General features: G+C 69.9%; 68 protein-coding genes, 4 tRNA genes and 1 pseudogene. 60 read left to right on the plus strand and 13 right to left on the minus strand.

What is annotated here, in order from left to right:
* Positions 1–842 (plus strand): annotated as a pseudogene (locus TN53_RS19770) (serine/threonine protein kinase); the annotation flags it as partial.
* A gap of 95 nt (positions 843–937) precedes the next feature.
* Here the strand turns inward: TN53_RS19770 and TN53_RS19775 are convergent.
* Positions 938–2,401: an amino acid permease gene (locus TN53_RS19775; protein WP_046259890.1), complete on the minus strand. Its 1,464-nt coding sequence runs from the start codon at positions 2,399–2,401 to the stop codon at positions 938–940.
* A gap of 205 nt (positions 2,402–2,606) precedes the next feature.
* Between TN53_RS19775 and TN53_RS19780 the strand changes: the two genes are divergently transcribed.
* Positions 2,607–3,092: a ribose-5-phosphate isomerase gene (locus TN53_RS19780; RefSeq protein ID WP_046259891.1), complete on the plus strand. Its 486-nt coding sequence runs from the start codon at positions 2,607–2,609 to the stop codon at positions 3,090–3,092.
* A 291-nt stretch (positions 3,093–3,383) separates the two neighbouring features.
* On the plus strand, positions 3,384–4,193 hold the full coding sequence (locus TN53_RS19785; protein WP_046259892.1) for an Fpg/Nei family DNA glycosylase: 810 nt from the start codon (positions 3,384–3,386) through the stop codon (positions 4,191–4,193).
* A 125-nt stretch (positions 4,194–4,318) separates the two neighbouring features.
* Here the strand turns inward: TN53_RS19785 and TN53_RS19790 are convergent, their stop codons facing one another.
* On the minus strand, positions 4,319–5,611 hold the full coding sequence (locus TN53_RS19790) for a GNAT family N-acetyltransferase (protein WP_199924618.1): 1,293 nt from the start codon (positions 5,609–5,611) through the stop codon (positions 4,319–4,321).
* A 162-nt stretch (positions 5,612–5,773) separates the two neighbouring features.
* Here TN53_RS19790 and TN53_RS19795 point away from each other — a divergent pair, with 162 nt between their 5' ends.
* The 3 genes from TN53_RS19795 (at position 5,774) to TN53_RS19805 (ending at position 7,906) form a co-directional block, all read left to right on the plus strand.
* A complete protein-coding gene (locus TN53_RS19795) occupies positions 5,774–6,955 on the plus strand; it encodes a PP2C family protein-serine/threonine phosphatase (protein ID WP_046259893.1) in 1,182 nt (393 codons plus the stop codon).
* A 127-nt stretch (positions 6,956–7,082) separates the two neighbouring features.
* A complete protein-coding gene (locus TN53_RS49575) occupies positions 7,083–7,442 on the plus strand; it encodes a hypothetical protein (protein ID WP_046259894.1) in 360 nt (119 codons plus the stop codon).
* Positions 7,439–7,906, plus strand: coding sequence for an HD domain-containing protein (locus TN53_RS19805; protein ID WP_046259895.1), 468 nt, complete (start codon positions 7,439–7,441; stop codon positions 7,904–7,906). The genes TN53_RS49575 and TN53_RS19805 overlap by 4 nt, the downstream gene beginning before the upstream one ends.
* A gap of 3 nt (positions 7,907–7,909) precedes the next feature.
* On the opposite strand, the gene TN53_RS19810 is transcribed toward TN53_RS19805, so the two are convergent.
* Positions 7,910–9,022: an acyltransferase family protein gene (locus tag TN53_RS19810; protein ID WP_234441648.1), complete on the minus strand. Its 1,113-nt coding sequence runs from the start codon at positions 9,020–9,022 to the stop codon at positions 7,910–7,912.
* Between the two features lie 595 nt (positions 9,023–9,617).
* Between TN53_RS19810 and TN53_RS19815 the strand changes: the two genes are divergently transcribed.
* From TN53_RS19815 to TN53_RS19825, 3 genes are all read left to right on the plus strand, one after another.
* The gene (locus TN53_RS19815) at positions 9,618–9,812 is read left to right on the plus strand and encodes a hypothetical protein (RefSeq protein WP_030044846.1); all 195 of its coding nucleotides are present in this window, start codon (positions 9,618–9,620) and stop codon (positions 9,810–9,812) included.
* A gap of 76 nt (positions 9,813–9,888) precedes the next feature.
* Positions 9,889–12,024, plus strand: coding sequence for a serine/threonine-protein kinase (locus TN53_RS19820; protein ID WP_046259897.1), 2,136 nt, complete (start codon positions 9,889–9,891; stop codon positions 12,022–12,024).
* An 86-nt stretch (positions 12,025–12,110) separates the two neighbouring features.
* Positions 12,111–12,524, plus strand: coding sequence for a hypothetical protein (locus TN53_RS19825; RefSeq protein ID WP_046259898.1), 414 nt, complete (start codon positions 12,111–12,113; stop codon positions 12,522–12,524).
* 55 nt (positions 12,525–12,579) lie between these two features.
* On the opposite strand, the gene TN53_RS19830 is transcribed toward TN53_RS19825, so the two are convergent.
* Positions 12,580–12,650: transfer RNA gene (locus tag TN53_RS19830), tRNA-Gly, on the minus strand.
* A 130-nt stretch (positions 12,651–12,780) separates the two neighbouring features.
* On the opposite strand from TN53_RS19830, the gene TN53_RS19835 reads away from it, so the two are divergent.
* The 5 genes from TN53_RS19835 (at position 12,781) to clpX (ending at position 17,624) form a co-directional block, all read left to right on the plus strand.
* A tRNA-Pro gene (locus TN53_RS19835) sits at positions 12,781–12,857 on the plus strand.
* A 194-nt stretch (positions 12,858–13,051) separates the two neighbouring features.
* Complete coding sequence (tig, locus tag TN53_RS19840; protein ID WP_046259899.1) at positions 13,052–14,452, plus strand: trigger factor; 1,401 nt, start codon at positions 13,052–13,054, stop codon at positions 14,450–14,452.
* Between the two features lie 352 nt (positions 14,453–14,804).
* Entirely contained in the window at positions 14,805–15,425 is a 621-nt protein-coding gene (locus TN53_RS19845) for an ATP-dependent Clp protease proteolytic subunit (protein ID WP_324609619.1), read from the plus strand.
* Positions 15,426–15,475: 50 nt separating this feature from the next.
* Positions 15,476–16,156, plus strand: coding sequence for an ATP-dependent Clp protease proteolytic subunit (locus TN53_RS19850; protein WP_046259901.1), 681 nt, complete (start codon positions 15,476–15,478; stop codon positions 16,154–16,156).
* A 178-nt stretch (positions 16,157–16,334) separates the two neighbouring features.
* Positions 16,335–17,624, plus strand: coding sequence for an ATP-dependent Clp protease ATP-binding subunit ClpX (clpX, locus tag TN53_RS19855; protein WP_046259902.1), 1,290 nt, complete (start codon positions 16,335–16,337; stop codon positions 17,622–17,624).
* A gap of 72 nt (positions 17,625–17,696) precedes the next feature.
* On the opposite strand, the gene TN53_RS19860 is transcribed toward clpX, so the two are convergent.
* Entirely contained in the window at positions 17,697–18,644 is a 948-nt protein-coding gene (locus tag TN53_RS19860; RefSeq protein WP_046259903.1) for a hypothetical protein, read from the minus strand.
* A 137-nt stretch (positions 18,645–18,781) separates the two neighbouring features.
* On the opposite strand from TN53_RS19860, the gene TN53_RS19865 reads away from it, so the two are divergent.
* The 12 genes from TN53_RS19865 to TN53_RS19920 all read left to right on the plus strand — a co-directional run bounded on the left by TN53_RS19865 (position 18,782) and on the right by TN53_RS19920 (position 34,918).
* Positions 18,782–21,406: a valine--tRNA ligase gene (locus TN53_RS19865; RefSeq protein ID WP_046259904.1), complete on the plus strand. Its 2,625-nt coding sequence runs from the start codon at positions 18,782–18,784 to the stop codon at positions 21,404–21,406.
* A gap of 171 nt (positions 21,407–21,577) precedes the next feature.
* Positions 21,578–23,065 (plus strand): bifunctional tetrahydrofolate synthase/dihydrofolate synthase, encoded by a 1,488-nt coding sequence (folC, locus tag TN53_RS19870; protein WP_046259905.1) that lies wholly within the window; start codon positions 21,578–21,580, stop codon positions 23,063–23,065.
* A gap of 9 nt (positions 23,066–23,074) precedes the next feature.
* The gene (locus TN53_RS19875) at positions 23,075–23,431 is read left to right on the plus strand and encodes a DUF4233 domain-containing protein (RefSeq protein WP_046259906.1); all 357 of its coding nucleotides are present in this window, start codon (positions 23,075–23,077) and stop codon (positions 23,429–23,431) included.
* Positions 23,432–23,495: 64 nt separating this feature from the next.
* Positions 23,496–23,912 (plus strand): nucleoside-diphosphate kinase, encoded by a 417-nt coding sequence (ndk, locus tag TN53_RS19880; protein ID WP_046259907.1) that lies wholly within the window; start codon positions 23,496–23,498, stop codon positions 23,910–23,912.
* 408 nt (positions 23,913–24,320) lie between these two features.
* Positions 24,321–25,340, plus strand: a complete 1,020-nt coding sequence (locus tag TN53_RS19885) for a rod shape-determining protein (RefSeq protein ID WP_046259908.1) — start codon at positions 24,321–24,323, stop codon at positions 25,338–25,340.
* A 156-nt stretch (positions 25,341–25,496) separates the two neighbouring features.
* Positions 25,497–26,444: a rod shape-determining protein MreC gene (mreC, locus tag TN53_RS19890; protein ID WP_046259909.1), complete on the plus strand. Its 948-nt coding sequence runs from the start codon at positions 25,497–25,499 to the stop codon at positions 26,442–26,444.
* 13 nt (positions 26,445–26,457) lie between these two features.
* On the plus strand, positions 26,458–27,138 hold the full coding sequence (gene mreD / locus TN53_RS19895) for a rod shape-determining protein MreD (RefSeq protein ID WP_046259910.1): 681 nt from the start codon (positions 26,458–26,460) through the stop codon (positions 27,136–27,138).
* An 80-nt stretch (positions 27,139–27,218) separates the two neighbouring features.
* Positions 27,219–29,471 (plus strand): penicillin-binding protein 2, encoded by a 2,253-nt coding sequence (mrdA, locus tag TN53_RS19900; RefSeq protein WP_046259911.1) that lies wholly within the window; start codon positions 27,219–27,221, stop codon positions 29,469–29,471.
* The gene (gene rodA, locus TN53_RS19905) at positions 29,468–30,664 is read left to right on the plus strand and encodes a rod shape-determining protein RodA (RefSeq protein ID WP_046259912.1); all 1,197 of its coding nucleotides are present in this window, start codon (positions 29,468–29,470) and stop codon (positions 30,662–30,664) included. The genes mrdA and rodA overlap by 4 nt, the downstream gene beginning before the upstream one ends.
* Positions 30,665–30,685: 21 nt before the next feature.
* Positions 30,686–31,294, plus strand: coding sequence for a hypothetical protein (locus TN53_RS19910; protein ID WP_046259913.1), 609 nt, complete (start codon positions 30,686–30,688; stop codon positions 31,292–31,294).
* Between the two features lie 74 nt (positions 31,295–31,368).
* Positions 31,369–32,868, plus strand: coding sequence for a CYTH and CHAD domain-containing protein (locus TN53_RS19915; RefSeq protein ID WP_046259914.1), 1,500 nt, complete (start codon positions 31,369–31,371; stop codon positions 32,866–32,868).
* Positions 32,869–32,950: 82 nt separating this feature from the next.
* Complete coding sequence (locus TN53_RS19920) at positions 32,951–34,918, plus strand: TIGR03960 family B12-binding radical SAM protein (RefSeq protein ID WP_046259915.1); 1,968 nt, start codon at positions 32,951–32,953, stop codon at positions 34,916–34,918.
* 46 nt (positions 34,919–34,964) lie between these two features.
* On the opposite strand, the gene TN53_RS19925 is transcribed toward TN53_RS19920, so the two are convergent.
* Positions 34,965–36,059, minus strand: a complete 1,095-nt coding sequence (locus tag TN53_RS19925) for a glycosyltransferase (RefSeq protein ID WP_052745256.1) — start codon at positions 36,057–36,059, stop codon at positions 34,965–34,967.
* Between the two features lie 152 nt (positions 36,060–36,211).
* On the opposite strand from TN53_RS19925, the gene TN53_RS19930 reads away from it, so the two are divergent.
* Positions 36,212–37,708 carry a glycosyltransferase family 39 protein gene (locus TN53_RS19930; RefSeq protein ID WP_052745257.1) on the plus strand — a complete coding sequence of 499 codons (1,497 nt, stop codon included), beginning with the start codon at positions 36,212–36,214 and terminating at the stop codon, positions 37,706–37,708.
* A 74-nt stretch (positions 37,709–37,782) separates the two neighbouring features.
* Here TN53_RS19930 and TN53_RS47865 read toward each other — a convergent pair whose 3' ends face one another.
* Entirely contained in the window at positions 37,783–38,589 is an 807-nt protein-coding gene (locus tag TN53_RS47865; RefSeq protein WP_052745258.1) for a hypothetical protein, read from the minus strand.
* A gap of 213 nt (positions 38,590–38,802) precedes the next feature.
* On the opposite strand from TN53_RS47865, the gene TN53_RS19940 reads away from it, so the two are divergent.
* The 12 genes from TN53_RS19940 to TN53_RS19995 all read left to right on the plus strand — a co-directional run bounded on the left by TN53_RS19940 (position 38,803) and on the right by TN53_RS19995 (position 57,366).
* Positions 38,803–39,861 (plus strand): hypothetical protein, encoded by a 1,059-nt coding sequence (locus tag TN53_RS19940; RefSeq protein WP_046259917.1) that lies wholly within the window; start codon positions 38,803–38,805, stop codon positions 39,859–39,861.
* 48 nt (positions 39,862–39,909) lie between these two features.
* Positions 39,910–40,713, plus strand: coding sequence for a TIGR03936 family radical SAM-associated protein (locus TN53_RS19945; RefSeq protein WP_046259918.1), 804 nt, complete (start codon positions 39,910–39,912; stop codon positions 40,711–40,713).
* Positions 40,714–40,972: 259 nt separating this feature from the next.
* On the plus strand, positions 40,973–44,896 hold the full coding sequence (locus TN53_RS19950) for an Rne/Rng family ribonuclease (protein ID WP_046259919.1): 3,924 nt from the start codon (positions 40,973–40,975) through the stop codon (positions 44,894–44,896).
* A 240-nt stretch (positions 44,897–45,136) separates the two neighbouring features.
* The gene (gene rplU / locus TN53_RS19955) at positions 45,137–45,457 is read left to right on the plus strand and encodes a 50S ribosomal protein L21 (protein ID WP_046259920.1); all 321 of its coding nucleotides are present in this window, start codon (positions 45,137–45,139) and stop codon (positions 45,455–45,457) included.
* A 14-nt stretch (positions 45,458–45,471) separates the two neighbouring features.
* The gene (gene rpmA, locus TN53_RS19960) at positions 45,472–45,726 is read left to right on the plus strand and encodes a 50S ribosomal protein L27 (protein WP_042172004.1); all 255 of its coding nucleotides are present in this window, start codon (positions 45,472–45,474) and stop codon (positions 45,724–45,726) included.
* Positions 45,727–45,860: 134 nt separating this feature from the next.
* A complete protein-coding gene (gene obgE, locus TN53_RS19965) occupies positions 45,861–47,306 on the plus strand; it encodes a GTPase ObgE (protein ID WP_046259921.1) in 1,446 nt (481 codons plus the stop codon).
* A gap of 166 nt (positions 47,307–47,472) precedes the next feature.
* Entirely contained in the window at positions 47,473–48,951 is a 1,479-nt protein-coding gene (locus tag TN53_RS19970) for an FG-GAP and VCBS repeat-containing protein (RefSeq protein ID WP_052745259.1), read from the plus strand.
* 182 nt (positions 48,952–49,133) lie between these two features.
* Complete coding sequence (locus tag TN53_RS19975) at positions 49,134–50,684, plus strand: alkaline phosphatase D family protein (protein WP_046259922.1); 1,551 nt, start codon at positions 49,134–49,136, stop codon at positions 50,682–50,684.
* 101 nt (positions 50,685–50,785) lie between these two features.
* Positions 50,786–51,979: a hypothetical protein gene (locus tag TN53_RS19980; protein WP_046259923.1), complete on the plus strand. Its 1,194-nt coding sequence runs from the start codon at positions 50,786–50,788 to the stop codon at positions 51,977–51,979.
* Positions 51,980–52,193: 214 nt separating this feature from the next.
* Positions 52,194–53,693, plus strand: coding sequence for a bifunctional cytidylyltransferase/SDR family oxidoreductase (locus TN53_RS19985; protein WP_046259924.1), 1,500 nt, complete (start codon positions 52,194–52,196; stop codon positions 53,691–53,693).
* 155 nt (positions 53,694–53,848) lie between these two features.
* On the plus strand, positions 53,849–55,927 hold the full coding sequence (locus tag TN53_RS19990; protein ID WP_234441649.1) for a hypothetical protein: 2,079 nt from the start codon (positions 53,849–53,851) through the stop codon (positions 55,925–55,927).
* 224 nt (positions 55,928–56,151) lie between these two features.
* Positions 56,152–57,366 (plus strand): glycosyltransferase family 2 protein, encoded by a 1,215-nt coding sequence (locus tag TN53_RS19995; protein WP_046259926.1) that lies wholly within the window; start codon positions 56,152–56,154, stop codon positions 57,364–57,366.
* On the opposite strand, the gene TN53_RS20000 is transcribed toward TN53_RS19995, so the two are convergent.
* Complete coding sequence (locus TN53_RS20000) at positions 57,344–59,410, minus strand: hypothetical protein (RefSeq protein WP_063776263.1); 2,067 nt, start codon at positions 59,408–59,410, stop codon at positions 57,344–57,346. The two genes, TN53_RS19995 and TN53_RS20000, sit on opposite strands and share 23 nt — an antisense overlap.
* Positions 59,411–59,660: 250 nt before the next feature.
* Entirely contained in the window at positions 59,661–61,061 is a 1,401-nt protein-coding gene (locus TN53_RS20005; protein WP_046259927.1) for a polysaccharide pyruvyl transferase family protein, read from the minus strand.
* A 224-nt stretch (positions 61,062–61,285) separates the two neighbouring features.
* On the opposite strand from TN53_RS20005, the gene proB reads away from it, so the two are divergent.
* The 5 genes from proB (at position 61,286) to TN53_RS20030 (ending at position 66,368) form a co-directional block, all read left to right on the plus strand.
* Positions 61,286–62,392 (plus strand): glutamate 5-kinase, encoded by a 1,107-nt coding sequence (gene proB, locus TN53_RS20010; protein ID WP_046259928.1) that lies wholly within the window; start codon positions 61,286–61,288, stop codon positions 62,390–62,392.
* Positions 62,393–62,576: 184 nt separating this feature from the next.
* Positions 62,577–63,044: a hypothetical protein gene (locus TN53_RS20015; protein WP_420719110.1), complete on the plus strand. Its 468-nt coding sequence runs from the start codon at positions 62,577–62,579 to the stop codon at positions 63,042–63,044.
* Between the two features lie 148 nt (positions 63,045–63,192).
* Entirely contained in the window at positions 63,193–64,479 is a 1,287-nt protein-coding gene (locus TN53_RS20020; RefSeq protein WP_046259930.1) for a glutamate-5-semialdehyde dehydrogenase, read from the plus strand.
* A gap of 105 nt (positions 64,480–64,584) precedes the next feature.
* Positions 64,585–65,190, plus strand: a complete 606-nt coding sequence (locus tag TN53_RS20025) for a hypothetical protein (RefSeq protein WP_046259931.1) — start codon at positions 64,585–64,587, stop codon at positions 65,188–65,190.
* Positions 65,191–65,291: 101 nt separating this feature from the next.
* Positions 65,292–66,368 carry a hypothetical protein gene (locus tag TN53_RS20030; protein ID WP_046259932.1) on the plus strand — a complete coding sequence of 359 codons (1,077 nt, stop codon included), beginning with the start codon at positions 65,292–65,294 and terminating at the stop codon, positions 66,366–66,368.
* A gap of 98 nt (positions 66,369–66,466) precedes the next feature.
* On the opposite strand, the gene TN53_RS20035 is transcribed toward TN53_RS20030, so the two are convergent.
* Positions 66,467–67,597: a M48 family metallopeptidase gene (locus TN53_RS20035; RefSeq protein ID WP_420719111.1), complete on the minus strand. Its 1,131-nt coding sequence runs from the start codon at positions 67,595–67,597 to the stop codon at positions 66,467–66,469.
* Positions 67,598–67,709: 112 nt separating this feature from the next.
* On the opposite strand from TN53_RS20035, the gene TN53_RS47870 reads away from it, so the two are divergent.
* The 7 genes from TN53_RS47870 to TN53_RS20070 all read left to right on the plus strand — a co-directional run bounded on the left by TN53_RS47870 (position 67,710) and on the right by TN53_RS20070 (position 72,090).
* Entirely contained in the window at positions 67,710–67,871 is a 162-nt protein-coding gene (locus TN53_RS47870) for a hypothetical protein (protein ID WP_046259934.1), read from the plus strand.
* Positions 67,872–68,013: 142 nt separating this feature from the next.
* Positions 68,014–68,178 carry a hypothetical protein gene (locus TN53_RS47875; protein ID WP_046259935.1) on the plus strand — a complete coding sequence of 55 codons (165 nt, stop codon included), beginning with the start codon at positions 68,014–68,016 and terminating at the stop codon, positions 68,176–68,178.
* Positions 68,179–68,257: 79 nt separating this feature from the next.
* Positions 68,258–68,896: a nicotinate-nucleotide adenylyltransferase gene (nadD, locus tag TN53_RS20050; protein WP_046259936.1), complete on the plus strand. Its 639-nt coding sequence runs from the start codon at positions 68,258–68,260 to the stop codon at positions 68,894–68,896.
* A 16-nt stretch (positions 68,897–68,912) separates the two neighbouring features.
* Positions 68,913–70,676 (plus strand): LCP family protein, encoded by a 1,764-nt coding sequence (locus TN53_RS20055; protein WP_046259937.1) that lies wholly within the window; start codon positions 68,913–68,915, stop codon positions 70,674–70,676.
* Positions 70,677–70,827: 151 nt separating this feature from the next.
* On the plus strand, positions 70,828–71,274 hold the full coding sequence (gene rsfS / locus TN53_RS20060) for a ribosome silencing factor (RefSeq protein ID WP_046259938.1): 447 nt from the start codon (positions 70,828–70,830) through the stop codon (positions 71,272–71,274).
* Positions 71,271–71,942, plus strand: a complete 672-nt coding sequence (locus tag TN53_RS20065; protein WP_046259939.1) for a histidine phosphatase family protein — start codon at positions 71,271–71,273, stop codon at positions 71,940–71,942. The genes rsfS and TN53_RS20065 overlap by 4 nt, the downstream gene beginning before the upstream one ends.
* 75 nt (positions 71,943–72,017) lie before the next feature.
* Positions 72,018–72,090 (plus strand) — tRNA-Ala (locus TN53_RS20070).
* Positions 72,091–72,108: 18 nt separating this feature from the next.
* Here TN53_RS20070 and TN53_RS20075 read toward each other — a convergent pair.
* On the minus strand, positions 72,109–72,957 hold the full coding sequence (locus TN53_RS20075) for a helix-turn-helix transcriptional regulator (RefSeq protein ID WP_052745260.1): 849 nt from the start codon (positions 72,955–72,957) through the stop codon (positions 72,109–72,111).
* Between the two features lie 214 nt (positions 72,958–73,171).
* On the opposite strand from TN53_RS20075, the gene TN53_RS20080 reads away from it, so the two are divergent.
* The 3 genes from TN53_RS20080 to TN53_RS20090 all read left to right on the plus strand — a co-directional run bounded on the left by TN53_RS20080 (position 73,172) and on the right by TN53_RS20090 (position 75,189).
* A complete protein-coding gene (locus TN53_RS20080) occupies positions 73,172–74,533 on the plus strand; it encodes an MFS transporter (protein WP_234441650.1) in 1,362 nt (453 codons plus the stop codon).
* Between the two features lie 246 nt (positions 74,534–74,779).
* Positions 74,780–75,013 (plus strand): hypothetical protein, encoded by a 234-nt coding sequence (locus tag TN53_RS20085; protein ID WP_003976229.1) that lies wholly within the window; start codon positions 74,780–74,782, stop codon positions 75,011–75,013.
* A 103-nt stretch (positions 75,014–75,116) separates the two neighbouring features.
* A tRNA-Ala gene (locus TN53_RS20090) sits at positions 75,117–75,189 on the plus strand.
* A gap of 126 nt (positions 75,190–75,315) precedes the next feature.
* On the opposite strand, the gene TN53_RS20095 is transcribed toward TN53_RS20090, so the two are convergent.
* Both TN53_RS20095 and TN53_RS20100 read right to left on the minus strand, forming a co-directional pair.
* Positions 75,316–76,926 (minus strand): NADH-quinone oxidoreductase subunit NuoF family protein, encoded by a 1,611-nt coding sequence (locus TN53_RS20095; protein WP_046259940.1) that lies wholly within the window; start codon positions 76,924–76,926, stop codon positions 75,316–75,318.
* Entirely contained in the window at positions 76,923–78,209 is a 1,287-nt protein-coding gene (locus TN53_RS20100; protein WP_199924620.1) for a cytochrome b/b6 domain-containing protein, read from the minus strand. Before TN53_RS20100 ends, TN53_RS20095 begins: the two co-directional genes overlap by 4 nt.
* Before the next feature lie 449 nt (positions 78,210–78,658).
* On the opposite strand from TN53_RS20100, the gene leuS reads away from it, so the two are divergent.
* The 6 genes from leuS to TN53_RS20130 form a co-directional block, all read left to right on the plus strand.
* A complete protein-coding gene (gene leuS, locus TN53_RS20105; RefSeq protein WP_046259941.1) occupies positions 78,659–81,532 on the plus strand; it encodes a leucine--tRNA ligase in 2,874 nt (957 codons plus the stop codon).
* 144 nt (positions 81,533–81,676) lie between these two features.
* A complete protein-coding gene (locus TN53_RS20110; RefSeq protein ID WP_420719112.1) occupies positions 81,677–82,408 on the plus strand; it encodes a hypothetical protein in 732 nt (243 codons plus the stop codon).
* A gap of 72 nt (positions 82,409–82,480) precedes the next feature.
* Entirely contained in the window at positions 82,481–83,326 is an 846-nt protein-coding gene (locus TN53_RS20115) for a DegV family protein (protein ID WP_046259943.1), read from the plus strand.
* Positions 83,327–83,489: 163 nt separating this feature from the next.
* Entirely contained in the window at positions 83,490–84,545 is a 1,056-nt protein-coding gene (locus tag TN53_RS45270; protein WP_095046601.1) for a ComEA family DNA-binding protein, read from the plus strand.
* Positions 84,542–87,313, plus strand: coding sequence for a ComEC/Rec2 family competence protein (locus TN53_RS20125; protein WP_095046602.1), 2,772 nt, complete (start codon positions 84,542–84,544; stop codon positions 87,311–87,313). The genes TN53_RS45270 and TN53_RS20125 overlap by 4 nt, the downstream gene beginning before the upstream one ends.
* A 4-nt stretch (positions 87,314–87,317) precedes the next feature.
* A partial coding sequence (locus TN53_RS20130; protein WP_046259946.1) for an arylamine N-acetyltransferase family protein occupies positions 87,318–87,782 on the plus strand: 465 nt, incomplete at its 3' end.

The raw sequence follows: 87,782 nt of genomic DNA on the forward strand, positions 1-87,782 counted from the left end.
GCCCCACACCCCCACCCGCCTTCAACCCCGGCAACGCCTCCACGGAAGCGGCCGCGTCCACCAGTTCCGAGGTCCGCTCCGAAACCCCCGTCGGCAGCCCGGCGGGAGCCGCACGCGGTGTATCGCTCAACCGCTCCGAGGCGGTGACCGAGCGCAGGCCGGTGCACGAACCGCCCCTCGGGACGGAGCCCGGCGAGCTGCCGGGACCCGCCCGCCCGGCCGGCCCGCGACGCCCGCACCGCCGTACCGGACTTCTCGCCGCCGCGGCCGTGGTCACCGCCGGTGCGGTCGTCGCCGTCGTACTCCTGATGAACTCCGGCTCACCCGGCGGGAATCAGGCGGACGGCTCGCCCACCCCGACCCCGACCGTGTCCGGGACACCGTCGCCCACCGTCGAGGGCACATCCCGGCCGCAGAGCCTGCCGCCGGGCGCCCACCGGGAGGCGGGCGGATTCGCCTGGGCGACCCCCGAGGGCTGGCGCAGGGACGTGAAGACGGGCGCGGAGGTCCACTACACGTCACCGGACGGCAAACAGGAACTCGTCGCCAAGTCCTCGCTGGCCCGCGGCGATCTGATGGAGACCTGGGAGACCTCGGAGGAGAACGCCCACCAGGGCGAGGACTACCAGAAGATCCGGCTGGAGGAGACGAAGTTCCGTGACTACCCGGCGGTCGTCTGGGAGTACACCTTCACGCTCAAGGGCACCAGGTGGCACGCCCGGCTGCTGGGCTTCAACGCGGACGGCAAGTCGTACCAGATCAACACCTGGTACCAGCCCGACATCGAGAACCAGGCGGTGAAGACGTACGACAAGGTCACGGACAGCTTCACGATCCTTTGACGGCGTGAGAAGGACGGCGTGAGAAGGACGGCGTGAGAAGGACGGCATGAGAAAAGGGGCCCCGCGTGAGGGGCCCCTTCTTCATGCGTGGCGCGTCAGCCGACCTTGACCTCGTCGACCTCGTCGTGCACCTCGGGGGAGACGGCGGCCCGGCCGGCCCCGACCTTCTCCTTCACGAAGGCGATGGCGAGCACGAACGCCGCGACGAGCAGCGAGAGAAGGACGGTCGTACGGCCACTGCTCGCACCCTCGGTGTCGGTCAGCATGTAACCGAGCACGAACACGATCAGTCCGGCCGTCGCCCAGGTGAGATAGGGGTACAGCCACATCTTCACGACCAGCTTCTCCGGCGCCTCGGCCTCGATGATCTTCCGCATCCGCAGCTGCGAGAAGCAGATCACCAGCCAGACGAACAGGGCGACCGCGCCGGAGGAGTTGACGAGGAAGAGGAAGACCGTCTTGGGGGACAGGTAGTTGAAGAAGACCGCGACGAAGCCGAACACGACCGAGGCGAGGATCGCCGCCATCGGCACACCCCGGCTGTTGGTCCGCGCGAACGCCTTCGGCGCGTCGCCCCGCCGGCCGAGCGAGAAGGCCATGCGGGAGGCCGTGTAGAGGCCGGAGTTGAGACAGGACAGCACCGAGGTCAGCACGATGAAGTTCATGATCTGACCGGCGTGCGCGATGCCCAGCGAGTCGAGGGCGGCGACGTAGGAGCCGTCCTTCTTGATGGACGGGTCGTTCCACGGCAGGAGCGAGACCACGACGAAGATCGAGCCGAGGTAGAAGACGCCGACCCGCCAGATGATGCTGTTGGTCGCCTTGGTGACGGCCTGCTGCGGGTTCTCGGACTCACCGGCGGCCAGGGTGGCGATCTCGCTGCCCATGAAGGAGAAGACGACGAGCAGCACACCGGTGAGGATCGCGCCGGCGCCGTGGGGCAGGAAGCCGCCGTGGTCGGTGAGGTTGCCGAGACCGGCCTTGTCGCTGTCGACGCCGGGCAGCACCCCGAAGACGGCCAGCCCGCCGATGACGATGAACGCGGCGATCGCGACGACCTTGATGCCGGCGAACCAGAACTCGAACTCGCCGTAGGACCCGACGGAGACCAGGTTGGTCGCGGTCAGCACGATCATCACGATGAGAGCCCAGGCCCACTGGGGCACGGCCGGTATCCAGCCCTCCAGGATCACGGCACCGGCGGTGGCCTCGACGGCCAGCACCACGACCCAGAAGAACCAGTACAGCCAGCCGATGGAGAACCCGGCCCAGCGCCCGAGCGCGCGGTCGGCGTGCGCCGAGAACGACCCGGAGGCCGGGTTGGCCGCGGACATCTCACCGAGCATCCGCATCACCAGCACCACGAGCGTGCCGACGAGTGCGTACGACAGGAGGATGCCGGGTCCTGCGGTGGCGATACCGGAGCTGGATCCGACGAAGAGGCCGGCACCGATCACACCACCGATGGCGATCATCGACAGGTGACGGTTCTTGAGCCCGGCCTGAAGGCCGTTACCGGGGTCTCCGGTGGCCTTGGCCGGGGTCGGCTGCGAAGTCATACGGGGAATTCCTTTGCGCCGGGCGAGCAGTGTCCCGTACGAGCGGCGTACGGATCGGTCCAGTGAATCGGAGGCAAAGGAATTCTTGAACCTTTGATTCCGGATCGTTACTTGAGGTTTTCATGAGCTTCGATGGCCGGATCGACAATTTTCCTGGACGACACCCAGGGCTGCTGCCCCGAAACAGTCGTGTCACACTCATCCCATGCGCGTGTATCTCGGCTCCGACCATGCGGGCTTCGAACTCAAGAACCACCTCGTCGACTGGCTCAAGGCGGCCGGTCACGAGCCGGTGGACTGCGGTCCCCACATCTACGACGCCCAGGACGACTACCCCCCGTTCTGCCTCCGCGCCGCGGAGCGCACAGCGGCGGACCCGGACTCCCTCGGCATCGTGATCGGCGGCTCCGGCAACGGCGAGCAGATCGCCGCGAACAAGGTCAAGGGCGTCCGTGCGGCGCTGGCCTGGAGCGAGGAGACCGCGTCGCTGGGCCGCCAGCACAACAACGCCAACGTCGTGGCGGTGGGCGCACGCATGCACACCGAGGACGAGGCGACGAAGTTCGTGGAGACCTTCCTCGCCACCCCCTTCTCCGAAGACGCCCGCCACATCCGCCGAATCGACATGCTGGCGACCTACGAGACGACGGGCGACCTCCCCCCGATCCCCCCGCACCACCCGCAGCAGTAGCCAGTCGGCGAGGGGACGCTTCGGGCTGGTTTCGGACGTGGCCGGGTGCGGGTGCGTGGGGGCTGGTCGCGCAGTTCCCCGCGCCCCTGGGCATCTCGGCGCATCCGCCGTCCTGGCTCTTTCAGCCCGTCCGGCGTTCGAGGACGAGGCCCTTTCGGGGCCGACCGGTGCCTGGGGGCGCAGCCCCCAGGCACCGGGGTCGAAGGGGCAGCGCCCCTGGAGGATGGGACGGGTAGGGACGGGTAGGGGCGGCGGGGGCGAGAACCGCCCCCCGGACGAAGAGGAGCCACCGTGCCTGAGGGGCACACGATCCACCGCCTGGCCAAGGACTGCGCCGCAGCATTCCGCGGCAGAAAGACCCAGGTCACCAGCCCCCAGGGCAAGTTCACCGACGCCGCAGACCTCCTCGACGGTGCGGAACTCACCCACACCGAGGCCCACGGCAAACACCTCTTCCTCGGCTTCCGGGAAACCGACTGGATCCACATCCACCTCGGCCTCTTCGGCAAGGTCACCTTCGGCCCGGCCCCCGCACCCCCACCCACCGACACGGTCCGCCTCCGCCTCGCGAACCCCACGTCGTACGTGGACCTCCGCGGCCCCACGACCTGCGCCCTGATCACCCCCACCGAGAAGCAGTCGATACACGACCGCCTCGGCCCCGACCCGCTCCGCGAGGACGCCACCCCCGAAACCGCGTACCAGCGGATCTCCCGCAGCCGTACGACGATCGCCGCCCTGCTGATGGACCAGAAGGTCATCGCCGGCGTTGGCAACGTCTACCGCGCCGAGGTCCTCTTCCGGCACCGGATCGACCCGTACCGCACCGGAAACACGCTCACCCCACCGGAGTGGGACGCGATCTGGCACGACCTCGTGGACCTCATGCACGAGGGCGTGAAGCACAACCGCATCGACACCGTCCGCCCCGAGCACACCCCCGAGGCGATGGGCCGCCCTCCCCGCGTCGACGACCACGGCGGCGAGGTGTACGTCTATCGCAGGGCCAATCTGCCCTGTCACATCTGTGGCGGCGAGATCCGCACCGCCGATCTCGCCGCCCGCAACCTCTTCTGGTGCCCGACCTGCCAGAAACCCTGAACCGCACGATCGCCGAACGCAGCGAAGGGCCAGGTGGCTCCGCCACATGACCCTCCACCCCGCACGACGATCGCACGCACCGGACGCCGCTCCTCGGCCCGCGTGATCCGTCCGTCAGAAGGGCCCTAGAACCCGTGCGGCAGCCACGGCGCCACGGCGGAGGCGAACCCCACCGCGGCCTCCCCCAGCGCCCCGCGCCGAAGCTCCCGCACCCGCCCGGCGGCCCCCAGCGAGGCCAGGCCTACCCCACCGAGATAGGCCGCCCCCAACTCCCGTACGGACAGAGCCAGATCCGCCGGATCGGTGGTCCGCTCGCAGGACGCCCCCTTCGCATCCCCGCTCAGCCGCCAACGCCCCTCGTTCCACGGACAGAAGTCGTCCGCGACCTCGAACACCACATCCACCGGCGCCTGATAGGTCCGCGCCTCCAGCGCGGCCCCCACATCCACCAGCCGCACATGCAACGAGTCCCGCACCCGCAGCGAACACCGCCGGATGTCGGACACGAGGTACTGCCACGCGTCGTCCACCGGCCGCCCCCGGGTCACCAGCTTCGACGTCAGGTCGATGTCGAACAGGAACCGCCACAGCGCCGCGTACACCGCGGGGTCGGGCGCCTCGACATCACGGACCAGCACCTTGCCCTGCGGCCCGGTCGGCGCCCAGTGGGGCTTCACGGCGAATCGCGCGAACCCCACGACCTCCCCGCCCGCCCGTCTCCCACCACCACCCTCACCCGAAGTCGCTTCGCTCCCCCCGATTTGCTCCGCGACCACGCACTGGAGCGGCGACGCCCCCTCCCGCTCGTTCTCCGGGTCCAGCAGCATCAGCCGCTCCCAGCCGGGCGTACGCGCCACCATCCCCGGCCGCGACGGCACCACGCGCGCGTACACCGCCTCGCACGCGTCCAGCACCTCGGCGGGCTCGGCGTACCGCAGGCGCACGTCGTCCGTCCCCGGCGGGGCGGACAGCCGCACCCGCTCGGTGTCGATCTCGGCGCTCACGGCATGCGTACCGACGCCGTACCCGAACCGCCCGTAGATGGCGGGCTCGGAGGCGGTCAGCACGGCCAGCGGCCACCCCCACTCCCGTACGTCGTCCAGCTGTCGCCGCATCATCGCCGTGAGGACACCACGGCGACGATGGGTCGCGGACACACTGACCATGGTGACGCCGGCGGCCCGTACCGAGGCGCCGCCGGGCACGGTCAGCCGGAAGCTGAACGCCCCCGCCGAACCGACACACACGTCACCGTCCCACGCGCCGATGGCACGGTCGGTCTCGGTGAGGGTGTTCCACAGCTCGCGTTCCTCGGTCGACTCCGGGACCCCGCCGAAGGCGCGGATCAAGGTGTCGTACCACTCGTCCCGGTCCTGCCGCCGCAGCACCCGCAGTTCGGTCGCCAAGTCAGAAGCCATGGACCATGCCTACCAGGGCATTGCGGGACGAGCCAGGGAATTTCTCCTTGGCGGCGGCACAACGGCTTTCTGTGAAGTTCACTGTGAAGTTGAACCTCGGACGGGGGACAAGTGGGACCTCCCGTGCCAAGCAGCTGGTCCGATGGATAGGGTCCCGAACTAATGGCAGCAGGACGAGAGCGGCGCGCGGAAGCCGAGACGTTCACGGCCCGGTTGAAGATGCAGTGGCACCGGGCTCGCGTCGGCCTGCGCAGAAGCGCTGTGGACTACTTCCGCGGGGACGGTTCGGACTGGGTCGCACTGGCCGGTCTGCTCATCACGATCCCGCTGATCGCGGTCACGACGCTCGCCAACTCGGTCTGGGTATCCCCGGCCGCGCTGGTCCTCCCGATCGTCGCGGGCGGCCTGCTGCTGCGCCCGGCGAGCCTGCTCGGCCTGTACGCGGCGGCGGCGACGGCACTGATCGTGGAGTCCGTGCAGCTGGGCCCGTACACGGAGGGCCCGTCCCGGGTGACCCCGGGCATCGTGCTCGTGGTGGCGGCCTGCGGATTCTTCGGCCTGCTGATCGCCCAGTTCCGTAGCCGGGTCGGTGTGCCCTGGCGACGCGGCGGCACCATGCTCTTCGACCTCCGCGAACGCATCCGGGTCCAGAGCAAGCTCCCGAAGCTGCCCCAGGGCTGGCACCGCGAGATGGCCCTGCGCCCGGCGGGCGGCCAGTCCTTCTCGGGCGACTTCGTGGTCGCGGCCCGCACCAACGGCGGCCGCACGATGGAGGTGGTCCTGACGGACGTGTCGGGCAAGGGCATGGACGCGGGCAGCCGCGCCCTGCTCCTCTCCGGCGCCTTCGGAGGCCTCCTGGGCAGCCTGCCCCCGCACGCGTTCCTCCCCGCGGCGAACGGCTACCTTCTCCGCCAGGACTGGGACGAGGGCTTCGCGACCTCGATCCACCTGGTCCTGGATCTGGACTCCGGTGACTACGAGCTCTACTCCGCCGGCCATCCCCCGGGCCTCCAACTGAGCGCGGGCAGCGGCCGCTGGGAGGAGAAGGCGGCCGAGGGCCCCCTCCTCGGTGTCTACGACGGCGCCCAGTTCGACCCGGTCAAGGGCTCGCTCCGCCCCGGCGACGTCCTGATGCTCTTCACCGACGGCCTCGTCGAAACCTCCGACCGTGACATCGTCGAGGGCATCGACCGCCTCACCGGCGAGGCCGACCGCTACGTGGCCGGCGGATTCCACGGCGCGGCCTGGCACCTGATCGAAGCGGTGGCGAAGGACGTCAACGACGACAGGGCGCTCCTGCTGATCTGCCGAGAGGGCCCGACGGCCCAGGCGGCGAACCTCTGAGGGAACCCCCTCGGTGGGGATTGCCCCGGCCTCGATCCGCCGGCCGCCCGCATGCTCCCCGTATGTCCCCGTACCCCCCGAATCCGTACGGTCGAGACACACCCCTCGACCGAACGGAAGGCCAGCCATGCCGGCCGACCGGGCCGTAGAGCTCCACGGAGTGCACCGCCGCTACGGCCGGGGCCGGACCGCCGTCCACACCCTGCGAGGCATCGACCTGACTCTCCCGCCCCGCACCTTCACCGCGGTCACGGGCCCCTCGGGCTCCGGCAAGTACGCCTTCCTGGTCGCTATTGCGGGCATCGTCCTCGGCACGGCCATCGTGCTAGCCACGCTCGTCCCGATGATGAACGGACTGACGGGACAGTGGCCCTGCATCCCTCCGCCGGTGTACGGCTCACTCGTCGCGGCGATCGTCGCCCTGGGCCTGACCGCGGCCGGCGTTCCGGCCCGCGCCGCGCTGCGCGGGGAGACACTGGAGCCGTGACCGACGCACCGCGCACCCTGACCCTGACCGAGGTCGAAGCCCTCGCCCGCACCGCCCACGAGGGCCAGACCGACAAGGCGGGCCGGCCCTACGCCGAACATCTCCAGGCGGTCGCCGAGGGGGTGCGCGCGCGGGGCGGCGACGCCGAGCAGATCGCGGCCGCCTGGCTGCACGACGCCGTCGAGGACGACGCGCTCTCCGCACACTGGCTGGAGGAGGCCGCGCTGAGCCGTCGTACGAAGGACATCGTGCTCGCGGTCACCAAGCGGGCGGGGGAGCCGCCCGAGGCGTACGCCGGGCGGATCCTCGCCACTCCCGGCGCGCTGCTGGTGAAGGAGTCGGACCTGGCGCACAACGCCGACCCGGCACGCCTAGCGGTCCTCGACGAGGAGACCCGCAAACGACTGACCGAGAAGTACGCGCGGATGCGTGCACTTCTCGGTCAGGTGAGGCAAGGGTCGTAGCGGCTAGGCGAGGACCTTCTCGCGGCGCTCCTGCTTCTGGCGTTCCCGGGCCAGTTCGGCGGGGTCCTGCCTGAAGGCCCACGCCATCTTCGGCTCCATCGCGAACCGGAAGATCCGCTGCACGGGCTTCGTGCACAGCACGGTGACGACGGCGGCCGCGAGGACGCTCACGGCGATCTCGCCGAGCGGGCGGTGCAGCCAGGGGTGGTCGAACCAGCCCTGGTAGTCACCGGCCTTCACCAGGAAGCCGTGCAGCAGATAGCCGTACAGCGTGCCCGCGCCAAGGGCCGTGAACCACATGTTCCGGCGCGGCACCCAGGCGAAGAAGCAGGCGGTCAGCAGCAGCGAGCAGCCGAACATCGCGAGCACCATGACCGGCCCGGCCCACCACGGCGCGCCCAACTCCTGCGCGGCGTCCCGGTGGTAGAACCACGCGGTGTTCATTCGCGGCACCGCCCACCAGCCGACGACGAGCGCGGTCGCGAACACGGGCACCGACAGCATCCGCACCCTGCGGGTGCGCACCCGGTGGAAGTGCTCGGGCCTCATGCACAGGCCCAGCACGAAGTACGGCAGGAACTGCAGGATCCGCTGCAGATCCAGGTCGTCACCGATCGACGGCGCGACGGACGCCAGCATCGCGAGGCCGAGCGCGAAGGGGAGCGGCCAGCGGACCGCCTTCAGGATGGGGGTGATCATCCGCCAGACGAACAGCGCGCACAGGAACCAGGTCAGATACCAGGGGTCGAGCAGGCTGATGTCCTTGCCGGAGTCGTCGCCCGCCGCGCGCTCGAAGAGGACGTAGGCGGTCTCGAAGACGATGTACGGCACCGCGACACCGGTGATCAGCCGCCGCAGCCGGTCGGGGCGCATGTCGAAGCTGCGCGAGAAGAAGCCGGAGATGATGATGAACGCCGGCATGTGGAACGAGTACACGACCGTGTACGCGGCTTCCAGGATGCGGCTGTCGCCCTTGAGCGGTTCCCAGGCGTGACCGATGGCCACCAGCACGATCGCCAGGTACTTGGCGTTGTCGAAGAAGGCGTCGCGCTGCTTGCCGGCGGGCTTGGCCGACTGTTCGTTCTGCTGTTTGAGGGGCGAGCGCGGACTCGGCACTCCTGATGCCGACGGCTGGGCAGGGGGGAGCGGCGCTCTGCCGCGTGCGGGGGACGAGGCAGCGTGGAACATCTGAGGCACCCTAGCGTTGTCTGTGGGTTTTCGTAAAACCCGCCAGGTCATTCCTGGTTATTCGCTTCGGGTGCCCAGAAAACCGAGCAGTTGACGTCCGGTGAACGTGACGGCCAACACACCTGGTGGGTAGGGATTATGGCCCGCAGCAAGCGCCTACTTGGTGTGATTCATCCCGACTAAATAGGGCATAAGGCCCGCAGGCGACTCCGGCGGAATGTCCGCTTCCTGTGGGCGCGTTGATTAGTCGAATTACCTGCGAACAGGATGTGTGGAGACCGAAACGATCCAGTCGAATTCCCTGTGTGGGTGCACTCTCGAATTGTTGTGCGGGACATGTGCGGGACATGAAGGGCCGGTTGCGCGGCCGGCCGGCGCCGCACAGTTCAGGCACAGGTGTGGTCAACGATGCATCACCCGCCGCATACAGCGGCCTGGTTGGTGGCACGATGGTTCTGGCGGGGGTGCGCGGGGCCGGCACCCCCGGGCCGGGTGCGGACCGACCGAGGGTGTGTGATCAGTTGTGGCCATTTCGCTGTCAGTGGTGCTGCTGTTGGCGATCATCTTGGTGGTGTTGATCCGTGGCGGATCCCTCAAGGCAGGACCTGCCGTCGTGGCCGTGCTGTTCGGCTTCTTCCTCGCCTCGACGGGCATGGCCGACGACATCCAGCGCTTCCTCAACTCGATAGCGGAGACCATCAACTCGATCCAGTTCTGACCCTGTTGACCCGTGAAGCTAGGCTGACCCGTCCGGTCACGGGGGCCGGAGACGGCTAGCAGGGGGACGTACCGGGATGGTGCTGCGCGACTCGGACCCCGCGGAGGCGGGCGGTTACCGCATCGAGGACCGTCTGGGCAGCGGCGGAATGGGCGTGGTCTACCTCGCCCGCTCCGCCTCCGGCCGCCGTCTCGCGGTCAAGGTGGTGCACGCCCAGTACGCCGACGACGACGAGTTCCGCGCCCGGTTCCGCCGTGAGGTGGCCGCCGCCCGCCAGGTCAGCGGCGCCTTCACGGCTCCGGTCGTGGACGCCGACGCCGACGCGCCGCGCCCCTGGATGGCCACGCTCTACATACCGGGGTCGGACCTCGGCACGCACATACGCGACAACGGCCCGCTGCCGCCACCCCGGCTCCGTGAACTCGCCGCGGGCCTGGCCGAGGCGATCCGCGACATCCACCGCGCGGGCGTGGTCCACCGGGACCTGAAACCGGCCAATGTGATGCTCGCCGACGACGGCCCCCGCGTCATCGACTTCGGCATCTCCCGCGCCACCGAGTTCGCCGCCTCCGACGTCCTCACCCAGACCGGCCGCGTGATGGGCACCCCGCCCTTCATGTCCCCGGAACAGTTCTCCGCGCCCCAGGACGTGGGCCCGGCGGCCGACATCTTCTCGCTGGGCGCGGTGGTCGCGTTCGCCGCGTCGGGCCGGGGCCCCTTCGACAGCCCGAGCCCGTACGAGACGGCGATCCGCGTGGTCGAGGGCGCCCCCGAACTCGATGACGTCCCGGCCGAGTTGCTCCCCTTCATCCGCCTCTGTCTGGAGAAGGAACCCAAGTCCCGCCCCACGGCGGACGAGTTGCTGCGGTTGCTGAAGGACGGCGACTGGCCCACGACGGACGGTGCCCCGACACCGGCCGACACCGGCAGGTCCCGCCGCCGCACACGCTGGTGGCCGGCCGTCGCCGCCGGCACCCTCGCCCTCGCGGCGGCGGCCACGACGACGGTAGCCTTGACCGGCGACGACTCCGCCCCGGGGAACCTGCCCGCCGGCTGGAAGGCCTGGCACGGGCAGGCGAAAGACCCGAGCCCCGACAAGGATCCGATGGGTCCCAGCTCCCTCTTCAACCGCTGCGCAGCTTCCGGTACGTCCCTCGTCTGCGCGGGCGACGAGATCATGGCGACCCGCTTCGCCCTGGCCGACGGCCGCAACACCTGGGCCCGGCCCGTCGACCCGACCGCCGACGACATCGGCAGCAGCAGCTCCGGCGGAGGCACGATCATCGGCGCACGCGATGACCGCGTCTACGTGTACGGCTCCGACGACCGGCCTGTCGACAACGAGGAGGCGCCGAACCCGACCCGCTACACGATCCAGTCCCTGGACGCCGAGACCGGCAAGGTGATCTGGAAGACCGTGACCGCCGACGGCGAAGAGGGTACGGAGCCGAGCAGCGACCAGGGCGGCTCCACCGCCGTACCCGCCGGCGTGATCACCGTCTATGGCAAGACGGGGCGGAAGCTCGCCCTGCTCGGCGCCGACGACGGCAAGGTCCGCTGGCAGCGCCCCCTGCCGGACCCGGGCACCAACTACTGCGTGCTGACCGGTGCCGCCAAGCAGGCGTACCTCCTGTGCGGGAAGTACACCACCGACACCATCCAGGCCACGACCGTCTCCCAGCTGGACCCGGCCACGGGCGAACCCCGTTGGACCGTGAAGATCAAGGGTGATTCGAGCATCGTCGGCCAGCACGACGGACGCCTGGTCCTCGTGAACGTGATCGGCACCCGTCGGACACTGACCCTGATCAACGCCTCCTCGCACGTCGTGACGACGGTGAAGCTGAGCGAGACCGAGCCCGAGAGCGCGACTCCCACCCTCCTGGGCGGCACCCTCTACTTCACCCTCGGCAACGGCGCCATCCGCGCGGTCGACCCGGCCACCGGCCGCCAGTCCTGGGAGAGCAACTCCGGAGTGGAACAGTCGGGCCCGCCCATCGCCTCCAGGACGCACCTCTACCTCGCGTCCCCCAGCGGCCGCCTCGCCGCCCTCAACCGGACCACCGGCAAGGTCGAGGGCACCCTCGACGGCCGCGACGACGGCGTCGTGGACGGCTCCCCGACCGGCGCCCCCCTCACCCTCGTCGGCGACGCCCTCTACGTTCCGTACGGCCTCCGCTCCGTCTACACCGTGGACGTACGCGACCTCTGAGAGCCGCTCATGCGACTTCGGCCGGCCCGAGACGCCTGCCGGGGACCTGCCTGTCCTGTGCCCCTGACCCGTCTGGAAGGAACCGAATGAAGATCCGCCCCTCTGCCGCGGTCACCGCGGTCGTACTGGCCTGCCTCGCGATCCCGAGTGCCGCGACACCGGCAGCGGCAGCTGGACCGACCGTCCAGTGCGCCACCCTGGGCGTGAGCAGCTACCTCTCCGCCACCCGCGAAAGCCTGGACACGCTGAGGCCCCTCGATCTCTGGGTGCGCGACACCGAAGCCGACGGTCACCATGTGGCGGTTCGTCTGATCAGCCAGGAGAGCGACGGCGACATCGTGACGTGGCGGTGGCACCACTACTACGGCGGCAGCGGTGACGGGACTGAATGGCGTACCTACGCGTCCTCCTCGGAGGGCATCCGCCGGGTGAAGGTCCAGGCGGCCGTCTTCGAGGGCGATACCCAGATACGTCAGTGCCAGAGCGGCTGGGACGCGTAAGAAATCAGGGCCAGGTCAGAGGATCGATCCTCTGACCTGGCCCTGAGTCGTACAGAGCGGGCGACGGGAATCGAACCCGCGTAGCTAGTTTGGAAGACTAGGGCTCTACCATTGAGCTACGCCCGCACAGGACGCACCGCAGGTCAGATGACCGCGGCACAGAAGGCATCGTAGCGGGTCGGGACCCCTCGCCGCACACCCCGTAAATGCGGCAGCCCCACTGCCTGCGGGCATGTACCCTACGTGTCGCACCAGACGGGGTGTGGCGCAGCTTGGTAGCGCGTCCGCTTTGGGAGCGGAAGGCCGTGGGTTCAAATCCCGCCACCCCGACCATTTGACCGGCCATTGGCGGCCACCTTCGCGATCACCTGGCTTGATCGCCTTTTGGGGCGTGTAGCCGCTGCGGTTACTATGCAAGCTGCGCGCCCGTGTGTCTCTCGTCTGATGTAGTCCTCAGGGCGGCTAATCCGCCGGAGCCGTTCTGGCCCCGGCAGAATCCAAGAAGTCAGCCACAAGGAGACCGAACCGTGAAGAGCGCCGTGGAGACCCTGAACCCGACTCGGGTTCGGCTCACTGTCGAGGTGCCCTTCGAGGAGCTCAAGGACAGCCTCGACGCGGCGTACAAGAAGATCAACCAGCAGGTCACGGTGAAGGGCTTCCGTAAGGGCAAGATCCCGGCCCGCGTCATCGACCAGCGGTTCGGTCGTGGTGCAGTGCTGGAGGAGGCCGTCAACGACGCGCTTCCGAAGTTCTACACCGAAGCGGTCAACGAGGCCGAGCTGGACGTTCTGGGCCAGCCCGAGGTCGACATCACCGAGCTGAAGGACGGCGACACGCTGAACTTCACCGCCGAGGTCGACATCCGCCCGTCCCTGGAGCTCCCCGAGGACTTCTCCTCCATCGAGGTCGAGGTCGACGCCGTAGAGGTGAGCGACGAGGACGTCGAGAAGTCGGTGGAGCAGCTCCGTGAGCGCTTCGCCTCCACCTCCCCGGTCGAGCGCGCCGCCGAGGACGGCGACGTCGTCACGATCGACCTGGAGGCCAAGGTCGAGGGAGAGGTGCTCGAGGACGGCATCGCCAGCGGTGTGTCCTACACCATCGGCTCCGGCGAGCTCCTCGAGGGCATCGACGACGCCGTGAAGGGCCTGGAGGCCGGTGGCGAGGCCACCTTCACCTCCGAGCTCAAGGGCGGCTCCGCGGCCGGCAAGGAGTCCGAGGTCACCGTCAAGGTCACCCAGGTCGCCGCCCGCGAACTGCCCGAGCTGGACGACGAGTTCGCGCAGCTCGCCTCCGAGTTCGACACCCTCGACGAGCTCAAGGCCGACAGCCGCAAGCGCCTCGAGAACATGAAGCAGTACGACCAGGCCACGCAGGCCCAGGAGCGCGTCCTGGAGAAACTGCTCGACCTGGTCGAGGTCCCGGTCCCCGAGAAGCTGCTCGAGGACGAGGTCAACACCCGTAAGCACAACCTCGAGCACCACCAGCTCGGCCAGATGGGCCTCGACCTCGAGAAGTACCTCGAGATCCAGGGCAAGACGGTCGAGGAGTTCGAGGCCGAGACCAAGGACGCCGCGGTCAAGGGCATCAAGACCCAGTTCGTCCTCGACGAGCTGGTCAAGCGCGAGAAGCTGAACGTCAACCAGGAGGAGCTCACCGAGCACCTCATGCGTCGCGCCGCTTCCTCCGGCATGTCCCCCGACCAGTTCGCCCAGGCGGTCGTCGAGGGCGGCCAGGTTCCGCTCCTGGTCGGCGAGGTCGCCCGCGGCAAGGCCCTGGCCGTCGTGGTCGAGGCCGCCACGGTGAAGGACACCAACGGCGAGGTCGTCGACCTCGACGACGAGGAAGAGGTCGAGACGGCCGCCGAGGTCGCCGCCGAGGCCACGGAGGCGGACGCCACGGACGCCGACACGGAGAAGACCGAGGGCTGAGCCCACGGCGCCGCGCAGGTCGTAGGACGGGCCCCTGGGGACTTTCCCGGGGGCCCGTCCTGTCACATGGGGCGGAGTGACCCGGCCAGGGGCGCGGGGCTGTATGCGATGTGCGGCTCCGCCACGTGGGCGCGTGCGCGGGCGACGGACCCGCGGTCGCCCACGCACCAAAAGTCACCACGGCGCTACGCCCCCGGCGAACAGCCCTCTATCCGGGATTCCCCGAAGGGACCAGCGCGTTAGGGTCCATGAATACGAGGGCAGGGGAGTCGGCGAAACCGTCGGCCAGCCTCGCGCCCCGGCAGAACACGTGAGACGGCCGGACGCCGTCGTAAGACGAGCAGGTGGATACGTGACGAATCTGATGCCCTCCGCCGCCGGCGAGCCTTCCATCGGTGGTGGCCTCGGCGACCAGGTCTACAACCGGCTGCTCAACGAGCGGATCATCTTCCTCGGCCAGCCGGTCGACGACGACATCGCGAACAAGATCACCGCACAGTTGCTGCTCCTTGCCGCTGCGGACCCCGACAAGGACATCAACCTCTACATCAACAGCCCCGGCGGTTCCATCACGGCCGGCATGGCGATCTACGACACCATGCAGTTCATCAAGAACGACGTGGTGACCATCGCCATGGGTCTCGCCGCCTCCATGGGTCAGTTCCTGCTCAGCGCGGGCACCCCGGGCAAGCGCTTCGCGCTGCCGAACGCCGAGATCCTGATCCACCAGCCCTCCGCGGGCCTGGCCGGCTCCGCCTCCGACATCAAGATCCATGCCGAGCGGCTGCTGCACACCAAGAAGCGCATGGCTGAGCTCACCGCCCAGCACACCGGTCAGTCGTTCGAGCAGGTCACGCGCGACTCCGACCGTGACCGCTGGTTCGACCCCGAGGAGGCCAAGGAGTACGGCCTCATCGACGACGTCATCACCGCGGCCGTCAACATGCCGGGCGGCGGCGGCACCGGGGCCTGAGGCCCCCTGCAAGCCCTCAGCCGACCGCCTCAGCCCCTAGGAGACAGACAGTGAACGACTTCCCCGGCAGCGGCCTGTACGACCGCACGCGCGCCGAGTACACGGGTCCCTCCGCGGAGTCCCGTTACGTCATCCCGCGCTTCGTCGAGCGCACCTCGCAGGGCGTTCGCGAGTACGACCCGTACGCGAAGCTCTTCGAGGAGCGCGTGATCTTCCTCGGCGTCCAGATCGACGACGCCTCCGCCAACGACGTCATGGCGCAGCTGCTGTGCCTGGAGTCGATGGACCCGGACCGTGACATCTCGGTCTACATCAACAGCCCCGGCGGCTCGTTCACCGCGCTGACCGCGATCTACGACACGATGCAGTTCGTGAAGCCGGACGTCCAGACGGTCTGCATGGGCCAGGCGGCCTCCGCCGCGGCCATCCTGCTGGCCGCCGGTACGCCGGGCAAGCGCATGGCGCTGCCGAATGCCCGTGTGCTGATCCACCAGCCCTACAGCGAGACCGGCCGCGGTCAGGTCTCCGACCTGGAGATCGCCGCCAACGAGATCCTCCGGATGCGCGCGCAGCTGGAGGAGATGCTGGCCAAGCACTCGACCACGCCGATCGAGAAGATCCGCGAGGACATCGAGCGCGACAAGATCCTCACGGCCGAGGAGGCGCTCTCCTACGGTCTGATCGACCAGATCATCTCCACTCGGAAGATGAACAACGCAGCCGTCCGCTAGTCGGAGGCTGTATTGTCTGCCGCCCCTTGGTCCGGTTCGTGTGCTTTGACACGCTGCACGTCACAGTGAACCGCGCCAAGGGGGGCCCGAACGGGGGGCCCGGCAAGGTACCGTCGGAATAAGGCAGCACCAGGAGCCGCTGGACCTAGGCGTCTCCCAGGCGAAGGGGAAGCACACCGTGGCACGCATCGGTGACGGCGGCGATCTGCTCAAGTGCTCGTTCTGCGGCAAGAGCCAGAAGCAGGTCAAGAAGCTCATCGCAGGGCCTGGTGTGTACATCTGCGACGAGTGCATCGATCTCTGCAACGAGATCATCGAGGAAGAGCTCGCGGAGACGAGCGAGGTGCGCTGGGAGGAACTCCCCAAGCCTCGTGAGATCTACGAGTTCCTCGAGGGCTATGTGGTGGGCCAGGAGTCGGCCAAGAAGGCGCTCTCCGTGGCGGTCTACAACCACTACAAGCGCGTCCAGGCCGGCGAGAACGGCGGCGGCAACGGCCGTGACGACGCGATCGAGTTGGCGAAGTCCAACATCCTCCTGCTGGGCCCCACGGGCTCCGGCAAGACGCTGCTGGCCCAGACGCTGGCGCGCATGCTGAACGTCCCGTTCGCGATCGCCGACGCCACGGCGCTCACTGAGGCGGGTTACGTCGGCGAGGACGTCGAGAACATCCTCCTGAAACTCATTCAGGCGGCGGACTACGACGTCAAGAAGGCCGAGACCGGCATCATCTACATCGATGAGATCGACAAGGTGGCCCGTAAGAGCGAAAACCCGTCGATCACGCGTGACGTGAGCGGCGAGGGCGTTCAGCAGGCGCTGCTCAAGATCCTCGAAGGCACCACGGCCTCGGTCCCGCCCCAGGGCGGCCGCAAGCACCCGCACCAGGAGTTCATCCAGATCGACACGACGAACGTCCTGTTCATCGTGGGCGGTGCCTTCGCGGGCCTGGAGAAGCTCATCGAGTCCCGCGCCGGCGCCAAGGGCATCGGCTTCGGCGCGACGATCCGCTCGAAGCGCGAGCTGGAGGCCAAGGACCAGTTCGAGGACGTCATGCCGGAGGACCTGGTGAAGTTCGGGATGATCCCGGAGTTCATCGGCCGCCTGCCCGTCATCACCTCGGTCCACAACCTCGACCGCGAGGCCCTCCTCCAGATCCTGATCGAGCCCCGCAATGCCCTGGTCAAGCAGTACCAGCGCCTCTTCGAACTCGACGGCGTGGAGCTGGACTTCGAGCGCGAGGCCCTGGAAGCCATCGCCGACCAGGCCATCCTCCGCCAGACCGGCGCCCGAGGCCTGCGCGCCATCATGGAGGAAGTCCTCCAGGGCGTCATGTACGAGATCCCGTCCCGCAAGGACGTGGCCCGCGTCGTCATCACGGCGGACGTCGTCCACTCCAACGTCAACCCGACCCTGATCCCGCGCGATGCACGCAACGGACGGGGACCGGGAGAGGCGAAGACGGCGTAACAGCCGCCGCACACACGGACGAACGAAGGGGCCCCGGTCAACCGACCGGGGCCCCTTTGCAGTTCAGGAACGTCAGATCTTGACGCGGACTTCCTTGCGGAGCTTGGCGGTGATTTCGGCCGCCTCCGTCGGGTCGGTCTCCTTGCCGGCCGCGAGGTCGGCGAACTCCATGGGCATCACGAACCCGACCGTGCTGTAGTCACCCCAGATGCAGTACGTCATGTTCATCTCGGCCGGCGCGCCCGCCCCGGACTCGGTGTTCTTCATCGTGGCCTGCTGGCACTTCAGGACGGTGCCGTCGAACCCCTCCGGGGTGTAGGCCTTCGGCTCGTCCTTGAACGTGACGTCCTCGTCGGCTGCGTCCTTCTTCATGTAGGCGAAGAGCCCGTCGACCGCCTTCTCTGGGTCATCGATCTCGCCGTAGACACCGCCGTACGAAAGGATCTTGCCCGCCAGCGGGTTGTTCGGGTCCTCGCCCGCCTGGTACGACGCGTTGACATCCTTGGGGTTCTTCACACCCCACTTCGCGGCGTCCTTCAGGTCCTCCTCGGTCATCGCACCGTCGGAGTTGTCGCCCTCGCTCTTCTTGTACTCGGTGAGGACCTTGGGAGGAGTGGTCAGCTTGTGCGGGCCGTCGTCTCCGGCGGCCGATCCGCTGCCACCCCCGCCGAGGACGAGGGCCGCCCCGACGGCGATCGCGGCCACGACTGCCACCGCGCCGATGATGAGACCGAGCTTCTTCTTGCCGCCGCCACCGCCGGGCACGGGCGGCATCGGGGCCGTGTAGGGCTGCTGCTGCCCGTACGGCTGCTGGCCGTACGGCTGGGTCTGCGGCGGCACGCCCTGCGGGGCCTGCTGCGGGTAGCCGTAGCCCGGCTGCTGGGGCGCAGGGGCCTGCTGGGGGTAGCCGTAGCCGGGCTGGGGGGCCTGCGGCGGCTGCTGGCCGTACGGGCCCGGCTGACCGTACGGACCGGGCTGCTGGGGCTGCCCGCCGTACGGGCCCGGCTGGTTGTGACTCATTACTGGGTTCCCCTCCAGATGCTTATGTGTTCCGAACATCCTGGCGCAGGCACACACGATGCATTGCATCGGGGGGCCTCACCGTTACAGAACAAAGCCGTTTCGGGACACGCCCGCGACACCCCTAAACTGAGCCCGTGACCGAGAACGCTCAGCAGCAGCCATCAGCGCCCGACACCGAACTGCCGACCCAGTACGCGCCGGCCGACGTAGAGGGCCCGCTGTACGAGCGCTGGGTAGAGCGGGGTTACTTCGAGGCGGACGAGAAGAGTGACAAGCCGCCGTACACCATCGTCATCCCGCCGCCGAACGTCACCGGCAGCCTGCACCTCGGGCACGCCTTCGAGCACACCCTCATCGACGCCCTCACTCGCCGCAAGCGCATGCAGGGCTTCGAGACGCTGTGGCAGCCGGGCATGGACCACGCCGGCATCGCCACCCAGAACGTCGTCGAGCGTGAACTCGGCAAGGAGGGCAAGTCCCGGCACGACCTCGGCCGTGAGGCCTTCGTCGAGCGGGTCTGGCAGTGGAAGGGCGAGTCCGGCGGGCAGATCTCCGGACAGATGCGTCGCCTCGGTGACGCCGTCGCCTGGACGCGTGAGCGCTTCACGATGGACGAGGGGCTGTCGCAGGCCGTCCAGACCATTTTCAAGCGGCTCTACGACGACGAGCTGATCTACCGCGCCGAGCGCATCATCAACTGGTGCCCCCGCTGTCTGACCGCGATCTCCGACATCGAGGTCGAGTACCAGGACGACGACGGCGAACTCGTCTCCATCAAGTACGGGGAGGGCGAGGAGACTCTCGTCGTCGCCACCACCCGCGCCGAGACCATGCTCGGTGACACGGCCGTCGCCGTGCACCCCGAGGACGAGCGGTACAGGCACCTGGTCGGCAAGCTCATCAAGCTGCCGCTCACCGAGCGTTCCATCCCCGTCGTCGCCGACACCCACGTCGACCCCGAGTTCGGCACCGGTGCGGTCAAGGTCACCCCGGCCCACGACCCGAACGACTTCGAGATCGGCCAGCGCCACGACCTGCCGGCCATCACGATCATGGACGAGCACGCCGTGATCACGGCCCACGGCCCCTTCCAGGGCCAGGACCGTCTCGAAGCCCGCTCCGCCATCGTCGCCGCCCTGCGCGCCGAGGGCCGGATCGTCGCCGAGAAGCGGCCGTACTCCCACTCCGTCGGCCACTGCTCGCGCTGCAAGACCACCATCGAGCCGCGTCTGTCCATGCAGTGGTGGGTCAAGGTCGGCCCGCTCGCGAAGGTCGCCGGGGACGCGGTCCGCGACGGCCGCGTCAAGATCCACCCGCAGGAGATGGAGAAGCGGTACTTCGACTGGGTCGACAACCTCCACGACTGGTGCATCTCGCGGCAGTTGTGGTGGGGCCACCGCATCCCGGTCTTCTACGGCCCGAACGGCGAGGTCGTCTGCGTCGGTCCCGACGAGGAGCCGCCCACCGGTGAGGGCTGGCGTCAGGACACCGACGTCCTCGACACCTGGTTCTCCTCCGGCCTCTGGCCCTTCTCGACCCTCGGGTGGCCCGAACAGACCGAATCGCTCGCGAAGTTCTACCCGAACTCCGTCCTGGTCACCGGCTACGACATCCTCTTCTTCTGGGTCGCCCGGATGATGATGTTCGGCCTGTACGCGATGGACGGCACCCCGCCGTTCCACACCATCGCCCTGCACGGCATGGTCCGCGACCAGTTCGGCAAGAAGATGTCGAAGTCCTTCGGCAACGCGGTCAACCCGCTGGACTGGATGGACAAGTACGGCAGCGACGCCCTGCGCTTCACCCTGGCCCGCGGCGCCAACCCGGGTGTCGACGTCCCGATCGGCGAGGACTGGGTCCAGGGCTCCCGCAACTTCGCCAACAAGATCTGGAACGCCACGCGCTTCGCGCTGATGAACGGCGCGACGGTGGACGGGCCCCTGCCGGATCCGTCGGCGATGTCGGCGACGGACCGCTGGATCCTCTCCCGCCTCAACTCCGTCGTCGCCGAAGTCGACGCGCTCTACGAGGACTACCAGTTCGCGAAGCTCTCGGACGCCCTCTTCCACTTCGCGTGGGACGAGGTCTTCGACTGGTACGTCGAGCTCTCCAAGACGACGTTCCAGGCGGGCGGCGAGCCGGCCGAGGTCAGCAAGCGCGTCCTGGGCGAGGTTCTCGACGTCACCCTCAAGCTGCTGCACCCGGTGGTCCCGTTCGTCACGGAGACCCTCTGGACCACTCTCACCGGCGGCGAGTCGGTCGTCATCGCCGACTGGCCGAAGGACTCGGGCTTCCGCGACGACGCGGCCGAGCGCGAGATCGAGACCCTCCAGTCCGTCATCACCGAGGTCCGCCGCTTCCGCGCCGACCAGGGTCTCCAGCCCGGTCAGCGTGTCCCGGCCCGCCTCACCCTCGACGGCACGGCCCTGGCCCCGCACGAGGCCGCCATCCGCCAGCTCCTCCGTCTCCAGCCGGAGGGCGACGCCTTCACGGCCACGGCGACCCTCCCGGTCTCCGGCGCCGAGGTCGCCCTCGACCTCTCCGGCACCATCGACGTCGCGGCGGAGCGCAAGCGCCTCGCCAAGGACCTCGCGGCCGCCGAGAAGGAAAAGGCCCAGGCCACCGCAAAGCTCGGCAACGAGGCGTTCCTGGCCAAGGCCCCGGACAACGTGGTGGACAAGATCCGCGGTCGCCTGGCAAAGGCGGACGAGGACATCGCCCGTATCCAGTCCCAGCTGGACCGCCTGCCGCAGGCGTAAGGGGTTGTACGTCGATGAGGGCGCTGGGAGCTGTTGAGCTCCGGGCGCCCTCATCGCCCTTAGGGGCGCGGGGAACTGCGCGATCAGCCCAAGCGCGCCCGCACTCGCCATCCGAGACCAGCCACCCCACTCCCTAGGCGCTCTCCAGCTCCCCCTCCGTAGACTGACCCCGTGAGCGACAGCGACGACCCCTTCGACGAGATCATCTCGGCAGAGACCGACCGCGACCCCGACCTCGCGGTCATCGAGGCCGGCAGCCGCACCCTGCGCACCCAGGGGGGCCCGCCGGAGGCAGACGTGCCGACGCGCCCCCAGGACCCCGAGATCGACAAGGCGCTGCGCAAGGTCGAGGCGGAGCTCGCCACACGCTGGGGCGAGACCAAGCTCGAGCCCTCCGTCAGCCGAATCGCCGCGCTCATGGACGTCCTGGGTGAGCCGCAGCGGTCGTACCCCTCGATCCACATCACCGGGACGAACGGCAAGACCTCCACCGCCCGCATGATCGAGGCCCTCCTCGGCGCCTTCGAGCTGCGCACCGGCAGGTACACCAGCCCCCACGTGCAGTCGGTCACCGAGCGCATCAGTCTCGACGGGGCGCCGATCTCCGCCGAGCGCTTCATCGAGACGTACGACGACATCAAGCCGTACATCGAGATGGTGGACGCGCAGCAGGAGTACCGGCTGTCGTTCTTCGAGGTGCTGACCGGCATGGCGTACGCCGCCTTCGCCGACGCGCCCGTGGACGTGGCCGTCGTCGAGGTCGGGATGGGCGGCACCTGGGACGCGACCAACGTCATCGACGGTGACGTCGCCGTCGTGACCCCCATCGACCTGGACCACACCGACCGGCTCGGCGAGACTCCCGGCGAGATCGCCAAGGAGAAGGCCGGTGTCGTCAAGCAGGACGCGACCGTCATCCTGGCGCAGCAGCCGGTCGACGCCGCGCAGGTGCTGCTGAAGAAGGCCGTCGAGGTCGACGCCACCGTGGCCCGTGAGGGGCTGGAGTTCGGGGTCGTGGCGCGGCAGGTCGCCGTCGGCGGGCAGCTGGTCACCCTGCGCGGACTAGGCGGGGAGTACGAGGAGGTCTACCTCCCGCTGCACGGCGCCTACCAGGCGCACAACGCCGCCGTCGCGCTCGCCGCCGTCGAGGGCTTCTTCGGTGTCGGCTCGCAGCGGCCCGAGCCGCTCGACATCGACACCGTCCGCAAGGCGTTCGCGGCCGTGACCTCGCCGGGGCGGCTGGAGATCGTACGGCGCTCTCCCACCGTCGTGCTGGACGCCGCGCACAACCCCGCGGGCGCCCGGGCCACCGCCGAGGCGATCGGTGAGGCCTTCGACTTCAGCAGGCTGATCGGTGTGGTCGGGGCCAGTGGCGACAAGAACGTACGAGGTCTCCTGGAGGCCTTCGAGCCGATCTTCGCGGAGATCGTGATCACCCAGAACTCCAGTCACCGCGCCATGGGCGCCGACGAGTTGGCCGCGATCGCCGTCGAGGTGTTCGGCGAGGAGCGCGTACAGGTCGAGCCGCGACTGCCCGACGCGCTGGAGGCCGCGATCACCCTGTCCGAGGAGGAGGGCGAGTTCGCGGGCGGCGGTGTGCTCGTCACCGGTTCCGTCATCACCGTCGGCGAGGCCCGGCTGCTGCTGGGGAAGGGCTGAATCCCAAGAATGCGTACTCTCTGTTCATCGACCCTGATCGGCGAGTTCTTCATCATCGGCTTCGCCGGTCTGGTCGCGATGAAGGACGAAGACCTGTCCACGGCCACGGTGTGGACGGTCAGCGGCATCGCCATGTTCCTGTGTCTGGCGCTGTGCGGTGTGATCACCCGGCCGGGCGGCGTCGCCCTCGGCTGGGTGCTGCAGATCGCCCTGATCGCCTCCGGGTTCGTGGTGCCGACGATGTTCTTCCTGGGTGTGGTCTTCGCGGCGCTGTGGTGGGCCTCGGTGCACTACGGGCGGAAGGTCGACGAGGCGAAGGCGAGGTTCGCCGCGCAGGCCGACTCCACTACACCTGACGCTGCGTGACCGGCCTGCGGACACGCCGGGTAACCTCATCACCCCGCACACTTTTGATCACAAGGAGTCTCACGTGAGCCAGCGCACCCTCGTCCTCCTCAAGCCCGACGCCGTCCGTCGTGGCCTGACCGGCGAGATCATCAGCCGTATCGAGCGCAAGGCCGGCTGGCAGATCACCGCGCTGGAGCTGCGCACCCTGGACCAGGACACGCTGGAGCAGCACTACGGCGAGCACAAGGGCAAGCCGTTCTACGAGCCGCTGGTGGAGTTCATGGCCTCCGGCCCGGTCGTGGCGCTGATCGTCGAGGGTGAACGGGTCATCGAGGGCGTGCGCGCGCTGGCCGGCCCCACCGACCCGATCGCCGCGGCCCCGGGGTCCATCCGCGGTGACTTCGGTGTGATCGTCCGGGAGAACCTGATCCACGCGAGCGACTCCGTCGAGTCGGCCGAGCGTGAGGTGAAGATCTTCTTCCCGGGTCGCGAGGGCTGACCGGGGCGGAAGGGGAGCGCGGGCGTAACGCTGCGGGGTGCGGGTCCGTCGTGGCTTGTCGCGCCCACGCGGCGGAGCCGCACATCGATACAGCCCCGCGCCCCTTAGGGAGTTTTCGTGGACGTTTCTGACGTGGCGTCAGCCCGATCTCTCATCTGACCTGGGGCGGCCGTATCTTTTCGGCCGTCCTTTGGCATATGCGTGCCGATCGGGGGAACGGGTGCCCCCGATGGACCGTCTACACGAGCGCGGCGGCGTTCCATCTGCTGACAATGGCGAAGACCCTCGCGCGGTGTTCGCGTAGGCGCCACTACGATGGAAGCCTTCACGTCACCGCACCCACTTCGCCGACCTGAAAAAGCCCTCAAAGCTCCCGGGAAGGCCAGACGAATCCTGATGGGGAACTCAATGTCGTTCATCGGCCGTGACATGGCTGTCGACCTCGGGACCGCCAACACGCTGGTGTACGTCAGGGGTCGCGGGATCGTACTCAACGAGCCGTCCGTCGTCGCGATCAACACCAACACCGGTGGCATCCTGGCGGTCGGCTCCGAAGCCAAGAAGATGATCGGGCGCACGCCCGGCAACATCGTTGCCGTTCGTCCGCTGAAGGACGGCGTCATCGCCGACTTCGAGATCACCGAGCGGATGCTCCGCTACTTCATTCTGAAGATCCACAAGCGGCGGTATCTCGCGAGGCCGCGCGTCGTCGTGTGTGTGCCCTCCGGCATCACCGGCGTCGAGCGCCGTGCCGTCATCGAGGCGTCGTCCCAGGCCGGGGCCCGCCAGGTGCACATCATCGAGGAGCCCATGGCGGCCGCCATCGGTTCCGGCCTGCCGGTCCACGAGGCCACGGGCAACATGGTGGTGGACATCGGCGGCGGCACGACGGAGGTCGCGGTCATCTCGCTCGGCGGGATCGTGACCGCCCAGTCCATCCGGGTCGCGGGCGACGAGCTGGACAGTTCGATCATCCAGCACATCAAGAAGGAGTACTCGCTCCTCCTCGGTGAGCGGACGGCCGAGCAGATCAAGATCACGATCGGTTCCGCGTACGACCTCGACGCTGACGAGCACACCGAAATCCGCGGCCGGGACCTCGTCTCCGGGCTGCCCAAGACCGTCGTCATCTCGGCCGCCGAAGTCCGCAAGGCGATCGAGGAACCCGTCAACGCGATCGTGGACGCGGTCAAGACGACCCTCGACAAGTGCCCGCCCGAGCTGTCCGGCGACATCATGGACCGCGGAATCGTTCTGACCGGCGGCGGCGCCCTGCTGCGCGGCCTCGACGAGCGGCTGCGGCGCGAGACCGGCATGCCGATCCACATCGCCGAGGACCCGCTGGACAGCGTGGCGCTCGGCTCCGGCAAGTGCGTGGAGGAGTTCGAGGCGCTCCAGCAGGTGCTGGACGCCCAGCCGCGCAGATGACGTAACTCTTCGATTCCGCCGTACGAGATGATCTCCTCTCGTGCGGCGGATCGTTGATATAGAGGCATAGGCTCGCCCGTAGGCATCCGCGAGCCTCTGTACACCCGCATACCTGAACACCTGCACATTCCTATGAGGAAGGCACGGCCGCCGCACGTGAGGGACACACGAGAGAGCCGGCTGCTCCTGGTGCTGCTGATCGCCATCGCGTTCGCACTGATCACGGTGGACATCCGCGGCGGGGAGGATTCGCCGGTCGACGGTGCCCGCCAGGCCGCGGCCACGGTTTTCGGCCCCATCGAGGACGGTGTGTCGTCCGCCGTGAACCCGGTCGGCAACGCGGTCTCCGCGATCCGCGACTCCGGCGAGCGGCACGACCGGCTCGCCGCGCTGGAGAAGGAGAACGCGGCCCTCAAGGCGAAGCTCGGCAGCGACGACCGCAACACCAGCCGCCTCAAGCAGCTGAACTCGATGCTGAAGGTCGCGGGCGAGGGCCAGTACGGCATCAAGGGCGCCGAGGTCATCGCCATAGGAGCGGCCCAGGGCTTCTCCTGGACGATCACCATCGACGTCGGCGCCAACGACGGCATCAGGCGCGACATGACCGTCCTCAACGGCGACGGACTGGTGGGGCGCGTGACGACCGTCGGCCCGAACACCGCCACCGTGCTCCTCGCCAACGACCCCGACTTCACCGTCGGGACCCGCATGGAGGCCAGCGACGAGCTCGGCTTCGCCTCCGGACAGGGCGACCGCCCGCTGCGCGTCGAACTCCTCAACGGCAAGGCCGAGATCAAGAAGGGCGACCGCCTCGTCACCTTCGGCTCCCAGGCCGACAAGCCCTTCGTGCCCGGCGTCCCCGTCGGCATCGTCTCCCGCGTCGACCCCTCCGGCGGCGACCTCACCCGCACCGTCTACGTCACGCCGTACGTCGGCTTCACCAAGCTCGACATCGTCGGCGTCGTCGTCGAGGCCCCGAAGAAGGACCCGCGCGACACGGTGCTGCCCGACAAGCCGAAACCGACCCCCCGGCCGACGGTCACCGTCACGGTGACCCCGTCCGCGAACGCCCCTGTCGACGGCCAGTTCGAGCAAGAGCAGTAGGAGCTGATTCCCCTTGCGTGTCAACCGGATCCTGCTCTCCACCTCCCTCGTCGTCGTCGCCCTGGTCCTCCAGGTCAGCGTCCTGTCCCGGCTCCACCTCCCGGGCGCCGTCCCGGACGTGCTGCTGCTGACCGTCCTCGGTCTCGCGATGGTCTACGGCCATGTCGGCGGCGCCCTCGTCGGCTTCGGCGCGGGACTGCTGGCCGACCTCGCGCCGCCCGCCGACCACGCGGCCGGGCGCTACGCCCTGGTGCTGTGCGTCATCGGCTATCTGGCCGGGCTCGCCAAACCGGAGAACGGCAGACTCAAGTCGGCCACCGGCCCGATGCTCGTCGTGGTCGCCGCCGCCGTCGGCACGACCCTGCTCTACGCCGGTGTCGGCGCCCTCGTCGGCGACACCGCCGCCCGTCATGTCGGCCTCGGCAGCCTGCTGTTCACGGCCGCGCTGTACGACCTGCTGCTCGCCCCCTTCGTCGTCCCCGGCATCATGGCGCTCGCCCGCCGCGCGGAGAACGACCCCCTCGCGGAGACCAACACCTCCGCCAAGAAGGCCACCGACATCTCCTCCGGGTGGCTCTCCTCCGGCACGGGCCTGAAGATCGGCGGTCAGCGGGGCGGTCTTGGCGCGCTGAAGACCAGGGCCCGGACCCGGACCGCGCGCGTCGGTCGCATCAAGGGGGTCAAGCGGCTGTGAGTGCGCGCGCGTTGGCGGGCCGTGTTCACAGGTTCGCCGTATATGACACGTACACACACTGAGAGGGGGCGGCAGCCGCAGTGACCAACATCCCCGAGACCGGTCGGACTCCACGGGTCCAGATCAGGCTCATCGTGATCCAGATCCTCGTCCTGTCCCTCCTCGGCACCCTCGGCGGGCGCCTGTGGTACCTCCAGATCCGCGAGGGCGACGAGTACGCGAAGGAGGCGTCAGGCAACCACGTCCAGCAGGTCGTGGAACCCGCCGTCCGCGGCTCGATCCTCGACGCGCGCGGAGTGCCGATCGCCGACAACGAGACACGGCTGGTGGTCTCCGCCTCCCGCACCGACCTGCTGAAGATGAAGGACGACGGCAAGGCCGTCCTCACCAAGCTCGCCGGTGTCCTCGACATGAAGCCCGAGGAGGTCATGCGGAAGGTCCGGCTGTGCGACGCCGAGACCCCCCAGCCCTGCTGGAACGGCTCGCCGTACCAGCCGATCCCCATCACCGACGAGGCCACCGCCAAGCAGGCCCTGCAGATCCGCGAGCGCGCCGAGGACTTCCCCGGCATCACCGCCGAACCCGAGGCCGTGCGCCGCTACGCGAGCCCCGGCAAGGCCAACACCGCCCAGGTCCTCGGCTACCTCTCCCCGGTCACCGACGAGGAGCTCACCAAGGCCCAGGACAGCGACTCGCCCTATCTGCGCTCCGACCAGGTCGGTCGCTCCGGCCTGGAGCGGGAGTACGACAAGGAACTGCGCGGCAAGGCCGGCGTCACCCGCTACGAGGTCGACAACCTCGGCCGCGTCATCGGCCAGGCCGCCAGCGACGATGCCCAGCCCGGCTCCAACCTCGTCACCAGCATCGACGCCCGCGTCCAGCGGGTCGCCGAGTACGAACTGAACGACGCGATGAAGAAGGCCCGCGACGTCTTCGACGACAACACCGGCGAGAACTACAAGGCCGACTCCGGCGCCGTCGTCGTCATGGAGGCCAAGACCGGCCGCGTCGTCGCCATGGCGTCCAACCCGAACTACGACCCCAACGCCTGGGTCGGCGGCATCTCCGCCAAGGACTACACCAAGCTGACGGGCAAGGACTCCAACTACCCGCTGCTCAACCGGGCCATCCAGGGCCAGTCGGCGCCCGGCTCCATCTTCAAGGTGGTCCCGACCGCCGCTGCCATAAACGCCGGGTACTCCTTCGACGGCCCCTACAACTGCTCGAGTTCGTACTCGATCGGCGGCCAGGTCTTCAAGAACTTCGAGACCAAGGGATACGGCCCGATCAGCCTCGGCCGCGCCCTGGAGGTCTCCTGCGACACCGTCTTCTACCGGCTCTCCCACGAGGAGTGGAAGAAGGACGGCGGCACCAAGCCGAAGAAGGACGCCAAGAACTGGTTCTACAAGACGGCCCACCAGTTCGGCCTCGGCGCCGAGACCGGCATCGACCTGCCCAACGAGGTCACCGGCCGCATCCCCGACCGCCAGTGGAAGCTCGACTACTGGAAGGCCAACAAGGACGTCTGGTGCAAGACCGGCAAGAAGGGCGGCACGTACGCCGAGCAGATCGCCTACGAGAACTGCCTCGAAGGCAACCTGATGCGTGCCGGTGACTCCGTCAACTACTCCATCGGCCAGGGCGACACCCTCGTCACCCCCATCCAGATGGCCACCATCTACGCGGCGATCTCCAACGGCGGCACCCTCTACACGCCCTCCGTCGGCAAGGCCATCGTCAGCGCGGACGGCAAGACCGTCGACGAGATCAAGCCCAAGGCGCACGGCAAGCTGCCCATAAGCCAGAAGACGCTGGCCGAGATGGACGACGCCCTCGCGGGAGTCGCCACCCGCGGTACCGCCGCCTGGCGGTTCGCCGACGTCGGCTGGCCCCAGGACAAGATCCCGATGCACGCCAAGACCGGTACCGCCGAGGTCTACGGCAAGCAGACGACGTCCTGGTTCGCCACGTACACCAAGGACTACACGGTCGTCATGACGATCTCCCAGGGTGGTACGGGCTCCGGCGCCTCGGGCCCCGCGGTCCGCAACATCTACGACGCGCTGTACGGCGTCTCCGACGACGGCACGATCAACAAGAAGGACGCCCTGCTGCCCACCCCGCAGAAGAGCCTCCCGAAGGTCCAGACGGACGGCACCATCAAGTCGCCGAAGGTCTCCAAGGACCCGGGCAAGGAGCAGCGGGTGACCCAGGAGGGCTCCCCCGAGCCCGACGAGACCCAGCTGGCCGCGACCGTCGAGAAGCCGGCGACAGGCAACCGCAACACCCGCAGGCGGCGCCACAGGCGAGGCAGCCGGAGGATGTGCACATGACCGGCAACAGCTTCTCCGTCTCCGGCTACGGGCCCGAACGGGCGGGCTGGACGCGGCTGTTCGCCCGCGACTCGCTCGCCCGCCGGCTGGACTGGCCGATACTGTTCGCGGCCCTCGCCCTGTCGATGATCGGCTCGCTGCTGGTCTTCTCGGCCACCCGCAACCGCACCGAGATCAACCAGGGCGACCAGTACTACTTCCTGTTCCGCCACCTCATGAACACCGGCATCGGGTTCGCCCTGATGATCGGCACCGTCTGGCTCGGCCACCGCGCCCTGCGCACGGCCGTGCCGATCCTCTACGGCGCCTCGGTCTTCCTGATCCTGATGGTGCTCACCCCGCTCGGCTCCACGGTCAACGGCGCCCACTCGTGGATCGTCGTCGGCGGCGGCTTCTCGCTCCAGCCCTCGGAGTTCGTGAAGGTCACGATCATCCTCGGCATGGCGATGCTGCTGGCGGCCCGGGTCGACGCGGGTGACAAGCCGTACCCCGACCACCGCACCGTCCTTCAGGCGCTGGGCCTGGCCGCCGTACCCATGCTCATCGTCATGCTGATGCCCGACCTCGGGTCGGTCATGGTCATGGTCATCATCGTGCTGGGCGTGCTGCTGGCCTCCGGCGCCTCCAACCGCTGGGTCTTCGGCCTGCTCGGCGCGGGCACGATGGGGGCGCTCGCGGTCTGGCAGCTCGGCGTCCTGGACGACTACCAGATCGCCCGCTTCGCCGCCTTCGCCAACCCCAGCCTCGACCCGGCCGGTGTCGGCTACAACACCAACCAGGCGCGTATCGCGATCGGTTCGGGCGGGCTCACGGGCTCGGGTCTGTTCCACGGCTCGCAGACGACGGGCCAGTTCGTGCCGGAGCAGCAGACCGACTTCGTGTTCACCGTGGCGGGCGAGGAGCTGGGCTTCGTCGGCGCGGGCCTGATCATCGTGCTGCTCGGTGTCGTCCTGTGGCGGGCCTGCCGCATCGCCCGCGAGACGACCGAGCTGTACGGCACCATCGTCGCCGCCGGGATCGTGGCCTGGTTCGCCTTCCAGTCCTTCGAGAACATCGGGATGACGCTGGGGATCATGCCGGTCACCGGTCTTCCGCTGCCGTTCGTGTCGTACGGCGGCACATCCATGTTCGCGGTGTGGGTGGCGGTCGGATTGTTGCAGTCGATCAGAGCGCAGCGGCCGATGTCGGCGTAGCGCTGCGGTAGGGGGAGTGGAATGTCGGACGAGTACGTGGCCGTGTGCCCGGTCGGCGAGGAGCTGGTGAGCCGGCTGCTGGGGCTGGCGGAGCTGGATCTGGCCGACGCCGAGACCGTGGAGGCACGGATACGCGAGGCCGGCTGGCCCGACTGGTCACAAGCGGTACAGGGGCCGGCGTACGAGGACACGCCGGATGTCCCCGAGGCCACGCATGTCACCCCGGAGGGGCACTTCGTCACCGCCGACGGCGACGGCATACTCCATCTGCCCTTCGCCTACCTCTACTCGGTCGACGGCGGCATCCTCGACGAGGACTGCTGGGGTCCCGTACCCGGCTGGACCAGCCAGGAAGGCGCCTGGCGGCCGGAGTTCGACGCGCACTACGACACCGTCGTCCAGCGCTTCACCGACCGGCTCGGCCTGCCGGACCACGACATCCGCCAGCCCAAGTACCACAGCCGGTACGTCAGCTGGCGCCTGGAACACAGTGTGGTGATCGTCGGGCAGGGTCCCGAACCGATGTCGTACCACCAGTTCGAGGACGCCCATATCCTCCTTGTCTCCCGGACGGCGAAGGACGCACCGTTCCCGGAGGGCGAGGCGATGCGCGCGCTGGTCACCTCCTGATCCCCGGCCCTCCCCCCGGGATTCATGGTCGGCGCCCTCTGCCGTCGCGCCCCGACTCCGTCTAAGTTCAGTTCATGGCGGACACAAAGCGCGAGATCGAGCGGAAGTACGAGTCCGACGACAGCGGGCTGCCCGACCTCACCGGCGTCGCCGGGGTCGCAGCCGTCCTCGACAAGGGTGTCGCACAACTGGACGCCACCTACTACGACACCCAGGGCGAACACCTCGCCGCGGCCTCGATCACCCTGCGCCGCCGCACCGGCGGCTCCGACGCCGGCTGGCATCTGAAGTTCCCCGTCGCCCCGGGAGTACGGGACGAGATCCAGACGGCCCTCTCCGACACCGTCCCGCGCATCCTCACGGGCCTCGTCCGCTCGCGCGTCCGCGACCTCGAACTGCTGCCCGTGGTCCGGCTGATCTCCGACCGGGACGTACGCCATCTCGTCGACGCCGACGGCGGCCTGCTCGCCGAGGTCAGCGTGGACGCCGTCCGCGCCGAGCGGCTCACCGGGGGCGACGGTGTCGCCCAGTGGACCGAGATCGAGGTCGAGCTCGCCGACGGCGGCGACCCCGCCTTCCTCGACAAGGTCGAGAAACGGCTGAAGAAGACAGGCGTACGGCCGTCCGCGTCGGCCTCGAAGCTGGCCCGGGCGCTCGCGGAGACCGGCGGGGTGAAGCGGCGGAAGGTGGCCCAAAAGGCACCGGAGACCGCCGGAGACCACGTGATGGCCTACATACGGGCCCAGCGGGACGCCATCGTCGAGCTCGACCCGGCCGTCCGGCGGGACGTGTACGACTCCGTGCACCGCATGCGCGTCGCCACCCGGCGGATGCGCAGCGCCTTCAAGTCGTACGGAAAAGTCCTCGACCGCACCGTCACCGACCCGATCGGCGCCGAGCTGAAGTGGCTCGCGGGCGAGCTGGGCGTGGACCGGGACCAGGAAGTGCTGACGGAACGTCTGACCGCCGCCCTCGACGAACTGCCGCGTGTGCTGCTGACAGGACCGGTCCGTACCCGGCTGCGCACCTGGTCGCAGGCGCGGCACGGCGGATCGCGCCGCCGGCTGATCGCCGTACTCGACGCAAAGCGCTACCTCGACCTGCTGGCCACGCTGGACGCCGTGGTGGACGGGCCGCCGCTGCTGAAGGCGGCCGGCGGGCAGCCGTCGAAGGTGATCCCCAAGGCCGTACGGAAGGACTTCGGGAAGCTGACGGAGCTGGTCGAGCGGGCGGTGGCGCTGTCGCCCGGTGCCGACCGGGATCTCGCGATCCACGAGGCACGCAAGAAATGCAAGCGGACGAGGTATTCGGCGGAGGCGGCGTCCCAGGCCCTCGGCGAGCCCGCCGTCGACCTGGTCCGCTCGATGAAGTCCCTCCAGGGCCTGCTCGGTGATCACCAGGACAGCGTGATGACCCGCGAGGCCCTGCGCGACCTCGCAGGTCAGGCGCGCGCGGCGGGGGAGAACGGGTTCACCTACGGGGTGCTGTACGGGCGCGAGGAGCGGCGGGCCGAGCTGGTCGAGCTGGACCTTCCCGTGACGTGGCCGTCGATCAAGGGCGCGATGGAGGTCTGAGCGGAAGGACGGGGGTGGTCCACGATCGCGTTAGGCTAGATGGTCACCCCTGTCTGTCCAGCCCACCACGAAGGTTCGCGAGATGCCTGCCGAAGTCGCTGCGGCCGCCGAGTCTGTGTTTCCGCAGCTCGAAGCTCTGCTCCCGCATGTGCAGAAGCCGATCCAGTACGTCGGCGGAGAACTCAACTCCACGGTCAAGCCGTGGGAGTCCACTGACGTCCGCTGGGCGCTCATGTACCCGGATGCCTACGAGGTGGGCCTGCCCAACCAGGGCGTCATGATCCTCTACGAGGTCCTCAACGAGCAGGAGGGCGTCCTCGCCGAGCGCACGTACAGCGTGTGGCCGGACCTGGAGGCGCTGATGCGGGAGCACGCCGTCCCGCAGTTCACGGTGGACAGCCACCGGCCGGTGAAGGCTTTCGACGTGTTCGGTCTGTCCTTCTCCACGGAGCTGGGCTACACCAACATGCTGACGGCGCTGGATCTGGCGGGCATCCCGCTGGAGTCCCGCGACCGCACGATCGACGACCCCATCGTGCTGGCCGGCGGTCACGCGGCCTTCAACCCCGAGCCGATCGCGGACTTCATCGACGCGGCGATCATCGGCGACGGCGAGCAGGCCGTGCTCGACATGACGCGGATCATCCGCGAGTGGAAGGCGGAGGGCCGGCCGGGCGGCCGCGAGGAGGTCCTCTTCCGCCTCGCGAAGACGGGCTCGGTGTACATCCCGGCGTTCTACGACGTGGAGTACCTCCCGGACGGCCGGATCGGCCGTGTCGTACCGAACAAGTCCGGTGTTCCGTGGCGGGTGTCCAAGCACACCGTCATGGACCTGGACGAGTGGCCCTACCCCAAGCAGCCGCTGGTCCCGCTCGCCGAGACGGTCCACGAGCGCATGTCCGTCGAGATCTTCCGCGGCTGCACCCGCGGCTGCCGCTTCTGCCAGGCGGGCATGATCACCCGCCCGGTGCGCGAGCGCTCGATCACGGGCATCGGCGAGATGGTGGAGAAGGGCCTCAAGGCGACGGGCTTCGAGGAGGTCGGCCTGCTGTCCCTGTCGTCGGCGGACCACTCGGAGATCGGTGACATCGCCAAGGGCCTGGCGGACCGGTACGAGGAGGACAAGGTCGGTCTGTCCCTGCCCTCCACCCGCGTCGACGCGTTCAACGTGGACCTGGCCAACGAGCTGACGCGCAACGGCCGCCGCTCGGGGCTGACCTTCGCTCCCGAAGGCGGCTCGGAGCGTATGCGCAAGGTCATCAACAAGATGGTGTCCGAGGAGGACCTCATCCGGACGGTGGCGACGGCGTACGGCAACGGCTGGCGCCAGGTGAAGCTGTACTTCATGTGCGGTCTGCCGACGGAGACCGACGACGACGTCATGCAGATCGCCGACATGGCGATGAACGTCATCCAGAAGGGCCGCGAGGTCTCCGGCGCCAACGACATCCGCTGCACGGTCTCGATCGGCGGCTTCGTCCCCAAGCCCCACACACCGTTCCAGTGGGCGCCCCAGCTCTCCGCCGAGGACACCGACGCCCGCCTGGAGAAGCTCCGCGACAAGATCCGCGGCGACAAGAAGTACGGCCGCTCCATCGGCTTCCGCTACCACGACGGCAAGCCCGGCATCGTGGAAGGCCTCCTCTCCCGCGGTGACCGCCGTATCGGCGCCGTCATCCGCGCGGTCTACGAGGACGGCGGCCGCTTCGACGGCTGGCGCGAGCACTTCTCGTACGACCGGTGGATGCGGTGCGCCGACAAGGCGCTGGCCGACTTCGGCGTCGACGTCGACTGGTACACGACGCGTGAGCGCTCGTACGAGGAGGTCCTGCCCTGGGACCACCTGGACTCCGGCCTCGACAAGGACTGGCTCTGGGAGGACTGGCAGGACGCGCTCGACGAGACGGAGGTCGAGGACTGCCGGTGGACGCCGTGCTTTGACTGCGGGGTGTGCCCGCAAATGGACACTTCCATTCAAATCGGACCCACCGGCAAGAAGCTGCTGCCGCTGACGGTGAAGAACGCGGCCCCGGCCGGGCACGCTCACTGAGGCGCGGGATGTGGGGGGCCCTTTCCCGGCGGGAAGGGCCCCCGTTTCATACCGGCTCGGGGCGGGGTGCGCGCACGGCCAGACGGTCGCGGGCGAAGTCGCGGTTGGCGGTGACGCGTTCGCGATGGGCTTCGGGCAGTTTGCCGCCGTCCAGGAGTTGCTCGCAGGACTCCAGTGACTCGCGGTACGCGCCCATCCAGTAGGCCGACACCGCCAGCTCGTCCAGGGCCTGCCAGTCGTACCAGCCCTGTTCGACGAAGAGGATGTCGGCGGGCTGCGGGATCTCCGTGGCGCGTCGCGCGAACAGGTAGGCGAGCGGCCAGCGATTCCCCTGGACACGGCACATGTGGGCGAGCTCGCCGAGCGGTTCGGCCCGGGTGGGCCGGTACTCGTGGGCCTCCAGGAAGCGGGCCATGACCTCGGGTGTCCGGCGCTTCAGCGTCTGGGCGAGGCGGGCGGCGTAGAGGCGGGCGCAGAACGCCTCCTCGGCGAAGCCGTCCATGGCCGCGCGCCGGTCGTAGGCGGCGAGCGCCTTCGCCGGTTCGTCGGCGTCGCGCCAGCTCTGGGCGAGGTAGAAGGCGTACCGGGCGTTGTCCGGTTCCTTGGCGAGACCGTCCTTCAGGATCGCGGCGTCCCGCAGGTACTTCTTGCGCTCGCTGTCCTGCGACCGCCCGCCGCCACCCATGATGACCATGCGCACGCCCTCCAGGGGCGCCCGGTCGAACCGGCCGTCGCACTCCAGGTACTCGTGCAGTACGCCGACGTACCGCCAGGGGAGCCGGGTCGACACCATCGTCGGGCGCCAGTGGACGACCGGGCCGTGGTGCACCGCGAAGTCGTAGCAGTCATGGGTCAGTTCCGGCATGGTGAAGCCGGGGTCGGTCTCCATCACGTCGTCGGCGTCGATGAACAGGAGATAGCGCGCGCTCTCCCGCGCCCGTTCGATCGCCTCCGTGCGGCTCAGGTCGAAGCCTTTCCACGGGCTCTCGTACAGCTTTCCGGGCAGGCCGGCGAGTGTCTCGCGGATGATGTCCTGGGTTCCGTCGGTCGAGCCCGTGTCAAGGATCACCCACGTGTCGACGAGGGGGAGCACGGATTCGAGGCAGCGCCGGATCACATGCGCCTCGTTCTTGACGATCATATTAAGACAGACCGTTTTCATGGCTTTTTCTTTTCTCCGGCGGAAAGGGGCGGCTGGTGAATTTATCGAGCCTTGGCGGTCCGTACAAGCGGGCGCCGGTGGGTCGGGATGTATAAGTGGGGAGTTCCAGTCGCCGGACCGGAGATATTCCTATGGTAATCACCGCTCAGCTCCCCACGGCTCGCGAAGAACCCCGCCCCGCCGACCCGGCCCCGTCCGCGCGGCGCGGGCCGATGCTGTGGCTGTGGCCGTTCGCCGTCGCCCTCGCCGTGGGGGGTTACGGGATGACCGACTCCCTGCTGGGGCGCGACGAACTGGTCACCTGGGACATGGTGGGCCGGGACACCGGCCGGGTCCTGGCCACGCTGGGAAACGTCGACGCCGTACACGGCACGTATTACCTGTTCATGCACGGATGGGTGGAGCTGTTCGGGGATTCCGTTGTTTCCCTGCGGCTGCCGTCGGTATTGGCTGTGGCGGGTGCGGCGGCCGTCATTGCTCTGATCGGGGAACGGCTCTTCGGATATCGCGCCGGAATTCTGGCCGGGTTTCTCTTCGCGATCTCACCGGCGGTGAGCCGCTATGGCCAGGAAGCCCGCAGCTACGCTCTGGTGATGCTCGCGGTCGCCCTCGCCACGCTCCTGCTGCTGCGGGCCCTGGACCGTCCGCGCAGCTTCTGGCGATGGGCCGGCTACGCGCTCACGCTGGTCCTGACCGGACTGCTCCACTTGATCGCGCTGTCCGTCGTACTCGCCCACGCCTGTCTGCTCGTGGCTCACGCGCGGCAGGACCGCTCGTTGTGGTGGAAGGCCGCTCTGGCACTGTCGGCGGTGGCCGGGTGCGTCGCCCCGCTCGCCGTGCTCGGCAGGTCCCAGGCCCAGCGTCAGCTGTACTGGGTGCCGGCGCCCGACGGCTGGGCTCTTCTCTCCCTGGCCCAGGGCCTGTTCGCCTCCGCAGTGGGTGGTGGAGCCCTGATCGCCCTGGCTGTGCTGGCCCGCTCGCGGCACAGGGCTCCGCTGGTGCTGTGCGGGGCCTGGGCCCTGTTGCCTCCCCTCCTCGTCTGGGCCGCCTCCCACGGCGAGGTCTCCTACTTCCGCAGCGTCTACGTCCTTTTCACCCTTCCGGCCTGGGCCCTCCTGGCCGGTGCGGGGGTCGCCGCGGCCTCGCGTTGCTGGAAGGCGGCCGCTGCCCTGGTCGCGACGCTGGCCGTGCTCACGCTGCCCGACCAGAGGCAGATGCGGCAGCCGTTCGAGCACGACGCCCCGGTGCCCCTCGACTACGCGGCGGCGGCCGATGTGATCGAGCGGTTCCACCGTCCCGGGGACGCCGTCGTCTACGACCGTGCCGACACCTGGAAACTGGACGGCGGAGTGCAGTACTACCTGCCTCGCGATCTGAAGCTGCGCGATGTCTTCCTGGCGAGGACGCCGGCCGGGATCGACGACCTGTACGCGGTCCAGTGCTCCGTGCCGGACCTGTGCATCGAGGACGAGCCGCGCATCTGGCTGCTGACGCAGGGGACGGACTTTCCCTTCAGCGCCATCGACCCCGCGCAGGCGAGCGCCTTGCAGCGGCGGTACACGGTGTCCGAGAGCAGGCCGGTGACGGGGATGACGGTGAGTCTGCTGGAGCGCACGGGCCGACGGTAGACGCGGCAAGGGGTGTCCGGCAGTCGTGACGACCTGCGGGACACCCCTTGTGCCGGGCTCCGGGGAGTCGGGGCTTACGGCTTGACGTTCCTGCTGTTGTCAGCGCCTGGGAGCGGTTGCGAGGTGATGAGGGCCCACTCGTCGTCGCAGGTCAGTTCAATGTCGTCGATGTCCACCTCACATGTGGTCTCGTAGACCTGACCCGTAGTGGTGATGACGTCGATCCGCACGTCCCCTTCCTCCTGATTGCCCTGGGCGTGCCCTTCGACGGCGATCCCGCAAGCGTTCTGTGGGTAGCCGGTGTTGGCGGTGAGGTCGGTCCACTTGAAGGTGCTGATGGAGTTACTCCTGAGGTCACGGATACCCGCGTAGGCCCTGTTCGGGCCGCCCATGACCGGCGGGGTCAGCGCGGCGCGCAGCTCGAAGTTGTTGCTGTCCTGGGTGGAGTCGATTTCGGCACACGTGCTGGGGCCGGTGGCACCTGTCGCGCCGGTTGCCCCTGTCGCTCCCGTGGCTCCGGTGGCTCCCGTTGCTCCCGTGGCCCCGTCCGTGCCATCCGCGCCGGTGGCGCCCGTCGCTCCCGTCGCGCCCTTCGGCCCGGTCGCCCCGGTGGCGCCTGTCGCACCCTTGCACTTGTCCTTGGGCTTGGGCTTGCTCTCGGGGACGTACGACTCCGCGGACCTCGACTTGTGAGGGCGGCAGCTCTTGCCCCCTTGCTGCGCGGCGGTCGGCTTGTCGTCGGACACGGAGGCGGCGGCCGCCGCCGTGGGCGAGACCACTCCGGTCGCGAGGACCAGCGTGAGGGAGGCCAGCATGCCGGCCTTGCGGAACCTCGAGCGGGCCAGCGGGCCGAGCGGCGACGGTGTCTGTCGGGAACTCATAGGCATGCTCCTTCTGCGCACAGCAGGCCAGGGACGTCCCGGCCTCAGTGCGAGAGTGACCCGCCCGCCCCACAACATCGGCTCTGTCCTCGGGGAACGCGCCGTCAAATAGGTAAAACGGTCTAGCGGATTGCGTGATCCGGGTGAGCAGACGTGACGGCATCGCAATCCGCGGGACGAATCCAGAACGTCGGCCGCCGCGTCTTGGCCGGTATGGAACCGCAGAAGTCGTTGCCCCCGCCCCGGCAGCCCGAGGGCTGTCTCACCACCGCCATCCGCATCCCGGTACGGATCGTCGTTCTCGTGCTGGTCGTGCCGGTGCGGATGGTGTGGGACGCGCTCGTGGTGGCTGGGCGGTTCCTGAACGACACCGTGTTGCGGCCGTTCGGGAGGGCGTTGCTGTGGGTCGCGCGGGCTGTCTTCGTGTGGCCGCTCGTGGGGCTGTGGCGGTATGTGGTCGTGCCGCTCGGCAAGGGGCTGGGGTGGCTGGGGACATACCTCGTCGTCGTGCCTCTGGTGTGGCTGTACCGGTATGCGCTCACTCCCGTCGGGCACGGCTTCGCGTGGGTCGCGCGGGGGATCGGGGCCGGTCTCGCGTGGGTGTACGCGCGTGTGCTCACGCCGATCGGGCACGGTGTGATGTGGGTGACGCGGGGGATCGGGCTCGGGGTGTACACCGCCGTGGCCTGGCTGGCGCGGTACCTCGTCGTCGTCCCCGCCCTGTGGGTGTACGAGTGGATCCTCACGCCCGTCGGGCACGGCATGCTCTGGATCCTCCGGGGCATCGGCAGCTGCCTGTACTGGATCGCGCGCGTGCTCCTCGTGCTGCCGGCGCTCGTGCTGTGGCGGTGGGTGCTCACTCCCGTCGGCCGGTTCCTGGCCGTCGTGGGGCGGGAGGTGTGGGACGCGCTCGGGCACGCCTGGCGGATCGCCGGACACATCTCGCTCGCCGTCGGGCGGTTCCTCGGGACCCTCTTCCGGTGGATCTTCGTGGACCCGGTGCGGTGGGTGTACCGGACGCTGCTCACGCCGGTCGGGCATGTGATGCGGGACCTCGTGCTGCGGCCCGTCGCCGAGGCCGCGCGCAGTGTGGGGCGGGCCACGCGGCAGGCGCTCACCGCCGCCCGGGAGACCGTACGGCAGGCGCGGGCCGACTTCCGGCGGATGCTCCTCGGGGAGCCTCGGGAGACGGTCGGGGCGGACCGACGGGAACCGTCCGGCCGCGAGACACGTACTCTTGGTAGCAGTACGACCGCACTCACGAAGGACTGAACGACACTGGGCAAGCGACAGCCCGAAGGCCCGCCGCCCGCACCCGCGGTGCAGCGCATCCGACTGCGCTACACCAAGCGCGGCCGCCTCCGGTTCACCAGCCACCGTGACTTCCAGCGCGCCTTCGAGCGTGCGTTGCGCCGTGCCGAGGTGCCGATGGCGTACTCGGCGGGGTTCACGCCGCATCCGAAGGTGTCGTACGCCAATGCCGCACCCACCGGCACGGGCAGTGAGGCGGAGTATCTGGAGATCGCCCTCACCCAGGCGCGGGACCCCGAGAAACTCAGGATCCTGCTCGACGAGTCGATGCCCACCGGCCTCGACATCATCGACGCGGTCGAGGCCCGGACCTCCGGGCTCGCCGACCGGCTCACGGCCTCGGTGTGGGAGCTGCGGCTCGACGGAGTGGACCCGGCCGACGCCGAGCGCGCGGTCGCGGCCTTCACCGCCGCCGAGTCCGTCGAGGTCCAGCGCAAGACCAAGAACGGCATCCGTACCTTCGACGCCCGTTCCGCAGTCGTACAACTAGAGACGCACGGTCCACAGCCCGCCGCAAGCGTCGGCTCAGCTGGAGCGGCTGACGCCGCGCCCCTTGCTGGGCCGACCGACCAGCCCTGTGCGATACTGCGGCTGGTTGTTCGGCACGTGACGCCTGCCGTTCGACCCGACGACGTCCTGTCCGGTCTCCGCGCCGTGGCCGACCTGGCGCCGCCGGTCCCCGCAGCGGTGACCAGGCTGGCGCAGGGGCTGTTCGATGAAGAGACCGGCACGGTGACCGACCCGCTCGCGCCCGACCGCGAGGCAGCTGAGGCCCCCACAACGGCCACTGCCGCCGCGAAGGCGCCGGCGTAGGGAAGGTCCCGCGAAGGACGGACGTCGTAGCGCCGCCCTCGTACTCGGGAGCCACCTGGGTCGGGCAGCACACCGACCAGAAGACTTTCGCCAGGCCGTACCCAACAGGGTGTACGGAACCGGCGAGACAGGACACAGAGAGCTCCCGTGCGGCGCCCGCGCCCCGGACGGCGGCACCGCGCATCGCGCGAGCCGCGGACGTCACCGGCATCGCCGGACCAGGTGCGGCGCCCGGGAGCCTGACGGGAGAAACGCCCGCATGCTCGAGCCGACCGAACCCACCGAGGGTTCCGAACTCAACACCCCCAGCGACACCCTGCCGCCGCGTCGTCGGCGCAGGGCCGCATCCCGACCGGCGGGCCCCCCGGTCGGCGCCGCGGCCGAGACGCCGGACGAGGTGACGCCGGCCATACCGGCCACCGAGGACGCGCCCGCCGAGGAGACCGAAGAGCCGACGGTGGCCGAAGAGGCCTCTGCGGAGACCGAGGCACCCGCCGAGGAGGCCGCGCCCGCCGGGCGTACGCGTCGTCGGGCCACCCGCCGGGCGTCCGCGCCCGCCGGTGCTCCGGCCGCGGTCGAGGCTGCCGAGACCGTCGTGCCCGCCGCGGCCGAGGTGAAGGCCGAGGAGGCCGCTGCGGAGACCGTGGTGGCCGAGGCGCCTGCCGAGGAGGCCGCGCCTGCCGGGCGTACGCGTCGTCGGGCCACCCGCCGGGCGTCCGCGCCCGCCGGTGCTCCGGCCGCCGCCGAGACCGCCGCACCCGCTGATGAAGCCGAAGAGGCCGTAGCGGCCGAAGCGCCCGCCGAGGAGGCAGCGCCCGCCGCGCGCACCCGCCGTCGGGCCACCCGCCGCACGGCCGCGCCCGTCGAGCCCGCCGCCCAGGACACCGAGGCTCCGGCGAAGGCCGAGCCGGAGCCGATCGTCACCGACGAGGCTGCCGCCGAGGAAGAGGCCCCGCGCCGGGCCCGCCGTCGCGCCACGCGTCGCGTGTCCGCGCCCACCGCGGCGCCCGAGAGCGTGGAGGCGCCCGTGAGCGCTGTCGAGGAGAACGAGCCGGTCGAGGCCGTCGTGGAGCCGAAGGCTGCCGAAGAGGCGCCGGCGAGCGAGGCCCCCGCCGCTGAAGCCCCCGCCGACGAGGCCGGCCCGCGTCGTGCGCGCCGCCGTTCCGTGCGTCGTGCCGCCACCGGGTTCTCCGAGCCCGCCGCGCGGTCCGGCGCCGACGAGAGCGCCGAGGACGAGGGTTCGCGTCGGCCGGCGCGGCCCGCCGTGGCCGTGTTCCAGGCGCCGGTCTTCGCCGAGCCGCAGTTCCAGACGCCTCAGCGGGCCGCTGCCGAGGCAGCCGCCGTCGAGGTGGAGGTCGAGGAGCCCGAGGCGGAGTTCCAGGAGGAGCAGACGCCGCGTCGCCGTCGCCGTCGTCGCGGTGAGCCCGCCGAGGCCGAGGCCGCCCCGGTCGTCGAGGCCGTCGCCGAGGAGGAGACGGACGAGGCCGAGGAGAGCGCCGACGTCGAGGACGGAGCCGAGGCGGAGGACGCCGAGGAGGGCGGTTCGCGCCGTCGCCGCCGTCGTGGTGGCCGTCGCCGTCGTCGCGGTGAGTCCGCCGACGCGGACGGCGAGGAGGGCGACGAGCTTGCCGCCGAGGCGGATCAGGATGCCGAGGACACCGCCGAGCAGGTCGAGGACGACGCGGAGGAGGACTCCGACGAAGGCGGTTCCTCGTCCTCCAGCAGCCGTCGCCGCCGTCGCCGCCGCCGCCGTACCGGTGACAGCTCCACCGACATCGAGCCCGGTGACGGCGACCCCGAGCGCACGGTCGTCAAGGTCCGCGAGCCCCGCCCGAAGGCCGAGCCGTCCGACGAGGTGCAGTCCATCAAGGGCTCGACCCGTCTGGAGGCCAAGAAGCAGCGCCGCCGTGAGGGCCGTGAGCAGGGCCGCCGACGCGTCCCGATCATCACCGAGGCCGAGTTCCTGGCCCGCCGTGAGGCCGTCGAGCGGGTGATGGTCGTCCGCCAGAGCGGCGAGCGCACCCAGATCGGTGTCCTCGAGGACAACGTGCTCGTCGAGCACTACGTCAACAAGGAGCAGTCGACCTCGTACGTCGGCAACGTCTACCTGGGCAAGGTCCAGAACGTGCTGCCGTCGATGGAGGCCGCCTTCATCGACATCGGCAAGGGCCGCAACGCGGTGCTCTACGCCGGTGAGGTCAACTTCGAGGCGCTGGGCATGGCCAACGGGCCGCGGCGCATCGAGAGCGCGCTGAAGTCCGGTCAGTCGGTGCTCGTCCAGGTGACGAAGGACCCGATCGGGCACAAGGGCGCGCGGCTGACCAGCCAGGTCTCCCTGCCCGGGCGCTACCTCGTGTACGTGCCCGAGGGTTCGATGACCGGCATCAGCCGCAAGCTGCCCGACACCGAGCGGGCGCGGCTGAAGACCATCCTCAAGAAGATCGTTCCCGAGGACGCGGGCGTCATCGTGCGCACCGCCGCCGAGGGCGCGAGCGAGGACGAGCTGCGCCGCGATGTCGAGCGACTGCAGGCGCAGTGGGAGGACATCGAGAAGAAGGCCAAGAACGGCAACGCGCCGACGCTGCTGTACGGCGAGCCGGACATGACCGTCCGGGTCGTCCGCGACATCTTCAACGAGGACTTCACCAAGGTCGTCGTCAGCGGTGACGAGGCGTGGGAGACCATCCACGGATACGTCGCGCACGTCGCGCCCGACCTGGCCGAGCGGCTGTCGAAGTGGACCTCCGAGGTCGACGTCTTCGCCACCTACCGGATCGACGAGCAGCTCGCCAAGGCGCTGGACCGCAAGGTTTGGCTGCCCAGCGGCGGTTCGCTGGTGATCGACCGTACCGAGGCGATGGTCGTCGTCGACGTCAACACCGGCAAGTTCACCGGCCAGGGCGGCAACCTCGAGGAGACGGTCACCAGGAACAACCTGGAGGCGGCCGAGGAGATCGTGCGCCAGCTGCGGCTGCGCGACCTCGGCGGCATCATCGTCATCGACTTCATCGACATGGTCCTGGAGCAGAACCGGGACCTGGTGCTGCGGCGCCTGCTGGAGTGCCTGGGCCGGGACCGGACCAAGCACCAGGTCGCCGAGGTCACCTCGCTGGGCCTGGTCCAGATGACCCGTAAGCGGGTCGGCCAGGGCCTGCTGGAGTCGTTCTCGGAGACCTGCGTCCACTGCAACGGCCGCGGTGTCATCGTCCACATGGAGCAGCCGACCTCCGTCGGAGGCGGCGGCAAGCGCAAGAAGCGCGGGCGTGGCGGCATCGAGCACGTGCACGAGGCCGCGGTGGCGGCGGAGTCCGCCGAGAGCGCCGAGGCCGACGAGCTGGACGTGGAGACCGAGGCGGAGGTGGCCGCCGAGGTCGCCGAGCCGGTCGCGCTGGCCGAGCCCGTCTTCGAGCCCGACGAGGAGCTGTACAGCAGCGTCGCCGAGGCGGAGGCCGCGGTGGGCCGGGGCCGTTCGCGGCGTCGGGCGAGCCGGCGGTCGTCGGCTCCGGCCGGTGCGCCGAAGCGGGAGCGGGGCGAGCGGGCCGAGGTTCCGACGGCTCAGGACGTGACGGCCGAGGAAGAGGTCGAGCGTCCGGTGCAGGTCGAGCCTGCCGCGCAGGTGCAGGTCGAGCCGGCCGCCGTCGAGGACCCGGTCGTCGAGGACGCCGCGCCCAGGGGACGTACGCGTCGTCGTGCGACCCGCAAGGTGTCCGCGCCGGCCGGATCGCCCGCGGGTGCCGAGGCGGCCGTCGTGACGGTCACCGAGGCCGTGGCAGCGCCCGCGCCGGTCGCCGAGGAGGCTCCGGTCAAGGCCGAGCAGTCCGAGGCGCCCGCCGAGAGCGCCGCCCCGGCCCGTCCGCGGCGCCGTGCCGTGCGCAAGGCCACCGCGCCGACCGCGTCCGAGGAGACGGCCGTCGTGGTCGTCCCGGCGGCGGAGACCGCCACGGAGGCCACGGCCTCCGAGGAGTCCGCCGAGGAGACGGCTCCGGCCAAGAAGACGGCCGCCCGCAAGACGGCCAAGAAGGCGACGGCGAAGAAGGCCGCCACCAAGAAGACCGCGGCCAAGAAGACGGTCGCGAAGAAGGCGACGACCAAGAAGGCCGCTGCCAAGAAGACGACGGCGAAGAAGACCGCGGCGGCCGAGCAGACGGTCTCCAAGGTCTCGGCTTCCGCCGACGAGAGCTGAGTTCCGGCTCACCGCGGGTGTGCGGCTGGTCAGGAGTGATCAGCCGCACACCCGGGGGCCCCGGCCCGGTTTGACCCGTTCGGCCGTGGCCCCGTAACCTTGACCGTCGGCGTGTCGACTGACACGTCACATCCCCGTAAACCCTTTCCTCCGGAGCACCTGGGTGTTTTGGAGAGGCTGTCCGCGTGCCGGGTGGCTGGACTGCGGGGGTGCCGTCCCGAGCGAGAGAGTGAGATCCGCGTGTACGCCATCGTGCGCAGCGGTGGTCGCCAGCACAAGGTTGCTGTCGGCGACATCGTTGAGGTTGACAAGATTTCCACTGCCAAGGTTGGCGACACGGTCGAGCTCTCGACCCTGCTCGTTGTCGACGGCGAGTCCGTGACCAGCGACCCGTGGGTGCTGGCCGGTATCAAGGTCCAGGCCGAGGTCGTGGACCACCACAAGGGCGTCAAGATCGACATCCTTCGCTACAAGAACAAGACCGGCTACCGCCGTCGTCAGGGCCACCGCCAGCAGTACACGGCGATCAAGGTCACTGAGATCCCCGCGGCTGCGAAGTAAGGGACTGAGGAGAGATGGCACACAAGAAGGGCGCATCGTCCACCCGTAACGGTCGTGACTCCAACGCTCAGCGCCTCGGCGTGAAGCGTTTCGGCGGTCAGGTCGTCAACGCGGGTGAGATCCTGGTCCGCCAGCGCGGTACCCACTTCCACCCCGGCGCGGGCGTCGGCCGTGGCGGCGACGACACGCTGTTCGCCCTCGCGGCCGGTTCGGTGCAGTTCGGCACCCACCGTGGCCGCAAGGTCGTGAACATCGTCCCGGTCGCCTGAGCTCAGGCTTAGGGCTTCAGACCGAACGTTTCGCGAGGCGGACCTCACTTCCCCTGTGGGAAGGCGGGTCCGCCTTTCGCGTGTTACAGCAGTAGAGAACCGTACGAACATTTCAAGTGCTGGAGGCACCCCACATGACCACCTTCGTGGACCGCGTCGAACTGCATGTCGCCGCGGGTAACGGAGGTCACGGCTGTGCCTCCGTCCACCGGGAGAAGTTCAAGCCGCTCGGCGGCCCCGACGGCGGAAACGGCGGGCGGGGCGGCGACGTCATCCTGACCGTCGACCAGTCGGTGACCACGCTCCTGGACTACCACCACTCCCCGCACCGCAAGGCCACCAACGGCAAGCCCGGCGAGGGCGGCAACCGCTCCGGCAAGGACGGTCAGGACCTGGTCCTGTTCGTGCCGGACGGCACCGTCGTACAGGACAAGGCGGGCAACGTCCTCGCCGACCTGGTCGGCCACGGCACCTCCTACGTCGCCGCACAGGGTGGCCGCGGTGGTCTCGGCAACGCGGCGCTGGCGTCCGCGCGGCGCAAGGCGCCCGGCTTCGCGCTGCTCGGTGTGCCCGGTGACCTCCAGGACATCGTCCTGGAGCTGAAGACCGTCGCCGACGTCGCGCTGGTCGGCTACCCGAGCGCGGGCAAGTCCTCGCTGATCTCGGTGCTCAGCGCGGCCAAGCCGAAGATCGCCGACTACCCCTTCACCACCCTGGTCCCGAACCTCGGTGTGGTGACCGCCGGCTCGACCGTCTACACCATCGCCGACGTGCCGGGTCTAATCCCGGGCGCCAGCCAGGGCAAGGGCCTGGGCCTGGAGTTCCTGCGGCACGTGGAGCGGTGCAGCGTGCTGGTGCATGTGCTGGACACGGCGACCCTGGAGTCCGACCGTGACCCCGTCTCCGACCTCGACATCATCGAGGAGGAGCTGCGGCAGTACGGCGCCGGGCTCGACAAGCGGCCCCGCATGGTCGTGCTGAACAAGATCGACGTCCCGGACGGCAAGGACCTCGCCGAGATGGTGCGCCCGGAGCTGGAGGCGCGCGGCTACCGCGTCTTCGAGGTGTCCGCGGTGGCGCACATGGGGCTGAAGGAACTGTCGTTCGCGCTGGCCGACGTGGTCGCAAAGGCGCGCGCCGCGAAGCCGAAGGAGGAGGCGACGCGGATCGTCATCCGGCCCAAGGCCGTGGACGACGCGGGCTTCACCGTGGTGCGCGAGGAGGACGGGCTGTTCCGGGTGCGCGGCGAGAAGCCGGAGCGCTGGGTGCGGCAGACCGACTTCAGCAACGACGAGGCCGTCGGCTATCTCGCCGACCGGCTCAACCGCCTCGGTGTCGAGGAGAAGCTGATGAAGGCGGGCGCCCGCTCGGGCGACGGTGTCGCGATCGGCCCCGAGGACAACGCCGTGGTCTTCGACTGGGAGCCGACCGTGATGGCCGGTGCCGAGATGCTCGGCCGCCGTGGTGAGGACCACCGCTTCGAGGCTCCGCGCCCCGCCGCTCAGCGGCGTCGCGACAAGGAGGCCGAACGGGACGAGGCGTCGCGGGAGTTCGACGACTTCGAGCCGTTCGAGCAGTGAGCCGGTCGGTGACCCCGGTCGCCGGCTGAGGTTGTCGTACGCCGGGAGAACCTCCGGCGTGCGACAGGGCAACCAAGCGTCGTTCCGGTGAGTCGTACGGGGCAGCGTGGATGAGGATCTTGCATCCTCTCCGCGGTCAACTGCCCTTACGACAGCCGGAGTTCACGTGTCCCTGCCCGCTTCGCCCGCCTCGCGCAGAGCCCGGCGCGCCGTCGTCGCTGCGATCGCCCTGATCGCCGCCACGTGCGGCGCGCTTCCCGTCGCGCAGGCACAGCCGAAGGCCGGGGCGCCGCAGGACTTCAACGGGGACGGATACGAGGACCTCGCCGTCGGGGTGCCGTACGCCACGGTCGGCGGGAAGAAGGCGGCCGGTTACTTCGCCGTCGTCCTCGGGTCGGCGAAGGGCCTGGATCTCGCGACCAGGAGGGTCTACTCGCAGGCCTCGCCCGGTATCCCCGGATCGCCCGAGGCGGACGACCGCTTCGGTGACCGCGTCATCCCTGTCGACCTGGACGGCGACGGCTACACCGACCTGGTGGTGCCCGCTACCGGGGAGCACTGGACGTCGGGCGGCGAGGCACAGGTCCACAGCCAGACCGTGCTGTGGGGATCTGCCGCGGGCCTGTCCGGCGGAACGCTTCTGCGGCCGGGGCGGCTCCTCGCCCCCCGCTCCAGCCTCCCCGGCGACTTCGACGGCGACGGCCACACCGACCTGGCCATGCCCGGCGGTGTGCGCTTCGGCCCCTTCACCCGGGACGGCGTGCCCGCCCGGACTCAGGAGATCCCCGCCTACGACAGCGACGACTCGGTGCTCGACATGGCGGCCGGGGACGTCGACGGCGACGGCGTCACCGACCTCGTCTCGCTGACCATGCCCGCCGACTGGGAGCCCGGCGACCAGGGCTCCAGCCACAACCTCAACTACCTGCACGGCACCCAGCAGGGCCTCGCCCCGCTCACCGCGCTGCGGAACGCGCAGGGCGCGAAGATCGAGGGCGGCAGCGACATCGAGTTCGGTGACGTGAACGGCGACGGCCGCGACGACATCGTCTTCGGCAGGCCCTCCCCGGCCAACGGCAACGAGGAGCCGAGTGACCCCAGCCAGTACGGCTCACGGGTCGGCGTCGTCCTGGGCACCGCGCAGGGCCCGAAGACCGGGGACCCGCGCATGCTTCACCAGGACACCCCCGGGGTGCCGGGCGTCGGCGAGTCGGGCGACTTCTTCGGCGCGTCCGTCGCGGTCGGGGACGTCGACGGCGACGGCTACGCCGACATCGTGGCCGGCAATCCGCTCGAGGACTTCGCCGGTGTGCAGGACGCGGGCACGGTCGTCGTGATCCCGGGCGGGGCGTCCGGCCCCACCGGTGCCGGTTCCAAGGTGTTCAGCCAGAACACGGCCGGTGTCCCCGGCACCGCCGAGCGCCGGGACCGCTTCGGCGAGGCCCTCACCCTGCTCGACACCGACGACGACGGCCGCGCCGATCTGATCGTCGGCGCACCCGGCGAGAACGCCGACGCCGGCTCGGTGTGGGCCTTCCGCTCCACCGCCGCCGGGGTCACCACCAAGGGATCCCTCTCCTTCGGCGCCAAAGCCTTCGGCACGAACCCGGACTCCGCCCGGCTGGGCGCGGACTTCCCGCACTGAGCCGCCGCCCGAACTGATCATCAGTCAGGCCCGTTGCGGCAACGAGGTGTTCGTGTGCCGCGGCGGGTCTTCTGTTGTCTCCCTAGTTGTCATGCACCCGAAGCTCGTGGTTCAGCGGGCGGACTGTCCACGGGCGTGAGCTTCCAGTGTCCAAGAGGCCAGTGAGGCAGGGGAGTTCGCTGATGACCCGAGCAACATCGCCCGACCGACGCCGCTTTCTGACCGCCGGGGCCGCCGTGATCGGCGCCGCCGCCTCCGCCCAGCTGTGGCTGCCGACCACCGCCCGCGCGGCCGGAACGACGTTGCCCGACGGTGTGTTCAGCCTCGGTGTCACCTCCGGCGACCCGCTGCCCGACGGCATCGTCCTGTGGACCCGGCTCGCCCCCGACCCGCTGAACGGCGGCGGTATGCCCGACGAGGTCGTGCCGGTGGAGTGGGAGCTCGCGGAGGACGAACGGTTCAGAAAGCCCGTACGCCGGGGCGTGACCCAGGCATGGCCCGAGTACGGGCACAGCGTTCACGTGGATGTACGGCATCTGCGCCCGGGCCGTACCTACTGGTACCGCTTCCGCACGAGCGGCCAGATCTCGCCCACCGGCCGCACCCGCACCGCCCCCCACCCGCACAGCAAGGGCGGCAGCCTGCGCTTCGCGCTCGCGTCCTGCCAGAACTACCAGCACGGTTGGTTCACGCCGTACGCCGACATGCTCGCCCAGGACCCCGACTTCGTGCTCTTCGTCGGCGACTACATCTACGAGTCGTCGCCCGCGTCCACGGGCGTACGCCGGCACGAGGGCACGGGGGAGCCGTACACCCTGGTCCAGTACCGCAACCGGTACGCCCAGTACCGCTCGGACCCGGACCTCGCCGCGATGCACGCCGGCGCCCCCTGGATCGTCACCTTCGACGACCACGAGGTCGACAACGACTTCGCCGGCGAGATCCCGCAGGACCCCGACAAGCAGTCGCACGACGCCTTCGTGGCCCGGCTCACCGCGGCCTACCAGGCGTACTACGAGCACATGCCGGTCCGCGCGAGCTCGGTGCCCACGGGTCCGCACATCCAGATGTACCGCCGCCTGGAGTTCGGCCGGCTCGCCCGCCTCAACGTGCTCGACACCCGGCAGTTCCGCAGCGACCAGGCGACCAGCCAGGAGGGCGCCCAGGACCCCGCGCTCACCATGCTCGGCGCCGGACAGAAGGAATGGCTCCTGGACGGGCTGCGCGACTCCCCGGCCCGCTGGAACCTCATCGCCTCGCAGATCATGATGGCCGAGACCGATCTGAAGGTCGGCGAGGGCAAGCTCTGGTACTACGACGCCTGGGACGGCTACCAGGCCGAACGCAACCAGCTCATGCGCGAGTTCGAGGATGTCCGCAACCCCGTCGTGTTCACCGGCGACCGCCATCTGACGATGATCAGCGACCTCAAGAAGGACTTCGCCGACCCGGACTCCGACGTCGTCGGCGCCGAGTTCGTGGGGACGTCCATCTCCAGCAACGGCGACCAGGACCAGGACGCCTTCCGCAAGCAGTGGGACCCGCTGATGGCGGACAACCCGCACTGGAAGCTGCTCGACGCCCACCGCGGCTACCACCTCTTCGACGTCGACCGCCACGGCATCGACGCCCGGGTCAGGGTCGTGGACACGGTCCGGCAGCCGACGGCGACGGCGAGCACGCTGGCCACGCTGCGGGTCGAGGCGGATCACCCCGGCGTAGAGCTCGCGTGAGCGGTCGACGATGAATTCCGTGTGACGGGAGCCTGGGACTCAGCTGTGTCCCAGGTCTCTCTCAGTGCAGTCTCAGGAATCCCTCTTACCGTCCCTTGACCATGGAGACGGACTGTACGAGACGTGAACCCGCGGCGAACGGCGGCGTGATCCCCCCGCTGCCCGCCGGCACCCGCCTGCTGCACATCGGCCCCCACAAGACCGGGACGACCTCGATCCAGGGCGCGATGTTCGCCGTGAAGGACCGGCTCGGCGGGCACGGCGTCGACTGGCCGGCCACCACCCGGCACCCCATGGAGGCCGTGCTGGCGGCCTGCGCCCGGCCGGGGATGATGGGCGACGCCGACCCCAGCGAGAAACAGTGGCTGCAGCTCGTGGCCAAGGCGCGGGGCGCGGGCCGGCGCACCTCGGTCATCAGCAGCGAGTTCTTCGCCGACGCCCCCGACGACGCGGCCATCGCACGGATCGTCGAGCAGCTCGGGCGCGAGTCCGTACACATCCTCGTCACCCTGCGCCCGCTCGCGAAGGTCATGCCCTCGCAGTGGCAGCAGTACGTCCAGAACGGCCTGCGCATGGGCTACGAGGAATGGCTCGAGCACATGCTCAGGAAGGCCCCCTACGAGAAGCCCAACCCCAGCTTCTGGCACCGCCACCGGCACGACCGGCTCGTCGAGCGCTGGGCCCGGGTGGCCGGCCCGGAGCGGGTCACCGTCGTCGTGGTGGACGACCGCGACCGGGGCGGACTGATGCGCACCTTCGAGTCGCTGCTCGGGCTGCCGGCGGATCTGCTCCAGGAGGTCCCGGACACCGCGAACCGTTCCCTGACGCTCGCCGAGACCGAAATGCTGCGGAATCTTAATAGGGAATTCCGCGGCAATGACCTCCCGGAGGAGCTGTATTCCAGGCTCGTACGGCACGGCGCGGTGATGCATATGAAGAACACGTGCAGTCCGACCGCGCAGGACGTGAAGATCAGCACCCCGCAGTGGGCCGTCGAGGCCGCGGCGGAGATCGGCGCCGAGATGGCGCAGCGCATCGGCACCATGGGCGTGCGCGTCCTCGGCGACCCGGCCCTGCTGTCCGCCGTGGCGAAGCCCGCCACGCAGACCCCGGCGGAACCGCGGATCGCCCCCGAGGTGGCCGCGCAGGCGCTGTACGGAGCGCTCGCCGCGGCCGCCGCCGCGCCGATCCGGAACACGGCGCCGGTCAAGTCGCGCACCGTGCACCAGACCTCGTCGAAAGAACTCATGAAGGTGCTGGGACACCGCTGCCTGAAGCGGCTGCGGCGGCGCTGAGGGGTACGGTCGTCACACACAGCAATACAGAACTCGCTGTGGAGTTACTCACAGCAATTCCAGGTACTCGCCACAACGGTCTCCTCAATCACCAGGAGTACAAGGTGAATGACAGATGGCGCGCACATATGCGGTGGAGGGCGCTCACCTTGCACTGCGGTAACCCCAAGTGGGACCATTTCCGAGTTCCCTGTCGCCCCGAGGTAGGTCATCTGTGTCCCAGCACATCGCCAAGCCCCGTACCACCGCAGTGATCCTGGCCGGCGGTACCGGTCAGCGCGTGGGTCTCTCGATCCCCAAGCAGCTGCTGAAGATCGCCGGCAAGGCAGTCATCGAGCACACCCTGACCACCTTCGAGAACGCCGACTCGATCGACGACATCATCGTCCTGATGGCGCCGGGCTACGTGCCGGACATAGAGAAGATCGTGGCCAAGGCCGGCTTCACGAAGGTCAAGAAGGTCATCGAGGGCGGTTCGACCCGGAACGAGACCACCGAGCGCGCCATCGAGGCGCTCGGCGAGGGCCTGGCCGAGGGCGAGGACCTCAACGTCCTGTTCCACGACGCCGTTCGCCCCCTGCTGGCCCAGCGCGTCATCGACGACTGCGTGGTCGCGCTGGAGCGCTACCAGGCCGTCGACGTCGCCATCCCGTCCGCGGACACCATCATCGTGACCCGCACCCACGGCGAGGACGGCGAGTTCATCACCGAGATCCCGGACCGCTCCCGGCTGCGCCGCGGCCAGACCCCGCAGGCCTTCAAGCTGTCCACGATCAAGCGGGCCTACGAGGTCGCAGCCGGCGACCCCAACTTCCAGGCCACGGACGACTGCTCGGTCGTGCTGAAGTACCTGCCGGACGTGCCGATCCACGTCGTCGCGGGCGACGAGTACAACATGAAGGTCACCCAGCCCGTCGACGTCTTCATCGCCGACAAGCTCTTCCAGCTGGCCTCCACCGCCGCGCCCGAGCAGGTCTCCGAGGAGGCCTACCGCGAGCTGCTGACCGGCAAGACCGTCGTCGTCTTCGGCGGCTCCTACGGCATCGGCAAGGACATCGCCGAACTCGCCGAGTCCTACGGCTCGAAGGTGTACGCGCTGGGCCGCTCCACCACCGGCACGCACGTCGAGAACCCCGAGGAGGTCGACGACGCGCTGTCCAAGGCGTACGCCGAGACCGGGCGCATCGACTACGTCGTCAACACCGCCGGAGTGCTGCGCATCGGCAAGCTGGCCGAGACGGACAACGCGACCATCGAGGAAGCGCTGAAGGTCAACTACCTCGCCCCGGTGCAGATCGCACGTTCCAGCTACAAGTACCTGGCGGAGACCAAGGGCCAGCTGCTGCTCTACACCTCCAGCAGCTACACCCGCGGCCGCGCCGAGTACAGCCTCTACTCCTCGACCAAGGCCGCGATGGTGAACCTCACCCAGGCCCTGTCCGACGAGTGGGCCGGCGACGGTGTCCGCGTCAACTGCATCAACCCCGAGCGCACCGCGACCCCGATGCGCACCAAGGCCTTCGGTCAGGAGCCCTCGGGCACCCTGCTCTCCTCCGAGGCCGTCGCCCGCACCTCGCTCGACGTGCTGCTGTCCGAGCTCACCGGCCATGTGATCGACGTGCGCCAGCAGGACCCCACGGCCGCCGCGGGCAGGGCCTCCGGGTTCGAGCAGGCACTTGCCAGTGTCCTGGACCGTCAGGACGGCGTGGCATAATCAACGGCAATTAGACATCTGCTATTCAGGCCTCTGTGGCTGCCCGTTATCGGAGCATTCGCAGGGGCCTGAATCAGTACCTCTCGCGAATTTCTCACATTTTCGCTGCATATCAGAACCACACCGGCACTCCCCCTCCAAGAGCAGGTTCCTCTGTGATAACCAGAGCCATTCGCGTCGCCCGGGTGGGCAGTGCGGCCGAGCTGGCCGCGGCGGCCCTCATGATCCTGGGCTTCCCGGCGCTCATGCTGGCCGCGCTCGTCCCGAGCGTTCCCGCCTTCACGGCCGCTGCCGCGGTGACGTACCTGGCGGACCACTATCTGCACCGCAAGGGCAGCTATCTGATCAACCGCCTGAGCAAGGTGCGCGCGGGTCTGTCGATCCGCTTCCTGATCCGGCAGCTGCTCCTGGTCCTGCTGCTGGCCCGGCTCGACCTCGCGGACGGCCTGGTCTTCTACGGCGCCGTCGCGTGCTTCATCGCCTTCTACGGTCTGCAGGCCCCGCACGGCGCGCTGGTCACCCTGATCCGCAACCGCCGCCGGATGCCGGTCGCCACCCGCAACGTCGACCTGAGGTCCCGCATCCGCATCCCGGACGCCCCGCCGCGCCGTCTGCTCAACCGCTCCGCCGAGAAGATGCTGCACCTGGACCTCGCCGCCGTCATCGGTGTGCTGGTCTCCGCGGCCATGGACGAGACCCTCGCGGCCTTCGTCGGCATCGGCGCGACGACAGCGCTGGGCACCCTGTACGTCGTCGCGCTCATGCCGTACGTCCGCGGCACCAAGACCCCGCCGAACGCGGAGGTCGTGCTGGCCGCCGTCGACGACTGGCTGGCCGGCTACCAGCCGGAGACGGTGCTGTACTTCTCCGGCTCCAAGGACTCGGCGTACCAGGTCAACATGTGGCTGGAAACCATGGAGCAGCTGGACTCCAAGCCGCTGATCATCCTGCGTGAGCGGGCCATCCTGAACAACCTGGCCCCCACCACGGTCCCCGTCGTCTGCGTGCCCGGAGGGGTGCACCTGATGAACATGGACCTGACCAACGTGCGCGTCGCGCTGTACGCGGCGAACGTCGGCAAGAACATCCACCTGCTGCGCGTCCCGACCATGAAGCACGTCTTCATCGGCCACGGCGACAGCGACAAGCTCGCCAGCGTCAACCCGTTCAGCAAGGTGTACGACGAGGTGTGGACCGCCGGCCGTGCGGGCCGCGACCGCTACGCCATCGCCGACGTCGGCGTCCGTGACGACGACATCGCCGAGGTCGGCCGCCCGCAGCTGGCACCGATCCAGACCTGGCAGGGCGTCCCCGAGGGTCCCCGCGGCGGAGCCGCTGATGGATACAGCCCGACCGTCCTGTACGCGCCCACCTGGGAGGGCTGGGACGGCGACCCGGGCAACACCTCGATCGTGCTGGCCGGCGAGAACATCGTGAGGAAGCTGGTGACGGCCGACCCGCCGGTCCGGGTCCTGTACAAGCCGCACCCCTTCACCGGCACCGTCAGCAAGGAGGCGGGTGCCGCGCACGCGCGGATCACCGCCCTGGTGGAGAAGGCCGCCGCCGAGCGCGCTGGCGACGCCCGTTTCACGGCCGACGCGGCCGCCCTGACGCAGGCCAAGGCCGACCTCGTCCGGATCGAGGCGCGGATCGCCGAGCTGTCGGGCCGTGGCGGAGACAAGGGCGACGAGGCCGAGGCCACGCGTGACGGTGTGATCGATCCAGCGAAGCATGAAGAGATCGCCCGGCTGCGCAACGAGTGGAATGACGCGTACTGGCGCTCGTTCCCCGCTTGGGAGCACCGGGTCATCACCGGCGCCGAGCCGCGGCTGTACGACTGCTTCAACGTCTCCGACGCGATGGTCTCCGACATCTCCAGCGTGGTCTCCGACTTCATCGCGAGCGGCAAGCCGTACGCGGTGACGGACTCCGCCGAGCTGGGTGTGGAGGAGTTCAAGCGCCAGAACACCGCGGTGCGCGCCGCCACCATCCTGTCCAACAGCGCGGCCGAGCTGGGCGGCCTGCTGGACGCGGTCCGTGACCTCGCGGGCGACCCGCTGGCGGAGGACCGCAGGGAGCTCAAGCAGTATCTGCTGGGCCCGGACGAGCCGAAGTCCATCGAGCAGTTCAACACCGCCGTCGCGAACCTCGCCCTCAAGGCCGAGGCACGCAACGTGGGGCAGGAGTCACGGGCGGCGGCGGCCGGAGCCACGGAGGCCACGACCAAGGCCTGACCAACTCGCCGTCAAAAAGGGCCCTGTTTTCGAGGAATGATCCTCGAAAACAGGGCCCTTTTACGTACGTCATGACAGACGCGTTCCCAGTGGTCGTGACCTGCGCCACAAAAGAGCTATAAGCAGGCAACCGCTTCCCGTCCTCGTCCGTCTACTAAGTTGCGAATAAACCAATACGGGGGGAATGCCCTATGACCAAGGGTTCCTCATGATCTGGGGGAAGTGTGACCGTGACGCAGCCTGATGTGACCGTGATCATCGGGGCGTACGACGCGATGCCGTACCTGGTCGAGTGCCTCGCGTCCGTCGAGGCCCAGACCATCGACCACGCGCGCATCGAGGTCATCGCGGTAGACGACGGCTCCACGGACGGTACCGGCGCGTGCCTGGAGGAGTTCGCGGACCGCGCCGACATGCCGGTCACGGTGATCCGCCAGGACAACTCCGGCGGCCCCAGCGGCCCGCGCAACGTCGGCCTGGACAAGGCCGCCGGACGCTACGTGTTCTTCCTGGACGCCGACGACCGGCTCGGCCCCGAGGCCCTGGAGCGGATGGTCGCGATGGCCGACCGCAACGGCACCGACGTGGTCCTCGGCCACGTCGAGGGCATCAACCGCAAGCCGCCGCAGTCGATGTGGGGGCAGACGCTGGAGCGCACCGACGTCTGGTCGTCCAACATCAAGTTCACGCTGAGCGCGCAGAAGCTGTTCCGCCGCGACCTGCTGGACCGTCACGGCATGCGGTTCGACGAGTCGTTGTGGACCGGCGAGGACGCTCTGTTCACCATGGAGGCCTATCTGCGGGCCGACGGCGTCTCCCTGATCGACGACTACACCTGCTACTACCTGGTCGGCCGCGAGGACGGCAAGCACGTGACGAAGAGCGGGAGCTACACCCTGCGCTTCGACTCCGCGCGCGCCCTGATGAACCTGATCGCGGAGATGGTCCCGGCGGGCCCGCGGCGCGACATGCTCATGGTCAGGCCCTTCCTCGTCACGCTGCTTCCGCAGTTCGGCCCGAGATACCTGCGGGACAGCGAGGAGGTCCGACGGCACAAGCTCGAGCTGGCCAAGCCCCTGATGGACGCCTACTGGACCGACGAGGTCGCCCGCCGACTCAGGGTCGACGAGCGCCTGCGCCTCCATCTGGTGGCCGAGGAGCGGCCCGAAACCCTCGCGGACGTCCTGGAGTTCCTGCGGGCCAAGAAGCAGGCCGCCGCGCTGCTGGAGAAGCGCGGCCGCCGCCTGTATCTCGCCTACCCCCACTTCCGCGACGCCGCCGTCGGCATCCCCGACTCCGTCTACCTCGCCGAACCGCGCGAGGCCCGGGCGTTCCCGGGGTACCGGGAGGGCGGGCTCGACTCCTTCGTCCGACGGGCGCTGCGCAAGGCCCGCCGGATGCTGCCGGCCCGGAACGTCAGACCGACGGCGGTGGCGTGAGGGCCTGGGGAGTGGCGGTGTGCTGCTCCTCGGGCTCGGGCTCGACCTCGGTCTGCCGCTGCCCCGGGATCTCCGCGGCCAGCCGCTCCCGCATCCGTGCGCGGTGCTCTCGGGCCTCCGTGCACAGCGCCTGTACGGCGGCGTTGAAGCGCACCTGTGAGACCGGTTCCGCCGGGCCCAGCAGATGGCGCTTCAACTTGGCCCGCTCCTCGACCAGTTTGTCCCTCTCGGGCTCGCGTACGGCCTCCAGCAGCTCCACCATCCCGCCTGCGTCCGGCGTCAGCACGGTGGCGGCCCGGACCGTCGGGAAGCTCTCGCGGAACACCTCCTCGGACAGCCCGCTGGTATTGGCCACCGCATAGGGCTTGCCGCTCGCCAGAAAGTCGCTGACCACGCTCGACACATCGCTGATGAGCAGGTCGGCCCGGTTGAAGCAGGCGTACAGCGTGGGCCGGGCGTCCGTGACGACCTGGTGCTCCCACTCGGGCAGCGAGGCCCAGTACGCCTCTTCCCAGGCGGCCGCGGCCCGTTCCACCGCCTTCGCACGCCCCTTGTGCGGCGCCGACTGGAGCAGCATCCGCTCGACCTGGTCGGCGCTGGTGCGGAAGTCGGCCGTGGTGAGCCGGTCCAACTCCGCCGTGCACCGGGCGAGTTCGCCGTCGGATACGGGTCGCGGCCCCGTCCGCCGCCGGTTGGCGCTCCGGATCAGTTCCCGGATGCGCTGATCGGCCGCCCCCGCCCGCGGATCGACCGAGCCGGTCAGCGGATGCGGTTTGTAGAGCAGCCGTACGCCGTCGTCCGCGAGCAGCGCCCGTACGAGGTTCTCGCCCGCCCCGACCACCGAGGTGTTGCCCGGGTTGCCGTCCCAGCCCTCCCAGGTCGGCGCGTACAGCACGGTCATGTACGGGCCGGAGGGAGGCCCCGCGTACGGGCGTACGGCGTCCAGCTGGGGCCGTCCGGTCTCCACCACGTCGCGGTCGTCCACACCGACCTCGGCCAGCGCGTACCGCTCGCGCGCCGCGGGACCGGCCACCCACACCTCGTCGTACGCCTTCGCGTACGGGTTGCACGAGGACAGCTTGTCGCTCTCGCCGTGGTTGACGAACGTGTGCCTGAGCGTGGGGATGCGCAGGACCTGCGAGGTCTTGCCGGAGTTGGAGGGATGGATCAGAACCTGGAGCGTGGACTGCTCCAGCCGCATCAGAGTGGTGACCTTGGGCAGGCAGACGACGGGGATGTCGGTCGCCGCGATCTTCTGCACCATGAAACGCTCACGCAGCACGACCACCGGCCGTGCGTCGAGCTTGGCGAGCGACTCCAGCCACATGTTCGCCTGGTACGCCGAGGACGCGCCGCCGGAGAAGTACAGGCCCACCGTCGGCCGGTAGTCGGCCAGCCACGCGTCGAACCAGTCGAGCACCTCCTGCTCGCCCGCGGGACGGCGGCTCGGCAGCAGCCGCAGCAGCAGCTCGCCCAGGCCCAGCAGGGCGAGCAGGAGCGACAGCGCGACCCCGGCCGCCGCGGCCGCCGGCAGGTCCGTCGCCGCCGTGGCCGCGAGACCGGCGGTGGCCGGCAGCCCGAACAGCAGGAGACGGTGCCCGGGGCGGCGCAGCAGCAGTGCGAGCGGCGCGGTCGACAGGCGCAGCGCGGAGGCGTCGATGTTCCTGGTCACCACCGGCAGGGTGCGGGTGCGGCGGACCAGGACGGAGACCGCCTGGATCGCGAAGTGCAGGCCGTAGAAGACCAGCAGACCGGCGATGAGCGGGGCGTACACCGACTCCCGCTCCTGCTCGCCCACCCGCAGCAGCCCGGCCACCAGCAGCAGATCCCGCAGCACGTGCCGCACGGTGATGTCCGCGTGCGACTTGGCGAACACCGACATCATGGGGCGCTGCCACCGGTACAGCACGCCCTCCCCGGCCACCGAGGCGGCCGTCGCGGCGAGCAGCAGCGGGATGTCGGGGAGGAGGGCCGCGACGGCCTGTGCCGCGAAGGCGGCGGCGAGGAGGGCCGTGACGAGGACCTGGGCCGCCCTGCGGCGCAGGGGGAGGGGTCTGCGGGGGCGCCTGAAGAGACGTTTCAGGGAGCGTCCGAGACGGATTCTCTTCTGCTTTTTCGGTCTCTTCGGCCTCTTGGTGGAGCGCCGGCGGGGGAGGGAAGGGGGCACTGCGTCACTCCAAGGTCGTCGCAGGACGTGCGCCCGGGTTAACGCCCGCCGACCTCTGGACGACACGCGCGTGTCCGGGCGCCTTGCGACGACCGTGGAGTGGTACTGCCCGATCCTGCCCGCAGCCCTACTGGCGGCCCGACTGCAGGGCCCGGCGGATGGGTGCGCCGACCACCCGGCGCGCCCGGCGGTAGACCGACGGCGCCGGAATGCCCGCGACCGTTCTCGTGCTCCTGGAGCCGGCCTTGGCGCGGGCCAGGTCCCGCTTCAGCCGCTCGTTGTCCAGCGTCAGATCGGTGATGTGGCGCTGCATGAACGCCATCCGGGTGGCCAGCGAGGCGAGGTCGGCCTCGAGCCAGGGACGCACCCCCGCCGGGAACGACAGCTTGCTCATGCGCTTCTCGAAGGCCGCGCCGCCGTCGCCGTGCGTGAAGGTGTTCCGCAGGCCGTTGCGGTCGAGGAACGCCGTGAACCGCTCGAAGCGCTCGTGGTGACCGCTCACCAGCCCGCCGAAGTCCGCCTCCTCGTACAGCCGCGCCGGGTCCAGGTCCGCGGGCAGCTGGTCGATCCTGACGTGCGGGATCTCGAAGTAGCGGCACAGCTCCAGGGTCCGGGAGTCACCGACGAGCACGGTGGCGGGCGTGCCCGCGAGCAGCGCCGCGATGTTGCCGTGGATGCGGGAGCCGAAGGAGAAGTCGAAGTCGCGCAGGTCGTCGATCCAGGTGATCGGGTCGACGTAGACGCGGACCTTGTCCTCCCGGTACATCGGGTGGTCGGGGTGCGTCGGTATCGCCGTCACCTTGGAGTTCGGGTCCGACAGGTCCCGCCAGTGCAACTGCCGTGCGTCGGAGAGGTTCTGGCCGATGAAGCGCAGATGCGGATAGCGGGCGTGGCTCCGCTCGATGACCTTGCCCAGGCCCTGCTTCTGGACGGCATTGTGCGACCCGTTGACCGCGATCCGGGACTCGGCGGTCAGCTCCGCAGACCGCTTCTGTACGTCGAGTTCCTTGCCGTACATGAACAGCGAGGGGCAGCCGATGGTCTCGACGTCCCGGAACCCCATGTCCTTGAGGTACTGCTCGGTGAACTCGCCGCGCACCCCGATCGAGGCGCTGTGGTCGAGCACCGCCGAGACGAACTCGCGCACGGACGGCTCGATGGGCTTCAGCCGCGCCGGGTCGTAGTTCAGCCCGGTCTGCGCGCCGACGCCGACCACCACGACCGGGATCTTCAGCCGGGCGATCAACCGTGTCAGCCGCTTGAGCTGCGGCTCGAAGGACGGGCGGAAGGCGTTCGCCAGCGGTACGACGAAGGCGTCGTACTCCTGGTTGATCCGGTCGGCCTCGGACACCAACGACTTGATGCCGTTCGAGACGACCTCGGTGTCCGGGGCTTCGAGCAGCTTGTGGGTGGCATCGCTGAAGATCAAATTGCCCGAGTTGGTGGCGATGAGGTCCCGCTGGAGGGACTCCTCCACGGGGACCACGTCGTACGGGCTCTTGCCGGACCGGATCAGGATGCGCTTCACGCTGTGAACTTTAGGTGGCACAACCTTCAGAATAAATTTGGATCGTCTTTGATTTCTACGAGTAACCTGTACAACCTTTTTGCCGTATGCGAAGGGTGAGCAAACAGTTACCTCCTGATGTGTCCGGGGGCTGGACCGATACGTCTGGCGCGGGCCCCTTCGCGTAGATTGCTGCCACGCGCAAGGGAGTGGGGACAGTGCAGGTGGCAAGCGTGAGGCAGGCCGTGAGCGAGGCCCGCAGGATCGTCGTCAAGGTGGGTTCCTCGTCGCTGACCACCGCGTCGGGCGGCCTGGACGCCGACCGGGTCGACGCGCTCGTCGATGTTCTCGCCAAGAGCCGCAGCGGCGGGGAGAAGGAGGTCGTCCTCGTCTCCTCCGGCGCCATCGCGGCCGGACTCGCCCCGCTGGGACTGCGTCGCCGCCCCAAGGACCTCGCCCGCCAGCAGGCGGCCGCCAGCGTCGGCCAGGGCCTGCTCGTGGCCCGCTACACCGCCTCCTTCGCCCGCTACGGCGTCCGCGTCGGCCAAGTCCTGCTCACCAGCGACGACATGAGTCGCCGCTCCCACCACCGCAACGCCTCCACCACCCTCGACAAGCTCCTGGCGATGGGCGCGTTCCCGGTCGTCAACGAGAACGACACCGTCGCCACCGACGAGATCCGCTTCGGCGACAACGACCGTCTCGCCGCGCTGGTGGCCCATCTGGTGCGGGCCGACCTGCTGGTGCTCCTGTCCGACGTGGACGGGGTGTACGACGGCGACCCCAGCAAGCCGGGCACCTCGCGGATAGCGGAGGTGCGCGGGCCCGCGGACCTGGCCGGCGTCGACATCGGCAGCACCGGCAAGGCCGGCGTCGGCACCGGCGGCATGGTCACCAAGGTCGAGGCCGCCCGGATCGCCGCCGCGGCCGGCATCCCCGTGGTGCTGACCAGCGCGGTCCACGCGGCCGACGCGCTCTTCGGCGGCGACACCGGCACCTACTTCCACCCCACCGGCAAGCGCTCCGCCGACCGGCTGCTGTGGCTGCAGCACGCCTCCACCCCGCAGGGCTCCCTGACCCTGGACGACGGCGCGGTCCGGGCGGTCGTCCAGCGCCGCAAGTCGCTGCTGCCGGCCGGGATCGCCGCCGTCGAGGGCGAGTTCAACGCAGGCGACCCCGTCGAGCTGCGGGACACCGAGGGGCGCGCGGTGGCCCGTGGGCTCGTCAGCTTCGACGCCAAGGAGATCCCTCAGCTGATCGGACGTTCGACGCGGGAGCTGGCGCGCGAGCTGGGTCCGGCGTACGAGCGCGAGGTCGTGCACCGGGACGACCTGGTGATCCTGCAGCCCTGAGCGCGGCAGGGCGCCGTGGAGGCCCCTTCGTAGCCGAAAACGGGGTGAACGCCCCGCCAAGACCGTCGCCCTCAGGTGGACGTTCCGCAAAAGCGCCACGCGAACCCTTGCGGCCTGCTCAACTTTGTCCCAGGGACACATTCCGCACGACCACCGGGTCGGTCACTGAGTGAAGGAGGCCGTCGTGAGACGAGTGCGCCCTGGGGACCGGTCCCGCAGTGGTGCCGCCGGGGCCTCGTCGCGTGCGGCCGGTGAGGAGCGCGCCTTGACGAGCGTCGCGGCCGGCGACCGGTACGAGGAGCCGCGGGACCTGCCCCGCCTGTGGCACGTGACCCTCAGCGTCTCCGGGAAGGAGGCCCCGCTGAAGGAAGTGCGGCGCGGCCTCGAACAGCTTGCCCACGACCATCCCTTTCTGCTGACCAGCCGCTATGCCCACGACCACGCGGAGATCCGCTACTGGGAGGAGGCCCGCGATCTGCACGACGCGGCCGCCGTCGCGCTGCGGCTGTGGGGCGAGCACCGCCTGACCGCGGGGCTGCCGCCCTGGGAGATCGTCGGTCTGGAGGTCATCGACCGCGAGACCTACCACCAGCGCATCTCCGAGGGCTACGGCCCGCTGCCGGCGACACCGGTAGGCGTACACCCGTTCTGATCCGACCACGGACCGCAACCATCAATCGAGGAACCCCCGCGGCGAGCAACCACGTCCGCGAGAGCGGCGCCGGTTTAGGCGCAAAGGCGTGGTCTCGCGGTTTGGGATGAGCGGTGGCCGCCCCCGTACGGCGCACTACCCTTCCCTCATGACCACGCTCTCGCCGTACGACTCCATGTCCCCGGTCACGCAGGCCGCCTACCGCGCCAAGGCCGCCGCCGCCGACCTCGCCCCGCTCCCGCGGGCCGAGAAGGACGACGCGCTGCTCGCCATCGCGGACGCGCTGGAGGTCCGTACGAGCGAGATCGTCGAGGCCAACGCCAAGGACGTCGCCAAGGCCCGCGAGGCCGGCACCAGCGAGACCGTCATCGACCGGCTCACGCTGACCCCGGAGCGGATCCGCGCCATCGCCTCGGACGTACGGGACGTCGTCGCCCTGCCGGACCCCGTCGGCGAGGTCGTCCGCGGCTCCACCCTTCCCAACGGCATCGACCTGCGCCAGGTCCGCGTCCCGCTCGGCGTCGTCGGCATCATCTACGAGGCCCGGCCGAACGTGACGGTGGACGCGGCGGCGCTGTGCCTCAAGTCCGGCAACGCGGTCCTGCTGCGCGGCTCGGCCTCGGCGTACGAGTCCAACACCGCTCTCGTGCGGGTGCTGCGCGACGCCGTGGGCGGGGCCGGACTGCCCGCCGACGCCGTCCAGTTGGTGCCGGGCGAGAGCCGGGAGAGCGTGCGCGAGCTGATGCGGGCCCGCGGCCTCGTCGACGTCCTGATCCCGCGCGGCGGTGCCTCCCTGATCCAGACGGTCGTCACCGAGTCCGTCGTCCCGGTCATCGAGACCGGCACCGGCAACTGCCACGTCTACGTCGACGCCCACGCCGACCTCGACATGGCGATCGACATCCTGATCAACTCCAAGGCCCAGCGTCCCAGCGTCTGCAACTCCGCCGAGACCCTCCTGGTCCACCAGGACATCGCCCCCGAGTTCCTGCCGCGTGCCCTGGACGCCCTCGCGGAGGCCGGGGTGACCGTCCACGCCGACCCGCGGGTGCTGGCGTACGCGAAGGACACCAGGGCGACCGTCGTCGAGGCGACGCTGGAGGACTGGGACACCGAGTACCTCTCCTACGACATCGCCGCCGCGGTCGTCGACTCGCTCGACAAGGCCGTCGAGCACATCCGGCTGTGGACCTCCGGTCACACCGAGGCCATCGTGACGACCTCCCAGCAGGCCGCCCGCCGCTTCACCCAGCTGGTCGACTCCACGACCGTCGCCGTGAACGCCTCCACCCGCTTCACCGACGGCGGCCAGTTCGGCTTCGGCGCCGAGATCGGCATCTCCACGCAGAAGCTGCACGCGCGCGGCCCGATGGGGCTGCCGGAGCTGACGAGCACGAAGTACATCGTCACGGGCGACGGGCACGTACGGCGCTGAGGCGCGCGCCTGCGCATATGCGTGCGGCACGCGCCCTCGGTGCGCGCCCGTGCCGCACGAGAGGTGTCTCACACGGCGGATGAATTTCCATACCGTCTGCCCAAAATGACCCCCCAGGTCTACTCTGGATCCGTGCCGGAGGACGTGGGGGGCACGCCGTTCCCTGACGGCTGGGAGCCCGACGACGACCACGACCGCGGGGTGTCGGACGAAGAGTTCGCCTCCGTGGTCTTCGACGAGGCCTTCGTGCGAGCGGCCGTGGTGCACGAGCCGACCGCCGTGGAGCGCCTCCTGGCCGCCGCGCAGGCGAGAGCGGAGGCCTCCGAGGCCGAGGCCCGCCGAACCCACGGCAGAGGCGAGCGCTACGAGGACGGGTACGGCTCCGACGGGCACGACCGTTTCGGCCATGATCCCGAGCTCGACGAGCTGGACGACACCGATGTCCTGGAGGGCCGGTACGGCGCCCCGGGGACGTACGGCAAACAGGTCCGCTGGCACCGTCCCGTCGCCTGGATGCTGGCCCTCGTGATGGGCATCGGCATGGTCGCGCTGGCCTTCACCGCGGTCTACCGGGGTGCGTCCTCCAACAGCCGGGACCAAGGTCCGTCCGCCCCCGCCTCGACCGGGCTGGAGCAGGGCACCGGGGCGGCACCCTCGGCCTCCGCCGACCACTCCCAGCCCGCCATCTCGGCGACCCCGCGGATGCCTTGACCGCTTACCGGCCACCGGGCTGACGATCCTGGTGAGAACCTGTCAGAAGTTGTCGCGCAGCAGGGCGTTTACCTGAGCTCCCGGAGACCTACCCTGAAGATATGGGAGGGCCTGGAGAACCACCTGAGGGGACACCCGAGGGCGGCCCCGGTGGTGCAGAGGACGAGTACCGATCCGTCGTCTTCGACGAGTCGTTCGTCCGTGCTGCCCGGCTCCAGGAATTCTCCGCCCAGGAGCGCATCGCCGACCACGCGCCCGCAGTCCGCCGCCGTCCACCGGTCCGCCGAGGGCTGTCCCGGCAGGCACTCGTCCTGGTCCTGCTGATCGCCCTGGCCTTCGGTACGGCGATCTACATGGGCGTACGGCACCCCTATGAGAGCCCCGCCGCGATCAGGGATGTCGAAGCGAGCCTCTTCCGGGCGACCGTCGTCCCGCTCGCCCCCGAGGGCAAGGTGCCCGGTGCGGCCGACCCCGAGCAGCTGTACGCGCACAGCCCCGCCGCCCGGTTCCGCATCGGTGCCGCGGGGATCACGATGCCCGCCGCCCGCGACACCTCGCACTTCTCCCAGACCCAGGTGTCGAGCGCGCTCGACACCGTCAAGGAGTACATCGTCCGCTCCGCGCTCTACCCGGAGGTGCTCACCGGCGAGCAGACGCGTCCCGTGCGGGTGCTGCTGCCGGCGGACCAGCACCTCCAGTTCGACGAGAGCCTGAGCCATCCGGCCGCCGACGGTCGCCACGCGGTCACCGGATGGCTGGTTCGCTTCGATGCCAAGAGCGTCGAGCTGGCCGATCCCAGGATCCGGGTGCAGGGGACCCTGCGGGCCACCGAGACCGACTCGACGTTCCTCGAGGTCACCGCGGACCACACCTTCGTGTACGCGCTGCGGCCCGTCGGTGCCGGCGCCGAGGCCGAGGCGTCACTGTTCACCGTGCGGCGCGAGATGCGGTTCCGCTTCGACCACAACGACGTGCGCCTGCACCAGGCCCAGCTCACCGTGTCGTACGTCCAGGCCGGGCCGCTGTCCTGTGGGGGCAACGTGGCGGAGCTGTTGAGCCCGCTGCTGGCCGGCCAGACCGCGAAGACGGGCGGGCCGGCCGGGACGGATCCGTTCGCGACGGACCGGGCGACGGCGGTGTGCGGGACGCTGGCCACTGGGGCTCAGCCGAAGGTTTGACGCCATTTCGCCGTAGGGGTTCGGTTGTGCGGCGGCTGCGGGCCGTGTGTGGTTGCTCGCGCAGTTCCCCGCGCCCCTTCAGGCGTCTTCAGCGGCCCTCAGTCGTCATTGCGGGGCGGTGTGTCCGTGTCCGTCGGGGGCTCGTCGTCCCCCGGGGTCGTGCTCGCGAAGCCGCCGAAGCCCCGGCGGACGCGGCCGCCCAGGTCGCCCGCTCCGCCGGCGATGTCGCTGACCAGCTTCATCAGGGGGTCCTTGGAGCTCTTCACATTGCTCGCGTAGCTGGCCGCCGACTCACGGAAGGAGTCCGTGACCGAGGTGTCCTTGTCCTCGGTGCGCCGCGGGTAGTGGCCGTCCATGATCCGCTGGTGGTCGCGGGACTCGGCCCACTTCTTCAGCTCGGCCGCCCGCACGGTGGTGAAGGGGTGGGAGCGCGGCAGCACATTGAGGATCTTCAGCACGGAGTCGCGCAGGTCGCCCCCGGCCTCGTACTCCTCGGCCTGCTTCAGGAACGCGTCCACGTTCATCTCGTGCAGATGGTGGCCGCCCGCCAGCTTCATCAGACCCCGCATCGAGGCCCGCAGGTCCTGCCCCACCAGCAGCCCCGCCCGGTCCGCCGACAGCTCCGACTTGCGGAACCACTCGCGCAGCGCGGTCACGATCGCCATGATCGCGAGGCTGCCCAGCGGGATCCACGCCACCCGGATGGCGAGGTTGGTCAGGAACAGCAGGATGGTCCGGTAGACCGCGTGGCCGGACAGGGCGTGCCCCACCTCGTGCCCGACGACCGCCCGCATCTCCTCCTCGTCCAGCAGATCGACGAGGCCCGTGGTGACGACGATGATCGGCTCGTCCAGGCCGATGCACATCGCGTTCGGCTTCGGGTCCTGGCTGACGTACATCGGCGGGACCTTCTCCAGGTCCAGGATGTAACAGGCGTCCCGCAGCATGTCGTTGAGGTACGCGAACTGCTGGTCCGACACCCGCACGGAGTCGGACAGGAACATCAGCCTCAGGCTCCGCTCGGGCAGCAGCCCGCTGAGCGCCTTGAAGACCGTGTCGAACCCGCTCAGCTTGCGCAGCGCCACCAGGGCGGAGCGGTCGGCGGGGTGCTCGTAGGCGCGCGAGGAGATTCCGGGGAAGCGCCTGCGCTGCCTGCTCGGCACGTGCTCGTGCCCGTTCTGCTCGTGCCCGTTCTGCTCGTGGCCGTCGTCGGACATGTCTTCCCCCATGTGCGTGAGAGTGGCCCTTTGCGGACCCTTGTGCGGTCCTTTGCGCCCCCGAAGCAGAGCCCAGCCTAGGCGGAGATACGGTGGACGGGCAGTACAGCGAAGGAGTCCCGTCATGGAGCACAACCCCGCGTCCGCCTGGCTCACCGGAGCCGCGGGCGCAGCCGAGCAGCAAGGGTCGGGAAACCTGCTCCGGATCGTGCTGGTCGTGATGCTGGTGGGCTGTGCCCTGACCGCGTGGTTCCTGCTGCGTGGCTACAGGCAGAAGGACGACTGAAAGGGCGCGGAAGTTCCCTCCGGGCGGCCTTCGACGGCAACCCGGCGCCCCAACGGCGGAGTCGGCGTGATCGGCGCGGAGCCGCCCGCTTACGATGGGCCGACGTCTTTATCCCGCCGACACCGGATAGGTCCTGCCGAAGATGAGCTTCCACAGCGCCGCAGCCCAGTTGGTCACCCTTGCCGCCGAGGGCGAGGAGCACGGCGGCAACCACGAGAGCCTCAGCCCCCTTCTCACCGGTGGCGGCGCGTTCGTCGCCCTGATGCTCCTGCTGTGGATCACCACCCGCTTCAACCGCGACCGCTGAGGCACCCGGTGCCCATAACGGGGCACTCCGGGCCTCCTCCGACCGGTGCCCTCAGGACGGGCCGGTAGGGTCTGCACGCATGGGAGAGCAGGACATGCCTACCGGCCCGGGCAACGCCCCGTCGAACCCCGGCAAGCGCCGCCTCGGCGTCATGGGCGGAACGTTCGACCCGATCCACCACGGGCACCTCGTGGCGGCCAGTGAGGTCGCCGCGCAGTTCCACCTGGACGAGGTGGTGTTCGTACCGACCGGGCAGCCGTGGCAGAAGAGTCACCGCAGCGTCTCGCCGGCCGAGGACCGCTATCTGATGACGGTCATCGCGACCGCCGAGAACCCGCAGTTCTCGGTGAGCCGGATCGACCTCGACCGCGGCGGCCCCACCTACACCGTGGACACCCTGCGCGACCTGCGCGCGCTCAACCCCGACACGGACCTCTTCTTCATCACCGGCGCCGACGCCCTCGCCCAGCTGCTGACCTGGCGCGACACCGAGGAGCTGTTCTCCCTGGCGCACTTCATCGGGGTCACCCGCCCCGGCCACCACCTCACGGACGCGGGGCTCCCGGAGGGCGGTGTCTCTCTCGTGGAGGTTCCCGCGCTCGCCATCTCCTCGACGGACTGCCGTGCGAGAGTCGCCAAGGGAGACCCCATCTGGTACATGGTGCCGGACGGAGTCGTGCGCTACATCGACAAGCGCGAGCTGTACCGCGGCGAGTGAGCCGAGAGGGGCACCGGTGAACGACCGATACGACGCGGGATACGGCGGCGACCACGACGACCGGTACGAGCTCGTCGGCTACGACGAGTACGGCCGGCCCATCTACCAGCCGGCCGCCCAGCAGCAGCCGCAACAGCAGCCGTACGACCCGTACGCGCAGCAACAGGGCTACGGCTACGACCCGTACGCGGCGGGCGGACAGCAGACAGGACAGCAGACAGGGCAGTACCCCGGGCAGTCCTACGACACCGGAAGCCAGCACCCTGTGCCCTCGTACGACCCGTACGACACCGGTCAGCAGGCTCCAGTGCCGCCCTACGACCCGTACGGGCACGGAGCGGCGCAAGGAGCGCCCGGGGTGCCCGGGACGTCGTACGACCCCTACGGCCGCGCCGCCGCGAGCGGGCAGCAGCCCCGGGTCGCCGAGCAGACCGCCTACATCCCGCAGCAGGCCGGCCCGGCCGAGGAGATTGGCGGTCCCGCCGGTGACGGCCGGTCCGAACGGGACTACGCGACCGGGCAGTTCGCCTTCGTCGAGGAGCCGGACACCGACTCCGAGGACGTCATCGACTGGCTGAACTTCACCGAGAACCGCACCGAGCGGCGCGAGGAGGCCAAGCGCCGCGCCCGCAGCCGCCTCGTCGCCCTCGTCGTCGTCCTGGCGCTGACCGCGGTCGGCGGGGTCGGCTACCTCTGGTACGCAGGGAAGCTGCCCGGCCTGTCCTCCTCCGACTCCAAGACGGGCACGGCCACGTCCGCGGCCGCCCAGAACCGCGACGTGGTCGTCGTCCACCTGCACAACACCAAGAAGGGCGGCACCTCCACGGCGCTGCTCGTCGACAACACCACCACCGAGCAGGGCACCACGGTCCTGCTCCCCAACTCCCTCGCCGTGGCCGACGACGACGGCAGCACGACCACGCTCGCCAAGTCGGTCGAGGACGACGGCTCCTCCGGCACCCGCGAGGCCATCGACACGGTTCTCGGCACCGAGATCCAGGGCACCTGGCGCCTGGACACCCCCTACCTGCAGAACCTCGTCGACATCATCGGCAACATCGAGATCGACACCGACGCCGACGTGCCCGACCCGGACGGCAAGAAGGGCACCGCGCCCCTCGTGACCCAGGGCAAGGACCGGACCCTCGGCGGCAGGGCGGCCGTCGCCTACGCCACCTACCGCGCCTCCGGCGAGGCCCAGAACGCCCAGCTGGAGCGGTTCGGGCAGGTCATGCAGGGCGTGCTGCGCAAGGTGTCCTCCGACGCGCAGGGCGCCACGGTCACCGTCCAGACGCTGGCGCAGATCCTCGACCCGTCGCTCACCGACAAGGACCTCGGCACCTTCCTCGCCAAGCTCGCCGACCTCGCCAAGGGCGGCGACTACAAGACCGCCCTGCTGCCCGTCCAGACCGACGGCACGCTGAGCGCCCAGGCCGGCGACAGCGTGGTCAAGGACGTCCTCGGCGGCACCGCGAAGAGCCCCGACAAGGATGCCGCCGTCCGCGTGTCCGTCCAGAACGCCAGCGGCGTCAAGGGCAACACCGAGAAGGCCCGCATCGTGCTCCTCAACGGCGGCTTCACCTTCCTGGAGGGCGGCACCGCGCCCGCCGCCCAGAGCGCCTCCAAGGTCCTCTACACCGACGCCGCCGACAAGGAGAACGCCACCGAGGTCGCCAAGACCCTGGGCCTGCCCACCAGCGCCGTCACCAAGGGCAGGACCTCCTCGAACGCGAACGTCTCCGTGGTCCTCGGCCAGGACTACGAGCCCGCGTCGTCGTAACCGGCCGGGAGAACGGCGGAAACCGGGGCACAGGGCCGGGTCGCGGACGTCCGCGACCCGGCCCCACGGCGTGATCGTTCAAAGGAATGGGGTGCCCTCGGCGGTCCGTGAGACCCTTGATGTCAAGTGACCGCCGACCGAAAGCCGTGTAGTGACCGCCACTGACCGCTCCATCGAGCTCATCCACACCGCCGCACAGGCGGCCGCCGACAAGCTCGCGCACGACATCATCGCCTACGACGTCAGCGACGTACTGTCGATCACGGACGCCTTCCTGCTGGCCTCCGCGCCCAACGACCGCCAGGTCAAGTCGATCGTCGACGAGATCGAGGAGCGGCTCCAGAAGGAGCTCGGCGTCAAGCCGGTGCGCCGCGAGGGCGACCGCGAGGCCCGCTGGGTCCTGCTCGACTACGTAGACATCGTCGTCCACGTCCAGCACAGCGAGGAGCGCGTCTTCTACGCCCTGGAGCGGCTGTGGAAGGACTGCCCCGAGCTCGACCTGCCCGAGGACGCCAAGGCCACCCGCGGCAAGGCCGAGGAGCACGCCAAGCTGAAGGCCGCCGAGGACGCCGAGGACCTCGGTGGTGACTGGCGATGAGTGCCACCGGTGAGGTGACGGCAGGCCGGCCCGGCCGGGGCCGCCGCGTCATCCTGTGGCGGCACGGCCAGACCGCCTGGAACGTAGAGCGCCGCTTCCAGGGCACCACGGACGTCGAGCTCACCGAGACCGGCGTGGCCCAGGCCCGCCGGGCCGCCCGGCTGCTCGCCTCCCTGAAGCCCGCCGCGATCGTCGCCTCGGACCTCAAGCGGGCCGCGAACACGGCGGGCGAGCTCGCCGCGCTCACCGGCCTCGACGTCAGCCACGACGAGGGCCTGCGCGAGACCTACGCGGGTGTCTGGCAGGGGCTGACGCACAACGAGATCATCGCCGCGCACGGGGAGGAGTACGCCGCGTGGAAGCGCGGTGAGCCGATCCGCCGCGGCGGCGGCGAACTGGAGAGCGAGGTGGCCGACCGCGCCGCCCCCGTGGTGACCCGGCACGCCGACAAGCTCCCCGACGACGGCACGCTCGTCGTCGTCAGCCACGGCGGCACGATCCGCACCACCATCGGCCGGCTCCTCGGCCTGGAGACCCGGCACTGGGAGAGCCTCGGCGGCCTCTCCAACTGCTGCTGGTCCGTCCTCGGCGAAGGTGCCCGCGGCTGGCGTCTCCTCGAGCACAACGCCGGCACGCTGCCGGAACCGGTGCTCGGCGACGACGACTGAGCGGATTTCACTTTCTGGCAGGTCGCAGGCTAAAGTTCTTCTTGTTCGCCCCGCCGAGCGGGAAGAACTAAGCAAGGGGCTATAGCTCAGTTGGTAGAGCGCCTGCATGGCATGCAGGAGGTCAGGAGTTCAATTCTCCTTAGCTCCACAGGCGAAGATCCCGTCCTCACAGGGCGGGATTTTTCATTCCCCTCAACTGAGCCGTGCGCTGCGCCGTCTGTTCGTCGTCCGGCGTGTAGACGACGATCCGGCACTCCGGCATCCCATGGATCGACAGCGACACCGACGTCATCCGCAGTTCGCCCACCGCCGGATGCCTGAAACCCTTCACCCGCCGTCCCGGCTCCGCCACGTCGCCGCTCTCCCAGAGCCGGGTGAACAGCGAGCTCGCCGCGGACAGCTTGCGTATGAAGTCCTCCCAGACCGGCTCGCCGGCATGCAGCCCGTAGGCGGCGCGCAGGGTCGCGACCATCACCGGCAGCTCCGTCTCCCGGAACATCAGCGGGCAGTGCTCGTCCGGCGCGGTGAACAGGCCCCACAGGGCGTTCGGCAGGCGGCCGCTGGGCTGTGTCAGCGGTACGGCGAACAGGGTCCGGTAGACCTCGTTGGCGGCCACGATGTCGAACCGGGAGTTGTAGACCACCGCCGGGCGCGGTTCGAGGGCGTCGAGGATGCCCTGGATCTCCGGACCCACGGACTGCGCGACGGCCTCCGGCGCGCAGGAGTACGGCACTTCGGCCAGGTGGTACAGATGCTCACGCTCGGGCTGATCGAGGCGCAGGGTGCGCGCCACGGCGTCCAGGACCTGCGCGGAGGCGTTGATCGGGCGGCCCTGCTCCAACCAGGTGTACCAGGTGATCCCCACCCCCGAGAGCTGGGCGACCTCCTCGCGGCGCAGCCCTGGTGTACGGCGTCGTAAGCCCGGCGGCATCCCCACGTCCGCCGGCGTCACCCGGGCGCGCCTGGTGCGCAGAAACGCGGCCAGCTCGGGTCGGCGGCGCTGTGTCGTCCCCATCGTCACATCCCCCATCCTCGCCGTCCGGCCGGTCCCCTGCCAGGTGCTGTCAGTACCAGCATCGGTGGGCTCTCGGCACCCGTACCGCGGTGGCGTCACGCTCGACGGCATGACGACAACGCCCCGTTCCGGAGCGGGTATCGCACCCGTTCCAAGTCCTGCGATCAGTGAAACACCCGGCACTGACAACGGGCCCCGGCCGCTGCTCGCGGTCGTGCTCGCCGCCACGTTCATGGCCCTGCTCGACGTCTTCATCGTGAACGTCGCGGCTCCCACCATCGGTTCCGAACTCCAGGCCTCGGGCGCCGAGTTGCAGCTGGTGGTCGCCGGATACACCATCACCTACTCCGTGTTGCTGATCACCGGTGCCCGCCTCGGCGACCGGTACGGCCACGGCCGGGTCCATCTCGTCGGGATGGCCCTGTTCACCGCCGCCTCGCTCGCCTGCGGCCTGGCGCAGGGCGCCACGGAACTGATCGTCTTCCGGCTGGTCCAGGGCATCGGCTCGGCGGTGATGATCCCGCAGGTGCTGAGCCTCATCCAGCGCAACTTCGTCGGCGAGGCCCGGGTGAAGGCGCTGGGCGCGTACTCGGCGGTCCTCGCCGTCGGTGCCGTCGCCGGACAGATACTCGGCGGAGTCCTCGTCAGCGCCGACCTGTTCGGCACCGGCTGGCGGCCGGTGTTCCTGGTGAACGTGCCCGTGGGCGTCGTCCTCCTGATCGTCGGGCGCCGTGTCCTGCCGCGCGACCACGTCAGCCCGCAGCGCCGGCGAGGCCTGGACCTGCCGGGCCTGGTCCTGCTCGGCGCGGCCGTGTCGCTGTTCACCGTGCCGCTGGTGCTGGGACAGGAGGAGGACTGGCCGCTGTGGTCCTGGCTGTCGCTGGCCGCCGCCGCTGTGCTGTTCACGGTGTTCCGCACGTACGAGGCCCGGCTCGCCCGGCGCGGCGGCGATCCGCTGATCGCGCCGAGGGTGCTGCGGCACCCGGGCATGGGCCTGGCCGTCCTGCGCATCATGGCCGTCATGGCGGTCAACGGCGGCTTCCTGTTCGTGCTCACGCTGCATGTCCAGGGCGGTCTCGGCTACAGCGCCCTGCGCGCCGGCCTGACCTTCGCACCGACCGCGGTCATCTTCGGCCTGGTCGGCCTGACCTGGCGGAGGTGGTCCGCGGCGTGCCAGCGCGCGCTGACGCCGGCCGGGTTCCTGCTCACCGCGCTGTCCGTGGCCGGAGTCGGTCCGGCGCTCCAGGGCGGCAGTGACGGCGGGGTGTGGGTGTACGTCGCGTACGCCGGGGTGGGTGTCGGGCTCGCGCTGGCCTTCAGCCCCACGCTGACCCGGGCGCTGGCCACGGTGCGGCCCGAGGACGCGGCGGACGCCAGCGGGCTGCTCGCCACGGTCACCCAGCTCGGTCAGCTGACCGGGGTCGCCGCGTTCGGCACACTGTTCTTGAACCGGCTTGAGTCACTCGGGGCTTTCGAGGCGTATACCTCTGCGGAGGCGCTCTCGGCGTGCATGTTCGCGCTGGCCGGCACGGCGGCGGTGGGTGCCGTGTCCGGACTGGTACTGAGGCGTCGCTGACCGTATTGGTCTGGCCGTGGCAGAATCAAACGGCCGGAAGGGGGCGCGGCCCGACGGGAGGGAGCAGTGATGCCTGCGAGCATCCTCAAGGAGGTCGGCCACCTCCTTGAAGCAGCGTCGACACGGGATACGGTCACCCGGCTCACCTGCCCTTCCTGCGGTTCCCTCCATGTCGCCCAGGTCCTTGGTGACAACGGCGGGATTTCCTACGTGTGCACGGCCTGCGGCCACAGCTGGAGCTGATCGATGGGTGCACACAGGCGAAAGTGCGACTGGTGCGGCAGCGGGACGCCGATCGTGCGGGACATGGAGCCGGTCAATCCCGACTACCAGTACTGGTGCGAGGAGTGCGCGCGGGCGCTGATCATAAAAGGCGACCCGATCGAGACGTACCGTGAACTCGAGGGCGAGCCGATCTACGGCCGGCTCCTCGAGGAACACTGCACGCTCAAACGGTTCTACTCGTTCGTCACTGCGTGAGGCCCGTCGGTGGGCGGGCCTCAGGGAAACGATTTGGTGTTCCACCCGGGGGAGCGTGTAATGTTGGCGTCGCCGCCGGGGGAAACCCACGGGGTCACCGCAAGGGGCTATAGCTCAGTTGGTAGAGCGCCTGCATGGCATGCAGGAGGTCAGGAGTTCAATTCTCCTTAGCTCCACATAAAGATCCCGCCGGATCATCTTGATCCGGCGGGATTCTTGCGTTTCCAGGGGCAGTTGTCCCGCACACCCGCTGACGACGAAGGGGGCCGCCCGGATCGGGCGGCCCCCTTCGTGATGTCGGCTCAGCGCCCCAGTGCGCGGCGGCCGCGGCCCTGGGAGAGGACCGGGAGGTTGCGGGACGCGCCGTTGTCGCGCGGGGCCGCCTCCTCGAGGCGCAGGGCGAGGGCGGGGCAGCGGCGGACCGCGCGGAGCGCCTTCGCCTCGGCGTAACGCGGCACCTGGGCCTGGGCGACGGTGGGGAAGCCGTCGGCGCCGAGTTCGAAGACCTCCGGGAGGATGTCGGCGCACAGGCCGTGGCCCCGGCACAGCGTCCAGTCGACGTAGATCTTCTGGCGGCTGGGGCCGTTCTCCTCGGCGCTGGCGCCACCCGGGAGGGAGGGCGTCATGCCGCCCTCGAAGAGCGGCAGAACGCCCTCCACGGGCCGTCCGCAGCCGTTGCCGAGGACATGGGCGGCGAGGTCGTCGGTGAACGCCTTGATGGTCGATTCCAGGAACATCGCGGAGCCGTCCGGGTGCGAGCACGCGCCGCGCCGCTTCACGTTCTTGGCGACCTGCTTGAGCGCCTCCAGGGCGGCCGGGCCGCCGCCGTTGAGGATGTCCTCCAGGCCGCGCGCGGCGGCCGGCAGACCGAGGTAGCAGGGACCGCACTGGCCGGCGCTCTCCTCGGCCAGCCACTTCGCCACCATCAGCGACTCGCCCAGCGGGCAGGTCTCCTGACTGATCGGCAGGATCGCGCCCGCGCCGAGCGCACCGCCCACCGCGTCCAGCGAGTTGCGCGAGACGACCGCCTCGTTGACCGTCGCGGCGTCGATCCACTTGCCGTGGTAGCCGCCGGTCAGCACGCCCTGCGGGACCGGCGGGGCGCCGGCGAGCTGCAGGATGTAGCGCAGCGGCACACCGGTGGGAGCCTCGATCACCATGGGGCGGGCGACCGCGCCGGAGACCGTGAGCATGACGGTGCCCGGCTCGTCGTAGAGACCGGTGTTGCCGTAGCGCTCCGGGCCGATGCGGGCGGCGATCGCCAGCTGCGCGAACGTCTCCGCGTTCGACAGCAGGGTGGGCGCGCCGCCGACGCCGTTCTGCGAGGCGCTGACCTTGCGGCCGGGCGGGATCGCCGGGCCGCCGTCGATGGAGCGGATCAGCGAGGCCGCCGCTCCGGTGACCATACGGACGGGATTGCGCTGCACGCGCGCGCGGAGCGCCGACCGGCGGCCGTTGCTGAGGCCGCGTTCGGCGAGCGCGGCCTCCATGGACCGCTGGGTGGACTCCCGGGTGACCCCCACCACGAGCGTGCGGGCACCCAGGGCTTCGGCGACCAGGAGGGCGCCGTCCAGGATGAGGTGCGGGGCACGGTTGATGAGCACCGTGTCCTTGCGGCAGGCCGGTTCGTCCTCGCTGCCGTTGACGACGACGACCGGGCGTACTCCGCGCTTGATGGCCGCCTCGGCGACCGAGCGCAGTTTCTTGTGGAAGGGGAAGCCCGCGCCGCCGCGGCCCTTCAGGTTGATGTTCTCGGCGAGCTTCGCGAGTTGCTCGCCGCCCAGGGGTTCGAGCGGCCCGTGCACCTTCAGGTGCATGGGCAGGTCAAGTCTTTCGACAAGGTCGAAGCCCGACGTGAGCTGAGGAAGACCGACCACGCGGACTTCTGGGACGTCGGGCAGGGCCTCGTTCACCTATAGCCTCCGGAAGGCATGTTCCAAGGTTCGCCCGAGCCCGGTGTGTCGAAGTCGTACGACTCACCGGACGATGGATCAGTGGCGGGACCGCTGTTGTACGTGTCGTTCGGGTAGTACGTGCCGGACAAGTTGTTCGACTCACCGGTGTCGTACACATCACTCGTGCCGTATCCGGATGTGTCCGTATTGCGGTAGGTCGGGATGTTGTATCCGGTGTCCTGGAGCGGGTCGTAGGCCGACGGAGGTGCCTCGCCGACCGGCGGGGGCGACGGGATCGGCCAGCTGCCCGAGGTGCTGCCGCCGGTGTCGTAGCGCGGGATCGCCTCCGTGGGCTGCATGTCCATCGGCAGGTCCATGCGGGCTGTCTGGTCGGCGCCGTAGGACGGCTGCTGCGGGATGCGCGGGGTCGGTGTGACGGCGCGGTAGGCCGCCGCGAAGCCGTTCGTGGGCTCGGGGGCGGGCGGCGCGGGGGCCTCGTAGGAAGGTGTCGTACGGGACTGCCCCGCGCGCGTGTTCCCGTAGCCGGGCAGGGCGGACGACGTCTCCGCGTTCCTGGCGCGGCTCGCGTCCAGCTCCTCGCGGCCCGGCCGCTCCCCGGTGCCCAGGACGGCCTGGATCCGGTCGGCGACCTTGCGCTTGATCGGGCGGGGCGCCGAGCGCAGGGCGAGTGCGCCGATGACGCCGGCCAGCGAGAGACCGTAGAGGATCACGAAGACGGGTTTGGCCTCGCGGCCCGAGTACAGGCCGTGGACCAGGGCGAAGCACCAGGCCGGGTAGGCCAGCATGTGCATGGCGCGCCAGCGGGCGGCTACGGGGGCCGGGGAGGCGAACTGGCTGCGCAGGGCGCCGGTGATGCCCACGAAGATCATCAGCAGGCCGGCCAGTGAGCCCAGGCCGATCAGGCCGGCGCTTCCGGTGACGCCGAGTGAGAACGGGATGATCGCCGAGATCAGCGAGGTGTGGTCGAGGGCGACCTTCGTGGTGATGTGCAGCAGCAGGAACGCGATCGAGCCGACCGCCGTCGTCCGGTGCACCGCCTGCCCGATGATCCGCTGTTGCGGATTGAGGAAGATCCGGTCCTGGGCGACCAGGCCCCAGATCACCGAGCAGCTGAGGCAGACGAGGGACAGTACGCCCGCGCCGAAGTTCAGGAAGTCACGGACCCGCTCACCTCCGACCAGCACGAACACGGGTATGAAGAGCAGGACGACAGCCGACGCGATCCCGTAGGCCGAGCGACCGGTCTTGGGGAGCGAGCTGTTACTACGACGAGGGTTCATGGGGGCAACTCCGAGCAGTTCGGGAAAGCGGTCCCGCTGCCGCACTCTAAGTGGAGCCATACCGATCGGTACGAGGTTTGAGTTATTGCGTTGTTATCAAAGGACTATGCGGTTGTTGTGATGTCCTTTACTAGCCGTTACGCGGAGTAACTTTTGACTCTTGTTCAGTTCTAGTCGGGTGATGTTGGAGTGCTCTGCGGGGTTGGAGCGAACGGCACCCGGTGCCAAAGAGGCATACGTAAGCGCGTCGCGGCTTGCTCAACGGCTGCGGTACTCTGACGCCATGCGTGCCGTACGCCTTCTGCTTAGCGGGCCGCGCTGATCAGTCCCGACCGCCGGGCGAACCGGATGGGTCGGAATCGGCGCGGCGTCCCCTCCTGTGCGAGGGGATTTTTCGTTTCCTGAACGACACAGCCGCTGGCAGAGACGATCGATGGAGCTTAAGGATCATGAGCGAGACGAACCCCGCTGCCGAGGTGGCCGCGCCGCACCGCTACACGGCCGCCCTGGCGGCCGAGATCGAGGCACGCTGGCAGGACTTCTGGGACGTCGAGGGCACGTACGCCGCGCCGAACCCCAAGGGTGACCTGGCCGGTGACCCGGAGCTGGTCGCCAAGCCCAAGAAGTTCATCATGGACATGTTCCCGTACCCCTCCGGTGCGGGTCTGCACGTCGGCCACCCCCTGGGCTACATCGCCACCGACGTCTACGCCCGGTTCCAGCGGATGACCGGCCACAACGTCCTGCACACCCTGGGCTTCGACGCCTTCGGCCTGCCCGCCGAGCAGTACGCCGTGCAGACCGGCACGCACCCGCGTGTCTCCACCGAGGCCAACATCGAGAACATGAAGGTCCAGCTGCGCCGGCTGGGCCTGGGCCACGACAAGCGGCGGTCGTTCGCCACGATCGACCCCGAGTACTACAAGTGGACCCAGTGGATCTTCCTGCAGATCTTCAACTCCTGGTACGACGACGAGGCGAAGAAGGCCCGCCCGATCTCCTCGCTGATCGCCCAGTTCGAGACCGGTGAGCGCGCCGTACCGGGGCACACGCGCGCGTGGAACGAGCTGAGCGCCGCCGAGCGGGCCGACGTCCTGGGCGAGTTCCGCCTGGCCTACGCCTCCGACGCGCCGGTCAACTGGTGCCCCGGGCTGGGCACCGTGCTGGCCAACGAGGAGGTCACCGCCGACGGCCGCTCCGAGCGCGGCAACTTCCCCGTCTTCAAGGCCAAGCTGCGCCAGTGGAACATGCGCATCACCGCCTACGCCGACCGGCTGATCGACGACCTGGACGCGCTGGACTGGCCCGAGGCCATCAAGCTGCAGCAGCGCAACTGGATCGGCCGCTCCGAGGGCGCCCGCGTCGACTTCCCCATCGACGGTGAGAACATCACCGTCTTCACCACACGCCCGGACACCCTGTTCGGCGCCACCTACATGGTGCTGGCGCCCGAACACCCGCTGGTCGAGAAGTTCACGCCTCAGGAATGGCCCGAGGGCACCCATGACGTGTGGACCGGCGGTCACGCGACCCCGGCCGAGGCCGTCGCCGCGTACCGCGCGCAGGCCGCCTCCAAGTCCGACGTGGAGCGACAGGCCGAGGCCAAGGACAAGACCGGCGTCTTCATCGGCTCGTACGCCACCAACCCGGTCAACGGCGACCGGATCCCGGTCTTCATCGCCGACTACGTCCTGATGGGCTACGGCACCGGCGCGATCATGGCCGTCCCGGCGGGCGACCAGCGCGACTTCGAGTTCGCGCGCGCCTTCGAGCTGCCGATCCACTGCATCGTCGAGCCGACGGACGGCCGGGGCACCGACACCTCCACATGGGAGGACGCCTTCGCCTCGTACGACGCGAAGATCATCAACTCCAGCGGTGAGGGTGTCTCCCTGGACGGCCTGGGCGTCGTCGAGGCCAAGGCGCGCATCACCGAGTGGCTGGAGCGGTCCGGTGTCGGTGAGGGCACCGTCAACTTCCGGCTGCGTGACTGGCTGTTCAGCCGGCAGCGCTACTGGGGCGAGCCCTTCCCGATCGTCTACGACGAGGACGGCATCGCCCACTCGCTGCCCGAGTCGATGCTGCCGCTGAGGCTGCCCGAGGTCGAGGACTACTCGCCGCGCACCTTCGACCCGGACGACGCCGACACCTCCCCCGAGACGCCGCTGTCGCGCAACGAGGACTGGGTGAACGTCACCCTGGACCTGGGTGACGGGCGGGGCCCGCGCCCGTATCGCCGTGAGACCAACACCATGCCCAACTGGGCCGGCTCCTGCTGGTACGAGCTGCGCTACCTGGACCCGCACAACAGCGAGCAGCTGGTCGACCCGGAGATCGAGCAGTACTGGATGGGCCCGCGCGAGGGCCAGCCGCACGGCGGTGTCGACCTGTACGTCGGCGGCGCCGAGCACGCGGTGCTGCACCTGCTGTACGCGCGCTTCTGGTCCAAGGTGCTGTTCGACCTGGGGCACGTCTCCTCCGTGGAGCCGTTCCACAAGCTGTTCAACCAGGGCATGATCCAGGCCTTCGTCTACCGCGACAGCCGTGGCATCGCGGTGCCGGCCACCGAGGTGGAGGAGCGCGACGGCGCGTACTACCACCAGGGCGAGAAGGTCTCCCGGCTGCTGGGCAAGATGGGCAAGTCCCTGAAGAACGCCGTCACTCCGGACGAGATCAGCGACGAGTACGGCGCCGACACCCTGCGCCTGTACGAGATGGCCATGGGCCCGCTGGACGTCTCCCGGCCGTGGGACACGCGCGCGGTGGTCGGCCAGTTCCGGCTGCTGCAGCGGCTGTGGCGCAACGTCGTCGACGAGGCGACCGGCTCGCCGGCGGTGACCGACGCCGAGCCCGATGAGGACACCCTGCGAGCCCTGCACAAGGCCATCGACGGCGTGCGGCAGGACCTGGACGGCATGCGGTTCAACACCGCCATCGCCAAGGTCACCGAACTGAACAACCACCTGACCAAGGCGGGCGGCTCGGTGCCCCGCTCGGTCGCCGAGCCGCTGGTGCTGCTGATCGCGCCGCTGGCACCGCACATCGCCGAGGAACTGTGGCGCAAGCTGGGCCACATGGACTCGGTCGTCCACCAGGACTTCCCGGTCGCCGACCCGGCGTACGTGGTGGACGAGACCGTGACCTGCGTCGTGCAGATCAAGGGCAAGGTCAAGGCCCGTCTGGAGGTCTCCCCGGCCATCTCCGACGAGGAGCTGGAGAAGGTGGCGCTGGCCGACGACAAGGTCGTGGCGGCGCTGGACGGGGCGGGGATCCGCAAGGTGATCGTGCGGGCGCCGAAGCTGGTGAACATCGTTCCGTCGTGAGACACGGTGCCGGTGCCCCCTAGGGGTTCCGTACGGGCAGGTTCGGGGTTCTTCCGGAACTCCGCGCCTGCCCGTTGCGTTTACCGTTGAAGAGCGGCGCGGAACTTCGTGCCCGGTCGTAGGAGGAGCATCGTGGAGGCACTGATGGCGATAGTCGCTCTGCTTTTCGTGCTCTTCCTGGTGCTCGGCGTCTACGCCACGGTGAAGGTGGTCGGCGCCGCCAAGCGGGGCGTGGACCGCACCATCACCCAGGCCCGCCGCACGGTCGAGGACCACACACTGCGGGCCAAGTCCTTCGCCCAGCCCGGCGCGGCGGGCGAACTGGCCCAACTGCGGCTGAAGCTGCGCACCTCCATGCGCGCCACCCAGGACGCCCTGCACGCGGGCGCGGCCGAGGACGAGTCCCTCAAGGAGTCCCTCGCCCTCTTCCAGCGACTCAGCGCGCACGGACACGAACTCGACGGCGAACTCAGGCGCCTTGAGTCCGAACCGGACCGGGCGACGCTCACCGAGCGGCTGCCGGCGCTGCGCGAGCGCACCGAGCAGATCACGCACTCCGCGGACTCACTGCGCTGGGCGGCCCGGGACCGTGCCCGCCGCTTCGCGGACGACGACCTGGACTCGCTGAGCTCCCAGATCGACATGGAGGCCGGCGCGCTGCGGCACTGGACGACAGCGGAGCCGACGGAGCCCGCGCAGTCCCCGCCCTCCTGGCCCGACGCACCCGTCGCCGACGCCACCACGGCCCAGCAGACCTGGCCGGAGACGCCGAAGTCACGCACCGCCGACGAACCGACCCGGCCCGCCATCACCCCGCCGGCACAGCGCCCCGCATACCCCTGGCAGAAGAAGCCCCGTCCCGAGAGCACGACTTGATCCGGTCAAGGCTGCCCCAGGTGACAGGGGTCGGGCTGCCGCCCTGGCGCTACGGCAGGTAACCTCCAGCTCATGTCCCGCCATGTCGCGATCGTCACCGATTCAACGGCCTACCTGCCGCAGCGGACGATGGAGCGCCACGGCATCACCGCAGTGCCCCTGACCGTCGTCCTCGGCGACCAGGCCCTCGAAGAGGGCACCGAGATCTCGACCCGCTCCCTGGCCCAGGCACTTCAGAAGCGGCGCCCTGTCACCACCTCGCGCCCCAGCCCCCAGCTCTTCGCGGAGACCTACCGGCGGGTCGCGGAGTCCGGCGCGACCGGCATCGTCTCCCTGCACCTGTCCGCCGAGCTCTCCGGCACATACGACGCGGCCGTCCTCGCGGCGCGCGAGGCGCCGGTGCCGGTACGGGTCGTGGACACCGGGATGATCGCAATGGCCCTGGGATTCTGCGCCCTCGCCGCGGCGGAGGCGGCCGAGGCGGGCGGCACGATGGACGAGGCCGTGACCGCCGCGGAGAAACGGGCCGCCGGGACGTCCGCCTACTTCTACGTCGACACTCTCGACTATCTGCGCCGGGGCGGCCGCATCGGCGCCGCCCAGGCACTCCTCGGCTCCGCGCTCGCGGTCAAGCCGCTGCTCCAGCTGCAGGGCGGCCGGATCGAACCGCTGGAGAAGGTGCGCACCGCGTCGAAGGCGATCGCCCGCCTCGAGGAGATCGTGGCCGACCGGGCGGGCAGCGCGCAGGTCGACATCGCCGTGCATCATCTCGCCGCCCCCGACCGGGCGTCGGCACTGGCGGACCGGCTGCGGGCGCGGGTGCCGGGGCTGGCGGATCTGCATGTGAGTGAGGTCGGTGCGGTGATCGGGGCGCATACGGGCCCGGGGTTGCTGGGGGCTGTGGTTTCGCCGCGGTGAGGCGGTCAGGCGGTATCGCGATGGCGCGGTGACGCCGTCGTCGAGGGCTGTGGGTGGTCGGCTGTCACTCGTGTGGGTGGCGGAGTTATCCACAACCGGGGTGTCGTCCCCGGGAATTGAGCAAGATCATCGCGGGAGCGCGGGGGTGCCCGATCCTCGTCGCATGGCACTTCGATCACGTTCACGCACAGCGGCTCCGACCAGTGGGCCGGGCCGTGGGCCTGCCTCCGACGTCCGTACCCGCCACCACCAACGCCACCACCGGCCGCCACGGGACCGGCAGCGGTATGCCTCGGCCGAGGAACTCCGTCGGCGCGCGGAGGTCATGTTCGCCGATCGCGTCGGGGAGCGACGCGAGGCGGGGACAGGGCCGCCGGGCATCGACGGGGGTGGTGTGCCCGGTGCGGGGGCCGACGGGAGCGGCGCGGACGCGGACTTCGGTCCTGATGCCGGGCCGGCACCGGTGGGCTGGGCTGATGTCCCCCCTGCGACGGGGGATCGGCGGGTGCGGGCCGGGCTGGCTCTTCGGGAGCGGATGCCGGTGTGGTTGCAGGCCAGGTGCGGCTTGGAGCGGCGGAGTGTGGTCGCGCTGGCGGTGGTGCTCGTCGTCGCCGCGGGTTTCGCCGTGCAGCACTTCTGGGCGGGGCGGACGCAGGCCGTGCGGGCACCCGAAGTCGTGGCCGCCCCCTTCGCGGAGCGGAGTGCGCAGGCCGGTCCCGGTGCTTCGGCCGGTGCGCCGAACGCGGTGGGCTCGCCCGTGGCCGAGATCGTGGTGGACGTCGGCGGCAAGGTCCGTGATCCCGGAGTTCACCGGCTCCCCGCGGGTTCGCGTGTCGCCGACGCGCTGCGTGCGGCCGGTGGGGTGCGGCCCGGTACGGACACCGAGGGGCTCAATCGCGCTCGCTTCCTCATCGACGGCGAGCAGGTCGTGGTCGGCGGTCCTGCCGCGCCCGGGGTCGGCCCGGGGGGTACGGCGGGCGGCGGTCCGGTCGGTTCCGCCGGTTCCGTGCCGGGAGCGGGACCCGCGGCTCCGGTCTCCCTCAACACGGCCACCGTGGACCAGCTGGACACGCTGCCCGGGGTCGGACCGGTCCTGGCCCGGCACATCGTCGACTACCGCACCCAGCACGGCGGCTTCCGCTCGGTGGACGAGCTGCGCGAGGTCAACGGCATCGGAGAACGCCGCTTCGCCGATCTGCGGAATCTCGTACGGCCATGAGTCACGTACCCGAGGGTTCGCCCTCTTCGCCTTCTCCACCGGCGACGCCCCGGCCCCGCCGGGCCGTGCACGCCGCCTCCGGCAAACGGCTCGGGGACGCCAACCCCCGCCAGGAAGGGCCGGCCGACCTACGACTCGTCCCGCCCGCGCTCGCCGCCTGGGCGACGGCGGCGCTGATGCTGGATGCCGCGCCCGAGTGGATCACCGGGGTCGCCGTCCTGTGCCTGGTGGCAGCGGGCGTGATGCTGGTGACGCGGCGCCGTGCGGGGCCGCGCGTCCCGGTCGCGGCCGTGCTGCTCTGCGTCGCCGCGGCCGCCGTCTCGGCCGGGCTGCACGGAGCCGATCTGCGCCGTGGGCCGGTGCCCGGGCTGGCGCGGGAGTACGCGACCGCGACCGCCGAGATCGAGGTCACCTCCGATCCCCGGCTCACCCGGCCGCGGGTCAAAGGGGACCGTATGGCGCCGACTTCCGTGCTGATCAAGGGTGAGGTGCGGCGAGTGGCGAAAGCGGGTGGGGCGGTGGTGGCTACGCGGGCACCGGTGCTGGTGATGGTCGACGTGGCGGAGTTCGGGAGGAGGGCGGACGCAGGGCCCGGGGCGCCGACAGCGGGTTCGGACAGTCGGGGGGCTCCGAGTGCCGTTGCCCGGGGCGGAGGGGGAGACGTGGGTCCCTCCGGCGGGGCGACGAGTGGGGGCGGATCTGCCTTCGGGCCGACAGGTGGGGGCGGTTTCGCCGACGGATCGACAGGTGGCAGTCCCTTCGCCGAGGGGGCAGCGGGTGGTGGAGGCTCCCTGGCCCATGGGCCTGAGTCCTCGCCCTGGTTGCGGTTGCTGCCCTCCACACGGTTTCGTGTCTCCGCGCGGCTGGCGCCGGTGATGGTGGGTGGGGACAGGGTCGCGGCCGTGGTGCGGGTACGGGGGCAGAGGGCGCCGGAGGTCGTGGCGGGGCCGTCGGGGGGGCAGCGGTTCGCCGGGCGGTTGCGGGGCGGGCTGCGGGAGGCCACCGACGGGCTGCCGGGGGATGCACGGGCGCTGCTGCCGGGGCTCGTCGTCGGGGACACCTCGCGGATCACTCCGGACCTGGACGAGGCGTTCAAGGAGACCGACCTCGCGCATACGCTCGCCGTCTCCGGGAGCAACCTCACGATCATCCTGGCCCTGCTCATCGGGCCGCCCGGACTGGCCCAGCGCGTCGAGCGCCGGGGGCTCGCACCCCGGCTCGGCATCCCCCTGCGGACGACGGCGCTGCTCGGCGGGGCGCTCACGCTCGCCTTCGTCGTCGTGTGCCGACCTGACCCGAGTGTGCTGCGGGCCGCGGCCTGCGGAACCGTGGTTCTGCTCGCCCTGGCGACCGGGCGCCGCAGGTCGCTGATCCCGGCGTTGGCGACGGCCGTCCTGCTGCTGGTGCTGTACGACCCCTGGCTGGCCCGGAGTTATGGATTCCTGCTGTCCGTGCTGGCCACCGGGGCCCTGCTCACCCTCGCGCCCCGCTGGAGCGCGGCCCTGCGACGGCGGAGGGTGCCACCACGGCTGGCCGAGGCACTGGCCGCCGCGGGCGCCGCGCAAGCCCTGTGCGCGCCGGTCGTCGCGGTGCTGTCGGCGCGGGTCAGCCTGGTGGCGGTGCCGTGCAATCTGCTCGTGGAGTTCGCCGTGGCGCCGGCCACGGTGCTGGGCTTCGCCGCGCTGGCGACGGCGCCCCTGATGATGCCGGTGGCCAAGGCGCTGGCCTGGTGCGCGAGTTGGCCCGCGGGGTGGATCGCGGACGTCGCCCGTGCCGGAGCGTCCCTGCCCGGCGCAGGGATGGACTGGCCCGGCAGTTGGACCGGGGCGGTCCTGCTCGCCCTGGTCACGGTGGCCGTGGTGACGGCCGGGCGGCGGCTGTTGCGGCATCCCGCGTGGTGCGGGGTCTGCGGAGCACTGCTCCTGCTGGTGGTGGTGCAGCCGCCGCCGCTGGCCAGGGTGATCACCGGGTGGCCGCCGCCCGGCTGGCGGTTCGTGATGTGCGATGTGGGGCAGGGGGACGCGACCGTGCTCGCGGCGGGTGACGGTACCGGTGTGGTGGTGGACGCGGGGCCCGATCCGACGCTCGTCGACCGGTGTCTGCGCACCCTCGGCATCACCAGGATCCCGCTGGTCGTGCTGACCCACTTCCACGCCGACCATGTGGCGGGCCTGCCCGGCGTGCTGCGCGGGCGGAGCGTGGGGGCGATCGAGACGACCGGGTTCGAGGAGCCGGTGGACCAGGTGGAGTTCGTACGGCGGCAGGCGGCGCGGCAGCGGATTCCGCTCACCCATGCCGTGGCGGGGGAGCGACGGCGCACCGGGGCGCTGGCCTGGGAGGTGGTGTGGCCGCCGCCGGGTGGGGGAGTTCCGGGAGCTCCGGTCTTCTCGACGGAACCGGAAGGGCCGAACGACGCCAGCGTCGCCCTGCTCGTGCGGTCGGGCGGGCTGCGGTTCCTGCTGCTCGGCGATCTCGAACCCCCGGCCCAGCGAGCCCTGTTGAGATCCCCGGCGGGCGCGCTGCTGGGCGGCGTCGACGTACTCAAGGTCGCCCACCACGGCTCGGCCTACCAGGATCCGGAACTGATACGCAGGGTGGCTCCGCGGCTGGCGCTCATCTCGGTGGGGAGGGACAACACGTACGGACACCCGGCTCCCGGCACGGTCGCGGCGCTGCGGGCCCAGGGGGCGATGGTGCTGCAGACGGACGAGGACGGGGCGCTGGCGGTCCTGGGAACGGGTGAGTCGCTGCGGGTCGCGGGAGACTGAGGGCATGAATTCCGCACAGGTTGATGCCTATCTCCGCCGCCTCGGTGCCGAGCACCCGGCGTGGCCCACCGTGGACGTCCTGCGCGAACTGCAGCTGCGCCATCTGGAGACCGTGCCCTTCGAGAACCTGTCGATCCATCTCGGCGAGGAGATCGTGCTGGAGGAGAAGCGGCTGCTGGACAAGGTGGTGGGGGCGCGAAGGGGCGGGTTCTGTTACGAACTCAACGGTTCCTTCGGGGCGTTGCTGGCCGCGCTGGGCTTCGAGGTGACGCTGCTGGCGGCCCGGGTGTACGGGGAGGAGGGGCGGCTCGGCATCCCGTACGACCATCTCGCCCTGCGGGTGCGGACGGTGGACGGGGGCGACTGGCTGGCCGACGTCGGCTTCGGGGCGCACAGCCACCATCCGCTGGCGATGGGGGCGCGGGGGGAACAGGTGGACCCCGGGGGCACGTTCCGGGTCGTCGAGGCC

The organism is Streptomyces sp. WM6386 (genome assembly GCF_000972385.1).
Classification (GTDB): Bacteria; Actinomycetota; Actinomycetes; order Streptomycetales; family Streptomycetaceae; genus Streptomyces.

Coding starts and splice junctions, on each gene's coding strand:
- TN53_RS19825 (WP_046259898.1), top strand. CDS start 12,111: ATGAAGATCCGCCCCTCTGCCGCGGTCACCGCGGTCGTACTGGCCTGC.
- TN53_RS19940 (WP_046259917.1), top strand. CDS start 38,803: ATGGAACCGCAGAAGTCGTTGCCCCCGCCCCGGCAGCCCGAGGGCTGT.
- TN53_RS20110 (WP_420719112.1), top strand. CDS start 81,677: ATGGCGATAGTCGCTCTGCTTTTCGTGCTCTTCCTGGTGCTCGGCGTC.
- obgE (WP_046259921.1), top strand. CDS start 45,861: ATGACCACCTTCGTGGACCGCGTCGAACTGCATGTCGCCGCGGGTAAC.
- TN53_RS19775 (WP_046259890.1), bottom strand. CDS start 2,401: ATGACTTCGCAGCCGACCCCGGCCAAGGCCACCGGAGACCCCGGTAAC.
- TN53_RS49575 (WP_046259894.1), top strand. CDS start 7,083: ATGCCGGCCGACCGGGCCGTAGAGCTCCACGGAGTGCACCGCCGCTAC.
- TN53_RS19930 (WP_052745257.1), top strand. CDS start 36,212: ATGGTAATCACCGCTCAGCTCCCCACGGCTCGCGAAGAACCCCGCCCC.
- TN53_RS20115 (WP_046259943.1), top strand. CDS start 82,481: ATGTCCCGCCATGTCGCGATCGTCACCGATTCAACGGCCTACCTGCCG.
- TN53_RS19925 (WP_052745256.1), bottom strand. CDS start 36,059: ATGATCGTCAAGAACGAGGCGCATGTGATCCGGCGCTGCCTCGAATCC.
- TN53_RS19920 (WP_046259915.1), top strand. CDS start 32,951: ATGCCTGCCGAAGTCGCTGCGGCCGCCGAGTCTGTGTTTCCGCAGCTC.
- TN53_RS20125 (WP_095046602.1), top strand. CDS start 84,542: ATGAGTCACGTACCCGAGGGTTCGCCCTCTTCGCCTTCTCCACCGGCG.
- TN53_RS19885 (WP_046259908.1), top strand. CDS start 24,321: ATGTCGTTCATCGGCCGTGACATGGCTGTCGACCTCGGGACCGCCAAC.
- TN53_RS20065 (WP_046259939.1), top strand. CDS start 71,271: ATGAGTGCCACCGGTGAGGTGACGGCAGGCCGGCCCGGCCGGGGCCGC.
- nadD (WP_046259936.1), top strand. CDS start 68,258: ATGGGAGAGCAGGACATGCCTACCGGCCCGGGCAACGCCCCGTCGAAC.
- TN53_RS19910 (WP_046259913.1), top strand. CDS start 30,686: ATGTCGGACGAGTACGTGGCCGTGTGCCCGGTCGGCGAGGAGCTGGTG.
- TN53_RS20075 (WP_052745260.1), bottom strand. CDS start 72,957: ATGGGGACGACACAGCGCCGCCGACCCGAGCTGGCCGCGTTTCTGCGC.
- TN53_RS19950 (WP_046259919.1), top strand. CDS start 40,973: ATGCTCGAGCCGACCGAACCCACCGAGGGTTCCGAACTCAACACCCCC.
- TN53_RS19860 (WP_046259903.1), bottom strand. CDS start 18,644: ATGAGTCACAACCAGCCGGGCCCGTACGGCGGGCAGCCCCAGCAGCCC.
- TN53_RS47875 (WP_046259935.1), top strand. CDS start 68,014: ATGAGCTTCCACAGCGCCGCAGCCCAGTTGGTCACCCTTGCCGCCGAG.
- rpmA (WP_042172004.1), top strand. CDS start 45,472: ATGGCACACAAGAAGGGCGCATCGTCCACCCGTAACGGTCGTGACTCC.
- leuS (WP_046259941.1), top strand. CDS start 78,659: ATGAGCGAGACGAACCCCGCTGCCGAGGTGGCCGCGCCGCACCGCTAC.
- TN53_RS19875 (WP_046259906.1), top strand. CDS start 23,075: ATGCGTACTCTCTGTTCATCGACCCTGATCGGCGAGTTCTTCATCATC.
- TN53_RS19790 (WP_199924618.1), bottom strand. CDS start 5,611: ATGGCTTCTGACTTGGCGACCGAACTGCGGGTGCTGCGGCGGCAGGAC.
- TN53_RS45270 (WP_095046601.1), top strand. CDS start 83,490: ATGGCACTTCGATCACGTTCACGCACAGCGGCTCCGACCAGTGGGCCG.
- TN53_RS47865 (WP_052745258.1), bottom strand. CDS start 38,589: ATGAGTTCCCGACAGACACCGTCGCCGCTCGGCCCGCTGGCCCGCTCG.
- TN53_RS19975 (WP_046259922.1), top strand. CDS start 49,134: ATGACCCGAGCAACATCGCCCGACCGACGCCGCTTTCTGACCGCCGGG.
- TN53_RS20030 (WP_046259932.1), top strand. CDS start 65,292: ATGGGAGGGCCTGGAGAACCACCTGAGGGGACACCCGAGGGCGGCCCC.
- TN53_RS20035 (WP_420719111.1), bottom strand. CDS start 67,597: ATGGGGGAAGACATGTCCGACGACGGCCACGAGCAGAACGGGCACGAG.
- TN53_RS19980 (WP_046259923.1), top strand. CDS start 50,786: ATGGAGACGGACTGTACGAGACGTGAACCCGCGGCGAACGGCGGCGTG.
- TN53_RS19795 (WP_046259893.1), top strand. CDS start 5,774: ATGGCAGCAGGACGAGAGCGGCGCGCGGAAGCCGAGACGTTCACGGCC.
- TN53_RS20100 (WP_199924620.1), bottom strand. CDS start 78,209: ATGAACCCTCGTCGTAGTAACAGCTCGCTCCCCAAGACCGGTCGCTCG.
- TN53_RS47870 (WP_046259934.1), top strand. CDS start 67,710: ATGGAGCACAACCCCGCGTCCGCCTGGCTCACCGGAGCCGCGGGCGCA.
- TN53_RS19780 (WP_046259891.1), top strand. CDS start 2,607: ATGCGCGTGTATCTCGGCTCCGACCATGCGGGCTTCGAACTCAAGAAC.
- rodA (WP_046259912.1), top strand. CDS start 29,468: ATGACCGGCAACAGCTTCTCCGTCTCCGGCTACGGGCCCGAACGGGCG.
- TN53_RS19820 (WP_046259897.1), top strand. CDS start 9,889: ATGGTGCTGCGCGACTCGGACCCCGCGGAGGCGGGCGGTTACCGCATC.
- TN53_RS20085 (WP_003976229.1), top strand. CDS start 74,780: ATGGGTGCACACAGGCGAAAGTGCGACTGGTGCGGCAGCGGGACGCCG.
- TN53_RS20025 (WP_046259931.1), top strand. CDS start 64,585: ATGACCCCCCAGGTCTACTCTGGATCCGTGCCGGAGGACGTGGGGGGC.
- TN53_RS19915 (WP_046259914.1), top strand. CDS start 31,369: ATGGCGGACACAAAGCGCGAGATCGAGCGGAAGTACGAGTCCGACGAC.
- TN53_RS20020 (WP_046259930.1), top strand. CDS start 63,193: ATGACCACGCTCTCGCCGTACGACTCCATGTCCCCGGTCACGCAGGCC.